Source organism: Marivirga aurantiaca (assembly GCF_016679925.1).
GTDB classification, from domain to species: Bacteria; Bacteroidota; Bacteroidia; order Cytophagales; family Cyclobacteriaceae; genus Marivirga; species Marivirga aurantiaca.
The window spans coordinates 1-111,946 of sequence record NZ_JAEQBW010000013.1 but is presented as its reverse complement, the minus strand read 5'-3'; the positions used below and the strand labels follow the sequence as shown (position 1 = coordinate 111,946).

At 35.5% G+C, this 111,946-nt stretch carries 94 protein-coding genes and 1 pseudogene; 46 read left to right on the top strand and 49 right to left on the bottom strand.

The genetic code is table 11. The annotated features are described in order from the left end of the window. The first annotated feature begins 264 nt into the window (after positions 1 to 264). The 8 genes from JKA74_RS18640 to JKA74_RS18605 are packed head-to-tail and all read left to right on the top strand — an operon-like array spanning position 265 to position 8,995. Positions 265 to 1,710, top strand: coding sequence for a lipopolysaccharide biosynthesis protein (locus JKA74_RS18640; protein WP_201432754.1), 1,446 nt, complete (start codon positions 265 to 267; stop codon positions 1,708 to 1,710). A gap of 41 nt (positions 1,711 to 1,751) precedes the next feature. After that, the gene (locus JKA74_RS18635) at positions 1,752 to 2,780 is read left to right on the top strand and encodes a nitroreductase family protein (protein WP_201432753.1); all 1,029 of its coding nucleotides are present in this window, start codon (positions 1,752 to 1,754) and stop codon (positions 2,778 to 2,780) included. 3 nt (positions 2,781 to 2,783) lie between these two features. Next, entirely contained in the window at positions 2,784 to 3,926 is a 1,143-nt protein-coding gene (locus tag JKA74_RS18630) for a polysaccharide pyruvyl transferase family protein (RefSeq protein ID WP_201432752.1), read from the top strand. A 17-nt stretch (positions 3,927 to 3,943) separates the two neighbouring features. After that, a complete protein-coding gene (locus JKA74_RS18625) occupies positions 3,944 to 4,909 on the top strand; it encodes a glycosyltransferase family 2 protein (protein ID WP_201432751.1) in 966 nt (321 codons plus the stop codon). A gap of 49 nt (positions 4,910 to 4,958) precedes the next feature. Next, the gene (locus JKA74_RS18620) at positions 4,959 to 6,002 is read left to right on the top strand and encodes an ATP-grasp domain-containing protein (protein ID WP_201432750.1); all 1,044 of its coding nucleotides are present in this window, start codon (positions 4,959 to 4,961) and stop codon (positions 6,000 to 6,002) included. Then, positions 6,003 to 7,217, top strand: coding sequence for an O-antigen ligase family protein (locus JKA74_RS18615; protein ID WP_201432749.1), 1,215 nt, complete (start codon positions 6,003 to 6,005; stop codon positions 7,215 to 7,217). 15 nt (positions 7,218 to 7,232) lie between these two features. Further along, complete coding sequence (locus JKA74_RS18610) at positions 7,233 to 8,225, top strand: glycosyltransferase (RefSeq protein WP_201432748.1); 993 nt, start codon at positions 7,233 to 7,235, stop codon at positions 8,223 to 8,225. A 20-nt stretch (positions 8,226 to 8,245) separates the two neighbouring features. Beyond that, positions 8,246 to 8,995 carry a WecB/TagA/CpsF family glycosyltransferase gene (locus tag JKA74_RS18605; RefSeq protein WP_201432747.1) on the top strand — a complete coding sequence of 250 codons (750 nt, stop codon included), beginning with the start codon at positions 8,246 to 8,248 and terminating at the stop codon, positions 8,993 to 8,995. 575 nt (positions 8,996 to 9,570) lie between these two features. Here the strand turns inward: JKA74_RS18605 and JKA74_RS18600 are convergent. After that, positions 9,571 to 10,336, bottom strand: a pseudogene (locus JKA74_RS18600) (IS982 family transposase); the annotation flags it as partial. 189 nt (positions 10,337 to 10,525) lie between these two features. On the opposite strand from JKA74_RS18600, the gene JKA74_RS18595 reads away from it, so the two are divergent. From JKA74_RS18595 to JKA74_RS18580, 4 genes are all read left to right on the top strand, one after another. Then, positions 10,526 to 11,107, top strand: a complete 582-nt coding sequence (locus tag JKA74_RS18595) for an acyltransferase (RefSeq protein WP_201432746.1) — start codon at positions 10,526 to 10,528, stop codon at positions 11,105 to 11,107. A gap of 177 nt (positions 11,108 to 11,284) precedes the next feature. After that, positions 11,285 to 11,500, top strand: coding sequence for a WecB/TagA/CpsF family glycosyltransferase (locus tag JKA74_RS21015; RefSeq protein WP_201432745.1), 216 nt, complete (start codon positions 11,285 to 11,287; stop codon positions 11,498 to 11,500). Positions 11,501 to 11,580: 80 nt separating this feature from the next. Further along, on the top strand, positions 11,581 to 12,855 hold the full coding sequence (locus JKA74_RS18585; protein ID WP_317193626.1) for an O-antigen ligase family protein: 1,275 nt from the start codon (positions 11,581 to 11,583) through the stop codon (positions 12,853 to 12,855). A gap of 190 nt (positions 12,856 to 13,045) precedes the next feature. Next, positions 13,046 to 14,128, top strand: coding sequence for a glycosyltransferase family 4 protein (locus JKA74_RS18580; RefSeq protein ID WP_201432743.1), 1,083 nt, complete (start codon positions 13,046 to 13,048; stop codon positions 14,126 to 14,128). 75 nt (positions 14,129 to 14,203) lie between these two features. On the opposite strand, the gene cysQ is transcribed toward JKA74_RS18580, so the two are convergent. Continuing rightward, complete coding sequence (gene cysQ / locus JKA74_RS18575; protein WP_201432742.1) at positions 14,204 to 14,971, bottom strand: 3'(2'),5'-bisphosphate nucleotidase CysQ; 768 nt, start codon at positions 14,969 to 14,971, stop codon at positions 14,204 to 14,206. Positions 14,972 to 15,158: 187 nt separating this feature from the next. Here cysQ and cysC point away from each other — a divergent pair, with 187 nt between their 5' ends. From cysC to JKA74_RS18545, 6 genes are all read left to right on the top strand, one after another. Further along, a complete protein-coding gene (gene cysC, locus JKA74_RS18570; protein WP_201432741.1) occupies positions 15,159 to 15,749 on the top strand; it encodes an adenylyl-sulfate kinase in 591 nt (196 codons plus the stop codon). A gap of 1 nt (position 15,750) precedes the next feature. Further along, complete coding sequence (gene cysD, locus JKA74_RS18565; RefSeq protein ID WP_201432740.1) at positions 15,751 to 16,656, top strand: sulfate adenylyltransferase subunit CysD; 906 nt, start codon at positions 15,751 to 15,753, stop codon at positions 16,654 to 16,656. Between the two features lie 118 nt (positions 16,657 to 16,774). Next, a complete protein-coding gene (gene cysN, locus JKA74_RS18560; RefSeq protein WP_201432739.1) occupies positions 16,775 to 18,064 on the top strand; it encodes a sulfate adenylyltransferase subunit CysN in 1,290 nt (429 codons plus the stop codon). Between the two features lie 230 nt (positions 18,065 to 18,294). Further along, positions 18,295 to 19,320, top strand: coding sequence for a phenylalanine--tRNA ligase subunit alpha (gene pheS / locus JKA74_RS18555; protein ID WP_201432738.1), 1,026 nt, complete (start codon positions 18,295 to 18,297; stop codon positions 19,318 to 19,320). Position 19,321: 1 nt separating this feature from the next. Beyond that, entirely contained in the window at positions 19,322 to 20,176 is an 855-nt protein-coding gene (locus tag JKA74_RS18550) for a 3-hydroxyacyl-CoA dehydrogenase NAD-binding domain-containing protein (protein WP_201432737.1), read from the top strand. Continuing rightward, a complete protein-coding gene (locus tag JKA74_RS18545) occupies positions 20,166 to 20,630 on the top strand; it encodes a Rieske (2Fe-2S) protein (RefSeq protein WP_201432736.1) in 465 nt (154 codons plus the stop codon). The genes JKA74_RS18550 and JKA74_RS18545 overlap by 11 nt, the downstream gene beginning before the upstream one ends. 13 nt (positions 20,631 to 20,643) lie before the next feature. Here the strand turns inward: JKA74_RS18545 and JKA74_RS18540 are convergent, their stop codons facing one another. The 7 genes from JKA74_RS18540 to JKA74_RS18510 all read right to left on the bottom strand — a co-directional run bounded on the left by JKA74_RS18540 (position 20,644) and on the right by JKA74_RS18510 (position 28,934). Beyond that, entirely contained in the window at positions 20,644 to 21,618 is a 975-nt protein-coding gene (locus JKA74_RS18540; protein WP_201432735.1) for an AAA family ATPase, read from the bottom strand. A 2-nt stretch (positions 21,619 to 21,620) separates the two neighbouring features. After that, positions 21,621 to 22,958 carry a peptidylprolyl isomerase gene (locus JKA74_RS18535; RefSeq protein WP_201432734.1) on the bottom strand — a complete coding sequence of 446 codons (1,338 nt, stop codon included), beginning with the start codon at positions 22,956 to 22,958 and terminating at the stop codon, positions 21,621 to 21,623. Further along, positions 22,951 to 23,847, bottom strand: coding sequence for a peptidylprolyl isomerase (locus JKA74_RS18530; protein ID WP_317193625.1), 897 nt, complete (start codon positions 23,845 to 23,847; stop codon positions 22,951 to 22,953). Before JKA74_RS18530 ends, JKA74_RS18535 begins: the two co-directional genes overlap by 8 nt. Next, complete coding sequence (locus JKA74_RS18525; protein ID WP_201432733.1) at positions 23,822 to 25,987, bottom strand: peptidylprolyl isomerase; 2,166 nt, start codon at positions 25,985 to 25,987, stop codon at positions 23,822 to 23,824. Before JKA74_RS18525 ends, JKA74_RS18530 begins: the two co-directional genes overlap by 26 nt. Positions 25,988 to 26,076: 89 nt before the next feature. Beyond that, entirely contained in the window at positions 26,077 to 26,490 is a 414-nt protein-coding gene (locus JKA74_RS18520) for an ATP-binding protein (protein WP_201432732.1), read from the bottom strand. Then, complete coding sequence (locus JKA74_RS18515) at positions 26,474 to 26,827, bottom strand: STAS domain-containing protein (RefSeq protein WP_201432731.1); 354 nt, start codon at positions 26,825 to 26,827, stop codon at positions 26,474 to 26,476. The genes JKA74_RS18520 and JKA74_RS18515 overlap by 17 nt, the downstream gene beginning before the upstream one ends. Before the next feature lie 43 nt (positions 26,828 to 26,870). Next, positions 26,871 to 28,934 (bottom strand): GAF domain-containing SpoIIE family protein phosphatase, encoded by a 2,064-nt coding sequence (locus JKA74_RS18510; RefSeq protein ID WP_201432730.1) that lies wholly within the window; start codon positions 28,932 to 28,934, stop codon positions 26,871 to 26,873. A gap of 102 nt (positions 28,935 to 29,036) precedes the next feature. Between JKA74_RS18510 and JKA74_RS18505 the strand changes: the two genes are divergently transcribed. Together JKA74_RS18505 and JKA74_RS18500 are read left to right on the top strand one after the other, a co-directional pair. Next, positions 29,037 to 29,717 carry a septal ring lytic transglycosylase RlpA family protein gene (locus JKA74_RS18505; protein ID WP_201432729.1) on the top strand — a complete coding sequence of 227 codons (681 nt, stop codon included), beginning with the start codon at positions 29,037 to 29,039 and terminating at the stop codon, positions 29,715 to 29,717. A gap of 139 nt (positions 29,718 to 29,856) precedes the next feature. Further along, positions 29,857 to 30,651 (top strand): SDR family oxidoreductase, encoded by a 795-nt coding sequence (locus JKA74_RS18500; protein WP_201432728.1) that lies wholly within the window; start codon positions 29,857 to 29,859, stop codon positions 30,649 to 30,651. Positions 30,652 to 30,742: 91 nt separating this feature from the next. On the opposite strand, the gene metK is transcribed toward JKA74_RS18500, so the two are convergent. The 4 genes from metK to JKA74_RS18480 form a co-directional block, all read right to left on the bottom strand. Continuing rightward, positions 30,743 to 31,996: a methionine adenosyltransferase gene (gene metK, locus JKA74_RS18495; RefSeq protein ID WP_201432727.1), complete on the bottom strand. Its 1,254-nt coding sequence runs from the start codon at positions 31,994 to 31,996 to the stop codon at positions 30,743 to 30,745. A gap of 82 nt (positions 31,997 to 32,078) precedes the next feature. Next, complete coding sequence (locus tag JKA74_RS18490) at positions 32,079 to 32,792, bottom strand: SAM-dependent methyltransferase (protein WP_201432726.1); 714 nt, start codon at positions 32,790 to 32,792, stop codon at positions 32,079 to 32,081. 1 nt (position 32,793) lies between these two features. Beyond that, positions 32,794 to 33,555, bottom strand: coding sequence for an alpha/beta fold hydrolase (locus JKA74_RS18485; protein ID WP_201432725.1), 762 nt, complete (start codon positions 33,553 to 33,555; stop codon positions 32,794 to 32,796). 106 nt (positions 33,556 to 33,661) lie between these two features. Next, complete coding sequence (locus JKA74_RS18480; RefSeq protein ID WP_201432724.1) at positions 33,662 to 34,375, bottom strand: pyridoxine 5'-phosphate synthase; 714 nt, start codon at positions 34,373 to 34,375, stop codon at positions 33,662 to 33,664. 56 nt (positions 34,376 to 34,431) lie between these two features. On the opposite strand from JKA74_RS18480, the gene JKA74_RS18475 reads away from it, so the two are divergent. From JKA74_RS18475 to JKA74_RS18415, 13 genes are all read left to right on the top strand, one after another. Next, positions 34,432 to 34,884 (top strand): GatB/YqeY domain-containing protein, encoded by a 453-nt coding sequence (locus JKA74_RS18475; protein ID WP_201432723.1) that lies wholly within the window; start codon positions 34,432 to 34,434, stop codon positions 34,882 to 34,884. Next, positions 34,881 to 35,405, top strand: coding sequence for a CvpA family protein (locus tag JKA74_RS18470; RefSeq protein ID WP_201432722.1), 525 nt, complete (start codon positions 34,881 to 34,883; stop codon positions 35,403 to 35,405). Before JKA74_RS18475 ends, JKA74_RS18470 begins: the two co-directional genes overlap by 4 nt. A gap of 7 nt (positions 35,406 to 35,412) precedes the next feature. Beyond that, positions 35,413 to 36,009: an anthranilate synthase component II gene (locus JKA74_RS18465; protein ID WP_201432721.1), complete on the top strand. Its 597-nt coding sequence runs from the start codon at positions 35,413 to 35,415 to the stop codon at positions 36,007 to 36,009. Between the two features lie 113 nt (positions 36,010 to 36,122). Beyond that, positions 36,123 to 36,887, top strand: a complete 765-nt coding sequence (locus tag JKA74_RS18460; protein ID WP_201432720.1) for an alpha/beta fold hydrolase — start codon at positions 36,123 to 36,125, stop codon at positions 36,885 to 36,887. Beyond that, the gene (locus JKA74_RS18455; RefSeq protein ID WP_201432719.1) at positions 36,887 to 37,549 is read left to right on the top strand and encodes a CBS domain-containing protein; all 663 of its coding nucleotides are present in this window, start codon (positions 36,887 to 36,889) and stop codon (positions 37,547 to 37,549) included. Before JKA74_RS18460 ends, JKA74_RS18455 begins: the two co-directional genes overlap by 1 nt. Before the next feature lie 6 nt (positions 37,550 to 37,555). Next, entirely contained in the window at positions 37,556 to 38,431 is an 876-nt protein-coding gene (locus tag JKA74_RS18450) for an NAD kinase (protein ID WP_201432718.1), read from the top strand. A 60-nt stretch (positions 38,432 to 38,491) separates the two neighbouring features. After that, the gene (locus tag JKA74_RS18445) at positions 38,492 to 39,679 is read left to right on the top strand and encodes a DUF6089 family protein (RefSeq protein ID WP_201432717.1); all 1,188 of its coding nucleotides are present in this window, start codon (positions 38,492 to 38,494) and stop codon (positions 39,677 to 39,679) included. Between the two features lie 3 nt (positions 39,680 to 39,682). Continuing rightward, positions 39,683 to 40,399: a type IX secretion system protein PorG gene (gene porG, locus JKA74_RS18440; RefSeq protein ID WP_201432716.1), complete on the top strand. Its 717-nt coding sequence runs from the start codon at positions 39,683 to 39,685 to the stop codon at positions 40,397 to 40,399. A gap of 81 nt (positions 40,400 to 40,480) precedes the next feature. Next, positions 40,481 to 41,209, top strand: a complete 729-nt coding sequence (locus tag JKA74_RS18435; protein WP_201432715.1) for an isoprenyl transferase — start codon at positions 40,481 to 40,483, stop codon at positions 41,207 to 41,209. Continuing rightward, positions 41,206 to 43,854 carry a BamA/OMP85 family outer membrane protein gene (locus JKA74_RS18430; RefSeq protein WP_201432714.1) on the top strand — a complete coding sequence of 883 codons (2,649 nt, stop codon included), beginning with the start codon at positions 41,206 to 41,208 and terminating at the stop codon, positions 43,852 to 43,854. Before JKA74_RS18435 ends, JKA74_RS18430 begins: the two co-directional genes overlap by 4 nt. A 6-nt stretch (positions 43,855 to 43,860) precedes the next feature. Next, positions 43,861 to 44,403, top strand: a complete 543-nt coding sequence (locus JKA74_RS18425) for an OmpH family outer membrane protein (protein WP_201432713.1) — start codon at positions 43,861 to 43,863, stop codon at positions 44,401 to 44,403. 15 nt (positions 44,404 to 44,418) lie between these two features. Beyond that, positions 44,419 to 44,943 carry an OmpH family outer membrane protein gene (locus JKA74_RS18420; RefSeq protein WP_201432712.1) on the top strand — a complete coding sequence of 175 codons (525 nt, stop codon included), beginning with the start codon at positions 44,419 to 44,421 and terminating at the stop codon, positions 44,941 to 44,943. Between the two features lie 123 nt (positions 44,944 to 45,066). Then, entirely contained in the window at positions 45,067 to 45,966 is a 900-nt protein-coding gene (locus tag JKA74_RS18415) for a S66 peptidase family protein (protein WP_201432711.1), read from the top strand. A 41-nt stretch (positions 45,967 to 46,007) separates the two neighbouring features. Here JKA74_RS18415 and chrA read toward each other — a convergent pair whose 3' ends face one another. Next, the gene (gene chrA / locus JKA74_RS18410; RefSeq protein WP_201432710.1) at positions 46,008 to 47,183 is read right to left on the bottom strand and encodes a chromate efflux transporter; all 1,176 of its coding nucleotides are present in this window, start codon (positions 47,181 to 47,183) and stop codon (positions 46,008 to 46,010) included. After that, positions 47,184 to 48,161: an isopenicillin N synthase family dioxygenase gene (locus tag JKA74_RS18405; protein WP_201432709.1), complete on the bottom strand. Its 978-nt coding sequence runs from the start codon at positions 48,159 to 48,161 to the stop codon at positions 47,184 to 47,186. An 82-nt stretch (positions 48,162 to 48,243) separates the two neighbouring features. On the opposite strand from JKA74_RS18405, the gene JKA74_RS18400 reads away from it, so the two are divergent. Further along, complete coding sequence (locus JKA74_RS18400) at positions 48,244 to 49,080, top strand: phosphopeptide-binding protein (protein ID WP_201432708.1); 837 nt, start codon at positions 48,244 to 48,246, stop codon at positions 49,078 to 49,080. A gap of 583 nt (positions 49,081 to 49,663) precedes the next feature. Here JKA74_RS18400 and corA read toward each other — a convergent pair. Both corA and rho read right to left on the bottom strand, forming a co-directional pair. Then, the gene (corA, locus tag JKA74_RS18395) at positions 49,664 to 50,806 is read right to left on the bottom strand and encodes a magnesium/cobalt transporter CorA (RefSeq protein ID WP_201432707.1); all 1,143 of its coding nucleotides are present in this window, start codon (positions 50,804 to 50,806) and stop codon (positions 49,664 to 49,666) included. Beyond that, the gene (gene rho, locus JKA74_RS18390; RefSeq protein ID WP_201432706.1) at positions 50,799 to 52,403 is read right to left on the bottom strand and encodes a transcription termination factor Rho; all 1,605 of its coding nucleotides are present in this window, start codon (positions 52,401 to 52,403) and stop codon (positions 50,799 to 50,801) included. The genes corA and rho overlap by 8 nt, the downstream gene beginning before the upstream one ends. Positions 52,404 to 52,658: 255 nt before the next feature. On the opposite strand from rho, the gene serS reads away from it, so the two are divergent. After that, positions 52,659 to 53,933: a serine--tRNA ligase gene (gene serS / locus JKA74_RS18385; RefSeq protein ID WP_201432705.1), complete on the top strand. Its 1,275-nt coding sequence runs from the start codon at positions 52,659 to 52,661 to the stop codon at positions 53,931 to 53,933. A gap of 566 nt (positions 53,934 to 54,499) precedes the next feature. Here the strand turns inward: serS and JKA74_RS18380 are convergent. From JKA74_RS18380 to JKA74_RS18320, 13 genes are all read right to left on the bottom strand, one after another. Then, positions 54,500 to 60,154 (bottom strand): PKD domain-containing protein, encoded by a 5,655-nt coding sequence (locus JKA74_RS18380; protein WP_201432704.1) that lies wholly within the window; start codon positions 60,152 to 60,154, stop codon positions 54,500 to 54,502. Positions 60,155 to 60,194: 40 nt separating this feature from the next. Next, positions 60,195 to 60,977 (bottom strand): glycosyltransferase family A protein, encoded by a 783-nt coding sequence (locus JKA74_RS18375; protein ID WP_236587934.1) that lies wholly within the window; start codon positions 60,975 to 60,977, stop codon positions 60,195 to 60,197. Positions 60,978 to 61,034: 57 nt separating this feature from the next. After that, entirely contained in the window at positions 61,035 to 62,027 is a 993-nt protein-coding gene (locus tag JKA74_RS18370) for an SDR family NAD(P)-dependent oxidoreductase (protein ID WP_201432702.1), read from the bottom strand. Next, complete coding sequence (locus JKA74_RS18365; RefSeq protein WP_201432701.1) at positions 62,024 to 63,253, bottom strand: glycosyltransferase family protein; 1,230 nt, start codon at positions 63,251 to 63,253, stop codon at positions 62,024 to 62,026. The genes JKA74_RS18370 and JKA74_RS18365 overlap by 4 nt, the downstream gene beginning before the upstream one ends. Before the next feature lie 2 nt (positions 63,254 to 63,255). After that, positions 63,256 to 64,317 carry a non-hydrolyzing UDP-N-acetylglucosamine 2-epimerase gene (gene wecB, locus JKA74_RS18360; RefSeq protein WP_201432700.1) on the bottom strand — a complete coding sequence of 354 codons (1,062 nt, stop codon included), beginning with the start codon at positions 64,315 to 64,317 and terminating at the stop codon, positions 63,256 to 63,258. Further along, a complete protein-coding gene (locus JKA74_RS18355) occupies positions 64,314 to 65,621 on the bottom strand; it encodes a glycosyltransferase (RefSeq protein ID WP_201432699.1) in 1,308 nt (435 codons plus the stop codon). The genes wecB and JKA74_RS18355 overlap by 4 nt, the downstream gene beginning before the upstream one ends. After that, entirely contained in the window at positions 65,614 to 66,747 is a 1,134-nt protein-coding gene (locus JKA74_RS18350) for a glycosyltransferase (protein WP_201432698.1), read from the bottom strand. The genes JKA74_RS18355 and JKA74_RS18350 overlap by 8 nt, the downstream gene beginning before the upstream one ends. Next, complete coding sequence (gene asnB / locus JKA74_RS18345; protein WP_201432697.1) at positions 66,744 to 68,615, bottom strand: asparagine synthase (glutamine-hydrolyzing); 1,872 nt, start codon at positions 68,613 to 68,615, stop codon at positions 66,744 to 66,746. The genes JKA74_RS18350 and asnB overlap by 4 nt, the downstream gene beginning before the upstream one ends. Positions 68,616 to 68,627: 12 nt before the next feature. After that, the gene (locus JKA74_RS18340; RefSeq protein ID WP_201432696.1) at positions 68,628 to 69,347 is read right to left on the bottom strand and encodes an SAM-dependent methyltransferase; all 720 of its coding nucleotides are present in this window, start codon (positions 69,345 to 69,347) and stop codon (positions 68,628 to 68,630) included. Further along, the gene (locus JKA74_RS18335; RefSeq protein ID WP_201432695.1) at positions 69,340 to 70,635 is read right to left on the bottom strand and encodes a lipopolysaccharide biosynthesis protein; all 1,296 of its coding nucleotides are present in this window, start codon (positions 70,633 to 70,635) and stop codon (positions 69,340 to 69,342) included. Before JKA74_RS18335 ends, JKA74_RS18340 begins: the two co-directional genes overlap by 8 nt. A 1-nt stretch (position 70,636) precedes the next feature. Beyond that, positions 70,637 to 71,563, bottom strand: coding sequence for a class I SAM-dependent methyltransferase (locus JKA74_RS18330; protein ID WP_201432694.1), 927 nt, complete (start codon positions 71,561 to 71,563; stop codon positions 70,637 to 70,639). 91 nt (positions 71,564 to 71,654) lie between these two features. Next, positions 71,655 to 72,434 (bottom strand): 2OG-Fe(II) oxygenase, encoded by a 780-nt coding sequence (locus tag JKA74_RS18325; protein WP_201432693.1) that lies wholly within the window; start codon positions 72,432 to 72,434, stop codon positions 71,655 to 71,657. Positions 72,435 to 72,750: 316 nt separating this feature from the next. Next, positions 72,751 to 73,287 carry a UpxY family transcription antiterminator gene (locus JKA74_RS18320; protein ID WP_236587931.1) on the bottom strand — a complete coding sequence of 179 codons (537 nt, stop codon included), beginning with the start codon at positions 73,285 to 73,287 and terminating at the stop codon, positions 72,751 to 72,753. Between the two features lie 1,276 nt (positions 73,288 to 74,563). On the opposite strand from JKA74_RS18320, the gene JKA74_RS18315 reads away from it, so the two are divergent. Together JKA74_RS18315 and JKA74_RS18310 are read left to right on the top strand one after the other, a co-directional pair. Then, entirely contained in the window at positions 74,564 to 75,538 is a 975-nt protein-coding gene (locus JKA74_RS18315; protein ID WP_201432691.1) for a ComEA family DNA-binding protein, read from the top strand. Between the two features lie 643 nt (positions 75,539 to 76,181). Then, on the top strand, positions 76,182 to 80,201 hold the full coding sequence (locus JKA74_RS18310) for an AAA domain-containing protein (RefSeq protein ID WP_201432690.1): 4,020 nt from the start codon (positions 76,182 to 76,184) through the stop codon (positions 80,199 to 80,201). A gap of 69 nt (positions 80,202 to 80,270) precedes the next feature. Here JKA74_RS18310 and JKA74_RS18305 read toward each other — a convergent pair whose 3' ends face one another. The 4 genes from JKA74_RS18305 to recQ all read right to left on the bottom strand — a co-directional run bounded on the left by JKA74_RS18305 (position 80,271) and on the right by recQ (position 85,836). Continuing rightward, positions 80,271 to 80,753: a gliding motility lipoprotein GldH gene (locus JKA74_RS18305; RefSeq protein WP_201432689.1), complete on the bottom strand. Its 483-nt coding sequence runs from the start codon at positions 80,751 to 80,753 to the stop codon at positions 80,271 to 80,273. Further along, positions 80,750 to 82,072 carry a PSP1 domain-containing protein gene (locus tag JKA74_RS18300; RefSeq protein ID WP_201432688.1) on the bottom strand — a complete coding sequence of 441 codons (1,323 nt, stop codon included), beginning with the start codon at positions 82,070 to 82,072 and terminating at the stop codon, positions 80,750 to 80,752. Before JKA74_RS18300 ends, JKA74_RS18305 begins: the two co-directional genes overlap by 4 nt. A 43-nt stretch (positions 82,073 to 82,115) precedes the next feature. Beyond that, on the bottom strand, positions 82,116 to 83,408 hold the full coding sequence (gene purD / locus JKA74_RS18295) for a phosphoribosylamine--glycine ligase (RefSeq protein WP_201432687.1): 1,293 nt from the start codon (positions 83,406 to 83,408) through the stop codon (positions 82,116 to 82,118). Between the two features lie 250 nt (positions 83,409 to 83,658). Further along, positions 83,659 to 85,836, bottom strand: a complete 2,178-nt coding sequence (gene recQ, locus JKA74_RS18290; protein ID WP_201432686.1) for a DNA helicase RecQ — start codon at positions 85,834 to 85,836, stop codon at positions 83,659 to 83,661. A gap of 77 nt (positions 85,837 to 85,913) precedes the next feature. Here recQ and JKA74_RS18285 point away from each other — a divergent pair, with 77 nt between their 5' ends. The 3 genes from JKA74_RS18285 to JKA74_RS18275 all read left to right on the top strand — a co-directional run bounded on the left by JKA74_RS18285 (position 85,914) and on the right by JKA74_RS18275 (position 89,049). After that, complete coding sequence (locus JKA74_RS18285) at positions 85,914 to 86,882, top strand: KpsF/GutQ family sugar-phosphate isomerase (RefSeq protein WP_201432685.1); 969 nt, start codon at positions 85,914 to 85,916, stop codon at positions 86,880 to 86,882. Between the two features lie 72 nt (positions 86,883 to 86,954). Further along, positions 86,955 to 88,028 carry a mannose-1-phosphate guanylyltransferase gene (locus JKA74_RS18280; RefSeq protein WP_201432684.1) on the top strand — a complete coding sequence of 358 codons (1,074 nt, stop codon included), beginning with the start codon at positions 86,955 to 86,957 and terminating at the stop codon, positions 88,026 to 88,028. 118 nt (positions 88,029 to 88,146) lie between these two features. Next, positions 88,147 to 89,049, top strand: a complete 903-nt coding sequence (locus JKA74_RS18275; RefSeq protein ID WP_201432683.1) for a DUF2279 domain-containing protein — start codon at positions 88,147 to 88,149, stop codon at positions 89,047 to 89,049. Positions 89,050 to 89,318: 269 nt separating this feature from the next. On the opposite strand, the gene JKA74_RS20910 is transcribed toward JKA74_RS18275, so the two are convergent. From JKA74_RS20910 to hemB, 9 genes are all read right to left on the bottom strand, one after another. Continuing rightward, a complete protein-coding gene (locus tag JKA74_RS20910) occupies positions 89,319 to 89,450 on the bottom strand; it encodes a hypothetical protein (RefSeq protein WP_262895948.1) in 132 nt (43 codons plus the stop codon). A 664-nt stretch (positions 89,451 to 90,114) separates the two neighbouring features. Beyond that, positions 90,115 to 90,741, bottom strand: a complete 627-nt coding sequence (locus tag JKA74_RS18270; RefSeq protein WP_201432682.1) for a carbonic anhydrase family protein — start codon at positions 90,739 to 90,741, stop codon at positions 90,115 to 90,117. 22 nt (positions 90,742 to 90,763) lie between these two features. Beyond that, positions 90,764 to 92,383 carry a SulP family inorganic anion transporter gene (locus JKA74_RS18265; RefSeq protein WP_201432681.1) on the bottom strand — a complete coding sequence of 540 codons (1,620 nt, stop codon included), beginning with the start codon at positions 92,381 to 92,383 and terminating at the stop codon, positions 90,764 to 90,766. 124 nt (positions 92,384 to 92,507) lie between these two features. Next, on the bottom strand, positions 92,508 to 92,876 hold the full coding sequence (locus tag JKA74_RS18260) for a hypothetical protein (protein WP_201432680.1): 369 nt from the start codon (positions 92,874 to 92,876) through the stop codon (positions 92,508 to 92,510). 414 nt (positions 92,877 to 93,290) lie between these two features. Further along, positions 93,291 to 94,043, bottom strand: coding sequence for a LytR/AlgR family response regulator transcription factor (locus tag JKA74_RS18255; protein WP_201432679.1), 753 nt, complete (start codon positions 94,041 to 94,043; stop codon positions 93,291 to 93,293). Then, on the bottom strand, positions 94,040 to 95,107 hold the full coding sequence (locus JKA74_RS18250) for a sensor histidine kinase (RefSeq protein WP_201432678.1): 1,068 nt from the start codon (positions 95,105 to 95,107) through the stop codon (positions 94,040 to 94,042). Before JKA74_RS18250 ends, JKA74_RS18255 begins: the two co-directional genes overlap by 4 nt. 91 nt (positions 95,108 to 95,198) lie before the next feature. Continuing rightward, positions 95,199 to 95,852 (bottom strand): tetratricopeptide repeat protein, encoded by a 654-nt coding sequence (locus JKA74_RS18245; RefSeq protein WP_201432677.1) that lies wholly within the window; start codon positions 95,850 to 95,852, stop codon positions 95,199 to 95,201. A gap of 11 nt (positions 95,853 to 95,863) precedes the next feature. Continuing rightward, positions 95,864 to 98,014, bottom strand: coding sequence for a TonB-dependent receptor (locus JKA74_RS18240; RefSeq protein ID WP_201432676.1), 2,151 nt, complete (start codon positions 98,012 to 98,014; stop codon positions 95,864 to 95,866). A gap of 165 nt (positions 98,015 to 98,179) precedes the next feature. After that, complete coding sequence (hemB, locus tag JKA74_RS18235) at positions 98,180 to 99,154, bottom strand: porphobilinogen synthase (protein ID WP_201432675.1); 975 nt, start codon at positions 99,152 to 99,154, stop codon at positions 98,180 to 98,182. A gap of 279 nt (positions 99,155 to 99,433) precedes the next feature. Between hemB and JKA74_RS18230 the strand changes: the two genes are divergently transcribed. Both JKA74_RS18230 and JKA74_RS18225 read left to right on the top strand, forming a co-directional pair. Further along, on the top strand, positions 99,434 to 100,579 hold the full coding sequence (locus JKA74_RS18230; protein WP_201432674.1) for a glycerate kinase: 1,146 nt from the start codon (positions 99,434 to 99,436) through the stop codon (positions 100,577 to 100,579). A 254-nt stretch (positions 100,580 to 100,833) separates the two neighbouring features. After that, positions 100,834 to 102,657, top strand: a complete 1,824-nt coding sequence (locus JKA74_RS18225; protein WP_201432673.1) for an ATP-binding protein — start codon at positions 100,834 to 100,836, stop codon at positions 102,655 to 102,657. Positions 102,658 to 102,669: 12 nt separating this feature from the next. On the opposite strand, the gene JKA74_RS18220 is transcribed toward JKA74_RS18225, so the two are convergent. The 6 genes from JKA74_RS18220 to JKA74_RS18195 form a co-directional block, all read right to left on the bottom strand. Then, positions 102,670 to 102,993, bottom strand: a complete 324-nt coding sequence (locus JKA74_RS18220; RefSeq protein WP_201432672.1) for an HPF/RaiA family ribosome-associated protein — start codon at positions 102,991 to 102,993, stop codon at positions 102,670 to 102,672. Further along, a complete protein-coding gene (locus JKA74_RS18215) occupies positions 102,990 to 103,340 on the bottom strand; it encodes a hypothetical protein (RefSeq protein ID WP_201432671.1) in 351 nt (116 codons plus the stop codon). The genes JKA74_RS18220 and JKA74_RS18215 overlap by 4 nt, the downstream gene beginning before the upstream one ends. A 218-nt stretch (positions 103,341 to 103,558) precedes the next feature. Then, on the bottom strand, positions 103,559 to 104,047 hold the full coding sequence (locus JKA74_RS18210; RefSeq protein WP_201432670.1) for a Fur family transcriptional regulator: 489 nt from the start codon (positions 104,045 to 104,047) through the stop codon (positions 103,559 to 103,561). Between the two features lie 51 nt (positions 104,048 to 104,098). Further along, a complete protein-coding gene (locus tag JKA74_RS18205; RefSeq protein ID WP_201432669.1) occupies positions 104,099 to 105,166 on the bottom strand; it encodes an ABC transporter ATP-binding protein in 1,068 nt (355 codons plus the stop codon). Beyond that, positions 105,147 to 106,748 (bottom strand): ABC transporter permease, encoded by a 1,602-nt coding sequence (locus JKA74_RS18200; protein WP_201432668.1) that lies wholly within the window; start codon positions 106,746 to 106,748, stop codon positions 105,147 to 105,149. The genes JKA74_RS18205 and JKA74_RS18200 overlap by 20 nt, the downstream gene beginning before the upstream one ends. A gap of 69 nt (positions 106,749 to 106,817) precedes the next feature. Continuing rightward, the gene (locus tag JKA74_RS18195) at positions 106,818 to 107,840 is read right to left on the bottom strand and encodes a Fe(3+) ABC transporter substrate-binding protein (protein ID WP_201432667.1); all 1,023 of its coding nucleotides are present in this window, start codon (positions 107,838 to 107,840) and stop codon (positions 106,818 to 106,820) included. A 242-nt stretch (positions 107,841 to 108,082) separates the two neighbouring features. On the opposite strand from JKA74_RS18195, the gene JKA74_RS18190 reads away from it, so the two are divergent. From JKA74_RS18190 to JKA74_RS18175, 4 genes are all read left to right on the top strand, one after another. Next, positions 108,083 to 109,021: a hydrogen peroxide-inducible genes activator gene (locus JKA74_RS18190; RefSeq protein WP_201432666.1), complete on the top strand. Its 939-nt coding sequence runs from the start codon at positions 108,083 to 108,085 to the stop codon at positions 109,019 to 109,021. Between the two features lie 74 nt (positions 109,022 to 109,095). Continuing rightward, positions 109,096 to 109,383 (top strand): YecA family protein, encoded by a 288-nt coding sequence (locus JKA74_RS18185; RefSeq protein ID WP_201432665.1) that lies wholly within the window; start codon positions 109,096 to 109,098, stop codon positions 109,381 to 109,383. 27 nt (positions 109,384 to 109,410) lie between these two features. Beyond that, entirely contained in the window at positions 109,411 to 110,229 is an 819-nt protein-coding gene (locus JKA74_RS18180; protein WP_201432664.1) for a Cof-type HAD-IIB family hydrolase, read from the top strand. 30 nt (positions 110,230 to 110,259) lie between these two features. Then, positions 110,260 to 111,792: a GH3 family domain-containing protein gene (locus JKA74_RS18175; RefSeq protein ID WP_201432663.1), complete on the top strand. Its 1,533-nt coding sequence runs from the start codon at positions 110,260 to 110,262 to the stop codon at positions 111,790 to 111,792. The last annotated feature ends 154 nt before the right edge of the window (positions 111,793 to 111,946 follow it).

The window sequence follows — 111,946 nt, the reverse complement described above, 5'->3', positions numbered from 1 at the left end:
CAGGACCCCGGAGTTTAAACTGCTAAAGGAGAAACTGAGCCATCCATTAATATTGGATGGAAGGAACTTGTACGAGCCTGAGCAAATGAAACAGGAAGGATTTACTTATTTTAGTATTGGTAGATAAGTTAGGGTATTAGAAAAATCTCTAATGCAGTTGCTAATTTAAGTTAAAGAAAATACTTTTTAACTTTTTCAATAAAACACAATTACTTTCTATTCAAATCCTGATCATCATCTTTGAAGGGATCAATATTATAATAAATGGATATAAATTCATTAAAAGAAAAAGCCTTAAAAGGTATGTTATGGAGTTCTATTGAAATAATATTCCATAAAGGGTTTGACTTTTTGGTAAAACTTCTATTGGCAAAGCTTCTATTTCCAGAGGAATTTGGAGTAGTAGGAATGGCTGTTGTGTTTACAAGTTTTATTAGTGTTTTAAATGAATTCGGAATTGGCGCAGCATTAATCCAGAGGAAAGATGAGGATCTTAATGATGGACACTATAGTACTGCATTTTGGAGTGGAATTATATGGTCAATAATATTATTTATAGTTGCTACTTTTTTAATCGCTCCAGTAGCAGCCTCATTTTATGAGGAATCTTTATTAGTCAAAGTAATTCCAGCATTAAGTCTGAGTTTGATTCCTAATTCAATGAATTTAATTCATAAAGCTAGACTTATTAAAGACTTAAATTTTAGAAAAATAGCCTTTATAAGTAACAGCGCATATCTAATAACAGGCCTTATTTCATTACTACTTGCATATCTGGAGTTTGGTATTTGGGCATTAATTTTTAATTCTATTGCATTCTATTTTTTAGCAGCACCTATATATTTTTTTGCTAGTAGATGGAGACCACGATTTTTTTGGTCAAAAGAATGTTTTAAGGATATAATTGGTTTTGGTTTGTATTCAACAGGGACACAAGTTTTAGGAAATATAACATCAAATATAGATTATTTAATAGTCGGTAAAATAATTTCAGCAGGTGCGCTAGGTGCCTACTCATTAGCATTCCTACTAACTGATATTGTAAGGTCACAAATAATGTCAATACTTAATAAAGTAATGTATCCTATTTACAGCAAGTTACAAGGAAGTAGGAAGGAAGTAAAAGAATATTATATTCAAGTAATTAGATATAATGTATTAGTATTATACCCAATAATGTTAATACTAATAATGGAAGCAGAACAAATCATCCTCGTTTTTCTGGGAGATAAATGGATAGATTCTATTATACCACTACAAATTTTATCTGTATCTGTATTATTTCATGTTATGGTAAGTAGTAATACAGTTCTAATAAGAGGTTTAGGTAAACCTAAATTAGAAATGAACATCCAGTTATTTAAAACTATATTTTTATATATACCATCAATAACAATTTTAACCTACTCCTACGGAATTATAGGTACTTCTTGGGCAATAGTTTTTAACAAATTTATAAGTGTTTTTATAGCACAACATTTTTTAAAAAAACTTATTGGCATTACGTTTTATGATATAATTAGATCAATAAAGACAGTATTATTGATTACCATTTTTATTGGAGTAATAATTTACCTCAATAACCTATATTTAACTGATAATTTATATATAAATTTAATTATAATTATTCTACTATACTCTATGCTATATTATAGATATTTCGGAAAGGAAGTAGTCGGTATTTTAGTAAAAATGAAAGCAAGAAGATGAATTACATAAAGAATAAGGTAAAAGGTATTTATAACTTTTACATGAAAATTGTAAATGAAAAACTGCCTTATGTTTTCTACAGAAATAAGGTTTTAGCGAGTATTTACTATTTTTTATTTTCAAGATCATTTTTAAGGGAAAATAAAGCGGTTCTAAATGGAAAGGTTCAATATTTAAAGCAATCTCAATCTAATAAAGCTAATATTTTTCTTTTAGTCAGAAATACTCATAAATTAGAAAAGGGGTTATTAATGAGGCCTAGGAGGGCAGTATTTGCAGCTTCATATATTGAAGAAACTGTTAGTTGCTTTATCAAATTGGCAGAAAGTGGAGATGATATACATACGCCTCAATTTAAATGGTTTTACGATGTATTGGATGAATATTTCGCTGTAGTCCAAGGAGGAGATAAAACTATAGATTTCCAAATGGGTAGGTTCAAGGCTGTAGTAGAATCAATTAATTTTGAATTAAAGAGTAAAAAAATAGAACAAAAATCGATACCTTATAAACACTCTTCTATTGGAGTCAGCCCTATCAGCTATGAAGATTTTTTTAAACTTTCAAAACAAAGAAGGTCTGTAAGATGGTTTGAACAGAAAGCTGTACCGAGAGAGTTAGTTGATAAAGCAATTTTAGCCGCTATACAAGCGCCTAGTGCCTGTAATAGGCAGCCTTTCCAGTTTAGAATTATTGATGATAAAAACATTTTATCGAAAATTGTGAATTATCCAATGGGTACAACTGGTTATGCGGAAAATATTCCAATGATGATAGTAGTTACAGGGAACTTAGATGCTTACTTTAGTGAAAGAGATAGACATGTTATTTATATTGATGGATCCTTAGCAAGTATGTCATTTATGTATGCATTAGAAACTCTAGGTTTGTCCAGTTGCTCAATTAATTGGCCTGATATAGAACAAAGAGAGAGAAAAATGCAGAAGTTACTCAAATTAAAAGATTTTCAAAGAGTAATAATGTGTATTGGGGTAGGTTATGCAGATCCAGAAGGATATATAGCATTTTCTGAAAAAAGATCTTTAGACGAGATTAGAAAATATAATTAAGATATGTTAGTAGAAATATACGGAGCGCGATTTACAAATAAAGGGGCAGAGATGATGCTTTTATCAATTGTTGAAAAAGTAAGAGAATGGTATCCTTCTGCAAAGTTTGTGCTAAATTGTAGCAATATTGATGAATACAATGAAGCTAGCAAAAAAGGATTTCACAAAAGATTATCCTTTAAAAAATCCATAATAAACATTAGTGACTTAAGCATATTAATTCCTAGCTTTTTAACTAAGAAAAACAAAATTGTAAAAAATAAGAATATTGATGTAGTTTTTGATGCTTCTGGCTTTGCTTATGGAGATCAATGGACTTATAAAATGGCAAAATCATTTTTAATTCAGGTAAAAAGGTGGAGAAAAAATAATACCAAAGTGATATTAATGCCTCAAGCATTTGGTCCATTCAACAATGTAAAAAATGAAAAATATACGAAAGCACTAATTGAAGCTTCAAATTTAACTTTTGTAAGAGATAAAGAGTCATTAAAGCATGTTGAAAAATTAAACCTATCTACAAATGTAAAATTATCGCCTGATTTCACTATTTTATTAAAAAATAAAAAGGTCGACAAGTATGATTATTTGTCTGGGAAAATATGTTTAATTCCAAATTTTAAAGTAATTAGTACCTCCAAGGTCGATAAAACACTTACTGAAAAAAAATATATTGATCTATTCAATAACGCAATTGATTTTTTCCAAGCTCAGAACAAAGATGTATTTCTTTTAAATCATGAAGGGGAAAAAGATTTGCAATTAGCAAAGAAAATTATTGGCAGCAAAAAGATAGAAATTGTTTCTGAAAGTGATCCTTTACTACTGAAAGGAATAATTGCATCAAGTAGCTGTGTTTTAGGCTCTCGTTTTCATGGCTTGGTAAGTAGTTTGTCACAAGGAATATTGAGTTTTGCTGTTGGGTGGAGTCATAAATATGAAATGCTTTTCAAAGATTTTGGATTTTCAAAAGGGATTCTAAATTTAGAAATGGATAAAATAGAATTGTTCAATCATTTAAATATAAGATACTCCGAAGAATATAAGTCTGTAATAAGTGAAATAAATATTAATAGTAAACTTTTAAAGCTAAAAGTTGAAGAAATGTGGGATGAAATCTATAAAGAAATTAATTCTAAGAATTAATACATTAAATATTAATAGTGGATAAAAATAAAAAGATAGTGCCGTTTTTTTCTGTTATAATGCCAATATATAATAAAAAACCGCATTTAGAAAGAAGTATAAATTCTGTGCTAAATCAAAATTTTTATGACTTTGAATTAATATTAATAAATGATAGTTCAACAGATGGGAGTGATAATGAAATTCTTAAATTTAAAGATAGCCGAATCAAAATTTTAAATAGAGAAATTCCAGGTCCGGGAGGATACGCAGCAAGAAATTTAGGGATAAGAAATTCTAAAGGAAAATATATAACCTTTATAGATGCAGATGATTTCTGGTTTACAACTCACTTAGAATCATATTTTAATACCATAAGAAAATCTGATTTTGAAATTGAATTTATATCATGTGGTTGGAAAAGAATCTCTGAAGAGAACGAATCATATAATCCATTTTTTTTAGAAAATAAAGATAAAAAACTAATAAAAATAGATAAGAAAAAATATTTTGAATTATCGATAGAGGATAAAATCCCTGTTTGGACTTCTGTAGTTTGTTTCAAAAACACTTCTGAATTAAATAAAAACCTATTCCCTATTTCTGAAAAAATAAGAAGAGGTGGAGACTTAATTGCATGGTTAAGATTGATACACTTTTTTAATAATTTACATTGGGTTAATCATGTTGGAGCCGTCTATTTTCAAGATAGTGTAAATATGGTAACTAAAAGTCACAGTGGTAATTTTGAAATATTATCCAAGAAAATTTTTAAGGAATTCAGCTATAGAAATACCAATTTAGAAAATAAAATTTTAGCAAAATTTTTCAATAAGCAAATCCTTACTGTATGGTTTAGATTAAAATCAACTATTAATTCTAAAAAGAAATACAACATCAAAAATAGATTATATTGGAAATATGACTTTAAATCATCTTTAAAAGTATTTTTAATAACTTCTTTACCATTTAGTTTAATTCTTAAATTAAAAAACTACAAATAGATATACTGACGTTTTCCCTGTAAAAATATCTGACTATAAAATTAAGATAATGAAGAATTCAAATGAATTGATAATTTTAACTGATTACAGGCATTCACTATATAGTACAGTTAAGTATGGTAATGCAAGTGACAACGGTATAGATTTAAATAGACTCGAAAATCATATAGGTAGTCATGGGTTCAAAATTAGAATACTTAATTTTTTTGAATTAGATTTTACAACTGAAAATTTTACCGATAAATATATTATCTATCAATCATCTGAGGATCACAATGCTTTTTATAAAAGTTATATCGAAGACATTATATATGCGATAAACTTACAGGGTGGCATAATTATACCTTCTTTTAAATACTTAAAGGCTCATCACAACAAGGTTTTTATGGAGCTTCTTAGAGACATAACTAAAATAGAAGGCGTAGAACATTCTCATTCTAAAAAATATGGTACGCTCGAAGAGTTCTTAAGTGATAGTAACAGAATTGAATTTCCTGTTGTGATTAAGTCCGCTGCGGGCACAATGAGCAAAACTGTACGAAAAGCTGAAAACTTTAATGATGCAATAAAAGCTATTAAATTCCTGTCACGTACATTTAATGTTAAGGAAGCGTTGAAATCAATTCTTAAGAAAGTAATAAGAAATCATTACACTCCAAAATCCAACTATAGAAACAAATTTATTGTTCAACCTTTAATTGAAGGATTAGATGGTGATTTTAAAGTGCTAATTTTTGAAGGTCCTAAAATATTTCTCGTTAAGAGGAGTCTAAAAAGAAATGATTTTAGAGCTAGTGGAAGTGGTTTAATCTCTTACGATTATGATTTAGATTCAGAATTGCTTGACACTTGCATGAAAATTTATAATTCATTTAACACGCCATTTATTTCTATTGATTTAGCTAAAAAAAATGAAGAATATTTTTTAATAGAATTTCAATTTATCATGTTTGGTACCACGGTTTTAGAAAAATCAAAATGGTTCTTTACGAAAAATAATGGTCAATGGGTAAAGGAGATCAGCAATAATCTAATCTTGGAAGAAATATATGCGGATTCAATAATTAAATTTATCAATGATAAAATTAATTAAATGGATTTACTTTTCAAAAATAGAATAATGGAGAAAGGTGTAATTTTACTCCTTTTCCCATTATTTATCTTAAGAATAAGTCTATTTATAGATAATAATTTATTTAATATATTTTTTGGTATATTTTCAAATTTATTTCTAGTTCTTTATATTTTTTCAATAAAAAGATTAAAAAGAAATCAAGTAGATTACATTTTATTATGTATCTTAATAGCTACAATTAGTATATCAGTATCCTTTTTTAATGGATTTGGTTTATTTAAATCAATTTATGATTTAAATAGATATTTATTAATCATTTCTTTGTACGGAATTGGTTTATTTACAGCCAAACACTTTAAACTTACTAATATAAAACAATTATTTTTTTTAGTCCTAATATTTCATTTGTTAATAGCTATTTATCAGCTACTTACTGGTAATATTTTAGAGATCTCTGGTGATAAAAGACTCAATGGCTATTTTGAGAATACTGGTCAATTTGGTACTTTTTTGGGTTATGCATTTATTGTTTTATTTATCCTGATAAATTCTGCGAAAAAAAAACTATTTTACTATTTCTTATTGATTCTAACAGTGATAATTCTAGCTTTAAATAATACTGCAAGGGTTTTTGCAACTATCTTTTTGTCATTTATATTCTATTTTCTAACAGAACAAAGAAATTTAAAGTATCTGCTAGCTTTGGTTGTCCTTTCATTAATTGTAATATACTTTAACGATCAAGTTTATGACCGCATATCAAATATGTTAACAGCAAACTATAATCTGAATGAAATATATGGTGAACAACTTGATAATTCGTTTCAATGGAGAGTCCTTCATTGGTATCAATTAATATCTGATTGGTGGAATAATTACACTTTTTTTGGAGCAGGCCTAGGTCATGAAACTATGCTTTCAGGTTATAAAACCTCAGATGGTAGAACTTTCATTGCACATTCTGATTTCATAAAATTCCTTATTGAATTAGGAATGATACCGTTTATGCTTCTAGTGCTGGTACTAATTTACCTATTAAATAAGATTTTCATTTGGTTGAAAGCACATAATTTAAACCTTGTGAAGATATTAATATATTATTGTTTTGCTAATTTTATCTTAGGCGGAATAATCTTTACCATTTCCTTCTACATTTCAATGGTATTGCTTGGAATTATTCAATATTTAAAAATGTCAAATAGTACTTATTCTGAAAGTAATGTTACTATGTAATAATAATATTAATAAATGAAAGTTCTTCAAGTTACGAATGCATATCCTTCTTTAAAACATCCAGTTCATGGTATTTTTATAAAAGAACAATTAAATTCTATCAATGAGAAAGGAGTAGATTTTGACCTATTATTTATCAATGCAAAAGATTTCGGCAAATTAGAATATTTAAAAGCGTATTTTAAATTACTAAAATGTAGAAAACAATATGATATAATTCACTGCCACCATTTTCTTGTTGGCTTTTTGAGTTTATTGACTTTTCCTAAAGCAAAAGTCATAGTTTCATTTCTAAGTGATGGAACAAATGAATTTATGCTTACAAAAAATATATTTAGTGAATATCTAATTAAATGGATGTATTCCCTGATTCTAAAAAGATCAGATGGACGTATATTTAAAAAAGCAATTCCCGATTCACTTATAACTGATGAATTTTCATTTTATTTACCTAATGGTGTCAATTTGGATTTATTCAAACACATTTCAAAAAAAGAGTCTAAAATTCAGCTTGGTTTAGACGTAAATAAAAGATACATATTGTTTTGTAGCTTAAATAACCTTTACAGGCCAGAGAAAAGATATGATATTTTTAAAAATGCACTAGATACAATAAAAAGTAATAAAAGCTTCTCCGATGTGGAAGAACTTGTTTTAATTAATGAATCGAGAGATAGGGTACCTTACTATTTTAATGCTGCTGAAGTTTATGTCTTGACCTCAGATTTTGAAGGTTCTCCAAATGCTGTTAAAGAATGTGTAAGTACAGGGACTCCTGTAATTTCTAGAAATGTAGGGGATGTCCAAAGGACAATTGGAAATCTAGAAGGATGTGAAATATTAAGTTCAGAAGATCCGACAGATTATGTAACTGCTATTTCAAAGTTGTTAAATTCAAAATACCCTGAAATAAGATCATTATATAAAAGGAGAATAATGGAGTTACAATTAGATGTAGGGTCCGTGGCTGACAATTTAATCGCTATTTATTCAAAGGTTTTATCTTAAGTTTAAAATAATATTATTATATGAATTTAATGAATTGTAAATTCTCGAAAGTCAACTATTCTGATATATTAAATGCAATAAAGGCTTCGATTACTGATAAACGACCAATTAGAATTATATATGCTAATACTAAAACTGTAAATCTGTGCATAAAAAATAGTGAATTTCAGAATAAAATCAATGCTTTTGAGATTGTCCACCCTGATGGAATAGGCGTTAAAATAGCTTCAGATATTTTACAAAAAAAAGAAAATAGATTTGAAAGATTTAATTGGACGGATCATGCTAATAATTTTTTAAAAGAATGCGAATCAAATGGTTGGAGTTTATTTTTTATTGGGTCAACTACTGAGGTTCAAAAGAATGCGAAAGAGAAACTTTCAATAAATTACCCTAATCTCAAAATTGTTGGGCAATTAAATGGCTTCGATAATTTGAGAACTAATTCAAATGAGGCTATATGTGATATGATAAGTAATTCTCAAGCAGATATAGTTTGGGTGGGGCTAGGCACACCTCTTCAAGAAGAATGGATTTATGAAAATCGCCATAATTTGAAAGATATAAGTGTGATTCAATCAGTTGGTGACATATTTAGATTTTTAGCAGAAGAAAAGCCTCGAGGATCTAAGTTCATTCAAAAAATCGGTTTAGAATGGTTTGTAAGATTAATAAATGAACCTCATAAATACTGGAAAAGGACAATAATTGGGATACCTTTATTTCTTTTCAATATTTTTAGATTCAAATTGATGTCAAAAAATCAATAGGTTGAGCCAGGATACATTAATAAAAATTTAAAAATATTAAGCTTTATTATTCCTCTTGAAAATATCAATTTGTTTATATATCCTTATGTTCCAAATAGATTTGAATGGATGTCGAACACGGATTAAATCACTCAGAACGATCGAAAACTGATCAAAGCTGAATATCTTACTTTTCTTCTGCGTTGACATTAATTAGTGAATAACCAATTTTGGGTATGGAACTGGTTATTTAAAAAAGTAGTTAATAGAAAAATATCAGAAAAGAGAACCAACTTATGCTGCTGGCAATCTTATACTTCTCATATTCAATATTTAAAGCATTGGCTGATGTTGTGTATTTTCAATCATTTTCCCCTTATCAATTTAGTGTATTCTGTTTTCATTGCCATAAAGAAGAATATTTATCTTGTAATCACAATTTCACTATTTTTCATGGTTGAATCCTTTTAGTTAACAAGGGAGGTGTTTTATTCTTCGCTATTTTAAAGTTGCTGTAAGATATCCCAGATTTAATTTGGATTTTAGAATTAGCATTGGCTTTTGAAATCAAAAAAATATAATACCCGTTGTGCTAATTAAGTAATTGCAACTTTTAAGTTATTGATAGGTCGGTTAAAATCAAATTTATTAATGAACTGGACCAAAGTTAATGCGGTAATTTTTGCCAATATTCTAGTTTTGAACCCAGCGAAAGTTTTAGCATAGTTTCTGCGAATCATGAACTGGTCACAAAGTTGTGAGAATAAGGTTTCCAGTCTTTTTCTTGTTTTCCTAAATATCCAATTTTGTTTGACATAGTTTTTTTTGATTTGACCGCATTGGTGTTTCGAGTTTGATATTGGTACTGTGAAACAAGTCCAATTGTTGTGATGAGGAGAGGTAACCTTTATCTCCAATTAATACACAGTCAGATAGTTGTGTTTTCATCTGCGAAAGGAAAGTGGCATCATGCACATTTGCTTTTGTAAGCTCAATAGACTGAAAGACTCCCGAGCATACTCCCTGAAGTTTATAGCCATAAAAATACATGTTCTGGGAAGCACAGTAGCCTTTTTCCGGTGAGGTTTCAAAAGCTTCTCTACATATTTTTGATCTTCTTTCCCTTGCGTTTTTGCATACTTCCAAAGGCATTGAATCAATGATGAAATAGTCCTCAAAATCTAAAAATTTTTCAGCAAGTTTTTTCCTTACCAACTCCAAAATATGGAAAAGACTCCTTTTCCTTCGATTGAATCTTGACCTATCAATCAAGTGGGCAAAAGAACCGCCATAATCGGATTTAATTTTATTAAAGAGCCAATTCTCACTGTCCAATGACATATATTCAGAACTATTTGTTAATTTGCAACTCTAATTTACTAAATATCAGGCTGATACACATATTATTTTTAGCTATTTCGAAATAGCACAACGGGCAATACATATGAAGAAACAAAATAATTTATAAGAAATAAAAAACTTATTGAAGATCTATAATGTCAGCGTTTTTGCGTTAGTTTTGTGAATAATTAATTTAAAGTGGTAAGAATAATGAGGATCACTCCAAGAAAAGTTTTTAATTTTCTTTATAGTAAATTACTCTATTATTATTTTAAAGGGCCTAATATTAAGTTGGGTAGGAAGGTTGTCTTTAAAAAGAAACCGTTAATAGATATTCATAGAAAGGCAACTTTGACTATAGGGAATAATGTAGTAATCAATTCTCAGAATAAAGGTTACCATGTGAACATGTTTAATTCTTGCAAACTTATTGCTGATAGACCCGATTCAGTTATTGAAATTGGAGATAATACTCGTTTTCATGGAAGCTGTATCCATTCTTATAAAAAAGTTAGTATTGGAAAAAATTGTTTAATTGCTGCAAATTGTCAAATCATGGATGGGAATGGTCATGACATCTCGTTTCCAAATGTGGCAAATAGAATTAATACGATAGGTGGAAGTAAAGAGGTGACAATCGAAGATAATGTTTGGTTAGCTACCGGAGTAATTGTTCTGCCAGGTGTCACCATTGGGGAAGGTAGTATAATAACAGCCAATAGTGTTGTTCATAAGGATATTCCTCCCATGATCATAGCAGGAGGTAACCCTATAAAAATAATTAAGCAATAAAATGTATCGATTATCCATCTTTGTTAAATCTTACACATTTTAGAAAACTTAAAAGTCAATTGGTTATATTTTTATAATATATTTAACTAAAATTGTCAATCACAGATTCAAAGTGTTTAAAGCTCAAAATTGTTGGGCAGTTAAATGGGGTTGAAGATTTAAATAACTGATCTGAAGATGAGATGTAATTACGAATTAATAAATACTTCAGGAGTAAATATTGTTTGGTTCGGCCTGGGAACAATCCCATTACAAAAAGAGTGGATTTATAGAAATAAGAGCAAATGGGATAACATTTATGTGATACTCAGATATCTTGTAGAAGAAAAACCGAGGGAGTCAAAATTTATTCAGAAAATAGGGATTGAATGGTTTTGCAAGACTTATTATTGAACAAAAAAAATATTGAAAAAGAATAATAGGTATGCCATTATTCTTTTTCGACATAATCAAATATAGTTTTACTGGTAATAATGCTAACATTTAGTTCTAATCTATTAATTCAGGATTTAAAAAAAATTAGTATTTACTTACTTTTTTTTTCTCTCCCATTATCAATTCTAGTTAACAATACATTCTTAATATTATCTCTATTGATAATTATTATAAACTTTTTAAAAAACCCACATAATTATCACTTAGATCGATTTAAAAACCCCTCCACATTGTTTTTTTTTATTACTTATTTGTTTTTGATTCATGGATATTTAATAAGTGAAAACAAAGAAATTGCGTTGGATTTATTAGTAAGGTCCTCAAGTTTTATCATAATTCCACTTCTCCTAGTTAATCTAAATTTCTCTAAGAAAATACTTAATACTTCAATGTATTTATTTTGTGTTTCTGTTTTAATAGTTGCAATTATTTCAATAAATTATAGATTTTTTAGTAATGCAATAAATACCAATAGACCTTTCTATGCATTATTTAGGTATTATAATACTTATAATAATTTTATTGACTTTTTTAGATTTCACCCTAGTTATTATGCACTGTATACTGTTTTTGCGATATCTTTTCTGTTTAGTAAGATTAAAAGAATATTTTCTATTAAAACTTTAACTTATATTTTTTTGATCATTCCTTTGTTAATTGGCTTAATAATGACATCTTCTAAGATTAATTTGATTTCAATATTAGTAATCGGATTTCTTACTTTTTTTTGGGTTTCAATTACAAGAAAATTATCTCCCAAATTATTCATCGGATTTCTTATCATTTTTATAACCTTTCCTATTTTTCTGTATAACTATGTCCCAAATATAAAAAACAGATTCAATTGGGTAATTGAACATGAAATAAATCAATCTGATAGATATAAGTCAGGACAAAGTAGATTATCTAGATTATCTTCAACAATATCTTTAATAAAACAAAAGCCATTTATAGGGTACGGTACGGGAGATTCAAATAAACATTTAGTTGAAGAATATGAAAAAAGGAGTCTTACATATGCAGCTGAAAGAAAATTTAATTCGCATAATCAATTTCTTGAATACTGGGTTAAAATAGGTGTTATACCTGTACTATTATTGATAGTCTATTTGGTATATTCTTTACATCAAGCAAATAAATTCAAAAATTTTCATTTATTTGTTTTAACCATTAGTATTTCTTTATTCTTTATGGTTGAATCTGTACTGCTTTTGCAAAAAGGCATAGTGTTTTTTGCATTATTTTTTAATGTATTACATAATTATAATAAAAGAAAAATAGTGAATAACAATAGTATCAAGAAGCTATCTTAATTGACTGTAAGTTATTATCAATTTTGACTAACCCTAAATAATTAATATACAACTAAAACCATTTCAGTAAAACCCCCTCACAAAAAATTAGATAAATTGATAAAAGACTTTAAATTTGTTGATCTGTTAACAGCAGACTCTCAGATTGACTGGGAGAAAGCTAAAGTTGTAGATTTATCAAATTTTAAACATGCCCCAAACCCTAGCTAGTCTTATTACCTCGTTTATTCTCACCTTTTTGTTGACACCATTAGTTATTGGTTTCTTCAGGAAGAGAAATATTATGGATATTCCGGGAGGAAGAAAAATCCATACCGGAGATACACCAAGTATGGGGGGGATTGCTATTTTTATTGGGGTAATGCTCGCTTTATTAATTTGGATGCCTTTACCAGGTTTACAGCGATTTAAGTTTTTCTATGGCGCTATGGGTATCATGTTCGTTGTTGGTTTAAGAGATGACCTGGTGCCTGTAAGGCCCATGGTGAAACTGGCAGCACAACTACTTTGTGCCTGCATGGTAGTCTTTCTAATGGATATTAGACTGATGTCCTTGTACGGTTTCTTTTCCGTTGAGGAAATTCCCTATGGTGTAAGTGTAGTGCTCACCGTTTTTACCTTTATAGTAATTACCAACTCTTTTAACCTCATTGATGGGCTGGATGGCCTGGCCAGCAGTATTGGAGTGGTGGCTTTCTTCGTTTTCGGTATTTATTTCTTCCTGGTGGGGCAAATCTACTTTTCAATGGTTTGTTTTGGTTTTATAGGGGCTTTAATTGCTTTCTTAAACTTCAATTGGGAGCCATCACGCATTTTTATGGGTGATACAGGTGCACTTCTCATAGGCTTTGTATTGGCCGTAGTTACTATAAAGTTCATTGATTTTAATCATTACCTACTCGATACAGCTCCATTTAAACTAAACTCTTCTGTAGGTGTAGCTATATCTATCATTATCATCCCTCTTTTTGATACATTGCGTGTATTCATTTCCAGGGCTATGAAGAGGAGGTCTCCTTTCTCACCGGACAAAACACATTTGCATCATCTCCTGATGCGCCTGGGGTATAGTCATTCGCAAACAACGCTTATTATGATTGCTACAAATATTGTAATTATAGGTGTTGCCCTGGCATTGGATTTTTTAGGGGATAATCTTTTAGTTCCCATCATAGTGCTTATTTGTGTCATTTTAAGCATCAGCCTGGATAATATAGTAAAAGCCGCCATTGCAAAAAAGAAAAGGGACGTCAAACGTTTTAGAAGAGATTAAGCGGAAAGGTTGTGGCAGGCTTTGAAACTTTTCCAAAGTTCAAAACTTTGGAAAAGCATTTTGAGAACATCAACTTTAAAACCCCAAACACAAAAAGCTGCCATTTAGCAGATTTTCCTTATTATAATTAAATCGTTCTTTTGTAGTGTCACCTTTAAATACTTTGCCACCGGCAGCTTCCAATATGGCTTGTCCTGCCCCTGTGTCCCATTCCATTGTAGGGCCATGGCGATAATAAATGTCAGCTTTTCCTTCCGCTACCATGCAAAATTTTAAGGAACTTCCTTTTGAGATACTGTCTTTCACATCATATTTTGAAAGCAATGCATCCTCCTCGGGAGAAGCATGAGAAGCGCTTCTTACCGCTACTCTGTTGGTACTTATATTATTTACTTTTAACCGGGTGGTTAGAGCACCTTCTTCTTTAAAAGCACCATTTTCACTTCCGTAGTAATAAACTCCGGTGGCGGGGACATAAATGATTCCCAATAAAGGAAATCCATCTTTTATCAAGGCAATATTTACAGTGAATTGACCATTTCTTTTAATGAATTCTTTGGTTCCATCCAATGGATCCACTAACCAGAAAGTATCCCATTTTCTTCTTTCGACATAGTCCAGATGCTTTCCCTCTTCTGATAAGATTGGATACTGGACAGGTAGTGATTGCAAACCTTTCATGATCACTTTATCGGCTGCTTTATCGGCTAATGTCAAAGGGCTGTCATCAGCTTTATGATCAACTACTTTGCTCAGATCAGCATCATTATATATTTCCATAATGGCTTTTCCCGCATTAAATGAAATGATCTTTAATTCTTTTATCAGTTGCTCTTGATTCATTTTTTAAACTTTAATTAATTGAAAAATTGAATAACGTACTTAATTGAATAGCGTTAATAAAGACACCCTCTTAAAACGCTGAATTAAAAAGTATTGAATCAATACTTATATCGTGAATGGTAAAATTACACGAGAATATTTGATATTAATAGCAATAGTCTATTAACTTTGTAGGAAATAAAAAACATTGAAAAATATATACCCTATTTTCGATTCTATTTTAAGTAAAGAAGACAAAGAAAAGCTACTCCAACAGAAAGCTATTGTTATATGGATGGTGGGCTTGTCCGGTTCTGGTAAAAGTACTTTGGCAAGGGCGTTGGAAAATACTTTGCACGAAATGGGACATTTGACCCAACTATTGGATGGCGATAATCTTAGGACAGGAATAAACAATAATTTAACTTTTAGTCCTGAGGATAGAAAGGAGAATATTAGAAGAGCTGCTGAAACTGCCAGGTTATTTATGAATGCAGGAGTAGTGACCATTTGTTCTTTTATCAGTCCAACTGAGGAAGTAAGAAAAATGGCTCGGGAAATTATTGGGCCAGCCTATGTAGAAGTTTTTATTGATTGTCCTTTGGCGGTATGCGAAGCACGGGATGTCAAAGGATTGTATGCTAAGGCCAGAAGAGGAGAAATAAAGGATTTTACAGGAGTAAATGCTCCATTTGAGGAGCCTAAGCAAGCTGAAATTATAATTGATACTGCCAATCAGGAACTGAAAAGCAGTCATCAACAATTAGTACATCAAATATTAGAAAGAATTAAATATTAATATGGGATCTTATAATTTATCACATCTGGACCAACTTGAATCAGAAGCTATCTATATCTTTAGAGAAGTGGCCGCACAATTTGAGAAACCGGTCATCTTATTTTCCGGAGGAAAGGATTCAATTACAATGGTTCATTTGGCACAAAAAGCTTTTTGGCCGGCTAAAATTCCATTTCCATTGTTGCACATTGACACAGGCCATAACTTCCCGGAAGCCATTGAATTTAGGGATAACCTGGCTAAAAAATATGGAGTAAAGCTAGATGTAGGTTTAGTGCAGGATTCTATTAACAAAGGAACAGCCAGGGAAGAAAAAGGAGTAAATCCAAGTAGAAATACTTTACAATCCATCACTTTACTGGAGAAGCTGGAAGAAGGCCAATATGATGCAGCTTTTGGTGGTGGTAGAAGAGATGAAGAAAAAGCTAGGGCTAAGGAAAGATTTTTCTCTCACCGTGATGATTTCGGTCAGTGGGATCCAAAAAATCAAAGGCCAGAGCTCTGGAACTTATATAATGGGTTAAAGGCTCCGGGAGAATCTTTCAGAATTTTCCCTATTAGTAACTGGACTGAAATGGATGTGTGGCAGTACATTAAGAAAGAGAAAATTGACTTACCGAGCATTTATTTTTCTCATGAAAGAAATGTAGTTAATAGAAATGGTGTGCTGATAGCGGAATCCCCTTACAATACATTATTGGAAGGAGAGAAGTATGAAAAGCAGGTGATTCGTTACAGGACATTAGGTTGTATGACCATCACAGGTGCGGTTAATTCTGATGCCGATAATTTAGACAAAATCATTGAGGAGGTAGCCGCTGCCAGGCAGACGGAACGGGGAAACCGGGCAGATGACAAAAGATCTGAAGCAGCCATGGAAGACAGGAAAAAACAAGGTTATTTTTAAGACCTGTTGAAAGGGTCGCATGTCGCCTCGGTTTGTGTCTTCACAAACCGGAACCGGAACAAACAACTAATATTTTAACAATCCGAATTCAACGATCCGGATTCTAATTATTATATAAATGGAAGAAGTAAAAGAAAACAAAAGTACAACTGCTGGCTATCTTGACATGGATTTATTGCGCTTTTCCACAGCGGGTAGCGTAGATGATGGAAAGAGTACTTTGATAGGCAGGTTAATGTATGATACAAAATCTATCTTCCAGGATCAGATGGATGCCATGGAAGAATCAAGCCGTAATCGTGGAGATGAGCATGTGAACCTGGCACTTTTAACAGATGGTTTGAAAGCAGAAAGGGAGCAGGGAATTACGATTGATGTAGCCTATCGTTATTTTGCCACCCCAAAAAGAAAATTTATTATTGCAGACACCCCGGGTCATATTCAGTATACCAGGAATATGGTGACAGGTGCCTCTAATGCAAACCTTGCCATCATTTTAATAGATGCGAGAAAAGGTGTGATTGAGCAAACAAAGCGACATTCTTTTATAGCTTCATTGTTACAGATCAAACATATCATTGTTTGTATCAACAAAATGGACTTGGTGGATTATTCGGAAGAAGTTTTTGATCAGATTCAAAAGGATTTTTTAAGCTTTGATGCCAAACTGGAGATACCTGATATCAGATTCATTCCTATATCAGCCTTAAATGGGGATAATGTGGTTGATCAGTCTAAAAATATGGATTGGTATAAAGGGCCTTCACTTTTGTGGACATTGGAGAATGTTCAGGTAGCATCCGATAGGAATTTAATTGATAGCAGGTTGCCGGTACAATGGGTAATCAGGCCGCAATCTGATAAATACCATGATTTTCGTGGGTATGCTGGCTTAATTGGTGGAGGTATTTTCCGGAAAGGCGAAGAAGTAACTGTATTGCCTTCAGGCTTTACTTCCAAAATAAAATCTATTTCCACCATGAATGGAGAGTTGGATGAAGCTTTTCCTCCTATGTCGGTTACTGTTACTTTGGAAGATGAAATAGATATCAGCAGAGGTGATATGCTGGCTAAACCTAATAACCAACCTACAATGGGACAGGATATTGATTTAATGGTCTGCTGGTTGAATATTACTCCTTTAAAATTAGGGGGGAAGTATTTGGTAAAGCATACCACCAATCAAACCAAATGTATCATTAAGGAGGTAAAGTACAAAGTGAATGTAAATACCTTAGAAAAGGATGATAAGGATAGTAATATTTCAGCTAATGACATTGGGAGAATCACCATTAAAACCGCACGCCCACTATTATATGATCCGTATCGGAAGAACAGAAATACAGGATCTTTGATTATTATTGATGAATTTACTCACGAAACTGTAGGTGCAGGAATGATTATTTAATACAAATTAATACTTATTATAAGTGATAAATAGGTTCGATATTATTCTTCAAATAACCTTAAAGTCTGCTAATGGCAGACTTTTTTATTTTTTGAAACCATCTGTTAATTAAGTAAGGTTATTCTTGTATAAAGGTTTAAAATTAAATCAAGTCACACACATCATTTACAAATCCCACTAAATACTTTAACTTTGTTATTTACAGAATAACATTATTGACTTTAATATAAATGGCAGATAAAATACAGCAACTGCGTAATGAGATCAATCAGTCTACAGCAAGTACACAGGAGGAACTCGAAGCTTACCGTATAAAATTCATTAGTCGTAAAAGTGTATTAGGTGAACTTTTCAATGAAATGAAAAATGTAGCTCCTGAAGAGAGGAAGGCTTATGGGCAAGCTGTCAATGAGGTGAAGCAGTTGGCAGAAGATAAATTCAGGTCTTTAATTGATGGATTGGAAGATTCTAAAGAAAATACAGGTTCTAAGGCACCTATAGATTTAACTTTGCCTCCAATGGTAAATTTGGGAACAGTTCACCCGCTTACCATTATTCATAATCGAATTGTCGAGATTTTCCAGAAGATTGGTTTTAATGTAGCTGACGGACCGGAAATTGAAGATGACTTTCATAATTTCACCGCTTTAAATTTTCCAGAAAACCATCCTGCCAGGGAAATGCAAGACACTTTTTTTATAGAAAGCAATCCTGATATTGCCTTAAGAACACACACTTCTTCAGTGCAGATTCGTATCATGGAAAACCAGAAACCGCCATTCAGAACCCTGGCGCCTGGAAGAGTGTACAGAAATGAGGCGATATCTGCCCGTGCACATTGTTTCTTTCATCAGGTAGAAGGCTTTTTTGTCGACAAGAATGTAGGGCTGGTAGATTTGAAACAGACATTGTATTATTTCGCCAAAGAGCTTTTCGGACAAGATACCAAAGTGCGTTTCAGACCCTCATACTTTCCATTTACCGAGCCTAGTGCCGAAATGGATATCTCATGTAACATCTGTAAAGGAAAAGGATGCAATATTTGCAAGTATTCCGGTTGGGTGGAGATATTGGGTTCAGGAATGATTGATCCGAATGTGTTGGAGAATTGTGGGATAGATTCAGAAGAATATACCGGATTTGCATTCGGAATGGGAATTGAGCGCATTGCTATGCTAAAATTTCAGGTAAATGACCTGCGTTTATATTCTGAAAATGATGTCCGATTTTTGAATCAGTTTAAAAATATGAGCTAATATGAAGATAGAGGAGATAAATACTATTGCGGTTGTTGGAGCCGGCACCATGGGAGCCGGAATTGCTCAAATGTCTGCAATGGCTGGTTATAAAACTTTTATTTTTGATATCAATACGGATTCTTTGGAGAAAGCAAAAGTCATCATTTCCAAGAATCTTGAAAAAGGTATTGAAAAAAGAAAAGTATCCGAAAAGCAAAAAGAGGATTGTCTTGACCGGGTTACTTTAATTACTGACCTGGAGAAATTGAAGGCTGATGTAATTATAGAAGCTGTAGTGGAAAAGTTGTCGGTAAAAATTGATTTGTTTTCTAAGCTTGAAGAATTTAATAACATTGATACTATTTTCGCAACCAATACTTCTTCCATTCCCATTACACAAATTGGAGCAGGGTTAAAGCACCCTGAAAGGTTAGTAGGCATGCACTTTTTTAATCCGGCTCATATTATGAAGTTGGTGGAAATCATTAGTGGAGTGGCTACAGATATTCAAACAGCACTTACTGTAAAAGAATTAGCTGTTAAAATGGGGAAGAGGGCTGTAATGGCAAAAGATTCTCCTGGCTTTATCGTTAACAGGGTAGCAAGGCATTTTTATGTAGAAAGCCTTAAAATTGCAGAAGAGGGAGTGGCCGATTTTAAACAAATTGATAAATTAGTTGAAAGCTCTGGATTTAAAATGGGGCCTTTTACGTTAATGGATTTGATTGGTGTAGATACCAATTTCTCAGTGACAAAATCTATGTTTGAATCGTTTCACTATGATCCAAAATTCAGACCCAGTAGAATACAGCAACAAAAAGTAGATGCGGGACACAACGGTAGAAAAAGCGGAAAAGGATTTTATGAATATTAAGAAATATATAACACTGGTATTGCTGTCAGCATTTGCCTTGTTTTCTTCCTGCAAGGATGAAAATGCAGATGCTTTAATTGATGAGTTGCCTTTACCTGCTCCTTTTGAAGAGTATTTAAACCTCACCCTTGTGAGTAACCAAAGCTTGCAATTTGATAATCATTTATATTTAAATGATGTTGGACTGAGAGGAATAGTGGTAGTAAAGCGGGGCGATAATGATTATGCTGCCTTTGAAAGAACTTGTCCTTACAAACCTGAATTAGATTGCTCATTAATTTCCCACGTAAATCTAGGGACAAGCGGGTCTTATTTGGAATGTGGATGTGATGAGGAAACGTCATTTTACAATGATCAAGGCTTTCCTACCAGTGGCCCCTCACCCAAAAGACTTAGACAATACAGGACCCAATTATCAGGGAACACCCTTATTATTGATGATACTATAATTTGATAGTATTCTTAATCTATTTGACTTTGCTCAATTCAGTAATGATTTCCTCAATAGATACACCTTCTGCATCTGCCTTAAAGTTTCTCACCAGTCTGTGACGCAAAATAGGAATAGCTATAGCTTGTACATCTTCAATGTCCGGTGAATACTTTCCATTTAATAATGCATGGCATTTAGCTCCCTTTATAAGAAACTGAGAGGCGCGAGGCCCTGCTCCCCATTCTATATAGGTATTGGTAAGCTCTGTGGCCATTGAAGTGTTAGGGCGCGTACTATGAACTAATTTCACAGCATATTCAACCACATTGTCCGGAACGGGTACTTGATCTACCAATTCCTGGAAAGCTAATATTTCCTCTGCGGTTAATACTGGATTAATTATTTGGGAGGCTTGCTTTGAGGCGGCCTTTACAATACTAATCTCATCTTCATAAGAAGGATAGTCTAACGCAATGTTAAACATAAATCTATCCAATTGTGCTTCGGGTAGGGGATAGGTTCCTTCCTGCTCAATTGGGTTTTGAGTAGCCAACACAAAAAATGGATTAGGGAGTTCATAAGCTACTCCTGCAATAGTTATATTCTTTTCTTGCATGGCCTCCAATAATGCAGCTTGCGTTTTAGGTGGCGTTCTGTTAATCTCATCAGCAAGAATGATATTGTTGAAAATGGCTCCTTTAATAAATTTAAAGTCCCTGTCCTTATCAAGCGTTTCCGCACCCAGAATGTCTGAGGGCATTAAATCCGGAGTAAACTGGATTCTATTAAAATTCAGGCTCATGGCAGAAGCAACGGTCTTAATCAATAATGTTTTGGCAAGTCCGGGCACACCAATTAAGAGACTATGCCCATGGCAGAAGAGTGAGCTAATCACCAATTTTACCACTTCGTCCTGTCCTACAATTATCTTATTAATTTCTGTTTTTAATTCCCCGTACTTTTTATGTAAAGCATTTGCAGCTTCAACTTCATTCTCGAATTTATCCATACTTATTTATTAAGAATATTGCAGCTTTTGTAAGCTTCATCAATAGTAACAAAAACCTCTGATTGTGACTCTGTAAACCATTTAGCTAAAACTTCACTCCTTTTTTTGTTGAGAGCTGCTTTTTGAATTCTTTGATAGTCAAGCCTAATATCAGCTTGATGAGGCCTTATCCTGTCTTTATAGAATAGTATTCTAACCGCTTCAGAACCATCTTTTTTATTAAAAACTAATGGTTTTGTGATACTGCCCAATTTCATTGTGTCTATTGTAAAGAACACATTTGGGTCAAGTTCCTCTACTGAGATTTTTGTACTGCCTGATTCAGGATCAAGAAAATAACCCCCACTTGATGATGTGTTCATATCATCTGAATACTCTTTGGCAGCTTTTTCAAAACTAATGCTATCACCTAAGATGTTTGTTCGCAAGCTATCAAGAAAATTAGTTGCTCTGTCAATATCTTTTTTCGTGAATTTTGGCATAATTAAAATATGCCTGGTATTAAATTCATTACCTCTTCTTTCAATTAGTTGAATTAAGTGAAATCCAAAATCAGTTTCCACTGGTTTTGAAATCTCCCCCGGTTTAAGACGCAAGGCTGTTGCTTCGTATTCAGGAGCTAATTCGCCTCTCTGGAAAAAACCTATGTTACCACCTGTTTTCTTGGCTCCGGGTTCCTGGGAATATAGCCTGGCCACATCTTCAAAATCTTCGCCACCTTGTATACGTTCCCTTAAACCTTCTAATCTTGCTTTCACACTGTTTTTGGCTTCACGGCTCATCTCCGGATCCTTAACTATTTGTCCTACCTGTACTTGGGTAGAATAATAGGGTAAACTATCCTTAGGAATATTTCTGAAAAATTCCTGTACTTCTTTGGGAGTAACGGTCACATCCTGGGTGATAGTTCGTTGCATTTCACCTACTACCATTTGTTCTTTAATATCATCTCTGATCTCTACTTTAAACTCCTCCAGGGTTTTCCCATAATACTCTTCAATTTTTTCTTCTGAGCCAATCTGATTCACCATCATTTTCATTCGGTTTTCCAATTGAGCATCTACCTGCTGATCGCCTACTACTACAGAGTCTATGACGGCCTTGGCAAGCATGAGTTTGTTTACTACCAGGTCTTCCAGTACTCTGCAATGTGATGCCTCACTTTGGGCGTAACCTCTGGAAAGGTATTCCTTTTGGGCCAATGCCAAATCAGATTCCAAAATAATGAAATTATCTACCTTAGCTATAATTTGGTCAGCGATTTGATTTTGGGAAAAGCCTGAAAGTAATTGGCAAAAGTATAGAATGGCCAATAACACTACTATTTTTATTTTACTCATTATAAATTTCATATTTATTTGTCTTCTGCGCTCTGGCGAACACATCTTTCTCTAATTGATTGGCTATGGCCACTTTTCTTTTATTTAAAATAATTTGCTTGATATCATTCCTTACAAACTCCAATGGAGATATTTGATCTGAAATTTTATACTCTTTAATTTTTAAGAGGTAAAGGAAATCTTCGTCTTCCTCTTCTGCATAATTGTTAGTTTTCAAGAACTGTACTTTATTGGAAACGCTTTTAAAGGGAGTATTTCTGATCACTTCGTCAAAATTTATCCAAACAGAATCCTCCAGAAAGTAAGATTCTGCATAACGGAAACAATAGGATTTTAATTCATTGAAATCGTCTTCTTTGTTAGAAGAAACAAGTGTCTTAAGCTTCTTTATTTTTGGAGCATTCTTAGTGATTTTTACAAAATAACCCCTAATGATATTCTGCTTAAGCTCAAAGTTGTTTTTATTTTCATCGTAATATTCCTCAATTTCTGTTTGACTGATGGAAGTATCCAAATTCTGGCTTACATGATACTTTTTGTATTCATGCACCATCAATGCAAATTTATAATCCAACACTTTTCTATCAATAGAAGCGACATCAAAGTTAATTTTTTCAGATGCTTCATCAATCAATAACTGTTTCTGAATCCACGAATTAACATAGCGGTTCATTAAATTGGCACTGTCTGTACTGGAGGCTTCTTTTCCTACAATTCCTTTTAAATCTTCCAGATAAAGAATTGAACTCTCAACTTTGGCTATAGGAGTCTTTTTTTCTTCCGGTTCATCAGAAGTATATTGCTTGAGGCTAATGTATTCGCAAGCCCCAAATAACAGGATAATACCTGACAAAGTAAATAATTTATAAATTTTGTTCTTCAGCTTCACGTTTTAATTTTTGTAATAAAACCTTGTTAACAATAACTTTATTTTCTTGCTTTAATTGTTCAATCCATTCATTTTCCAAATGGGTTTGGTAATCTGATATTAACTCGGGTTTTGACTCCTCAAATGTTTTTAATCTTTCAGGAATGCTTTCTTTCACATTTATTATCTGATAATGTCCATCATTATTAAATGATTGATGATGACCTCTGTCTTTCGGGACCGTCATGCCTGATATGGTTTCCCCTATAACATATTCACCTGATTGAACAGTATTTAAATTGTTATAAATTTTCAATAATCCATCGTTTGCTTTGCTAAGCAAATGCAAATATATTTTATTTTCATCGGAATAGATAGGATCCATGCTCTCCATCTTCTTAAATGTGGAACTTAATGTAGAAAATATCAAAATCGAATCCGATTTCACCATCTGCTTTGGCCCTTTAAGTTGAACATACACAGTATCGCTAAACCATTTCAAAAGATCAATTTTAGCGTTTAGTTCCTTTTTGTTTTGCCATTCAATAGGATTAGAAATATAATATAAGTGATTTTCTACCGGGGCTTTAAATGTGTTTATATTGCTGGTGTCACTAAAAGTAAATATATCTGCTTTCACCATAGGGTCAGAAGTATATTGCTCTTGATGTTCCTCATAATATTTTTTTAGGCCAATACTATCAGAACTTACTTTATCCCAAACCTTTTTGCTCATTATTTCAAATAATAAAAGGCCATCTCTATATTCTGTTGCCAGCATTTTATATTCAGGATATTTCTGCGGCAGATGGCGGTTCTCATAGGCCAAAAGCATTTTCTTTTCGAATTGATAAATGGCTTCGTCCAATGGAGCTTTTTTCTTGCTATCCTTAAAGAAATCATCTAATGTATATGCTTCATCAGCTATGTAGAAAAGCACTTCATTTTTGTTCTTATCTGTAAGCAGGCTATCCGTAAGGTTTTTATTCTTTTTGAGATAAGAGTAGGAAGCTTCATTTTTGCGGAAGTTATTTTCTTTTTTCAAAGTTTCCAGTACCTCTGAAATCTTCAATTCCGAACGTTGATCTCTTTGAATTCTTCTTGTAAGGCTCTCCTCCATGCTTTCCAAACTACCAACACCTCTTTTTTCTTCCAGCTTGAGTATATGCCAGCCGTATGGGCTCTCTACAGGTTTTGATATTTCATTGGGCCTTGTCAAATCAAACGCAGCTTTTTCCAGACCGGGGGGTAGATTTCCTGCTCCAAACCATGGAAGGCTTCCTCCCTGGTTTTTAGTGTTCAAATCTTCAGAATATTCTGTGGCTAATGCGAACCAGCTTTGATCTTCTCGCATCAATTCTTCATAGATATCTTGGATTTTTTTATAGGTTGCAGCACTATCGGCACTATTGGCCTTTTCAGGATAGCGGATCATGATATGTGCCAATTTGATACGGCCCAGCGTTTCCCTCTTGGCATTAACTTTAATGATATGGTAGCCAAACTTTGTCCTGACAATATCTGATATTTCTCCTTCTGGAGTGTTGTAGGCCGTAGACTCAAAAGGGTAGACCATCTGGAAAGCTGTAAACCAACCTAACTCACCACTATTGTTTTTAGCGGAAGGGTCTTCCGAATCTTGGCGTGCTAATTTTTCAAAACTTTCTCCTGCAAGATACTTTTTTCGGATGTCGTTAATTTTTTGGTAGGCTTTCAGTGTATCCTCCGCACTGGCATTTTCTTCAACCATAATAAGTATGTGTGAAGCATTAATTTCTTCCTGAAGTCGTTCGTAAGTTTCCTGAATTAAATTTTCAGTAACCTGCTCTGTAGCTAAATAGGGTTTCTTTATATCCTGAAGATAACCTTTTAATTCATTTTGATAAGAGGGCAAAGTATCCAGTCCTGCTTTTTTGGCATCTTCAACTTTTAATTTAAAGTTAATGTATAGTTCGAGATAATCTTCCAGAGCTTCGGTTTCTCCTTTATTTTTATTGCTTTTCTCATAAGCGTACATAAATTCACCCGGGTATACTTTCGTTTCATTAATAGTAAATAATGGCTCAAGATCTTTTTCGCTCTTTGATTCAGTATTAGTCTGTCCGGGTTTGCATGACACAAATAATATGGGAAGAATTAGAAGTAAGATGAAATAGCGCATAAATATCCTGTTGATTTTAACTGGCAATTTAAAGAATTGGATTAGTATGAGAAAGTTATTGGATGAAGCAATGCAAAAATGATGGCCAATTATTTAGAGAATTGTTTGTAGAGGGTACATACATTTCTTTTTTCTTTAGAGGAGAACTCTACTTTGTCCATAATCCTTTGAACCAACATCAAACCAATACCTCCTTTTTTTCTGGCCTTTACTACTTCCTGAAGGGAGGGTTCTTTATATTCCTTAAAGTTAAATTTCTTTCCTTGATCAGTAATTTCAAAAATGACTCCTTTTTCGTTTACTTCTACCTCAAGATTAATGGCCTCATTGGCATTGCAATAATTGGAGTGGATAATTAGATTGGCACACACTTCATCAACGGCCAATACCATTTGATTGATCTCCAATTCATCTTGTGTGTACGCTTTCAGCTTTTCCGTTATAAAATCCCGGATATCTTTAAGGCGTGTTTTTTCGCAATATACTTTAAGATTGAACTTCATGTAGCTTTTCTTTCGCTTCTTTCTTCCCGGGAACTATATACAGTAGTTGATCAAGACCTAATATTTGGAAAACATTCATTACCTTATTGCTTAAGCCAAATAATACCATGCGTATATTTTTCGTTTTAAAATCATCGATATATGACATGAAAACCCCCAAACCGGCAGATGAAATATATTCCAGCCTGGTGCAGTCAATTAATATATATTTAACGGCTGAATCCTCTACCAGTTTTCTTAATGCTTCATCCAAATGGATACTGGAGCTGGCATCTACATCCCCCCCTACGGAGATGATACTTATGTTATCTTCTTCTGTTATCTCAATATCTATCATTTCATCCTCTATTACGTGCTAATTCTCAGTAAGTTGACCCCCTTTAGGAAAATTGAATGATTAATATGGTATAATCATCATCCAGGCTTTCTGTATCAATGAAATTATATAATTCGTGGATAACTAACTCCTTTATTTCTTCTGGCTTTTTACCACCATTTTCTGTTACTATTTTGCTTAAGCGATCATAACCAAATTCTTCTCCATCTTTGTTTTTTGCCTCAATAATTCCATCAGTATACAAGAAAAGAATATCCCCCGATTCGTAGTTTATTTCATTGGTATCTAAATATTTCCCATAGCCATCATTTCTTACTATCCCCAAACCAAGTCCCCTGTTCTGAAAATATGTTGCTTCTTTTTTGTTATGTCTATAGAATAATGCAGGGCAATGACCCGCTCTTGAAAAAACAATTGACTTTTCCTTATTATCTATCACATAATAGGAAGCGGTAATGAAAGAGGTTTTTTCCAAACAATAACCAAGTGCATTATTAGCCTTGGTTAAAAATGATTCAGGACTTAAACTTAACTGAACTAAGCTGTGAAAAATTCCTTTCATTTGAGACATATGGAAAGCAGCGGATGTACCTTTTCCCGACACATCGCCAATAATTACGGCTGTTTTATGTTCATCTATTTTGAAATAATCGTAGTAGTCGCCACCGACCTCATCAGCAGATTCATAAAAAGCAAACATTTCAAAATGAATGTCGGAAATCAGCTCTTGAGGCAAAAGACTTTTTTGCACCCGCATCGCAATTTTTAGTTCCTCGCGATAACGCTCATTCTCCAAAGCCTTGGAAAGTAATTCAAAATTCTCAATGGATATACACGCCTGGTTGACAAATGAATTGATGATATCCACCATTTCTTTATTGAACCCATCTGCTAAATCTTTCAAAAGCACTAATAAACCAATTTGTCTGTCCTGAATTATCAATGGAATAGCTAAAACGGAAGAATAATCAGGATCATTAAGGTTTGCTGTAAGCCTGGCCGGATTCAGGTTCTTCTGAAAATTATTGGATTTTTGTTTATCCAAATAAGAAAAAACACTGCTTTCCTGCAGGCTTTTTTTGGTTTGCATAATTTTTGATTCTGAAATATTGGATTTAAAAAGTTTAGTCTTTTCATCCCCATTATATATTTCAAGCCAGGCACTATCAGAAAAAACCGCATTGGTTGAACTCTCCAATAAAACATTGTAAACCTGATCTTCATTATCACCTTTTTGAATGGATTGGCTTAACCTTTGGAAGTTGAGTACTTCGCTGATTTTTTGCTCAAATACGGAGGAGGTCGGTAAATTAAAGAGGATGACGAGAATAGAAATTAAAGCATAAACAAATATAAATCCTGCCAAGGAGAGCACAAATACATTGTTCATTAAGTCAAGAATGAGGTTGAATTCCTGGGAGAAGCTGAACAAGTTATTGAGGAAATAATAAAGGTAAAGCAGTACAAGTGCCAGCAGTAGAATGCTACGCCACTTTTGTTTAAAGTTTAGATAAGCAATCCATTTAAGATTAAAAGAAAGTACCAGCCCAAGGACAAAAAACAACCCCAACAGCCCCGTGAAAACCCATTGCTGGAATTCGCTTTGAAAGAAATTGAATAGCAGAGTGGCTAAAAGTCCATATTCAAAAAAGTGCCAGATAAACAATAAGCGTTTGTTTTTTTGGTAGAGAATTAACCTTTTCCACACTACAAATGTAGATGTGAGGAAAACAATAACAGCGGCTATGTTAATGTGGTAGAAAAAATTAATGGCAAGATCGTTCTGTAAAAGTTTGCTATTGCTGAGTAGGTAAAAGAAAAGTCCAATGGCCAGCTGGATAAGGGATACGATCAATCCCGTTGAGAAAACATGCCATAAAAGATCTATAAAATTGACGCTCTCTGCCTTTAGTACCCTTAACTTGAAATAGAAAAAAGAGAAAAGAATAAACAGCGATAAAAATAAATAAGGGATTTCCTTAGTTATTCCGGCATTGGCCTGATTTATTTGTGCAAATAGAATAAACAAATCTGTCACCATCAATGCCAACCAGCATAGAATTGCGAAGAGAAGTGATAAACGTATGAGTCCTTTTTCTGATATCAATGTTTGAAATTTCAGTCGGCAAATTAACAGATTAATAATTCTTGTGAAAATAGGGGGCAGACATTAATTTCGTGCAACAATTTTAATTTTTTTTTAAAAGCTATGAATAAAATAATTTTACAATCAATAATTCTTTTGTTAATAGTGACTTTCTCAGCCCAGGCACAAAAGCAAACCGGTATTGCCTCTTATTATGCCGACAAGTTTGATGGAAAATCAACAGCAAGTGGGGAGAAATACAATCATAAAAAATTGACTGCCGCTCACAAATTTTTACCATTTGGCACAATGGTGAAGGTAACTAATTTAGCCAATGGGAAATTTGTAGAGGTAAGGATTAATGATAGAGGCCCTTTTGTAGAAGGTAGAGTAATTGATTTATCAAGAGAGGCGGCTGAAAAATTAAAATTTACTTCCCAGGGACTTACGGAAGTCGAAATTGAAGTAACCGATGCAGGAGATGGTAAATCTGGAAGCAATAGAGTACTGGAAGTTGACCACCCGGTGGATATCAGGAGCTTTTTTGCCGTGGATGTGGAGAAAGAAAATCCTAAAGGCTGGGGAGTGCAGGTAGGTAGTTTTGAAGGCTTTGACAATATGCTTAGGCTGGCTGAAAACCTTGAGAAATCATATAGTACTAAAGTGCTGGTAGAGGTAAGAGATCTTCAGGATAAAAAAGCCTATGCTATTATTTTGGGGCAATACAAAAACAGAAAGAAGGCGGATAACTTAAAGGAAAAAATAGCTGATCGTTTTCCCGGTGCCTTTGTAGTGAAATACTAATACGAGGGAATAATTTATTTTTCTTTGTGGTTATTGTCTCATGGCTTTGAATTTAAACCGCACATCAATGGGCATTCATAATTTTCATTAATTGTAATTAAGGTTTATCTTTCCATCTATAAATTTCAACTTTTTTAGCATGACAAAATTCAGCGGTAAAGTAGCATGGGTAACAGGCGCCAGCTCAGGCATAGGAGAAGCTTTGGTTTTTGAACTTTCAAAACTAGGAGCAAAAGTAGTGATTTCTGCTCGTAGGGAAGAAATTCTGCAAGAGGTGAAAGCAAGATGTGCACAACCGGAGAATGTAATGATCATGCCACTGGATTTGAATAATATGAAGGAATTTGATGCTAAAGTAGCCAGAGTAATTGAACAATATGGGCAGATTGATTTGCTCTTTAATAATGGTGGAATCAGTCAAAGAAGCATGGCTTTGGATACTCCTTTAGAGGTGGACAGGAGAATTATGGAAATAGATTATTTTGGGACAATTGCATTAACGAAAGCTATTTTGCCACAGATGGTCAAACAAAAGTCCGGGCACATAGCTGTTACTACCAGTCTGGTAGGTAAATTCGGATCACCCTGGCGGTCCTCCTATGCGGCAGCTAAACATGCATTGCATGGTTTTTTTGACTCTTTGCGATCTGAGTTGCATGAGGACAATATAAAAATCACATTAGTTTGCCCCGGGTTTATTAAAACAGATGTTTCTGTCAATGCGCTTGGTGCAGATGGAAAACCTACCGGTGAAATGGACAATGCCCAGGCCAACGGCATGCCTGCAAGTGTGTGTGCTCAAAAGATCATCAAGGCTGTAAAAAATGAAGAGCTGGAAACAGTAATAGGAGGGAAGGAAAAGTATGGAGTGCTTTTGAAGAGATTTATGCCTAATTTGTTTGCCAAAATTATATTGAAACAGAATGTAAGGTGATCATATAAACTCATTTGACAATCAAAATGCAAAAAGCCATACAATATTGATTGTATGGCTTTTGCAATTGGATTAGATATGAAGTTCGGAATTATACTCCAAAAGCCTTTTTCACCTTTTCCACATAATCTAATTTTTCCCATGTAAACAATTCAACTTCCATTGTTACTTCTTCACCATTTGTGGCACTGAAAGTTTTGGTGACAAAGCGTGGAGTTCTGCCCATGTGGCCATAAGCAGCAGATTCACTGTATATGGGGTTGCGTAACTTCAAACGTGTTTCAATTGCATAAGGCCTCATATCAAATACTTCAGAAATTTTTCTGGCAATTTCTCCATCTGACATGTTCACTTTTGCTGTGCCGTAAGAGTTTACATAAATTCCCATTGGCTCTACTACACCAATGGCATATGAAACTTGTACCAATATCTCATCAGCTATACCCGCGGCAACAAGGTTTTTTGCAATATGCCTTGTGGCATAGGCAGCTGAGCGATCTACTTTAGAAGGATCTTTACCTGAAAATGCTCCACCACCGTGAGCTCCTTTGCCTCCGTAAGTATCCACAATGATTTTCCTTCCCGTTAAACCGGCATCACCATGTGGTCCGCCAATCACAAACTTACCAGTCGGATTAATGTGGTATTTAATATTATCAGTGAATAGCTTTTGCAATTCAGGTTTCAATTGAGCCTTTACCCTGGGAATCAATATGTTGATAATATCATTTTTAATCTTTTTCAACATAGCTTCATCCTCATCAAAATCATCATGCTGGGTGGAAACTACTATGGCTTCAATTCTTTGTGGGATATTATCATCAGAGTATTCAATAGTTACCTGTGATTTGGCATCAGGTCGTAAGTAGGAAATCTCTTCACTTTCTCTTCTTAAAATAGCTAATTCCATTAGGATTTTGTGAGATAAATCCAATGCTAAAGGCATGTAATTTTCTGTCTCCTTGGTGGCATATCCAAACATCATACCCTGATCACCGGCACCTTGCTCTTCCGGGCTTGATCGATCCACTCCCTGGTTAATATCCTGGGATTGCTCGTGAATGGTGGAAATAACACCACAGGAATTGCCGTCAAACATATAGGCTCCTTTGGTATAACCTATCCGGTTAATTACTTCACGTGCCACTTGTTGTACGTCAACATAAGAACTGCTTTTTACCTCTCCGCTTAATACAGTAAGTCCGGTAGTCACTAAAGTCTCACAAGCCACCTTTGATTTAGGATCGAATGCGAGAAAGTTATCTAATAAGGCATCAGAAATTTGGTCTGCTATTTTGTCCGGATGTCCTTCCGAGACAGATTCAGAGGTAAATAAATATGGCATGTTTTCTTATATTTTTTCAGGGAGCAAATTTAGCAGACTATTTAGATTTATTAAATACAATTTCAAATTAATATGATGTACCTCATGTATTGGAGAGTAAAAATATACAAGGCTGTTTGTGCAAATCAGGTTTGTTTCTTTTCCAATTTTGAATTTGATCAGTAACTATCATTTCCTGAGGCCCCGTTATATCGCGCGCAATGCACAATTTTAAATGGTTTGAGCAGGTATTCAATATATCATCCAATAAATGATTATTCCTGTAAGGTGTTTCCATGAATATTTGTGTTTGCCCGGATTTGCCAGCCAGGCTCTCTAAATTCTTAATACTTTGAATCCGTTCTGCTTTGTTAATAGGCAGGTAACCATGGAAAGTAAAGGATTGCCCGCTAAAGCCTGATGCCATTAATGCCAAAAAGATGGAAGAAGGGCCAACCATTGGCATTACTTTTATACCATTTTGATGTGCATATGCTACTGCTACGGCTCCGGGATCGGCTATGCCGGGGCAACCTGCTTCGGACATCACTCCAATAGATATATCTTTCATTAATGGAGCCATTAAGGAGGCGATTTCTGTTGGGTTTGTTTTTTTGCTTAGCTCATGAAATTCAAGCTCTTCTATTGGCTTACTGATTTTCATGGCACTTAAGCAGCGTCTGGCTGTTCTGATATTTTCCACCAGGTAGTAATCTATTTGATTACATAGCTGTTTGAGTTCCGGGGGCAAAACCCTTTCTTCTGTTTGTGGAGCTATCACAGTAGGGATGAGGTAAAGTGTGCCTTTTTTGCTCATCTTATCTCAAAAAATTCATTACAACTTCCAAAAACTCTTCTGGCTTTTCAGCGTGTATCCAATGACCTGCACCTTCTATCATTTCCACTTTTGCGTTAGGGAAGAAATTAATAATCACAATATGATCTTCGTTTTTAATGTAGTGGGATTCACTTCCTCCAATAAATAGAGTATCTTTTTCTGTGGACAAATGTTTCTCTAATCCTTTACTTATGGCTTCTATTGATTTTTCTATAACCGACAAATTGATTTTCCAAACAAAATTTTTATTCTCATCCCTGGTAAGATTTTTCAGTAAAAACTGGCGAACACCTTTTTCAGGTACATATTCTGCCAATGCTTTATCTGCATCATTACGGGAATTCAGTTCTGTCAGATTAATGCTTTTAAGCCCTTCCAGAATAGTATCATGATGTACGGGATAAGCTTTAGGAGCTATGTCAACTACTATTAATTTATCATACAGATCAGGATTGGTCACCGCAAACTGCATGGCAGTTTTTCCTCCCATGGAGTGCCCTATGATGTGCGGGTTTTCAATTTTATGTTCCTGAATAAATTCTTTCAGGTCAGTTGCCATCACTTCATAATTATGAGTGTCTGAATGGGGTGAATCACCATGGTTCCGCTGATCTACTAAATAAACCTTATGATTTTCAGCTAGTTTTTTCCCTATTGTCATCCAATTATCTGACGACCCAAAAAGCCCGTGTAAAATAATGAGAGGTTTGCCTTCTCCCAATTCTTGATAATGTAATTTCATACTGTTTTTTTAAGTATTAATTTTCAATAAAGTCGTTTAATCTCTTATGTGAGAGTCAAGGTTTCCGCTTTGGAATGATAGCAACTCTATTTTTAAAATCTTAAGTCTATTGGAGATCTCTTAAATACAACTGAATAGTATTTTCCAAACCATAATAAAGTGCATCGCAAATTAAAGCATGTCCAATAGAAACTTCGTCTAGTTCAGGAATTTGTTCCTTTAAATATTGCAAATTTTCCAGACTCAGATCATGACCTGCATTCAAGCCTAATCCTGCCTTTCTGGCTACTTCAGCCGCATTTACAAATGGTTTTACGGCCTCACTTTTGTTTTTAGCGTAATTAGCAGCATAAGGTTCCGTATATAACTCAACACGGTCAGATCCACAATCAGCAGCGGCTTCTATTAATGCAATATCGGTACCAATAAATATAGAAGTCCTGATACCTTCTTTTTTCAGTTCCGCAATAATTTCTTTTAAAAATGACTGGTGTTTAATAGTATCCCAGCCTGCATTGGAAGTAAGCACATTGGGTGGGTCAGGTACTAAAGTGGCTTGTTCAGGTTTTATTTCTTTTACCAAATCCATAAAACGCTGATCAGGATAGCCTTCAATGTTAAATTCCGTACTGACTAGTGGTTTTAAGTCATATACATCCTGCCTGGTAATATGTCTTTCATCCGGACGCGGATGGATTGTAATTCCCTGAGCACCAAACCTTTCGCAATCTTGTGCAACATGTGCCACATTAGGATTGTTACCACCTCTGGCGTTACGTAAAGTTGCTATCTTATTGATATTGACACTTAGTCTTGTCATAATTTTAGTTTTATGTGGTAACTTTGCCTGCAAGTTAATAATTTTAAAAATTTACTATGAGCTTAAAAGAACAAATTGATTCAGGTATTAAAGAGGCAATGAAAGCTAAAAAGAAAGAGGAATTAACAGCTTTGCGCTCCATTAAGTCTCTTATATTACTGGCTGAAACGGAAAAAGGTTCTCACGAAAGCCTTTCTAATGATGCTGAAATGAAATTATTAATGAGGGCTGCCAAGCAAAGAAAAGAATCAGCTGAAACTTATGCTGCCAATAACAGGCAAGAGTTGGCTGAAGCAGAATTAGTGGAGTTGGCAGTAATAGAAAGGTATCTTCCCCAACAAATGAGTGAGGCAGAATTGAAATCCAAAGTAGAAGAAATCATAAAAAGAACAGGTGCAACCGGCCCGGCTGATATGGGAAAAGTAATGGGTGTGGCAACTAAGGAATTGGCTGGAAAAGCAGACGGGAAAGCTATTTCAGTAACTGTGAAAAATTTGCTAAATCCTTGAAAACACTTGACATTTTACTTTTGATTCCATTGATTTTTGGAGCCTATTTAGGCTTCAGGAAAGGCCTGCTGTTGGAAATCGTTTCATTAGTGGCCTTTGTTTTGGCTATTGTGGGAGCTTTCAAGCTATTGGATTTCGGAATAGAGTTGTTGCAACCTTATTTTGAAAAATGGGACACAGCTTTACCTATCATATCATTTATAGTGCTTTTTATAGCCATTTTATTGATAGTGAATTTAATAGGTAAAATAGTTAAGAAAGTACTTGATATGACCCTTTTAGGAGGATTGGATAATTTTGCTGGAGCTGTACTGGGCTTGTTGAAATGGGCTTTCGGTGTTAGCCTGGTATTATGGATGGCAGAGTCCGTAGATGTAAGTATTTCTGCTGAAATGGCCGAAGGAACTTATATTTATCCTACAGTGGCTTCTTTTGCACCATTTGTGTTAGACTTGTTTTCTGCTTACCTGCCTTTTATCCAGGAAGTTTTTGATAGTTTGAAATCAAAATTTTTATTCTGAGGGTTTCATGATACTACTGATCGATAATTTTGATTCTTTCACTTACAATCTGGTTGACTATTTTGAGCAACTGGGAGAGTCATGTTATATTGTCAGGAATGATGTTTCGCCTACATTATTGCCTGATATGGATTTCACCAAAATAGTATTGTCCCCGGGACCAGGAACACCTGAGCAGGCAGGATATTTGATGGAGTATATTAAATTTTTTGAACATGATTTACCTATTTTAGGTATTTGCCTGGGACATCAGGCAATTGCACAATATTTTGGTGCCAAAGTGGAAAAAGCCATTAAACCGATGCATGGGAAGCTTTCTGTTGTCGACAAATCTGTTGAGGATGGGATTTTTAAAGGGTTCCCCAACCATTGGAAAGTGGTGAGGTACCATTCTTTAGTAGTGAAAAATATTGAAAAGACTCATTTGGTTCCATTGGCCTATACAGAGGAAAATGAATTAATGGTGTTCAGACATAATCAGTTGACTATCTACGGAATACAATACCACCCGGAGGCAGCTCTTACAGAATTTGGAATAGAGATTCTGGCCAATTGGTTGGAGAAAGTAGCGAATGAGAATAAAGCAATTCCTGTATTATTATAGGATTGTGAACTATTTTGATATATTTAACAATTATAAATACTAAGCATTGGAATTTTGGTACGGTTTTAATTGCTATTTTTAATTAGAACTGATTGACAATAATTATTTTAAAAATGAAAATTCATAAAGAAGGAAATTACAGTTTTATAGATGAAGGCGAAGGAGAGCCATTGGTTTTATTGCATGGATTGTTCGGAGCTTTAAGCAATTGGGAGGGAGTAGTGAATAAGTTTTCTGTTAATTACAGGGTATTGATTCCTTTATTGCCAATTTATGAAATGCCTATCAAACAAGCGGGATTGGGGGCTTTAACAGATTTTGTAGAAGGGTTTGTTGAAATGAAAGGACTAAAGGACATGACATTAATAGGTAATTCATTGGGTGGTCATGTAGCTTTAATTTATACTTTACGGCATCAGGAACAAATTAAAAGATTGGTATTGACTGGTAGCTCCGGCTTATTTGAAAATACGATGGGAGGTTCTTTCCCGAAAAGAGGAAGTTATGAATACATTCAGGAAAGAGTGGCCTATACATTTTATGATCCTAAAACGGCTACTAAAGAACTGGTAGATGAGGTATTTGAAACTACCAAAAGTATTCCTAAGTGTATGAGAATTGTAGCCATTGCCAAATCAGCGCAACGACATAACATGGCGGAAGAAATCACAAAAATCAAAACGCCAACCTTGTTGGTATGGGGGTTGAATGATACAATTACCCCGCCAATGGTTGCACATGAATTTGATAAACTTATTCCTAATACCACTTTAAAATTTGTAGATAAATGTGGACATGCTCCTATGATGGAAAAATCAGAAGAGTTTAACACAATTTTAGAAGAATATTTAGAAAACAAGGAAGCATTAATGAGCTAATGACCATAGATTTAATCAACGATATGATCCCACCTCTTAAGGTGACAGATGATGTGGCTAAAGCCCTCCTCTGGATGGAAGAACTACGTTTACATGTTCTTCCTGTAGTGAAAGACAGGAAATTTCTTGGCTTTCTTACCGAAGACATGATCATAGAGGGGAACGGCAAGGAGAAAGTAGTAGGTGATTTTCTTTTACAAGGACAAAAGTGCTATATAAATGAAACTCAGCATATTTATGAAGGAGTAAAAAAAGCTACTGACAATGACTATGAATGTGTAGTAGTATTGGATAAGGAGGGTTTATATTTAGGAGTGATAATTTTATCAGATGCCTTGTCCGTTTTTTCCCAGTCAGCCACTATTCAAAGCCCTGGTGGTGTAGTGGTATTATCAGTTAATCAACTGGATTACTCATTGAGTGAAATTAGTCGATTGGTGGAATCGAACAATGCACAGATTCTCGGATCGAGCATAAATATTGATAAAAATGATGCTTCTAAATTCAGACTTACCTTAAAAATAAATAAAGCTGATCTTGCTCATATTATAGCCACTTTGGAAAGGTTTGATTATAAAGTGGTTGCGAAATATCAGGAAACAAGTACTATTTCAAATGAGAAAGAACGTTTGGATATCTTGATGAGATATTTAGAGACTTAATAGCTTATGAAAATAGCCTTGCATGGAAATGTGTTTAATGAAGAAGTAAAACCTTATATCCAGGAGGTTATCGATTTTCTTCAAAAACAGAACATAGAAATTGTCATTTCAATAAAATTTTCAGATAAATATAATGAGGCCTTTTCACAACCGCTTAACTTTGAAGTATATCGTAGAATAACCCCGGCACTTAAAGTCGATTATGTTATCAGTCTTGGAGGTGATGGAACCTTATTGGAAACTGTATCTTTAGTGGGTAAAGCCGAAACCCCTATATTAGGAATTAATACTGGTAGATTGGGCTTTTTGGCCACCACACCAAGGGATTTGATCGGTCAATCGCTCAAAGATCTGATTGATAGAAATTTCAAATTGGATTGTCGGACATTGATTAAGCTGGAAACGGATGCAGATATATTTAAGCAAACAAGATTTGCATTAAATGAATTTGCCATTCTCAAAACAGATTCATCCTCTATGATAACTGTCCATACTTATGTGGATGGAGAATATCTCAACTCATATTGGGCTGATGGGCTCATCGTCTCCACGCCTACAGGCTCTACAGGCTACTCATTAAGTTGTGGAGGGCCAATAGTTTTGCCTCATTCCAATAATTTTGTACTTACCCCGGTGAGTGCGCACAACCTGAATGTCAGACCATTGATCGTCTCTGATCAAAGTGAAATTTCATTTAAAATTGAGGGACGTAGCAACAAATTCCTTATATCCCTCGACTCAAAGTCGGAGTCTGTCGATTCTGAAGTAAAATTATCGGTAAGAAAAGAGGATTTCCAGGCAAAACTTATTACGTTTAATCACCTGAATTATTTTGACACACTCAGGCAAAAATTAAATTGGGGATTGGATTTAAGAAATTGATTGTCATTTATTTAATTAATTATCTTATTTTTGCTGATTAATTGCTTACATAATTTTGATATGAGAAAAGTATTACTATTGTCTACACTTTTTATGGCCTTCTTGATTATTTTTCCGGAATCAGCAGATGCCCAAAGAAGAAAAAGAAGGAAGAGCAGTAAAAATATTGGTTCTTTCTCCGGAAGTAAAAGATTGTTTAATCCTGAGATTTCCTATTATGGAATAGGAGGGGGGATTAATGCACTCAATTATTTTGGAGACATAGCACCTACTTCAGGAATAGCCAGTACTGATGTATCATTTACAAGACCAGGCTTTAATATTTTTGTAAAACAGAAATTTGGTGACCGTTATCATTGGAGAAGCAACTTCATGTGGGGTAGGCTTCAGTCAAGCGATGTGGGTACTGTAGGTATAGATAATTTTACAACAGAAAATGCCAATCGGTATTTAAGAAATTTAAGTTTCAGAAATGATATTCTTGAATTGTCATTTACAGGCCAAATAGATTTATTCAAGCATAGTGGACGGTTTTCTTCAAGAGCACCTTTGAACCTTTATGCTTTTGGAGGGGTAGGGGTAATTTATCATAACCCTAAAGGTAAAGTGCCTGAATATTTTTCTACAGATCCTTATCAGGTTGATAATCCTGAAGATTTTATCAATACCAGATATCTCCCATTGGAAAACGCAGGCGAATGGGTGAGTTTAAGGAAATTAGGTACCGAAGGGCAATTTTTTGACAGTGAAACAAAGCAGGCTTTTAAAGAAATTTATGGAAAAGATGTACCTAATCCCTATAGTATGGTTCAAATTGTAATCCCTATAGGGATAGGCGCAAGATATAAGTTGACCAATAATTTTGATTTGTCTTTGGAAATTGGTTACAGACACACTTTCACTGATTATTTGGATGATGTAGGAGGTGAATACGTTGATTTAGGTGGATTTGAAGACCCAATTGCAGCGGCCATGTCAGATAGGTCCAACGAATTTAACCAAACGGATTTTAACCTGATTCAGGAATTCACCTATTCCGATAATGTAGCTACCTATAATTCAAACATTAGTCCTGGGCTGAGCTGGAGTAGAGCAGCTGGTTATGGCAATTCGGCTGGTGAGGGCAATGATGATCCAAGAAGAAACATTAGAGGAAACAATAGTGACAATGACATTTATATTGTAACAAATATACAATTGACATACATTTTGGGAGGATCTATCGTTAGAGGAGCAAAATTCAGGTAATTTATGATCCAACAGACTTTCACCAAAGGGAAGCTGTATTGCTTTCCTTTTTTAGTTTTATTGTTTCTTTTAACCAATTCCTCTGTTTATGGCCAATCAAAGGAAATTGGCGGTGGAATTGCGAGCTTTAATTATACGGGTGACCTTATTCGTACTTATGACATCACCAACCAAACATTAGGAGCACATTTTTTCTATGTGAAGAATTACGAGAGAGGATGGAGTGGTAAAATTGCATTGGCTGGTGGAATGATCAAAGGCAGTGATAAAAGACCCATTGACCCAATGGCCGAGGTGAGATCTGCCGGTTTCAAAGATTTTATTACTGAAGTATCTGCTCAAATGAATTATGACTTTCTTGATTACAGGTCTGAAAAAGCACTTGTGAAATTCACTCCTTATCTAACTGTAGGAGTAGGATTTCTATTGCTTAATAGAGCTGATAAGAATGCGGAATATAGCGATGTGCAACTCATGATTCCCTTTGGGGGAGGGATAAAATATAGTATTAATCCCTTGTGGTCGGTAAATTTTGAATTTTCAGCCCGTAAATTGTTTTACGATTATATAGATAATATTTCCGAACAAGAGGTGACTGATAAAAGGAATTCTGATTTCCAGTTTGGCAATTGGGAAGATAATGACTGGTACTATTTTGCAGGTTTATCTGTGAGTTATACATTTTGGAATATTAACTGTCCTATTCCATTAGCAAAATAATAGAATATCAATTGAAGCTGCGGTTTATTAATAAGAATCAATTTTGTACCTTGCGGCCTTATTTTGGAGCTTTTTTAATAAATGGATAAAGAATTAGATAAAAGCAATTTACCGGAGCACATAGCCGTTATCATGGATGGCAATGGACGATGGGCAAAGAAACAAGGTGCAGCAAGAGTTTTTGGGCATAAAAATGCTATAAAAGCAGTGAGAGATGTAGTGGAAGGGTCCGCTGAATTAGGCATTAAGCATTTAAGTTTGTATGCTTTCTCAACAGAAAATTGGGCCAGGCCTAAAAAAGAAGTAGACGCTTTAATGCAGCTTCTGGTAAGTACTATCAAAAATGAAATGAAAACATTGCTGAAAAACAATGTAAGATTGACCGCGATAGGAGATTTAAAAAGATTACCTGAAAAATGCTTTAAAGAATTGGATTATGCTATTCAACATACGGCTTCCAATAATGGTTTGAATTTAATTCTTGCTTTAAACTATAGTGGGAAATGGGACATTATGCAAGCTGTTCAGAAGTCAGTGGAATATGCCCGGGAAAACAATCTCGATTCCGAAGATATAGAAAGCTCATTGTTCGAATCGTTTTTATCTACATCAGAAGTACCTGATCCCGAATTACTGATAAGAACCAGTGGGGAATTCAGAATCAGTAATTTCATGTTATGGCAAATGGCCTATACCGAAATTTACATTACAGAAGTATTATGGCCTGATTTCCGAAAGGAACATTTGATAGGGGCAATAAAAAATTATCAACAAAGAGAAAGAAGATTCGGTAAAGTATTAAGTGAATGAAGAAAATATTAGCATTAATTTTAACAGTCTGTGTTACCGCTTCATTGTCGGCACAAATAAACAATTCCCTTGATTACAATAATCCAAGAAAATATGAGGTGGTAGAAATTGTTACTGAAGGTTTAGAGTACCTGGACGAAAGTGCTGTTGTATCTATCACAGGCATTCGTGTAGGTGACAGGATTGATATTCCAGGTGATGATATATCATTTGCTATTAAAAAATTATGGCGGCAGGGATTATTTGCCGATGTAACTATCTTATATGAGGTAATTGAAGAAGGTAAAATTAAATTAATCCTAGATTTACTGGAAAGGCCGAGGCTTACCAGGTTTACATTTGAAGGGGTGAAAAAATCCAAACAAACAGAATTGACTGATGAGTTGACTTTGGTAAAAGGGCGAATCCTGACTGATGCATCTGTTAAAAATGCTGAATTGAAAATTGAAAGCTTTTATAAAGACAAAGGTTTTCTGAATGTTGAAGTTGATTCCAGGCAGAAGGTAGATTCTGTTTTAGGCAATGGTGTGGAATTAATATTTGAGGTGGATAAGAAAAGCAAAGTTAAAATTGAAGATATATATTTTGTCGGAAATGAGGAGTTTGGTGACAGAAGACTCAAATCCAGAATGAAAAAAACAAGCGAAAAACTCAAATTCACCTTATTTCAGGATATTTTTGGTCGTGCAGTTAATTCTAAACCCAAACACTGGTTTCAGTTTTTCACACAACAGGATTCTGTTGGCCCAAACAGGTTGTTGGACTATTTGGGAGAGCATGTAAATGTTAACTTTTTCAAATCTTCCAAATTGGTAAAAGAAGAATATAAGGCAGATAAACAGGCTATTATTGCTTTCTATAACAGTAAAGGCTACCGTGATGCTGAAATAACCTATGATAGCATTTTTAAAGACAAGAATAATATTTCCATTGAAATTGGGATTGAGGAAGGGCGAAAATACTATTTCAGGGATTTGAACTGGGAAGGGAATTTTACCTACTCAAATGAATTGCTCAGTACTGTTTTAAATATAGAAAAAGGAGATATTTATAATCTTGAGAAGATAAACAGGAAATTGAATTATGATCCAGCCGGAAATGATATCAGCTCCCTCTATATGGATAATGGCTATTTGTTTTTCAATGTTGATCCCATTGAAGTACGTGTAGAGGGGGATTCCATTGATGTTGAATTGAGGGTTTCCGAAGGACCACAAGCCACTATTAACCAGGTGAATATATCGGGTAATACCAGAACTAACGACCATGTGATTATCAGGGAATTAAGGACTATTCCCGGAGAGAAATTTAGTAGACAGAAATTGATCAGGACTCAAAGGGAATTGTCACAATTAGGATATTTTAACCCTGAAACAGTAAATCCTGTGCCAATACCTAATCCTGCTGACGGAACGGTGGATATCAATTGGGAATTGGAGGAAGTATCAAATGATCAAATTCAACTTTCAGGAGGTTGGGGAGGTCAAATCGGTTTTGTGGGTAGTTTGGGAATTACTTTCAATAACTTTTCGTTAAGTAATTTCATGGATTTTGGCAACTGGGATCCTTTACCTGTAGGCGATGGACAGATTCTTTCTTTGTCTTTCCAGGCAAATGGAAGACAATTCCAAAGTTATAATGCTTCTTTTACAGAACCATGGCTGGGAGGTAAAAAGCCAAATGCATTGACAGTGGGTGGTAGTTATTCCTACAGAGGTGCCATTGACTTTAGAAATCCAAGGGCAGCGGCCAATGGCTCTTTCCGAATCGCAAGGGGGTTTGTGAGCCTTTCCAGAAGGTTAAAATGGCCGGATAACTTTTTTACTTTGGCTAATACGCTGGAATATTCTAAATACACTCTGAATAACTATGGACTTCAATTAGGTTGTTCCGATTGTGAGGCAAATAATATAATATTTAAAACAACCCTGGCACGGAATAGTGTTGATAATCCAATATTTCCAAGATCAGGCTCTAATATCAGCTTAAGTCTGTCTTTAACGCCTCCATATAGCTACCTAAATGGTAAAGATTATGACAGGTTGTCGTTTGAAGAGACAATAAACTTTGTGGAATACAATAAATGGATGTTTGATGCTTCATTCTTCAATAAAATTTTCGGAGACCTGGTAGTGAATACCAGAGCCAATTTCGGTTTGATTGGAAGTTATCAGAAAGGTATAAGTGTAGGTCCATTTGAGAGGTTTATAATGGGCGGATCTGGTCTGGCAGGACAGAACTTTATTTTGGGTAGTGATATCATTGGACTCAGGGGCTATGAAGATAATTCATTAAGACCAACTCAATCTGTCACAAGCTTTGAAGGTGGGGAGACTGTACCAAGGGAATTGAGTGGTGGAACTATTTATAATAAATTTGTAATGGAGCTTCGTTATCCTATTTCTCTCAATCCATCTGCCACTATTTATGTATTGGGCTTTGGCGAGGCAGGAAATACCTGGACTGATTTTAAGGATTATAATCCTTACAACTTAAAACGTTCTGCGGGTGTAGGAGCAAGGATATTTATGCCGGCATTTGGAACTATAGGTATTGATTGGGGTTATGGTTTTGACCCGGCACCAGGGACGAGTATACCAAGCGGAGGACAAATTCACTTTACAATTGGTAATCAAATTAGATAAATTGGTATGAGATTTGTTATTATTGCAATAAGCATTGTATTTTTGGTGCTCGGCTTCCAAAAAGCGGAAGCACAAAAGTTTGGCTATGTAGATTCTAAATTTATTCTGAGCAAAATGCCGGAGTATAAAGAGGCGCAACAAGAGATTGAATCATTATCGGCCGCATGGCAGAACGAAATTCAGGGTATGCGTAAGGAAATTGAGTCTATGTATTCAGAATTGAAAGCAGAAGAGGTGCTTCTTACAAAGGAATTAAAAGAGGAACGCTTAGCGGTAATCGAGAAAAAAGAACAAGAAGTGAAGGAATACCAAAAAAAAGTTTTTGGATTCGATGGATTGTTCTTCCTTAAGAAGAAAGAATTAATTAAACCTGTACAGGACAAGGTGTTTGAAGCAGTGGAAGTAGTAGGTAAAAAAGAAAGACTGCAAATAGTTTTTGATAAGGCCGGTGAACTGATCATGATTTATACTGATCCTATCCATGACTATACTGATCTTGTTTTAGAAGAGTTGGGTTTAATAGATGATAATGATTTAAATAAAAATTAAAAATTGAGAAAAACGATGAAAAAGGTTTTAGTAATGATTTTAGCATTAGGGTTTGTTTTTAACGCCTATGCGCAAAATACAAAAATTGGGTTTACCAATGCAGACTACGTATTGAGCTTAATGCCGGAGTCTAAAGAAGTTGAATCCCAAGTTTCGGCTTATGAAAAGCAATTCACTAATTCTATACAGCAGAAATATCAGGACTTTCAAGCAAAGGTTGCTGACTATCAGCAAAATGCGCCTACCATGACTGAAGAGGTAAGAGCTACAAAAGAACAAGAATTACAAGCTCTACAACAATCTTTACAAAAATTTCAGCAAGATGCTGAGCAGTCTATTGTAAAGAAACAACAAGAATTGTTTGAGCCTATATATGAAAAAATCCAAACAGCTATTGATAAAGTTGCGGAAGAGAACGGCTATACGCATGTTTTGAGAGCAGAGGCTTTATTATACATCTCTGATGAGAAAACTGGTGATATTTCTGATCTGGTATTAAGAAAATTAGGTGTTGAGCCACCGGCCAGAACAGAAGAGTAATTTTGAGATATCAAAATTTAGAAATTAATTAGATCAGCCCTGAATATTATTCAGGGCTTTTTTTTTAACTTTTCCAAAGATCAGCTTTTTGGAAAAGCTCCCGTAATTGAATTGATATATTTTATGATACAGCATCCACCATTTCTTCAAACAGACGATTTAATTATCATAGTTAGCCCCTCCGGAGTTGTGCAGGAAGATTTAGTAAGAGGTGGAGCCGAAATATTACAAGGGGCTGGCTTCACTGTTGAATTTGCCCCGCATGTGTTCAGTAAACATTTTAAATTTGCCGGAACAAACCAACAGCGATTGTCAGATTTACAATATGCTTTGGATCACTCAAATGCTAAAGCAATCTATTGTGCAAGAGGCGGTTTTGGTATTACCCATATTCTTGATCACATAGATTGGACACTTTTTAAGCAAAACCCTAAATGGATAATTGGCTACAGTGATATCACGGCTTTGCACCATGCAGCTTATTTAACTGGATTCACCAGTATTCATACGAGCGTGTTACAGGGGCTTTCAGAGTTAAGCATTGAAAATCAGCAGGCAATTCTTGGTGCACTTAAAGGTCATTCAATAAAGATGTCTGCGAAAAGTAATTTTAACAAATCAGGAGAAAGTACAGGAGAGCTGGTAGGTGGAAATCTTTCTTTACTGGTACACCAAATTGGAACTGGTTCCGATATTGACTACTCAGGTAAAATCCTTTTCATTGAAGAAGTAGGAGAGCCTCTATATCATGTAGATCGTATGCTTTTACAGTTGGCACGAGCAGGGAAATTGAAAGGTTTAAAAGGATTGCTTGTTGGGGAGTTCTTTCAAATGACAGAAACTAAAGAGTTATTCGGAGCTTCTGTTGAAGAGATTATCTTCCAGCATTGTTCAATATATGATTTTCCTATTGGTTTTAACTTTCCGGTAGGGCATGGAGAACAAAATTGGCCTTTGGTACATGGAGCAAATGTACAACTGAAGGTTTCTGGTAACTCTGCCCAATTAAATTATTTATCTTAAATATCTTAAGATCTATAACTTTTATGAAAGTTATTCTTTTCTCAAAAGAAAAACCCAGCCAGGAGACCGGCAATAACAATATAAGGAGCAGGAATCTTTGTGAAGATGAGGATACAGATGGTGCCTATAATCAATGAAAAGTTTAATAAATTACTTTCTACCGGCTCAAAAAGCAAAAGTACAGCAGCTACCACCATCCCTGAACTCACCGCGGTAATACCCTCCAAAGAAGCTTTAATGATCCTGAATTTCTTGAGTTCATCCCAAAATCGTAATAAAAAAATAATCATTAAAGTGCCTGGAACAAAAATACCAACGGCCGCCAATAATCCTCCTAATATTTCTCCCCCTACTCCATATTCTCTCATTGATAAAGCGCCTATATAAGAGGCAAAAGAGAACGTAGGGCCTGGGATAGCCTGGGAGATAGCAAAGCCACTCAGGAATTCTGATGAGCTTAGATAATCTTTAAAATCCACGAATTCAGTATAAAGAAAAGGCACCAATACTTGACCACCACCAAAAATCAAGCTGCCATTCCTGTAGAAATTTTCCAGTAACCGGATTGGCAAAGACTGGGTAATACCACCAATGACAGCTATTAGGACCAATACACTTATCCAAATGATGAGGGCAGTCCATTTTATCTTCATCTTATTTTTTTTCTGTATAGGCTGCCTTTTATATTTAAAAGTAGTGGCAAGACCTCCGCATAATATGAGAATAGGAAATAAATAAGGGGAACTGGTAAATACTGTAATCACTGCTGATAAGATCAGTAAAATGATGCTGCTTTTGGTGTGGATCACTTTCAGGCATATTCTATAAGCTGCCACACCCACAAAGCCAACTGCAATGGGCTGAATAAAACGTGTAAACTCTGTTGAGAGCTCATTGGAGTGTATGTTGGACATGATGATGGCGAAAACCGTCATAATGCTTACAGCAGGAATTACCCATACAAATAATGTTAGAAAGGCAAAAGGTGCCCCACCTAATTTAAAAGCCAACCCACATAAGATTTGAGTAGATGAAGGCCCTGGCAACAGTTGGCACAAGGCATTCATCTCAATGAGTTCTTCTTCGGTCAGATAACCTCTTTTTTTAACGAGGTAATCCAAAAATAAAGCAAAAGTGGCCGTTACTCCTCCAAAAGCAGTAATGGATAAGATAAATATATCCTTTAAAAAAATATAATATCGGATACTCCGAATCACTTACTTTTTTTTCAGCAAGCCAATTTCTGCCAAACGTTCGTGCAGGAATTCTCCGGCAGTGGTGTCTTTATATTGTTTTGGATTTGCTTCGTCCACACAGGTATCAAGACAGGTTAAATCCATTTGAGAAACCGGATGCATGAAGAAAGGAATGCTGAACCTGGAGTTCTTCATTTGTTCTTTCGGAGGATTTACCACTCGGTGGATAGTTGATTTTAACTTATTATTGGTTAATCTGGCCAACATATCTCCCACATTTACAACCAACTGGTTGGGAAGAGCCGTAATAGGAATCCATTTCCCATCCCTTCTTAACACCTGTAAGCCATCTGCACTTGCCCCCATCAGAAGAGTGATCAAATTAATATCACCATGTTGAGCGGCACGAACTGCCCCTTCTGGCAAAGCTTCCGGATTTTCAATAGGTGGATAATGTATAGCGCGTAAAATACTATTCCCGTATTTCACTTTTTCATCAAAATAATTTTCAGGTAATTCTAAATATAAAGCAATGGCACGAAGCATTTCTACTCCGGTGTTTTCAAGTTTCTGATAAACTTCTTTGGCAATCTCTGCCATTTCAGGGATTTCTGTTGGCCAAAGATTGTCAGGGTATTCGGCTTTCATAGGGTGACCCTCGGGTACAAACTGGCCAATTTGATAGAATTCCTTTAAATCAGGAACATTATGTCCTTTTGCCTGCTCTTTACCTGTGCTGGTGTAACCTCTTTGCCCTGCCAATTCAGGGTCTTCATATTTTTTCTTTTGTTCGGTAGATAGCCCGAAAAACTTTTCCACTATTTGATATAGCTTCCGGCTGAGTTCATCACTTAGGTAATGACCTTTAATGGCTACAAAGCCAATGTTATTATAGGCATTTCCCAGATCTCTCACAAACTGCTCTTTTTCAGTAGTTGTGCCTGTGGTGAAATCACTTAGATCCAGAGAAGGGACTTCATTGTATAATTTATTGCTCATCGTTGTTTTTGTTCAGGGTTGATTGTGTAACTTATTCCAATTACCTTTAGTATACTAATGTAAAAACAAAAATAGTAAAACCATGAAACAAGCCACATTAAGATTAAGCATATTATTTCTAATTGCGGGAATATTTGCTTGTAATACCGGTACAAAGGAAGAAAACACTACTGAAGGTAGCGAGAATGATACTACGAGTACTGTAGAAGAGACGGAATCAAATATATCCTTGACACCCGTAGAGTCACCAGACTTTGAAGATGCAATACTGGAAATGTTGAGTCCTCAGGAGAACGCTTCCGGCATTGAATCCGGGGAAGTTAAGTTTTCTTATAATGTTAAAAATTATGAATTGGCTACACAAACCATTGATGCTGATATTAAGAACTGTGCCAATTCCCCGCAAGGACAACACATACATTTGATATTAAATAATGAACCTTATACAGCGCATTATGAATCAGAATTCAACAAAGATTTAGAAGAAGGTCATTATGTAGCATTGTCATTTCTGTCACGGTCTTATCATGAAAGTATCAAATCTTATGGGGCAAGTAATATAAGGCAGTTTACAGTGGGGAGACCGGCTGAGGATATGGAACAGGTTGATTTATCAGATCCGCACATGTTCTATAGCAGACCAAAAGGTACTTATGAAGGTGATGATACTAAAAAGATTTTATTGGATTTCTATTTAGTTAATACTGAATTATCCCAGGAAGGTAATAAAGTTAGGGCAACTATCAATGATGAAGAATTTATGATAGATAATTGGCAGCCATTTTATATTGAAGGACATGAAGAAGAAGGCGAAATGACTATTAAGTTGGAGCTTTTGGACGCCAATGGCGAATTAATTCCAAGCCCGTATAATCCGGTTGAAAGAACTATTACCTTGAAAAAAGGAGAGACTATATAATATTTAGTTTTTTATCATACTTTGAAAAGGGCTTCGGCCCTTTTTTTATGTCCGGATTTTAATGGAATTTTTCATCCCTATTCGTAGAATTCCAAAGGGCTCTACTAATTAATTTACTCAGGATATCTGAATTAGTGTATTAATGATTGAGTCACAGACTCATATTTATTGTTCAATCCGTAGTTCGCTGCGCTAAAACTACGGATAGCAAATGCATGACAGGTTATAATATGAAAGCGAGTCTCTCCCCCTTTTTTTCAAAGGGGGGCTGGGGGGATTTCTTTTGTAATGTTATGCAGATTCTGTTGCTAATTCCAGGGTACTGAACCGGGTACAAGATGATGGACTTTTGTTTATTAATTCTAAGATCTTGAATCAAGTTCAGGATGACGTGGTTTTTTACGTTACGCCCTTGAATTAGAATTGTATTTTGATTCAGATTTGCAAAATCTTAAGTAGTAATTAGCTTACTGTGTGCGCTCGTTTGGGGGACGCAAAACGAGGCGGTGCGTTTTGGAATGCATAGCTTGTTACGCTACAATTACGGATAGCAAGTGCTGATGAGAGAACTGTAGTATATTCCTTAAACCCACTTTTTGATTTTAAAAATTAAGCCCGTTATACCACCGACAATTATAATCAATCCCCAGAAATAGGCGTAGCCATATTCCCAGCCGAATTCAGGGACATTTTCAAAATTAATGCCATACACACCGGCAATGAAAGTAAGCGGAATAAAAATAGCGGAAATGATGGTCAATGTTTTCATTACCTCATTCAATTTGTTGCTTATAACTGATTGGTATAAGTCACCCAAACTGGAAATGAAATCACGGTAAGTTTCAACAGAATCAATTGCCTGGATGGTATGGTCGTAAACATCACGAATATAGACCCTGGTACTCTTCCTTATAAATTTAATATCATCACGTTCCAGCTTGCTTACCACTTCTCTCAGTGGCCAGACGGCCCGTCTGACATGGATCATTTCTCGTTTTAGCTCATAGAGCATAGTGAAGTCACGCTTTTGGCCCTTGAGCATAATACGCTCTTCTATTTCCTCCAGCTCATCACCGAATTTCTCCAGTACAAGAAAGTAATGATCGACTACCGTATCCACTAAAGCATACAATAAATAATCGCTGCCTTCTTTTCTGATCTTTCCCTTGCCTGACCTGAGTCTGGTTCTTACCCCGTCAAAAGTATCACCTTTTCTTTCCTGAAAAGTGATAACCATATTCTTTCTCAACACTAAACTTACCTGTTCACTGACCGTCTTTCTGAATTTAGGATCAAACTGTAGCATTTTAACCGCTACATATAGGTAATCTTCATTGTCATCTATTTGTGGTCTTTGCTCTACAGAAAGTATATCTTCCATAGTAAGTGGGTGGATGGCGTAAGCATCACAAACCTCTTTTACCTTGTCCACATGATGAATGCCTTCAATATTTACCCATAAAAATTTATGGCTCTCACTGAGAGTAAATAACTCGTCAGTGCTGATGTTATGATGTTCAGTTAATTCATGATCTGTATAGGCAAATACAGAGATGTTGAAAGGGATGTCGGTTTGAGTCCCTGTGTATACGGCTTGGCCGGGAGGCAAACCAACTCTTTTGGAACTGTGGCGAAACATGCCACGAAGGCCTGAATATAAACTAAGCGGCTCCTCTACAAGAAGCCGCTTAGGTAAATTGATGATTTTTTTGGTGAATTTACCCATTCATGGAGATAAGAAACTCATCGTTGTCTACAGTGCCTTTCATTTTCGAAAGCAACATTTCCATAGCTTCACCTGAATTCATATCGGACATGAATTTACGCAATATCCACACACGTTGTAATTCCTCTTTGCTCATCAACAGATCTTCCCTTCTTGTACCCGAAGCCAAAATGTCAATAGCAGGGTAAACCCTTTTGTTGGCTAGTTTCCTGTCCAGTACTAATTCCATATTACCTGTTCCTTTGAACTCTTCAAAGATTACCTCATCCATTTTGGATCCGGTTTCAATCAAGGCAGTGGCTATAATGGTTAATGAACCACCATTTTCAAGGTTTCTTGCTGCTCCAAAGAAACGCTTTGGCTTGTGCAATGCATTGGCATCCACACCACCTGATAGTATTTTGCCGGATGAAGGAACTACTGTGTTGTAAGCCCTGGCTAAACGGGTGATGGAATCAAGTAAAATCACTACATCATGACCACACTCAACCATTCTTTTGGCTTTCTCCAACACCATGCTGGCCACTTTTACATGACGCTCAGCCTGCTCATCAAAAGTAGAACTGATCACTTCCGCTTTTACTGATCGGGCCATGTCAGTCACCTCTTCTGGTCTTTCATCGATTAGTAAAATCAATAAATAACATTCAGGATGATTTTCTGCAATGGAATTGGCAATTTCTTTTAATAATTCTGTTTTCCCTGTTTTGGGCTGCGCCACAATCATTCCCCTCTGTCCTTTACCGATAGGTGCAAACAAATCCAATATCCTGGTGGAATATCTGTTTGGCTTTGTGCTAAGGTTAAATTTTTCTTCAGGGAAAAGTGGGGTGAGGTATTCGAAAGGTACTCTGTCTCTTATTTCTTCGGTGGTCTTTCCATTTACAAAAGAGACTCTTAATAAGGCAAAATATTTTTCACCTTCTTTTGGTGGCCTGATTTGCCCCCTTACTGTATCCCCGGTTTTTAAACCGAATAATTTAATTTGTGAGGGTGAAACATAAATATCGTCAGGGCTTGCCAGATAATTGTAATCTGATGATCTTAGGAAGCCGTAACCATCCTGCATCATTTCAAGAACACCTTCATTCTCGATAATGCCATCAAAATCTGTAATATTTGCTTTTTTTACACGGTTGTCAGATCTTTCGGCCCTGGCAGGTCGTTCCTTTCTTTCGTTGCCACGCTCCGTTTTTTCAGGTCTTTTTTCGCGAGGATTAGCTGCTCTTGCTTTGCCTCTTTGCTCCTGATTGTCAGCATCAGCCACCTTGGCCTCCACTTTCTCTTCCTTTTTTTCTTCAGCTGTAGCTTCCGGTTTTACCTTTTCCTCAGGTTTCTCTTCTTTTCTGGGAGGCTTTGAAGCTGCTGGTACAGGCTTTCGTGCTCTTCTGTCTTCAGCAGGAACACTTCTTCTCTCTTCCTCCGGCTTACTTTCCTTCTTAGGCAATTCAGTTTCCGGCAATAAAGCTTGTTGATCTAAGATTTTATAGATCAATTCTTTTTTAGGTAATTTTTTGTATTGGGATACACCTAACTTTTCAGCTATTTCTTTCAGTTCAGAAAGAAGCTTTAAATTTAATTCTTCAATGTTATACATAAAAGGGCTTTTACTTGTTCGGAATATAGCATTCCAAAATTGTTGGTATGATTAATTTGATATTATGAATTTGGATTTTATAAAGTATAAGACTTTGACAAATGTCTTATGCTCTCTTGGATAGTACAATGATATGCTAAGTGAAGTTAATAGTCAAGTAAATGATGAAATATAAAATAGTTTTTATCATTTAGCAGTACTTTCTGTTCCGTTTACAGTCAAAAATCCTTTATTTTGCCAAAAATAAATACTTATATGCTTCAAGTTGCTCAAATCCGTACCGATAAAGATAAGGCTGTTAAAGGCTTAGTTAAAAGAAACGTAGCCAATCCTGAAAAGTTAATCGATGAGCTGATTTCTCTGGATGATGATAGAAAAGAATTGCAAACGCAATTAGATGCAGTTTTGGCGGAGTCCAACCAAATAGCGAAAAGCATTGGGGCCTTAATGCAACAAGGTAAAAAACAAGAGGCCGAGCAAGTAAAACTTAAGACTTCCGAGTTGAAGCAGCAGAGTAAGGCGTTGCAGGATGAGTTACAGCAGAAAGAAAAGTTATTGCTGGATTCATTGTATCAAATCCCTAATATCCCTCATGCAGATGTAAAAGAGGGAAAAGGGGCAGATGATAACGAGCTTATCCTTGAGCATGGGCAAAAACCTGTATTGCACCCTGGAAATACGCCACACTGGGATTTAATCAAGAAATATGACATCATAGATTTTGATTTAGGGGTAAAGATTTCAGGAGCCGGATTTCCTGTTTATAAAGGTAAGGGAGCTCGTTTGCAAAGGGCTATGTTAAATTTCTTTTTAGATGAAGCTGAAAAGCAAGGTTTTAAGGAGATTCAACCTCCTATTTTAATCAATGAAGCTTCGGGCATTGGTACAGGACAATTACCTGATAAGGAAGGCCAAATGTACCACGATGAGAGTACTGATCTGTATCTGATACCTACAGCTGAAGTTCCTGTAACTAATATTTACCGGGATGTCATTTTGGATGAGCAGGAGTTGCCTGTAAAATTGGCTGCCTATACACCATGCTTCAGGAAGGAAGCAGGTTCCTGGGGAGCACACGTACGTGGCTTGAATAGATTACATCAGTTTGATAAAGTGGAAATTGTACAGATTCATCATCCTGACAACTCTTATAAAGCGTTGGAAGAAATGAGCACTTATGTGCAAGGTCTATTAAAAAAGTTAGAATTGCCTTATCGTGTGTTAAGACTTTGTGGTGGTGACATGGGTTTTACTTCTGCCATGACTTATGATATGGAAGTATGGTCAGCTGCGCAGGAAAGGTGGTTGGAAGTAAGTTCTGTTTCCAACTTTGAAACGTATCAGTCGAACAGATTGAAATTGAGGTATAAAGATGCTGATAACAAAAAACATTTGCTGCATACTTTAAATGGTAGTGCTTTGGCTTTCCCAAGGATATTGGCTGCTATTTTGGAAAATAACCAAACGGAAAAAGGCATTCACATTCCGGAGGTATTGAGGCCATATGCCGGCTTTGAGTGGATTGATTAAGGAAGAGTTTTTAATGTAAATCGAAAGCCAACATCAATTTAACTGTCATGCAGGCCTTGAGCCGGCATCGTGGGATTGGAAAATGATCTTTTATACTGTCGGAATGCTAAGATCCTGAATCAAGTTCAGGATGACAAGAGTATTGTTATGATGTTAAGATTCCGCCCTCGATTGTGTCTCCACAATCGAGCGTACATACAACTATAAGAAAAACGAATGTCCTCATTAAATTTTGTATCAAAAGCATTTGTGTCTCAGGAACACATCCACAGCCGTGGTTCGTGTCTCACGAAACACAGGATTGGTAAATGGTTACTAATTGGGAGATTCTGAATCAAGTTCAGTGTGAGGTGGTTTTTAGATTTCACCCTTTGATTAAGGAGGGATTTCTTTTTATCGAAAATTAGAAAGCAAAACAGCTGTAATTACTTGCCAACAGATTGCTTCACATTAATTCCATTGAAATGGAATAGAATGCTCGCAATAACCAGTAGGGGCAACCACATTGCAAATGTGGGTTAGATGATTCCTTATACTCTCCCCATTTTTTTCTGAAAGGGGGATTCTCAATTAAACACCACTTTCTTCACAATTTCATAGCCCTGGTACCTTATGCGGATGAAATAGATGCCGGCTTTTAAGTTGCCTCTTTCCAGTTTTAGCTCATTATAGCCGGATTCCAATGGATAGACCAATTGAGCATTCTGCTTTCCATCACTTTGCTCAATACTGATGAAGACATCCCCATTTTCCGGTAAAATAACGGGGATCTGAACCATACTTTTAGCAGGATTGGGGTAGATATCCAATACTTTGAAAGCATCTTCCAGGTTGGTACAGGCTCTGTTGTTGTTCTTCTTTTCTTCCACAAATACACTGCTGACTACATTTGCACTAAGGCAAATCCGGTTGAGGCCTTTCAGCTGACTTTCAGACAAGCTCAAGCTCAAGGCGTAATTAACTGTGTTTCCAGGATAAATAATGCGCTCTACTCTTTCTGTCACCGAAAATTTTCCCAGGTCTACATCCAAATCTATATAATCCGGTACCAGGCTGCCTTTATTGGAAAGTGTAATAACAAAATTTGTAAAATCCCCCTGTGGAACTATTCTTAAATTACTCAAAGCAATATCCAATTCAGGCGCCCGGACGTTTAACTGTCTGAAAGTTGAACTTGTACAGCCAAAGGAATTGGTGACGTTTAGCCCAATGATGTAATTACCTTGTTCAGATAGGGTATCTTGTAAAATAGTCTCTGTTGATACCATTGCCCCATTAATTGTCCATTCATAAGAGAATTCCACTTCCTCGTCTACCTCAATGTTCAATGGAAATGGATAAGCTCCTATTTCCTGGGGAATATCGAAACTGACATCAGGTAAAGGATTTACGGTAATGGTTTGGGTAGTGCTTTCCATGCAGCCGGAGCTGGTAATTACTTCAAGCATTACCTCATAATTACCTGTTTCTTCAAATGTAAATGTAGGATTTTCTTCATTGAGAGTAGCTATATTACCCATCTTCCAATTGTATTGTGCTACATTATTACCAAAAAGGGAGCTTGTGTTTTCAAATGTGACAGGAAGACCTTTACATGCCTGACCGAAAGCGAAAGAAGGTTCGGGACGGGGCAGTATGCTGATGGTTTCCTCATATTCGTTACTGCAGAGTTGCTGATTTTGCTGCCTGTATTTTAAACTATAATCTCCCGCTGTAAGAAACTGATAAGAAAAATCAGAAGCGAGGCCTACCTGTAACACCTCTCCAGCATTGTTTTGCAATTCCCAATAGTGCGAGCTGATATTATTGCTGGTATTGCTCTCAAAAAGGATGGTGTTCCCCACGCACTTAGCTTCATAACTAAAGCCTGGCTGCGGAATAGGCTGCACGGTAATTATTTTTTGTCCTTCACTCACACATCCATCAGCAGTAGTTACCTGTAAGTTCACATTGTAAGTTCCGGGCTCAGGAAATGTAAATTGTGGATTGGCCAGGGTTGAGAGGTCATCATTTCTCCCCGGAATCCCGAAGTCCCATAGGAAGTCTGTAATGTTGGAGACTTCCAGGAATACCTGTTCGTTAAATTGTACAGGCTGAGTGGCACAAGCCGCTTCAGTTTCAAAATCGACCACTGCTACCGGGTAAACTTCTACCATTTGTTCAAAGGTATAGTCGCATCCGTTGCTGGTGAAAGCGGTTAAGGAAATATTGTGTGTGCCTATAGCTTCAAAACTGTAAACCGGGTTTTCCTGAGTGGAGGTGGTGCCATCACCAAAATCCCAATGGTAAGCTGTAATAAAATCTCCCTGGCTGGTATTGTTAAAGGTAATGGATTGCCCTAAGCAGTTATCAATAGTGGTAAAGCCGAGGGCTGGTCCGGGGTTTACTGAAATAGTGTTTTGTTTTTCTACCATGCAGCCAGCCATTGTAATTTGCAGGCTGACAGTATAATCATTGGCCGTTTCATAAATATGCTCCGGATTTTCTTCTGTAGAGCTGTTTCCATCACCAAACTCCCACAGGAAAGTGGCGTCTGTGGGTAAATCAGTGAGATTTTCAAAAAACACAGGCTTTTGGGAACAGATACTGCCCTGTGCACTGGTCTGAAAATCAGGGATTGGCTCAGCATAAACATTGATGGAATCTGTAAAGATATTTTGACAACCCTCTGCATCTTGTACCCTTAATTTCACTGCATATGTACCGGCACTGGCATAGGTATGATTAGGGGTTTCCTCCGAACTTTGTTCACCATCTCCAAAATCCCAATCATAGGCTGTTATAGTAGCGTCTGAAGCTGATGTGAAAGCAATTGGATTACCGATACATACATTCTCCTCAATTGAAAAACTGATATCAGGAGCTTGATTGTTGGTGACTGTGATTTCTTTAGTGATAGAAGCCGAATTTCCATTGGGGTGATAGGCTGTTAGGGTGATGGGGATAGTACCCGCTTGCGTGTAGGAAATGGTGGGGTTATTTGCTGTAGAGTAGTCAATAGAAGACGGGCAGTCTTTTTCAAAAATCAAGCGGCTCAAGTTTAAGCGTGTTCCCAAAACATAATGGCTGCTCTGAACTTTTACAACATCAATTCCCTCTAAAGTTGGTGCACTTGTTAGTAGAATTTCCTCAAACGTGTCAGTGGCTTCCATTGACTTCATATCTACCAGTCGCAATGAGCCATTGGCCGTTGTAATCAAGCCATAAAAACTTTTACTTTCCTGAATTACTTTTAGTTTTGATAGATTATTAAATGATGCAAATGTTTCACTCTTAATATGTGTAGGTTCAGAAAAAATATCAATCCCTAAGTCAAAAACAGAAATGGTTTTTGTATTTATTGACCCTAAAACCAATAGCCAATCCATTCCATTCTTCATTAAACTCATTCCAATAGGGAATTCCACATTAGATAAAGCAGCACTCTGACTGAGATCACCAATGGTTGGATTATTTTTTAAACTAGTTCCAAAATCAATTCGAACCAACGTACTGGTATTATAGTACGGGGTCACCACAATGTAATTCCCTCCTTGTTTTACTATCTGTACATCTCTAAATCTACCAGCAAAACCAAAATTACCAATTTCTGATGCTGTTGGTGAACTCTCTAGGTCTTCCCAGACTACCCTTGTTATCTTTCCCCCATTGTTTCTATATCCAATAATCCCTATCCATTCACTACCCTCTTTCATAATATCCAAGCCTTCTGGGTCAACTACTACTCCACCAATATCTCCCAAAAAAGTAATAGTTGGAGCGTTATCTAAACTTGTGCCAAAGTCATATCGATATATCCCTTTTACATCTGTTGTGTTTACGGTAGCAAAACCATAATAACTATTGCCTTCTTGAATAATCTTTAGTCCAAAAGAATTTGATATCGCTGTGCTTAAATTATTGGAGATGACAGGACTCGTTTCAAAATCACCAATGCAAAAATCCCACTCATAGGAAACAGCATTTATCGAAGTATTGCTTAGCTGAATTGTCTCGGTTAAACATAAATTGTCTTCAAATGCAAAATCAGGAGTAGGGAATTCGGAAGTCGCTACCACTACTTCCTTTTGGAGAGTAAAGATACATCCTGCATCCACTGTTAGATTTAGATTGAGCTCATACGTTCCAAATGGGAGGGTCCATACCGGGGAAGCATCTGTACTTATTTGACCATTGATTTCCCAATCATAATCTGTGATACTGTAAGGCTGTTCAGTTATCAATTCTACTGTTGAATTAAAAGGCACATTTTCAATGGCTTCGCTTACAACGATGTCATTAATGATTTGTTCATAAATCGTGATTTCCTTTTCCAATGTATTTTCACAGCCACTGGCATTAGTAACGGTTAAGCTGATAGTATAGCCGCCAGATGCTACGTAAGTAGCTGTTGCATTTTCATCTATGCTTGTTTCCCCGTTGCCTAAGTCCCAGCTATAACCGGTGATATCGCCCCCTGTGCTTTGGTTAGTAAAAGTGACTGTTTCGCCCAAGCAGATTGGACCAATTTCAAAATCCACCTGTGGCCCATCAATAAGGGTAATGGTTTTTTCAATAAAAGTCTCACAACCCAATACATTGGCCGTGAGTCGTATGGTCTTTTCTCCACTGCTCTCAAAAGTAAAAGTAGGAGCGAGCTCTATAGAAGCCCCTTCTCCATTAAAGTCCCAGGCGTAGCTGATGTTTTCGCCATAGTCTCCGGGAGTTGAATTTTCAAAGCTGATTACTTCAAAACTACAATAGGTGGTTTCGGCCGTGCTAAAGTCAGGAACAGCTTCTTCGTAAATGGTGATGGCTTGGGTAAAAAGATTGCTGCAGCCTTCGGGAGAAGTAACAGTAAGTGATACTGTATATTCACCTGCTGTGGCATATTGATGAGTAGGGCTTATGTCTGTGCTACTATTACCATCATCATAATCCCATTCATAATCCGCTATGGCATCTTCTGTAGTAAAAGAATATGCAATTATATCTGTAATGCAATAGGCCTCGGCTAAAATTAGGTTGCCTTCAGGGGCAAGATTATCTGTTACAGTTACTTCCTTGGTAATGAAATCGTTAAGGCTATTTTCATCAAAGGCAGTGAGATGGATAACATATGTGCCTGATTGTGAATAAGAAACATTTGGATTCTCATCTATTGAAAAGTCTATAGAAGAAGGACAGTCTCGCTCAAAGATTAAGCGGCTCAAGTTTAAGCGTGTTCCAAAAACATAATGGCTGCTCTGAACTTTTACAACATCAATCCCCTCTAAAGTTGGTGAACTAGTTTTCGGAATTTCCGCAAACGTGTCAGTGGCTTCCATTGACTTCATGTCTACTAGTCGTAATGGGCCATTTGCCGTTGTAATCAAGCCATAAAAATTAGCCCCCTCTTGGATGACTTTTAGTTTTGATAAATTGTTGAATGAGCCAAAAGCTTGACTTTTTATGAAATTAGGAGCGGATAAAATATCATTTCCTAAATCAAATAAGGAAATTGTCTTCGAATTTTGAGAGCCAAGAATCGCGGTCCAACTTCCATCCTTTTTTACAATCTCTAGACCTATTGGGAGATTTACATCAGTTAATGCAGTACTTTGGGTTACCTCACTGATAGTGGGATTATTTTTCAAACTATTACCAAAGTTTATTCTCACTAAAGTGTTTCCATTATAATATGGGGTAACTACAATATATTCATTGTTTTGCAGTAGAATCTTAACATCTCTAAGTCTTCCAGGAAAGCCAAAATTTCCTAAATTAGTAGCAATTGGTATGCTCTCAATGTTACTCCAAACGAGCCTAGTTAAATTTCCTCCATTATTTCCATATCCAATTATTCCAATCCATTCTGTTCCTTCCTTAGTGATGTCAATTCCTTCAGGATCGATCATAACTCCACCAAAATCACCTAAAAAAGAAACAGAAGGTGAATTATCTAAACTATTACCAAAATCATAGCGATATAATCCATCAGTGGAGGCCGTATTGACAGTGGCAAAACCATAGAAGTTCCCCGACTCCTCAATAACTTTTAACCCGAAGGAATTAGGGATAGCTGTACTAAGATTATTAGTGATTACGGGGTCATTTTCAAAATCTCCAACACAAAAATCCCATTTATATGATACAGCATTAGTTGAAGTATTAGTTAATTGAATATTTTCACCCAAACAAAAACTAAGACCTACATCAAAATTTGCGTTAACTTGGGCATAAATTTTTGATTCAATTATCAAATAAATAATAATGAACAAAAATGATTTTATAGTCAACGAATTATTTAAAGTAAACTTGAATCGCATTTAATACTTGAAAACGAGAAAGGTATGATTTGGTCATAATCATTTTCACTTTCTTTCTAAGATTTATTTTTTCAATTTTTGAAACAAATGACCATTCTTTAATTTCCTTTAGAAGGGTAAAGTAACCCAACTCTAGTTTTTTTAAATTTGACATAGCAGAGACATTACCTTCTCTGTATAAATATGAAATTGAATTTGAAAAGCTATATTTACCTCCATCTTTACTTATTGTTAAATAAAATAAGATGTCTTCGCAATGGGATAACTCCTCATTAAAATGATACTTTTTATTTTTCACTACTTTAACTAACCAAGTTGGAGCAAAAAAACAAGAGTCATTCAAAGCTATTAATTCACTAAAAGGATTTCCGTAAAACGAAGGGCTAAACTTTCTTATAGTTTTAGAGGTTTTATGTTCAAATACTTCAACAATACCATCTACAAACTCTAATTCCTCGTCTTGATCAAAAACTTTTAACCTATTAAGTAAACTATGAGGTGAAAACAGATCATCCGAATCAAGAAAGCAGAAGAAATCACCATTCATATTATTTAATCCTACATTCCTCGCTGCACTAACCCCCTTATTCTTTTGTTCAAAATATTTAACTCTACTGTCCTTAAATCCTTTAATAATTTCTTTAGTGTTATCCTTTGAACCATCATTCACAATTAATAATTCCCAGTTTGGGTATTCTTGATTTAAGACAGAATCTATGGCCTCCGAAATATAAAAACTGGCATTATACGCAGCCATAATGATACTTACTAAAGGGGAGTCTTTTGAGTGCATAATAAATAAAACAAAAAAAAACTAAAGATCCATTATTTGTTCTTTTAGCCTTTCTACAGTTAGCCAATCTGTATTATTTGCAGAGTCATATTCAAATGTTGTAGTCAGAGGTCTTGCATTGAAATGACTTACATGAGCCTCCTGACTTTTAAACGGTGGTAATACTATAAAATATTTTTCATTTTCTAATGTATTTAAAGACTCATGTTTCGAGAGCATTAATTCACTTAACTTTTCTCCATTTCTTATGCCGATTTCATTTATTTGGCAATCAGGTGCAATGGCACTTGCTACATCAGTAATTTTATAGGATGGGGCTTTTGGCACAATTACTTCACCCCCGGTTCCCATTGCAAATGCATATAATACCAAGTCTACACTATCCTGTAATGTAATGCTAAAACGGGTCATTTTTAAATCCGTAATAGGGATTGTCCCACTAGATTTAACTTTTTGAAAAAAGGGTACCACACTTCCTCTTGATCCCAAAACATTTGCATACCTCACAATCATCAACTTAGTTCCGGTATTATTTTGGCTTATATTAGCATTAATAACTAATCGCTCTAAAAATAACTTTGAAGCTCCGTATACATTGATAGGCAATACTGCTTTGTCTGTAGAGAGCGCCACTACCTTTTCAACTTTATTGGCAATGGCAGAGTCAATAACATTTTGTGTTCCTACTATATTAGTTTTATAGCATTCTTGCGGGTTTTCTTCGGCTATTGGCATATGCTTCATAGCTGCGGCATGAACTACCATATCTGCATTTGATAATAAGGCAAACATCCTTTCCCTATCTCTAATATCACCAAGGGAAAATGTTATTTTGTTAGTTAATCCCCCCAGTTCTGATTTAAATTCGTACTGCTTTTGTTCATCCCTTGAAACAACCAAAATTTGGTTGAGATCAGAATGATGTTTTAGCAAATAATGGATAAATGCTTTTCCAAACGACCCCGTTCCTCCCAATACAACTATGTTTTTATTTTTAAAGCTTAATTTATTCATGAATGAAGTGCGTTTATGGCAGCTTTAAAAACCTGGTTCAAGCCTTTAAAGCCTCTGTAATCTAGTCCTATTTCGCGGCAATGCTTTCTTAACATCTTTCTATCACTAGATAAATAGTTGTTAATTTCAGGGACAGCTCTTTTAATGTATTCTTCTTCAAAATCTTTTACCACTACCCCAACATTTTTTTCTTTTGCATAAATATAATCCTCAGAAATTCCTTCTGTTATTAGAAAAGGTAGTCCAGCTGTTAAATATTCACCTACTTTTATATTAGATATAAATTTTTTTGAAGGACCTGGAGGAACCGCAATTACTGCAAAATCAGCCGCTGCGAAGTAATGGTGAATTTCGGAATAATCGCTATGGGCAATGGTGTATTTATCTTTTGGTACACCTGCTTCATCAAATAAAGCAATCACTTCCTCATCTTGATGAGGGGTTACAATTAAGAAGTGAAAATTGTCATCCTCTTCCAATACCCATTTAAACATCCATGCTGTTTCAGCTCGATAATATAAATCCCCGAATTTACCTGGATAAAATAAAACTTTTATTTCTTCACTTAGTCCAAGCTTGTTCCTCATCTTCTTTCTATTTTCCTCAGAAAATTTAAATTTGGAGTCATTAGTTACTGTAGGAATTTTAAAGAAACTTGCCTTTACCTTCCATTCATGTTTTAATCGCTCATGCATGAATTTTGTACCGGATGCAATGACCTTGGCATTATTTGCAGCTTTTCTTTCTAAATAATGAGATATTTTATACTGGGGGCTGTTTTTTGGCCACATTTTATTATCTATTGCATATTCACTATGTGGTTCAAATTGATATAAAAAAAACTTAAATCTTAATAATGTATGGTATAAATATAAATAAGAACCAGACACGGAGCCCAAAGATATGAAGTGATTACACCCTTTTAATTTTATTCTATAAGTAGCAAAAAAACCCGTGACAATATCTTTGATTTTGGCAAGTTTACCAATGCCAGGATTCCAGTTTAAAGGAGTCCAAATAAGACCTTGTTTTTCCCAATTTTTTACTTTTTGTTTTTGCTCTTTAGTCAGTGGAAATCTTTTATCTTCATAAGTGATCAAATAAATCTTAAACTCCTCTGATTGATTTTGATCTAAATAATCTTGAATGTACAACCAAAAGTTGGACTGGATGAGTGCATCAAATAATCTATTATAAAGAAATATACCTAGTTTTTTTTGTTTCATTATTAGTTAATCAATTCTTTAACAATTCTTTCTGCGGTATTACCATCCCAAAATTCCGGAACTTTTGAGTCAATATTTTCAGATACTAATATTCTTTCAATTTCATTTTTTAATAGCTCGTAATCAAAACCAATTAGCATATTTGTTCCTTGTGAGATAGTAATTGGTCTTTCAGTATTTTCTCTAAGGGTTAAGCAAGGGATTCCTAAAAAAGTAGTTTCTTCTTGAATGCCGCCTGAATCTGTTATAACAGCAATTGCATTCTTTTGCAACTTAATAAATTCAAAATAACCAACTGGCTCGATAAAATGTAAATTTTTATTTTTATTAATGTTATAGCCTATAAGTTCCAGTCGTTTTTTAGTTCTGGGATGAACTGGGAAAACAACGCCTGTTTTTCTGCTGATAGACTCTAAAGAATTGATCAATGCAAGCAGTTTTTCATCATTGTCAACATTCGATGGGCGATGAACAGTACAAAGAATGTATTTCTCCAAATCAATAATCTTTTTAGAAGCATCAATTGTTGGCATACATTTCACTAAAGAGTCAATCATTATATTTCCAACCAATTTAATTTTCGAATGGTCAACTCCCTCTTTCAAAAGATTTTCATTAGCATCTATTGAAGGAGTGAAATATATGTCAGAGATACTGTCTGTTACCAATCGGTTGATTTCCTCCGGCATCCTGCGATCAAATGACCGTAAACCAGCCTCAACATGGGCAATTTTAATTCCCATTTTGCTAGCAACTAGTGCTCCCGCCATGGTAGAATTAACGTCACCATATACAATCAATAAGTCTGGACGCTCACGATTGAAAACTTCTTCAATACGAATCATCATCTCAGCTGTTTGATGAGCATGGGATAATGAACCTACTCCTAAATTAAAATCTGGGGTTGGTATTTCAAGTTGTTTGAAAAATACTTCATACATTTTATCATCATAATGTTGTCCTGTATGAATAATTTTTTGATCAAATTTTCTACTTCTTAATTCAGCATGAAGAGGTGCGAGCTTCATAAAATTGGGTCGTGTACCCACAATGTGAAAAATCATAAATTCTTTAGTTTAGCAATTAGCTGAGAAAAGTTATTGGGTATTTTGAATTGATTACAAGTTTCGTGATTAATATCTAAGTTAATTTCATTTTCCATTATAGATTTTAACCTTACTACATTTTCTACTATTTCATCTGGATTAAAAATATGAGCTATTTGAGTCTTTTTTAGAACTTCTTTTTGCTCCCCTTCATTCACAAATGCTAAAATTGGTTTTTGATAAGCAATATATTCAAATGTTTTACCTGCAACAGAATATTCTTTTCCATTTGGAATCTTACTTGAAGTAATTAATAAATAATTAGCATCCTTAAGTAATAATTGCACTTCTTTTTTGTTTATAAAACCTAAATGGTTTACATGTTTTTGTAAATTATGGTCTGCAACCATTCTTTCAAACCAATCAGGTTTTTGACCTGCAAAAACTACTTCTATGTTTGACGCAAGCTTTGGATATTTGGATATTAGTAGTTCTAAGGTTTTGAAAAAATATAAAGGAGAGCGATACGACCAATCTTCTAGTCTTGGTAAATACTGCAAAATTTGGTACCATTTTTTTTGATACCACTTCTTAGTTTGTAAGGCTTGAGAATAAGGATTAAAATAGAAACTACCTGTATAAATAATTTTAACCTTTAAAGAGTCATCCTCCTTCGATTGATCAACAAAATCAATAAAGCCATTGGGAGCATAAATAAATTTATTATTAAAGTTAGTTTTATGGACTTCTTTAAAGTCTTTGATCTGTTGCTGGCTAGTTGAACTTACGAAAGCAGCTTTTTCAATTACTTTTTTTTCTGTTATTATTAGAATTTTATAATGCAAATAACTGGCATATGGTGTCATAATCCATTGACTCCAGGCATCTCTTAAATCTAAAGCAAAAGGAATTTCAGTTTCCTTAGAAACTGAAACAGCATGCTTCGCAAGACTAAAAGGTGGACATGTGAAAAGTAATAAGTCAAAAGGAACTGATTTAGAATTTTCTTTTATTTTGATTATTAGATGCTTTTTCCATCTTGATGCTATATCATCAACTAAACTAAAGTAATGAGAACTATTATTAAAGATTGACTTTTTATCAATATCTGTTCTAATTATATGTATGTTTGAATATTGATTAAAGTTATATTCGAAATTAAGCCTAGTCTTATTATAATATTCTTCTTTTAAGGTAAATACAAAGACTTCTATTCCTTCTTCAGCCAGAGCTTTGGCCATAAGATATGGTCTTTGGCTACCTCCAACATTATATGGTGGGAAATCGTGGGCTATTAAGGCTAACTTAATAATATTATTCACTTGCCTTTAACCTATAATATATATATTCTAATTTTCTCATGTTTTTTGAGCTATCTAATAGTGAAGTAATCCTTTCGTCTAACTTTACTTTATTTTTAATAAAAAGACATCTCTCTATTTTATCTATTAACTCATCTATATGCCATGAATTCATTTTATGAATTAGTGGATTATCAAATATATCTTTGTCATATTCTAATGGACCTAATATTACATTTTTATTTAATATTAATGCTTCCATTGCAGAAACGGGACTTCCATCCGAAAGCGGAGTCATAACAATTAAACTTGCTCTTTTGTATAGTTCTGATATTTCTTTTTGTTGTAACTTAGGTAGAAAAATATATTCAACGCTCTTAGAGAGACTCATCATTTCAATAAGTGATCTTTGATAAGATATATCTCCAGAATCTTTACCTATAAAAACCATTTGATATCCATCTTTTATGCGTTTTGGCAACTTTTCTACTGCTTTTAAACAAAATTCATGATTGTACAAAGGTTTTATATATCTAGGAAATAGTATAAAAGATTTAGTTATCTCTTTTCTGAAAAATTGGGAATTATCTTTTTTTATTTCATCTATTGCTACACCCGTTCTAATAATAGAAATATTTTTCTGTCTGCCTGAGAATTTCTTAATCGATTCCATTTGCCTCTGAGAGGTTACCGTAATCCAGTCTGATTTAATAAAGGCTAATTTATAAAGGCACTTCACAATTTGATTTAACAAATCCTTTTTAGCAAAGTGTTCAGGTATTGTTTTTAATACATCTGTTCCTCTACATGTTATTATTATAGGAACCTTTATTATTGGTTTTAATAGTGTCCATAATGCATTTGGTTCAGCATATTGAATGTGAAATAAATCAATGTTGTATTTTTTAATTAAATTTTTTATGAAAAGGGATTGTTTAATGGTGTTTAATGGCTTAGAAATGGAGAAATATTTAACATTCCCTAGAAAAATAATGCCAAAATTTTCATTGATTTCTTCAACAATTTGCATGGAATAATGGTGTTCTCTACATATGAAATAGCATTTATAAGTACTTTGCAATGAAAAATACTTAACCCATTTGATATCATGGATTGAGTTTGGATCAATCAAGAATAAAATTTTCATTTTTGTTTTTGAGCCCAGATATTAAACACAAACAATGCCCATAATTTATTGACATGATTTGCTTTACCAGACTCATGCTCTATAATTAATCTTTCAATAAAATTCAAGTTCAATTTAATTAATGGGTTAGGTGTTAAAAGCTTTTCTCTAAGTTCTTTATTCATTTCATTTTTAAACCAATCTCCAATCGGAATACTAAAACCCATTTTTTTTCTGTAGATAAAATCATGATCGAAATACTTAGCCGCTATAGCTTTTAAAATGGCTTTTGGTTCGCCACTTTTATAGATTTGTTTAGGAGTTAAAGTACTTGCAAATAAAGCTAAATCTTTATCGAGAAATGGTGAACGCATTTCTAATGAGGCATACATAGAAGCTCTATCAACTTTAACCAGATAATCATTTAATAATCTGGTATGCAAAGATGAATTCATCACGAGAGTAAGTTCGGGTACATTGATCAAGCTGAGATCTTCCACAATTCGCTTATGTTCATTTTTCTGTGCTTGGCAAGCTATCGGATCGTTTGTTAGTTGATTAATCTCGAACTCATTAAATGAAAAACCTCTATTCAATAATTCATGTTTAGGATTATTAGCTTTTGATATTAATTCAGCTAATAAATTGGTTCTATACCCAGGGAAAGTGTTCTTAATAAAATCTGCACCAGCTCCGAGCCATTTAATTTTTTTTATTGAATTTAATTTATAGGCTTTATAGTAAGAATCATAGCCTCCAAAAAATTCATCCCCTCCATCACCACCTAAAACAACTTTTTCAGTTCGACTCACCTCTTTGCTAATTAGGTAACTTGGAATCATTGAACTATCTGCAAATGGCTCACCATATTCGTATATTAAATCTTTAATACCATCTAATGAGGTTGAATTAATTTCTAATCTCGTATGATTTGTGCCAAATTGACGAGCAACTAAATCAGAGTATTTAGATTCATCAAATTCCTGACTTGAGTTAATAACCGAATAGGTATTAATCTTTTGGGGAGAGTTTTCAGCCATTTTAGCTACTACAAGACTTGAGTCAAGTCCGCCACTTAATAAGGCGGAAACTCTTACATCAGCTACCAAACGTTTCTTTATCGCTGTATTTAATAAAGAGTTAGTATTTTCTGCTATTTCGTCAAAGGTTAATTTACAATCAGATGAGAAATTAAGATTCCAAAATGATTTTGAAACAAATGAATAGTTATTATTCAACCTAATAGTTGCATAGTTTCCAGGCTTTAGCTTATGAATTTCATTCCAAATAGATTGCTCTTCTGGAGTGGATAATTCAGCTAAATAATAACCAAAAGCATACGTATTTAACGTTGGTGATTGAGGAAGAAGGTTTTTAACACTTCTTATATCAGAACTAAACACAAAATGATTTGGGGAATGATGATAATAAAGAGGTTTTTTACCAAATCTGTCACGTGCAATAATTAAAATGTTTTTAGAAAAATCAAATATGCCAAAAGCAAACATGCCATCTATTTTATGAAGCATAGTTTCAATTCCCCAGTACTCGTAAGCATTTACAATAACTTCAGTATCAGAGTTAGTTTTAAATTCTACTCCATTTGCAATTAACTCAGATTTAATTTCTTTATAATTATAAACCTCGCCATTAAAGCTAATCAATGTCTTACCTGAATAACTTTTAAATGGTTGATTTGAATTAGTATTTAAATCAATAATGCTAAGCCTTGTGTGCCCAAATGCAATAAAATTTTTCTCAAAACTAAGATATTGTCTATTTGAACAATCTGGACCTCTATATTTTAAAAAAGCCAGTGATTTTTTGAAATTACTTTTAAATTCATTACCGACTTTTTCATTGGTTAAATATCCTAATATTCCACACATAGATACTAGCTTCTATTTAAACCCCCTTAAAATATACTTAATTTTGTTTTTCAGCCTTCTTTTAAAAGAAAGTTGAAAATATTTAGGCATGTTTTCGGTGTCAATTTCTTTTGGTTTATTCTTTAAAATAATTATTTGGTAATCATTTTCTACAGTATAAATGCTGTAAGAAATCAATTGATGTATGTAAAAATTTAAAGGATAAATAACATTACATAATTCATTGGTGTAGATTGGCTGATCAATAATTTGTAGTCTGTCATCTTTAATTTTCACATGCCACTCTAGAAAGTTTGGGTGTGGAATATGTATAAAAATGAAGCCATCTAACTTTAGGAGTTTTTTCAAATTACTAAAAAAACTCTGATGAAGTTCAAGTGGAATGTGTTCAATAACATCCGGTAACACTATAACATCAAATTCATTGTTAATAGATTCCTTAGTTAAATCTTTTACTTCACATTTTACATTATTATATTTTGAAAGCCGCTGTCTTGCTAATTCAATACTTTGCTCACTAATATCTACTGCATGAAGACTACCCTCACTTGATAAAAATCTTGCTAGTAATTCGGATACGGTACCAATTCCACAGCCTATCTCTAATACTTTAAAATTTGGTTGAAGTCCAAATTTCTCAAGGTGATATTGAATGCTTAAATGGCGATTATTTATACCTCGTTGAAATTGTTCTTTTGAAAATTCATCATAAAATTTACTGACTTCAGACATGTTTTGCTTTTCTTAAGATATAGATTGTATTTAATAATTGTTCTAATGAAATTATAGTTGCGTAAAGCCAAACAAGTTGGATAAAACTCATTGTGGAGTTCATAATTAAGGTAATGCCAACAATTAAACTTATAAATGAGAATAATTTAAAAAACAGATTGTTTTTTTGCTTTTCGTAAATTAAAAAGGCACCTCCAATTGCATTTGATATTAACATTAAACTAAAAGGAACACAAAGTATTTTGATATAGGTTATACTTTCAATCCATTTTTCGCCCAGATAGAAATTCACAAAATAAGGTGAAAAAAAGAATAAGAGAGAGTATACAAATAAAGAAAGTAAAGTTATTAAAGAAAACAATTTAAAAAGTGTATTTCCCTTAAACCCTTGTTCTCTTTCTTCTGATAATTTTTTTGTTATAAGTGGATTTAAAGAATTGGCCAATAATAATAATGGAATGCCTACCATACTTATCGCCATGGTGAAATAACCAATTTGTTCCACAGAAAAATATATAGCGAAAATCCAAATGACTAATTGACCTGAGAATTTATTTAGAAAAGTAGTGGGCAAATTAAACTTGGGGTATAAATGGTTATCCCTAACCGTGTTCTGTATCGTTCTTAGTTTTTTGAAATTTTTTATTTTCAAAAAACTAATTTTGAAATTTACTTTATACAGTTGGTAGAATATATTATTAAACTTCCCTACTAATTCAGCTATAAAAAGGCCTAGTTTATGATGTATAAAAAGTCCTATTACTATGCTGGAAGCTTTATTTGATATAGTATCGGTTAAATTAACTACAACGTTCCTCTTAAATTTTTTTTCTTTAATGTTGAGATTGGCAAAAACTTCCGATACAGTTACTAGAATTGAAAAAAATGTAATTACTAATAAATGACCTATAGTAAAATCGAATCCTACTATAGAAGCGAGTTTTGTTTTAAATGTATCATTAAACAATAATAATAAGGTACCAGTAACAAGAAAAACTAAATTTGAATAAAAGGAATAGCCTATAATACCAGAAATAGATGCGTTTAATTTTGATTTCTTTAACACAATCACAGCACTAGGCAATGATAAATTAGTAAAGAGAACTAAATTGATTAAGATTGAATTTAAGATTGCGTATATGCCATAATCTTGTGGAGAGTAAATTCTTGCAATAATTGGTGTTGAAATAAATGTAAGTGCAGCAATTACAATTTTGGAACTTAATATTAAAAAGAAACCTTTGGTATATTCAGATTCCTTTAATGAGTTAGAAATTCTTAAATTCAATTTATTCTGCTTTTTTTAACCAAACACATAACTGCATACCAGTATCGGTTTTTCTCATAATAGGTCTTAAAATAGGATCAAAAACTTTAGGGAGGTTTGTGGGGCAAACATAGTAACCAAAATCTTCTATTTTATAATTATTGTGGATCCCATTAAGCTTAAAAGAATCTACAGTAAATTCATGTAAGTGAAATGGACTATGCATTGGACTCAAATTTGTCACATAGTCAAGTCTTCTTAACTTATATCCTAAATTTATTATTTTGGCAGATAACCAATTTGAATTTGGTACCTCAATATGAATAAATCCCCCAGGCTTCAACCATTTTAAGGCCTTAACTAATGCCTCATTCGGATTGTACACATGCTCAAAAACAGCTCCAAAACTAATAAAGTCAAAAAACTCATCTTCAAAACTAGCCTCTTCAATTGATTTCATTTCCAGTTTACCTTTATCAATTCCCATTTTCTCTGTTGCCATTTTATAAAAAGAAGGGGAAGGCTCTATTCCATATGAATCAAACCCTACATTTTGTAAGGCTATCATTTGTTTCCCTAATCCTGCGCCTATATCCAGGCTCTTTAAATTTTTCTGAAAGGGCTTTAATCTTTTGAACCATTCAATCTCTCCTTTAAAATAATTTTCATCAATTTTAAAATATTCTTCTCTCCAATATTTCTTAGGATCAACGTTATAATGGTCAGCAATACTATCAGGAACAGGTTGCGGGTTTGAAAAAATCAATCCACAATTGTTACATTTCATCACTGTAGTGGTTATACCGGAAAGTAAATGAGGCTTAAAACCTTGTGATTTATTTAGCCTTTTCCCCAATACTTTAAACTGGATGCTTGGTGCCTGGCACATATTGCAGTTTCCAATTTCATAATAAGTATAGGTAATTAACTTTTTGGGTTCTAAATTCATGAATGTAAGTGATGAAGTATAATATCTTTGATTTTATCTTAAAGTTGATGCCTTCCGTCTGGTTGACAACTTTAATAATTTATTTTTTATCTCAGCCTAAAAATCGCTCTTTTGCAGCCTTTATGCCTGAAAAAAATCTTTTAACACTACCTTTTATCCCTTCGGTATTTTTATAGATAGTATTATGTGCAGTGGCTTTTTCATGGTCAGGCCTGTCTTCAGTATAGTAATATGTTGCTATTGATTTTCTATTTATCTCATAAGGTACATCTACAGCTTGCGGGTGTCCGTGATATGATATTTGATTAGTCTCAAATATTACACACTTATTCCAGTTAGGAGTTATTTTTTCCAATAGTTCTTTTTTATCATTGGTGAAATCCCATAACTCCAGATTCCCGCCCCAATTTTCCTCCCACTTTTCATTCATGTAAACCAAAACATTTAGCCTTCGGTGATATTTGGTTTTTGGATGTATATTGTAATCTATGTGTACGTTTAAATAGGCACCATTGATCGATTGATGTAAGCCACCCCCAAACAATTCATCATCAGCAATTAAAGGCAGCTCCATATCTGTTAGTGAATTAAGCCAATTTAAAAACTCCTCACCATTTAGTTCATCAAACACTTGCTTAAAAATGGAACCTTCCTCAAATTTTGTTTTCTGAAATTTATTTTTCTGATCCAGATAAGTCGTCCCATCCCACTTCCCGTCAGTTATAGTAGGGTAGCTTTCATGAATTTCTTTAGCTTTTTCTTTGTAAAAGAAATCTTCAATAGTGATATAGCGAAAGGGTTTTTTGCTCTGATATAAAATCCGTAATTGATCTAAATCGTTGTTTAGCTTGTTTATATTTATAAGATTCATAACTCTGCTTTATAATATCAAATTTAAGGTTATCTCCAAGGCATAATTGAAATGAATTTGGTTTTTATCCCGATAATATATTGCTTGCCCAAGCTTTATATGCTGATAAAGGTGCATGTCATGTATATTTTTATTAATTTTTCTTTATCAATAAAGGCGAAAATAGAATTTATTTCCTACCCTTTTTGCTACGGCTCCGCCCTTTCAGTCCCATTTTTGGAACCTGGCGGGTGGCTAAAATTTTTGTTTTGGTTCGTGAGAAGCAAAACAAAGGATACTTGTTAGATTAACCTCACATCCACTATTAATCTATCAATTAAAAATGATGTCTGAGGCCTTTATTTCCCTCTACTCCTTCTCTTATTTTTTTTACTTTGGCTTTACTTACTTCAGCTGTCAAACTCAAGCCTAAGCTTTCAATATATATAATCACTTTATTCCCTTGGATATTTCTTACAAGGCCCTCTTGTCCTTTCATGCCCCCATGTTCTATTTGAACTGTATCTCCTGGAATAATTGGTTCTACACTTACATCTTCAAATTCTCCTAACAATTTTTTAATAGCTTCAATTTCTTTAGGACGTATTTTGGCATCTTTTCCGAGGTGACGAACAAAGCTCACAACCCCAGGTGTTTGCAATATGCTTAATCGCTCTGTGTCATTTTTAAATTTGACAAAAACATAGGAAGAAAAGACAGCTACATTCACCTTCTTCTTTCTATCAGTCCATTGCCTTAAAACAGTTTGTGTTGGGCAATATACTTCTACTCCTTTTTCAGAAAGCCTTTCTGCCACCTTTTTTTCAGTTCTGGATTTTGTATAAATAGCAAACCAATTTTCCATTAAGTGCATTATAACATTTTAAATGAGGGGTTCATATAGTTTATCCAAATATAACTTTCATATGTAATATAGTTTTGGTTAAAGATTATTCCAGTAAGACCAGTCTTGCCCAATTTTGTAAGGTAATACTCGCTTGAAATACAAAACATATGAAGTGAAAATAGAAGCAAAGAAGATAAAGACCAATAAATTTTGAAGTGCTTTAATACTAGATGTTTTTTCCGCCCCACTACCAATTAAGAATGTTGTTAAAATAATTCTTTGGCAAAGGTAATGGATTTTGATTGAAAAGAGGGAGTTGGAAAACTACTATGTAGCGACAGAATTAAGTGGATAGTCGAAAATTTAGGGATGTTGCTTTATAGAAGCTGATTTTATTCATCAAAAAGTAAAAAAACTCTCTACTGGCCAATCTGCCCAGTAGCATTAGACTGTTAGTTATCAACCTCCATTGCCTGTCAGTAAATGATTGTCTTTTTTCCAGTCAGTAAGCAGTAAAGTTTCGTGGAGACACGAACCTTGGCGAACCATGAATATGGCAGAGTAAAAATGGATTAGTGATCCCCCTGAGGACAACGGTTGGTTTTGTAGCCTTACAAACAATTAGCAAGGATCTTTCTTCTGGCAGAACCACCCTGACTGCCCTCGTCCTGTGTTCCCACAGACGAGCATGCAAGTTTGTTACAATCTCCATTCCCTATCAATAAATGATTATTCTTTTCCAGTCAGTAAGTAGTAAAGTTTCGTGGAGACACGAACCTTGGCGAACCGTGGAGATATGAATATGGCAGAGTAAAAATGGATTAGTGGCCCCCTGAGGACAACGGTTGGTTTTGTAGCCTTACAAACAATTAGAAAGGATCTTTCTCCTGATAGAGCCACCCTGACCGCCCTCGTCTTGTATCCACAGGCGAGCAGGGCAACTGTTTGTAGCCTTGCCAACAAATTTGAAAGATTTATAACCGTACCTTTCATTCAGGGCAATAAAGTTTCGTGGAGACACGAACCTTGGCAATCTGTGGTGTTAATTGGCAGGCAAATGGAATCAGCTCCTTCCTGTTAGATGATAAAGGTCGAGGAAGAGATGAATACCGTATAGCTTTACTTTAACGAGCTCCCTCTCTATTGGAGAGGGTTGGGGTGAGGCTAAAGAATATCATTATATTTTCTAAAATAATTTTTATTAATTACTGTAGTTATTAATTTAGAAATTTAAGGTATAGCATTTGTGCTGAAGCAAATGACTAAGCAGGTTACTTTTAAAAAAACATTCCTATCCTTTCTTATGTGGAAAGCAATTATCCTTTGGTTAAGAAATTTTTTCGGTTTCTCCAGAAACGAGGCTAACGGATTTGTAATATTACTCTTCCTCATGATCATGGTGCTTTTTGCACCTTTAATATCCAAACAAATCCTTCTACAAAACCAATCAGGCCTATTGTTGGAATCTGATCCTCGTAAATTAGACAGCCTTTTAGCAGTGTTGGATAAAAACCTGGTGGAGGGCAGTAAAAATGAAGGAAATGAAGAAAAGTATAAGTTAACAGATTTCGATCTTAATACTGTAAGTTCAGAGAAACTACAATCATTTGGGTTGCCTGCTTTTTTGGCCGATCGCGTACTTAAATATAGGGAAATGGTAAAGCCCTTTGAGAAGCCGGAGGACTTCTTGAAAGTTTATGGGATTGATTCTTCCAATTACTTAACGTTCAGGCCTTATATAAAAATAAAAAAACAAGCTAAATCCCGAGTTGATTCGAAAAGTGATGAGCAAAAAGCAACAGGGAATTTAAAAGATTCATCTGCAAAATATGAAGAAAGCAATAAAGTAAAAGATTCCAATTATCACCTGAAAGCTTTTGACATTAACCGGGCAGATACGGTACAACTCCAAAAAATTTATGGCATAGGCTCTGTATTTGCTCAGCGAATTATAGAATACAGAGATCTTTTAGGTGGGTTTGTTAATGAGCAACAGTTGAGGGAGGTTTATGGACTTAAATCTCCAAATCTGGATTCCCTCCGGAAATATGCTAAAATTCAAGAGCCTCTTCATCTGGATAAACTAAACATTAATACGCTACCAGAAGAAGAATTGGCAAAGCATCCTTATATTTCCTACAAACAAGCCAAACTGATTCTTGCCTACAGAGAAGCACATGGTGCTTATGCTGAGCCCGATGATTTATTGGAGATCAAAATTCTGGATTCAGCATTTGTCAAGAAAATTGGAAGCTATTTATCATTTGAAGTGGAGTAAGATAAAAAAATTAAACCCTTTGCTCAACTCTACGGATTTTCAATAAGGTACTCTTGATAAGTACTCCAATGTTCGAAAACCAAATAAACTTTGCTCGAGAAAGCGGGTGGGAGGACAAAAAGGCGGGGAGCGCGTGGAATTGCAGCGTGGGAGCATCTTTTTGTCTTGATTTTTTCTATCTTTTGCATCAAGGCAAAAGATTGAGAGTAAAATTTGGTCTAAAAATGCTGGAAATTAAACATCAATATTAAATGAAATTCTGCCTTAGGAGGTTTTGTCCTTATATTTAAATTTTGTAAATTTTAATATAAAGGCAAGGATACCGCGTTTATAGGTGAAATTTATTTTTCATGAGGAGCCTCAATAATTGAGAGTCTTTTACTCAGGCTTTTTGAATAGTGTATCAAAAAAGGCAATTCAAATACCCCCCCCCCCGGAATTAGCTCGGGAGCACCTTTCCCGCAACCCATTATTGAAGCTTCAGTTTTTACCATTAAACAAGAAAATCCAATCTTTTGAGGCTCTCAAACCGTTGAATGGTATTTGATAGGATTGGATAATTGAAACTGAGCATTATTTAAAATAATTATACCAATAAACTCATAAATTTTTATAAATTTAACATTGCTAAAATCTTTTTTGCATGCATGAAATTCTGAGTTACTATTTGAAAAGGCTTACCAATTTATCGAGCAGCAATCGCTCTCTGTTATTGTTGAGACTCATTTCAGATCAGGCGATAGATTTGCATGACTTTGACTTTATTCTTAATAAACCCTCATTTTCCCTTATTGAAGCTTTACTGGCTCAGAAAAAGGAGATTCCCCTGGCGGCTATTTCTGATCCGCGAATGGAATCGAATAACATTCTCAGTAAGAAACTGAAAAAATTACAGCGCATAGAAAAATTCATCTATGATGAAAGAGGGGCGAAGGATTTATATGTAGGCTGGCCATTCGTGCGTGGAAAGCTACAAGGTGGTACGATGGTACGTTGCCCTCTGATATTTTTTCCTGTGGAAATTCTACAAAAGGACGATCAATGGGTGATTCAGTTGAGGGAAGAAGTGAACATCACTTTCAATAAAACTTTCTTGCTGGCTTATGCCTTCTTCCATGGTATTAAAATTCATGATGACTTACTGGAAAAGGTATTTGAGATTTACGATTCGGATAGCCGGGTATTCAGAACACAGCTCTACCAGATATTTAAAGAAAGTACTGTTAATTTGAATTTCAATCAGGATAATTTTATTGACAAATTACAGCCTTTTCAGAATTTCAAGAAAACAGATTTTGAAGAAGAGCAAAAGGAAGGGGAAATAAAACTTTTTCCAGAAGCTGTATTGGGTATTTTCCCTCAGAGTGGCTCTTACCTCGTTCCTGATTATTCTTTTATGCTGGAACAAGATCAGAAAGTACAGGATATAGAAGAGTTTTTTTTGAGCAGGAATCCTGATAAATCAGAAAATGAACTCGATGTTTATCGGCAGAAATATCGGTTTATTGACACCATTAAAGAAGAAGAAACTTTCAGTGTATTCCCAATGGACGCTTACCAGGAAAATGCACTGAAAGCGGTAAAAAAAGGAAATTCATTGGTGGTTCAGGGTCCCCCTGGCACCGGGAAATCACAGTTGATCAGTAATTTAATTACTGATTTTATTGCAAGGGGCAAAAAGGTACTGGTAGTATGCCAGAAACGTGCTGCTTTGGATGTACTTTATCAAAAGCTACAGTCTATTGAGATGGATGCCTTTGCTGCTTTGGTGCATGATTTTAAAAATGACAGGAAGAAAATTTTTGAACACATCCAAAGTCAGATTGAAAGGGTAGATGAATATGAGTCCAGGAACAATGGATTAGATGCTGTGCAAATCCAAAGGGAATTCCTTCACGCCAGCCGTAGAATTGACCAGATAGTAGAAGAGCGGGAAGAGTACAGGCAAGCGTTCTTTGATGAAAAGGAATGTGGCATTTCTGCCAAGGAATTGTACCTGAACTCAGACAATAAGTTGCCGATTGTTAACATGAAGCAGGTTTACAGGCATTTTAAGCGATCTGAAATCCGGAAATTTTCTGATAAGATTGTGCACTATCAAAGCTATGTGGATGATTTCAGTAAAGATCAGTTCATCTGGAATGACAGAGTGGATTTCACCAATTTCACTTTGTCTGATAAAAAAATCATGCTGCAGTTACTTAAGCAGATTCCGGAATTTATAGCTGAAACAGGTGAGAAAGCCAAAAAATTGGTAGGTTCCCAAATGTCGTTAAAGGAATTTGAGGATGTAGCAGATCACAAAAACAAGTTGATGGAGCTTCATACCTTGTTGGATCCGAAAGTCTTTTCATACCTAATCCACCTGCTGGAATTTAGCGATGAAAACACCAATCTACTTTGGCTATCCAATATTCAAAGGATTATCAATGACTGCTTCAAAAATGGTGGTATAGAAAGTAGCTTATCAGGCAATAACCTTGGAATGCTTCAGAATGTACTACAAGTAAGAAGCCAATCCAGGAAAAGGCCTACTCAATATATCAATTGGCATTTGTTTTCAAAAGAAAAATACTTTCTTAAGAAAGTAGCTGTAGCCAATGCTGTTTCAACCAATAAAGAAGGAATTCAACAGTTGGAAAGGCTATTGGACAACAGGCTGAACTTTGAACATAACATGACCAAACTGAAAAAACAGGAATGGTTAAAAGAGGTGCCTGATAGTAAAGACCAGCTTCAGCTGAACGAATGGTTTGAAGAACAGAAAAATGCTATTAAAGCAAAAGAAATACTCAGTTCATTCACCAATTTTAAGGAGTTCTCGCTTTTCAAAGAGGGAACATTACAAAGCTTTCTGACAAAGATTGAAACCATTATTCAATTATCGGAAAACTTAATTGAGGAAAAGGAAAAATGGAAAGAGTATTTTACCAGAACCCAGATTGATCATTTAGAACAACATGGGCTGGTACCCAATTACCTTCATACTTTTAACAAGTATTTTGATGAGTTGGTAGATTTCGATAAAATGTATGAGCTCATGGAGCCGCATGAAAAAACGGTGCTAAAATCTATGGATGAAGCTGATTTCCCCATTGATCGAAATAATGTAAAGCAAGTATTTGTAAATAGTATTTACATCTCCTGGCTGGACCATATAGAAACAAAGTATCCAATACTTCGGGATGTTTCCACCAGAAAATTTGATAAGAAGACGGATGAACTACAGGCGGCCATTGAAGAGAAATGGCGATTAAGCAGTGAAATACTAACCTTAAAGGTAAGAGAGAAAACCTTCGTAAACCTGGAGTATAACAGGTTGAACAACAGAGTATCCTATCGTGATTTAAGCCACCAGGTAACAAAGAAAAGACAAATTTGGCCTGTGAGGAAATTGATTCAGGAATTCCATGAAGAACTTTTTGACCTCATTCCGTGCTGGATGGCGAGCCCTGAATCTGTATCAGCTATTTTTCCTATGGAGGAGATATTTGACCTGGTTATTTTTGATGAGGCATCCCAGTGTTTTGTTGAAAAGGGGATTCCTGCCATGTACAGAGGTTCACAGGTAGTAATAGCAGGTGATGACAAGCAACTTAGCCCGAATGATTTGTACAAAGTACGTTGGGAGGAGGATGAGCCTGAGAATGTAGATCTGGAAATTGATTCCTTATTGGATTTGGCTAATAAATATTTAATGAATGTTCATCTGGGCGGACATTACAGAAGTAAATCCCTTGATTTAATTGAATTTTCGAACCGTCATTTTTATAATAATAAACTCAGGTTGCTGCCTGACTTCAATTATATCAATCAGGCAGATCCGGGGATTGATTATATCAAGGTTGCTGGGGTTTGGGAAAACCAAAAGAATGAAATTGAAGCCCTCAATGTAGTGGATATCATTAAGGAATACCTGAAGAACGAACCTCAAAAGGAAATAGGAGTGGTCACTTTTAATGCTCCGCAGCAAGGCTTAATATGGGATATTCTGGAAGAACAAATCAGTGCGGGAAATATTCAGTTACCGGATAAATTCTTTGTAAAGAACATTGAGAATGTACAGGGGGATGAGAAGGATGTAATTATTTTTAGTACAGGTTACGCCCCTGATCCTAAAGGAAGAATGATAATGCAATTTGGAAGCATCAATGCATCCAAAGGTGAAAACCGGCTGAATGTGGCCATTACCCGCGCCAGGGAAAAGATCGTAATTGTCAGTAGTATTTATCCTGAGGAGCTTAAAGTGGAGGATACCAAAAATCCTGGCCCCAAGCTATTGAAGGCATATCTGCAATATGCACTGGAGGTATCAAAAGGTAAATTCAAACCACAGCCTACGCCTATGGAAAGATTTTCCAATGATTGGTTTTTAAAGAAAAAACTGGCAATTGACTTGAATAGAGTACTTGATAAAGTAGAGGCGAAAGAAGAGCTTCCTTTTGCGGATCTCAGCTTTGTGTTGAAAGATCAATATAAAGGAATGTTACTTACGGATGATGATTTGTTTTATGATAATCCGTCTGTAAAAGATATCTATGCTTATACTCCATTTATGCTACAAAAGATGAATTGGCCTTATATACAGGTAAAAAGCAGGAATTACTGGAACGATAAGGAGGAAATGATGGAACGGATTACGCAGTTTATTCAAAGGAATTGAAATTTACCTGCTTTTAATCAGTCTTAGAAAATCCTCCTTAGTAAGAATAAGGGGAGAGGTATAAAGAATTTACTCAGCAGAATTTAATTCCTGTACTCTAATACCAACAGAATAAACCCCTCTCAAAGAATCAGTTCTCATATATTGTTTTAGCTCTACTGTAAATTTCCCTTTTGTGGGAAACACCACGGAATCCTCCAGCAATACCTGATGACTATAGACATTGCTTATACCATCTCCATAAGGAGCTCCTGTTTTGGGATGAAACAATTGAATGTTTTGCAACTTTTTATCTAACACATGATCAGTGGAATCTTTCAAAGTATAATGAACATATATATTTCTGTAAGGATAATCTCCATCATTCCTTAAATTCAAATACAATTGATGTAAAGTGCTGTCATTTTCTATTTCAAAGGTAAAATCCATTGATTCATCCATTTGCCAAATCCTGTCTGGAAAGTCCAGGTTTTCTTCATATTGCCTTTCTTCTGTGCAGGCAAAAGCCACCCATAAAAGAACGATTAAAAGCGGTTTCTTTAGTTGGTTCATTCTCCTGTTTTATTATTGTTATTAGGTTTGTTGTTTTTACGAAAACGCTTTTTATTTTTCGGCTTGTTTTTGGGTCTAATAGTCTTGTCACTTTGATTGCCGGGATTATTTTCGGTGATAGACTTAGTGTTTTGCTGAGGGTTTTTTGCAGTTTCAGACTTTGGAGCCACATTGTTTTGCGGATTATTATTTCCTTTTGGCTTTCCTTTGAAGTTTTTAGACTTGCTCTTCTTTTTGGCTTTTGGCTTAGAGAACTTCCTGTCCAGACGAATTAAATCGCTGTTAATGTTGACATGATCCTCTATTTCCAATACATCTTCCAAAAGTGTTTCAGGTTTTTCTCCTTTTTGATTTAAAGTCAGTATTTCTGCAACCCTTTCTACTTTTACCGGATGCCAGATATTATCATCAGAATAGCTGAACCACATAATTCTCCTGAAGATGTCTGTTTTTTGCAGTTTGGCATTGCCAATTTGGGTTTGTATAGGCTTATTTACCTCAGGAATGCCTTTCAGGGCATCAATATAAGTATCCAATTCGTAATTTAAACAGCACTTTAAGCGTCCACACTGCCCAGAAAGCTTGCTTGGGTTGAGGGAAAGGTTTTGATAACGAGCGGCATTGGTAGACACGCTTTTGAAATCTGAAAGCCAGGTGCTACAGCATAGTTCACGACCACAGGAACCAATGCCTCCCAAACGACCTGCTTCTTGCCGCAAGGAAATTTGACGCATTTCCACACGGATTTTAAACTCTCCGGCCAACTTTTTAATCAACTCTCTGAAGTCTACCCTTTCTTCTGCTGAATAATAAAATGTGGCTTTGGTATTATCTGCCTGATATTCCACATCAGATAATTTCATATTCATTTTAAACTCACTAATGACTTCCCTTGCTCGATACATGGTAGTCATTTCACGATTCTGAACCTCATGCCATTTTTCAAGGTCTTTATCAGAAGCAATACGATAAATGGCTTTGATTTCATCATCATTTTTAACTTTCCTCCGTTGCATTTGCAGTCGTACCAGTTCGCCTTGCAGAGAAACATAACCAATATGGTGTCCGTTAGGAACATCCACTACCACAGGATCCCCTGTGTTTAATTCCAATTGGTGTACATTACGGAAAAATTCTTTTCTGCCACCTTTAAATTTTATTTCTGCTATATCAAAAGTATCGTAGTTGGGGAAATCCATATTGGAGAGCCAATCGAATGCATTCATTTTGTTGCATCCACCGGTACTACATCCCCCGTTATTTTGGCATCCACTTACAACTCCCTCTTTCTTGTTTATTCCACACGATGAGCATCCCATATTATCAATAATTTATAATTAAAGCCCATTAGAGCTTGTCTTTTCAACTTTTTACTTCCATGGCCAATAAATCTCGGCCAATATCTTTCCTGTAATACATATCCTCCCAGCAGATTTTTTTTGCTCCGCTGTATGCTTTTTCCAGGGCGGTTTCCAGATCCTTTCCTTTGCCTGTTACGGCCATTACTCTGCCGCCATTGGTGACAATATTGCCCTCTTTTTCAGTGGTTCCTGCATGAAACACAATGCACTCTTCCACTTCCTCCAAACCTTTGATAAGCTTGCCTTTTTCATATTCCCCGGGGTAACCTCCTGCCACCATTACCAGAGCAGTTGCTGTTTCATCAGAAATTTTCAGTTCTTGTTGATCCAGGGTTTTGTCTTTCAGGCTTTTAAAGAGCGAAACAATATCGCTGTTAATTCTCGGGAACACCACCTGGGTTTCCGGATCGCCCATTCTGACATTGTACTCTATCACAAAAGGTTCGCCTGCTACATTCATTAACCCTATGAAAATAAAACCCTGGTATGGGATTCCATCAGCTTTTAAGCCTTCAATAGTAGGCTTAATTACTTTTGTCTCCACTTTTTCCATGAAAGCTGCATCTGCAAATTGAACAGGGGAAACCGCACCCATACCACCGGTATTTAGCCCTGTATCGCCTTCACCTATTCGTTTATAATCTTTGGCTTCAGGTAAAATTTTATAGTTTTCACCATCAGTTAAAACAAAAACTGATAATTCTATCCCTGAAAGAAAGCCCTCTATGACCACTTTGGCACTTGCTTTACCAAATTTGGCATCTCTTAACATTTCAATAAGCGTTTGTTCAGCCTGGTCCAGATTTTCACAAATAACTACTCCCTTTCCACCGGCAAGTCCATCAGCTTTTAATACATAGGGACCACTTATACTTCTTAAATAGGTCAATCCGTCCTCCAGTTCATTTTGAGTGAAGGTAGCATAAGCCGCAGTTGGTATCAAGTGTTTTTGCATGAAGCGTTTGGAGAAATCTTTGCTTCCTTCCAATTCCGCACCTGCTTTTGCAGGGCCTATGAGTTGGATGTTTTTCAAAGAAGGTACAGTGGAAAAATAATCCGTGATTCCGGCAACCAGAGGTGCTTCAGGTCCTACAACTACCATCTCAATTTGCTCAGTCAAGCAAAAATCTCCTACGGCTTTGAAGTCGGTAGGGGATATATTAATGTTTTTAGCAACTGTTGCAGTACCTGCGTTTCCGGGAGCTACAAACAACTGGTCGCATAGCTTGCTTTCAGCTATTTTTGTGGCAAATACATGTTCTCTTCCTCCTGCACCTAATATAAGTATATTCATCAAAATTCTCTTTTTAGCATAATGACAGCTTATGACAGCTGTATTTATGAGTTCGTTCTCTTAAATCACCTTGTATAATCTACACAAATTTCGTGATTCTCCGGCAAAATGAAAAATGCCATTTGGTGTAGCTGTTTAATCATTGACTATTGGTAAAGCCCTAAGGGTTTGCCATTGACGTTGTGAAGATGTATTAATTATTCAATTAGTTCATCTTCACAAAAGTCATGATTTGCTATTCTACACCTTTTTAATTAGCATAATTGGAGAGAAATTTAATGCGCATCAGTCGCATGTCTTCTTCCGAAAATTCATCTTCAAATTCTTCCATGGCATCATCTATGCTGTCTGTTTCGGCAGATAAAAAATAATCAATGATCTCTTCCTGTTTGTCTTCATCGATGATTTGCTCTAAGTAGTAATCAAGGTTAAGTCTTGTGCCTGAATAACAAATGTTCTCTATTTCTGTGATCAACTGCTCAAAACTGATGTCCTTCATTTCGGCAATTTCTTCCAATTCAATTTTCTTATCCACTTGTTGAATAATAAAAATCTTCATTTTGGATTTGTTCACAGAGGATTTCACCATCACATCTGCTGCGGTAGTAATGTCATTTTCTTCTACATATTGTTTGATCAGGTCCAGGAAAGGCTTGCCGAATTTTTGTACCTTTCCAAGCCCTACACCATTTACAGCTGCAAGTTCATCAGAAGTTGTAGGGTAAGTAGTGGCCATTTCCTCTAATGAGGGGTCCTGAAAAATAACATATGGAGGCAAATCTTTTGACTTAGCTACTTTCTTTCTTAGTGCTTTTAACTGTGTGTAAAGCACCTCATCAAAAGATTTGGTGGCAAACGACTCTTTTTCTATTTGATCTTCATCCCCATCATCAGTATAAATATGGTTTTTGGTGAATTCTATATTTTTTGGATTCTTCAGGAATTCCTCCCCGGCTTTATTCATTTTTAATACACCAATATTCTCAATGTCTTTATCCAGGTAGCCATTTAGCATTGTCTGCCTAATAATGGATTTCCAGAATTCAGGTTCCTGGGCACTACCTACTCCGTGTATCTCCAGTTTGTCATGGCTATAGCTGGTTACGTACTGATCTTTTGAACCTCTGATTACATTCACCAAATGATTCATCCCAAAACGTTCACCGGTAAGTTTCACTGTTTTTAAAGCAATGATCATTTCTTCCTTGCCTTCAAACTTTTCTTTCGGATGAACACAATTGTCACATTTTCCGCAAGTATCAGTATAGGTTTCACCAAAATAATGAAGTAGCTGCTTTCTCCTACATACTGATGACTCTGCATAGGAAGACATTTCTTCCAAAAGAAGTTTAGCATTTTCCTTTTCTGTAACAGGCTTGTCCTTATTGAATTTTTCCAGTTTTAAGATGTCGTTATAGCTATAAAACATCAGGCAATCTCCCACCAGGCCATCGCGTCCTGCACGGCCGGTTTCCTGGTAATAACCTTCTACGGATTTAGGTGTGTCATAATGCACAACAAAACGAACATCCGGTTTATCTATTCCCATACCGAAAGCAATGGTAGCTACAATTACATCTACATCTTCATTCAGAAAGTTGTCCTGATTTTTCATCCTCACATTGCCATCAAGACCGGCATGGTAAGGAGCTGCATTGAACCCATTCACATTCAAGAATTCCGCGATTTCCTCTACTTTTTTACGACTTAGGCAATAGATGATACCACTTTTTCCTTTTCTGTCATTCAAAAAACGAATAAGTTGTTTTTTGGCCTGGTTTTTTGGCCTTACTTCGTAATACAAATTCTCCCTGTTAAAGGATGATTTGAATACATTGGCCTGTTCCATATTCAGGTTTTTCTGAATATCCAGCTGTACTTTAGGTGTGGCCGTTGCAGTAAGTGCTATGACAGGTATATCAGCAATTTGCTGAAGGATGGCTTTGATCTTCCGGTATTCCGGCCTGAAATCATGACCCCATTCGGAAATACAGTGGGCTTCATCAATGGCGGCAAATGAAATATGGGCCTTTTGTAAAAAAGCTACATTTTCCTCTTTCGTGAGAGATTCCGGTGCTACATATAATAACTTTAAATTACCATTTAGTACTTCTTTTTTTACTCTGTTTACTTCTGTTTTGGAAAGGGTAGAATTTAGAAAACGTGCATTCACACCTAATGCATTTAAGGTATCCACCTGATTTTTCATCAGGGCGATCAATGGGGAAACTACAATAGCTGTGCCTTCTTGTGAAAGTGCAGGTAATTGGTAGCATAATGATTTTCCTGCCCCGGTGGGCATGATTACAAAAGTATTTTTCTTTTCGAGTATGTTCTTCATAATCAGCTCCTGCTTGCCCCTGAACTGGTTATATCCGAATACTTCTTTTAATTTTTCCTTTAAAGTAGCTTGTTGCGCTTCTATCATCTCTTTAACATCAATTGCTTGATTAATTCTTAAATATATATCTTTGTGTCAAATTTAGTTCCTTAACACCAGATACTTTGAATTTAAGAAAAAATATTATAAAAATAGCTCAAAATGTACTTATTAATGAGGCAAAAGCGATAAATGATTTGGTCGGTTACCTTAATAATGATTTTGAGCAGTGTGTAACTGAAATACTCAACGCCAAAGGCCGTGTGGTTATTACCGGAATTGGCAAAAGTGCTATCATTGCACAGAAGATTGTGGCTACCTTAAATTCCACAGGAACACCTTCTTTATTTATGCATGCTGCTGATGCCATTCATGGTGATTTGGGGATGGTGCAAAAGGATGATGTGATGATTTGCATTTCTAAAAGTGGTAACACCCCCGAGATAAAGGTTTTAGTGCCATTATTGAAAAGAAGAGGGTCCAAATTAGTGGCTCTGGTGAGCAACACCGATTCTTACCTGGCACAGCAGGCAGATTTTATTCTTAATGCCACGATAGGTCAGGAAGCGTGTCCTCTTAATCTGGCACCTACCACCAGTACTACAGCTCATCTGGCTTTGGGGGATGCGTTAGCTGTTTGTTTGTTGGAAGCACGTGATTTCTCTTCGGATGATTTTGCACAATATCATCCCGGTGGTTCATTGGGAAAACAATTATACTTAACTGTTGAGGAATTAATCAGGCAACATCAATTGCCGGTAGTAAAAGCAACAGCTAATTTTAAAGAAGTGATTTTTGAAATTTCCGAGAAAAGACTTGGAGCTACTTCAGTGGTGGATGAAGAAGGGTTGTTAATTGGGATAATTACAGATGGTGATTTGAGAAGGCTAATGGAAACCGACCGTGATATTCATCAAATTATAGCCAGTGACTTTATGACAAGCAATCCTATTACCCTTTCCGGGGAAGATTTTGCCGTAAAAGCCTTGCAAATAATGCAAAGTAAAAACATTACTCAAATTGTGGTCGTAAATGGTGGTAAACCCATAGGTTTTGTGCATCTTCATGATCTGTTAAAAGAGGGGATTGCGTAACTTAAGGACACAAAATAATATAAAGTACTCCACTGATTTTGCCTGCAACAACCACAAATAAACCAGATACTGATGAATGAGAATAAATACGTAGTGATCATGGCCGGAGGGACGGGTACTCGTTTATGGCCAGTAAGTACAAGCCAAAAACCCAAACAATTCCATGATTTATTAGGTGTAGGGAAATCATTGTTACAAATGACGTATGACAGGTTTGCCACTCATTTCAGGAAAGAAAATATTTTTATTGTTACCAATAAGGACTACGAAGGTTTAGTGCAGGAACAAATACCTGATATTGGTGAGGACCAATTGCTATTGGAGCCTAATAAAAGAAATACTGCGCCCTGCATAGCTTATGCTGCCTATAAAATTGCTTCACGTAATCCTGATGCTATTATGGTAGTTGCCCCTGCCGATCATCTAATTTTAAAGGAGGAAGTTTTTCACCAGGCCATTTCAATAGCAGTGGATAGTGCTTCCAAACAGGACCAGTTGATTACTTTGGGTATGCATCCTAACAGACCTGAGACAGGCTACGGTTATATTCAATATATCCCTGATTCTGCTGCTCTTAAGAAAGTAAAAACCTTTACTGAAAAGCCTGAACTTGAACTGGCTGAAAAATTTATTGAAAGTGGTGATTTTGTATGGAATGCCGGTATTTTTATTTGGTCTGTAAAAAGCATAATAGCTTCCTTTGAAAAATTCCTTCCTGATTTAGCGGAGATTTTTTCTGATGGGGATGAGCCTTATTACAGTGCCAATGAAAAACTTTTTATCAATAAGGCCTACACACAATGCATGAATATATCCATAGATTTTGCTATTATGGAAAAGGCAGAGAATGTGTATGTGCTGCTAATGGATATTGGCTGGTCTGATTTGGGTAATTGGGATTCCTTGCATGAGATTAGGGAAAAAGATATTGACAATAATGTAAAACCCGATAATGTTCTCTGTTTTAATGCTACTGACAATATTGTTACTTTGGATCAAAGCAAGCTCGTAGTAATTCATGGTCTTCAAAACTACCTTGTTTCAGAGCAAAATGGTGTGATCCTTATTTGTAAAAAGAATGCAGAAAAGGAAATCAAGGAAATGGTCAATTCTGTCAAAAATCAAAAAGGAGAAGGTTTTATTTGATTTTGGCCTCCTTTGATGCTTAATTCTCTATATAATTAGCTTAAGTTAAGTCGTTTTTTTTATGACCAATCCCTGCTGTAGCAAGAAAAAAAACAAAATAATCAAATTAAAGTTTACAGTGGGATTACTTCTTGCTTGTCAACTAATTTGCCTTGACCTTTATTCCTCCAACCCTCATTTAATTTCCGATTCTTCTAAAGTGAATAAAAAACGTTTGGCTTTAGTGGTAGGAGCTGAAGCTGCTTTTTATACTGCCGGAATGTTATACTTGTCAGAGGTGTGGTATTCCAATGATCAGGCAGTTCCTTTTCATTTCTATAAAGACCAAACAGGCTGGTTGCAAATGGATAAATTCGCTCATAGTTATGTAGCATACTATGAAAGTTATGCCGGTTACCATGCCTTAAGATGGTCAGGCCTTAGTAAGACTAAAGCGCTGTGGTTTGGAGGTACGCTGGGTTTTGTCCTACAACTTCCGGTAGAGGTTTTTGATGGATTATATGAAGGTTATGGTTTTTCACTTAGTGATGTGGTGGCAAATGGTTTTGGTTCAGCTTTGTTTATGGCACAGCAACACTTTTGGGATGAGCAAAAGATCATTCCCAAATTTTCTTTTTATCCTTCTGCTTATGCTGAAATCAGACCGGGAACATTAGGTAGAACTTTTGGTGAGCAGTTGGTTCAGGATTATAATGCCCAAACATATTGGTATTCCTTCAGCCCGGCTGCATTTATGGAAAAAAGTAACTGGCCGGAGTGGCTGTGCTTTTCGTTAGGTTATAGCGGAGCAGGCATGCTTTCTGAATTTGAGAATCCAGAGTTTATCTACGGGGAATCTGTTGAACATATTGAAAGGTACAGACAATATTACCTTAGCATGGATGTGGATCTGAGGAAGATAAAAACCAATAGTGTTTTCCTGAAGGGGGTGTTTCAGGTGTTGAACATCATTAAGATTCCTGCCCCTGCTATTGAGTTTAACAGAATAAATGGCATTGAATTTCATCCTTTGCATTATTGATATACTTCATTAATCTTGAGGATATATTTCAAATGGAAGTGTATCTCACTCCTTTTTTGAAAGGGGTGAGGGGAATCCTTAGTTCTAATCTAATAATACTAATTTTCTAATCAGGAGATCCTGAATCAAGTTCAGGATGATGTGCGTTTTCATGTTACATCGTTCTTACGCCAATTTTCAAAATTTACTCTCTTATCAATCCGTAAAATGGAATGAAAAAAGCCCGCCCTATACAGGCAGGCTTTCATATACTCTTTCAAAAGAATATTTTAATACATAAAATAGAAAGCTGCAATCAAGCCTACCATCACTATTAAAATAGGAATTACCACAGGCCAGTTAACTTCTTCTTGCTCATCCATTGGATCAGCTCCTTTTTTATTACTTACTTCAGTTTTCATAATTATTTTTTTTGAACAATTCATTTATTGATTGAAAAGAGTTCAGGTCATTTTCATGAGATTGATATCTCATGAAATCATTCTACAACCTTTGATGAGCTCTGTAAAGAAAATGAAGGGAAGTATTTATGGAGCGTTAATGCATATTTTAGGCCACCGAAGCAATGAAAGGATCATCGGCTTTTCATTCCTATTTATTGGGCTGGCCAAAGCCACAATAGGAGTTCTATAATCAGGTGTGAATGTTCTATGAGAATGTGTGTCCGGAGAACTGTTTTTTACTTCTGTACTTGTCTGGGAGAAGGAAACAGGAAGGGTATAAGATTTCTCTATATCGTTTTTAACACCATAGAAGTGGGAGTCATGTGAAGGGCTGAATTTTTCAGCAAAAAGCCCAATTGGCCTTATAAAAAGGCAGAAGATGTAAAAAACAAGTAGAAAACTTGAAATGGGTTTCATCTATTGATTTCCGGAGTATTGTACCGATTGGTGCAAATAACGTAGATTTTACAATAAAGATTTCAAGTTGATTGAAATTTATTTTCAGGTATTTCTCAGCTCTTTCATAGTATAAAATGTTTTTGGTCGGTTACTTGAATATAAGACCACAAACCTCCATATTTCTGAAGGCCTTGTGGTCTCAATTTTACTCTTTTTAATCAATTTAAGGCTTATGATAAAACTCAACTTCACCACTGGCTACATCGTACATGCCACCGGCAATTCCTATGGTACCTTCATCCAGCATCTCTTTTAAAACAGGACTTTTTTCTTTGATCTGTTGCATGGTAAGCTCAACATTTTTATCAGCCACTTTTTGTACATAATCAGCATTTTGAGAATTTCGCTCACCGTCTACAGAAACAGCTTCTACAGCTGGTTTAAGCTTTTTTAACATTCCGGTAAGATTGCCTAATTCTACATTGTCGCAAACACCTTTTACTGCTCCGCAACTGGTATGTCCCAATACAACAATAAGTTTTGAACCAGCTACTTTACAAGCAAACTCCATGCTGCCCAAAATATCCTCATTCACAAAATTACCGGCAATTCTCACACTGAAAATATCTCCCAACCCCTGATCGAAAATAAGTTCCGCAGGAACACGTGAATCAATACAACTAAGAACTACAGCAAAAGGATACTGCCCTTCCCTGGTTTCATTTACCTGTTGCAAGAGGTTACGGTTTGCTCTTAAGTTTTGAACAAAACGTTTATTGCCTTCCTCTAATATAGTAAGTGCTTTTTGCGGGCTAAGTGCCGCCTGACTTTTTTCCGTTTGTGTTTTCATAATTTTATTCAATAAAGACTTTTTAATGTATCACTTCTTTAACATCCTCACCTTTATCGGAGTGAGAGGAAACCGTAAATTTTGGAGGTGTTGGCCCTTCAACAGGCTCTGTAAGATTTTTCACCGTTACATCAATATCTCTTCCTTTGGCACTTATCCTAAAATCCTCTATAATTTCATATATATCATGATGCATGTATTGGGTATTGGTCGCATCAATTTCTACTTTAGTATTATCAGGAATATCAGCCAATGCTTTTAATATAGTTGCTTTATTGATAAAAGTTAGCTCCTGAGCCAATACTAACCTCATTTTCTCCTTGCCGTCTTCTTTTTCTTCACGTTTGGTATAATGAGTAATTTGGTAGTTGTTTAAAAGGATATAGAAAATAGCTACAATCAAGCCAATTCCCAGTCCTACCAATAAATCTGTAAAAACTATTCCCAGGATGGTTGCTATAAATGGAATAAACTGACCCTTCCCTTGTTTATACATTTTCTTGAATACAGAAGGTTTTGCCAATTTATAACCTACTATAAATAATATGGCTGCCAAAGTAGCTAAGGGTATGAGGTTGAGTAAATGAGGAATGGCAATAATACTTCCTAGTAAAAGAAAACCATGAATAATGGCAGATGCTTTAGTCTTTCCTCCTGATTGGATATTGGCTGAACTTCGCACAATTACCTGTGTAATAGGTAAACCACCAATCATTCCTGAAATAATATTCCCTACTCCCTGAGCTTTTAATTCACGGTTGGTAGGAGTTACCCGCTTATAAGGATCCAGCTTATCTGTAGCTTCCACACACAATAAAGTCTCCAAACTGGCAACTACAGCTATTACAATTGCAGTTATATACACCTGAGGGTTGGCTAATGCTGCCAGATCAGGGAAAGTAAAATTACTTAAAAAGCCACTAAAACTATCCGCTAAAGGAACGTTTACGCTTTGATCTTCGCGAAGTGCAAAATCAGGCATGGCACTAAAAATCTGGTTTAATAAAACCCCACTTAATACAGCTACCAAAGGACCTGGAATCAACTGGAATATTTTCTGTTTTTTCATAAAGCTGGTTTCCCAAAGCAAAAGTATCGCAAGAGAAACAGCGGTAATAATCAAGGCTCCCGGGCTGATAAAGTTAACCGCATTGACAAGTTCAGTGAAAGCATTCTCGCCACCTTTGCCCAAGAAACTAAGATCCCCCTCAGGACTTCTGTCATAGCCGAAGGCATGCGGTATTTGTTTAATAAAAATGATGATACCTATACCTGATAACATGCCCATAATAACCGATGAGGGGAAATAGTAGGCAATAATACCACCACGGGCAAATCCCATTATTAATTGAATAATACCTGCTAGTACCACGGCCACCAGGAAGACCTCGAAAGTTCCTAAATCCTGAATGGCTGTAAGTACAATTACAGCCAATCCGGCAGCAGGGCCACTCACTCCCGCAGGAGATCCACTAATAGAAGCAACTACGATACCTCCCACTATACCAGCTATTAAGCCGGAATATAAAGGAGCGCCCGATGCAAGGGCTATACCTAAACAAAGAGGTAGAGCAACAAGAAATACCACAATACTTGCAGGTATATCGGATTTTAAATTTTTTAAAGGATGAAAATGACTCATGCGTAAAATGATTTAAAATTTTTTAAAAAAAATCAAAAGATACATTATGAAAATGACCATACTATAAGCTAAAAAGCATAGTATTATTAAGAGAATTTAATACTTTAAAGTGAATTAGGCCTGTTTAAACTAGAAACGGCATTTGTGGGGGAGGAGTTAAGAGTTCACTTACTCTTCCTTTGAAAAGAAATGTTTTGGAAGTATAATACCTCCCTTTCTCTTCCAAGAAAATAGCATAAGAAACTTTTTTATGGGGTATAAATTCTTTACAATTTTCCTTTACTTCTTCCTTCTGCGATTCGGAATCACCTAAAGGTTCTGTCTCACTGGAAGGTAAATCACAATATTCATGAGTTGTTGAGGCACTCTCCTGAATAAGGGAGGGGAAAGAGTTAAAGAGAATTGTGCTGCTAAAATAAATTAACAGCACCGTTGAAAGACATTTTATCAGTCTGGTACTTAATAGAGGATGATATGTAACATGTTTTTTCATTATGTTTTCCCAAACAATCAGGTTGACTATTGACACCTTCTTTCTATTTGATGCCTCAAATATAAGGCAGGAACTATTTAGGAAGAAGAAAAATTCGACCAAATTATTATATTTCAGTATTTTAGACGGTATGTAGAGCAGATTGTTGTGAAACATTAAAACCTAATACTTGTATTGAGAATTAACTGTAAATCAACTTATTTGTTATTTTTTTTCACAACTAGTACTTATTTTCTCCTTAATAGAATGTGTCTTAGTTTTTCTGGGAAAGCCGCTTAGTTATTTAAAATAATTAGGATAAATGACAGCTTTCACTAACCTAACCACTTATTTCTTCAAGATAGGGCTATCATCTGTTTCAATATTTTCTGTCTATTGAATTTTTCTTTAAATAAAAGAGGAAGGGCAATTATCCTAGCCATCCAGCCATTCCTTAAAAGTGGATACTTTTTCCCGACTGATGAGAATGTCATTGTCATCGCATCCTTTCAGTTTAATTTTCAACCTACTGTTTGAATAGGAGTAAATTTCTCCAATGGCTTCAAATGATGAGATGTATTTTCTGTTAATTCTGAAAAAGAGTTTCGGATTCAGCATTTCTTCCAATTGATCGAGGGTGTAATCCAAAATAAGCCTTCTTCCTTCTTTTAAGCATATAAAAGTGGTTTTTTCAGCACTTAGGATGTATGCAATATTTTCAGTAGGTATACTTTGGATTTTTTCTCCAATTTTTACCATAAACCTGCTTTTGTAATTGGCAGATTGAGGCTTTAGCAAATCTTTTATTTGATTTAGATCTATCTGTGGTTGTAATTGATAATTTTTGAATTTCTGAATAGATTGTTCTAATTCAATAGGATCAATAGGTTTTAAAAGGTAATCTACAGAATTGAGTTTAAAGGCTTTAATGGCATATTGATCGTAAGCGGTAGTGAAAATGATGGGGGAAGCTACTTTCACCTGCTCAAATATTTCGAAACTTTGCCCATCAGCCAATTGGATATCACAGAAAATGAGGTCTGGGCTAGCTTCTTTTTGCAGCCATTTCACAGCAGATGAAATACTATCTAAATGTCCAAAAATTTCAGCTTCAGGTAGATATTCGGTAATTAATTTTTTCATACGAGCCGCAGCTGGTCTTTCATCTTCTATGATTAGTACTCTCATTTGTTTAAACTTAATAAAGGAAGTTCTACTAAAAATTCCTTTTCCATTTCTATCACCAGTGGTGTTTTTTTGCTTAAGAGGGCATATCTTTTTTTGATGTTTTCCAATCCTATGCCTCTGTTCTCACTGTCTTTGGTGATTTTTGGTTGATAATTGTTTCTTACAATTAATTTCCCATCTTTCTCTTCAATATTAATTGTTAGTGGATGCTCCATACTCGCAATATTGTGTTTGATGGCATTTTCCAACAACAGCTGTAATGACAATGGAGGTAAATACAAATCTTTATTGTTCTCGATTTTGATGTGGAAAATTAAACTTTCCTCAAATCTGATTTTCTGAAGGCTTAAATAATTTTTAGCAAAATTCAACTCTTCTTCCACACTCACCAACTCTTCAAATTGCATATCCAATACATAACGATAAATCCTGGAAAGCTGCTGGATAAAGGCGGCAGATTTATCAGCATTTTCATAGACTAAACTGGAAAGTACATTCAGTGAATTAAAAAGGAAATGGGGGTTTAATTGATCCTTTAATGATTGATACTGGCCGGCTAACTTTTCCGATCTAAGTTGCTCGGTTTCAATAGCTGCATTCCGCCATTCGTATAACCATGATCTGGCAGTGAAAATAGAAATGATTACCAATGCAATAACTATTGGTACTACAGTATTTTCCAACATTCTTGTCCACGATATATTTTGGAGGGTTAAAGTATCAGAGGTTAATAACCCGTACATTACGGACAAAGTATAGCTTACAATAAATGAGTATAGCAGGTAAATCACGACAGTAAGAAACAGCCTTTTCACCGGGAATTCTATCCAGCTAATTTTATTGTCAAAATAGGCTTCTACTGCGTATCCTCCCATACTCAATGCAGATGACATCAAAAAGGAAAAAATAAAATCCGGTAAAATATTTCTAATCCCCTCTAAGGATAAAAAGCAGGTGGGACAATAAAAAAGCATTAATAAAAAGGCAATACCTAAATTAAGGAATAGAAAATCCTTTAAGGTTTTAATGGAGCAAATTTTAGAGAGGGCACTGTTATTTATCATTTGGTCAGTTTAGCTTAAAGATAATGTTTTGTTTTTTATATACATATAAAGCCTGCCGGAACTTGAAAAACCCGGCAGGTTTATAGGGAAATTATTTGCATTGAGTAATCATCTGTTCGGCCATATCCTTGCCCCAGCGTGGTGAAATATCTTTCTCGGAAGTCTTAGCCGCTTCCTTCTCGAAAAGTTGCATGCTTTTTTGTGCCATGCCACAAGCTTTCTCTGGCCCCTGACCAAAAAATTGCGCCATACCTAACTCCATCTGAGCCATCATTACCATTGCCCTGGGATTTTCAGGATCCATTGATAGTGCTTTTCCAAAGGCTCCCATTACTACACTGGACATATGTTGTCCTCTGCTCCCGGGATCAGCCGATAACTCTCCCATCAAAGCATAGCCCTTTAGAGTCAAAAGCTCAGCATTCTCACCATGTGCCTTGATGGCTTTTTCTACATGGTTTTTTGCTTCATGGTAAAAAGCATCTTTTTCTTTTATGCCTTCCTGGCTTCTGAACCCGGCATTTACCAATGCCAAACCTGCGTAATAATCTGCTAACCATTCTTCTGAGTTCTTTTCGGCTATGCGATTGAATCCATTAGCCACCTCTTGAAAATCAGTTGTTGTTTGCGCTTTTTCTAAAGCTTCTAATTGTTTTGCCATTGCTTTAATATAAGCAGGATCATTGGCATTGGAAGTGCATATTCCGAACAGGAACAAAGCGAAAATAAGTGTGTACTTTTTCATAATTATAGGATTTATAGATTGTTTAATTGATTTGCTTTTTTATCTGAAGAAAGTGTAAGAAATACCCCTAGAAAAAGGAATCTTGGAGCACCTTGTTGTATGGGCATACCTGTAAAAAGATTGTTGTCATTAGTTTCTGAGGCATATTGGTAACCGAACACATTATTTCTTCCTAAAACATTGCTACATGCTAAGTGGATAATAAGATTAGGTTTGGGGAGATAACTCCAACTCAGGCTTAAATCCTGATAGCTTTTTGTTTTTGAATTTTGCTCTCCGGGAATATTAGGGTTGGTATAAGTATAACCATCATTCATACTAAAAGACATACCTATTTGCGATTTAAGGGGTGAAATAAAATGTTTCACAACCACGGATCCATTGTGCAAGGGAGCAAATCCCGGCTGAACAGAAGTTTGATATCCCCCAAATTTTCTCTCTGAATCCACCAAACTGTAGGTGATCCAAAAATCAGTATTTTTGAAAGTTTTATTGTCTCTGAAAAAGAAATCCATTCCTTTAGCGACCCCGTTCCCATCCAATCGGAGTTGTTCAGGAAATTGAACATCACCTTCAAATGTGAGTAGTTGATCATATCCTTTATAAAAGGCTTCTGCACGGAAGGTCCTGCCATTTTTAGAGTGGAAATAATTAAGAATCCAATGTGTGGCTTTTGTATTCCCTAACTCATTGTCAACCACTCTAAATCTTTCTTCAGGCAATTGACTGAAAGTGCCATAAGCAAATGAAATTTGTCCATCACTTCTGAATTTGTAGGATACAGAGGCACGGGGATCTATCCATAATTCATCATTAAGTTTACTATAACCAGAACGCAGGCCACCACGGAATATCAATTGATTGTTGACATAGTAATCCGATTCTATAAAGGCGTTATATTGTTGATCCATAAAATTCCTGCTTAAGTCTTCTGACACCAATGATTGTTCATAGCCTGACCAGTATGTTTCCACACCCATTTTTGTAGAGAAAGCCGGAGAGAAATCCTTCACAGCCACACCTTTGGCATGGAAAAGTTCAGTTTGCTGAACAATATCCAAGCCACCTAATTTAATTTGATCCTTATTGAGAGAGTAGGAGAGTCCACCTGTATAACTCCAGTCATTTTTTCCAATTTGCTTAAAACTACTTTGAGCATAAGTATAATCATTTTTAATCTTCACCAATGAACCTTTACCATCAACACCTGGCTCTGCCTGCCAAATTTCCATTCCGCTGGATTCTTTATGGAGATAGGCTTTAACCATTCCGCTATTTCCCCATTTTTGTCTTGCAGATATGGACGCATCCCATCCATGAGGACTCCTTTCCCAATCGAAATTTTGCTTAACAAGGGATTGATAAGGAGTAAGATCAAAATAATTAGCAGAAGCCGTTAAACTGTTTTTCTCGCCTACTAAAGTTTGGGCGTAGCCACCACCAACAGACATTAAACTTATATCACCTTGGTTTCTGACTGGAATATCTACAGTGTTCAACACTAAAGCAGAAGATAGTGCCTGTCCATATTCAGCTGAATAACCACCTGTGCTAAAAAATGAACCTTTAAAAAGATTAGGGTTAAAACGTGTGCGGGTAGGCACATTATTGGCAGTTGTTCCAAACGCATTGCCTACTTTAAGTCCGTCAATAAAAATAGCTGTTTCAGAAGCATCTCCACCTCTTACAAATAATCTACCGTCATTGCCCACAGTGGAGGTGCCGGGCAAGGTTTGAAGTGCTCCGACCACATCGCCCATTGCACTTGGTGTAGTTACTATATCCAATGGCTTAAGTACCACTGCCTTATTTTCATCTGAGGCTTCCATTGCCCCGGCAGTAATGGTAACTGCATTAAGCTGGTCTATGGATTCTTTGAGTGTAACATTATTTTCAATCGGTTCTCCTGTCAGTTGTACACTTAGTTCTTGTTTTTTAAACCCAACAGATTGGAGAATAAGGATTTGATCACCTGTTTCATCACTGGAGAACGAAAAGGAACCATCAGGCTTTGTGGAGGTGCCATCGTAAGTATTTTGGATAAATACATTCACTCCGGGCAATGGCTCTCCTTTAGAATCTTTCACAATTCCTTTAATTTCTGTTTGAGCTATTCCAACAGAGGCGCTGATCATTAAGACGAAAGTAATAAATGTTTTCATAGTGCTTTTCTTTGCACCAAATGTGGGGCAAAGTACACTCCTGAAAAATTAAAGCTTACTGAACTGTAGAATTAAGCGGATGAAGCGATATTAAGATGAGATGGAGATTTAGTGGCATCTAAATAGATGCCACTATTTGCTATGTATACAGAGTAGGCGTATGCATTACTTCTTTAGAAGTAATGCTGCTTCCTTTGCAAAATAACTGAGGATCACATCGGCCCCAGCTCTTTTGATGCTTAACAAACTTTCCATCATTGCAAGCTCACCATTTAACCAACCCTTTTGGGCGGCTGCTTTAATCATGCTGTATTCCCCGCTTACATTATAAGCTGCAATAGGTAGTTCATGGTTTTCTTTTAATAAATGAATCACATCCAAATAAGCCAAAGCAGGTTTTACCATCAGGAAATCAGCCCCTTCATCGGCATCCAATTCGGCTTCAATCAGAGCTTCGTGTTTATTGGCAGGATTCATTTGATAGGTTTTTTTATCGCCAGATTTAGGTGCTGAATCCAAAGCATCACGAAATGGGCCGTAAAAAGCACTGGCATATTTTGCAGAATAACTCATGATGGATACATTTTCGAAATTATTATCATCCAATACATCCCTTATTACTTCCACCCGACCATCCATCATATCCGAAGGTCCAATAATATCTATACCTGTTGCTGCTTGAGCCAATGCCATATCAGCCAGGACTTCCAAAGTTTCATCATTAAGAATATTGCCATTTTCATCTACAATACCATCATGGCCATCACTGCTATAAGGATCCATTGCCACATCTGTCATAATGCATGCTTCAGGAAATTGAGCTTTAATTTCTTTTAGGGCTTTTAGGTAAAAGAATTTCTCATTCGCACTTTGAGTGGCCATTTTATCCTTATACTTCTCATCTACTACCGGAAAAATATCAAACGCTTTAATCCCAAGCTTTAAACATTCTTCAATTTCCTTTAACATTAAGTCAGTTGTTAGTCGGAAAATACCAGGCATGCTATCCACTTCGATTTTCTTGTTTTTCCCTTCCAATAAGAATAAGGGAAAGATAAAATCTTTAGTGGTAAGAGTGGTTTCTTCCACCATTTCCCTAATGGCAATAGATTTACGATTTCTTCTGGGTCTGCGTAGCATGGAATGACTTTTAATTAATCCCCAAAAATACGGTTTTTTATGGTATCAGTTGGCAAATCGCCATCTTTTTGAGAGGGTGCTAATTGAAAACAGATTCACATCAGCAAGTAAGAATGAGTAGTGTTTCGAAGGAGTTTGATAAAGGAATTAAATAATGAATTAAAATAAAATGCTAAAATAAAGGCTTTCAGGTAGTTTTCTCCGTAAAAATAATTAAGTGGATATATCTTGATTAGATGCCCATTTTTTTTAATGTAAAAATTTTAAATCGCAAATAAAATGAAAATAGTTGTCACTCCCGATAAGTTTAAAGGTAGCCTTACTGCCCATGAGGTAGCTGAAATTGTGGAATGGACTATGAGTGTTTATTCCCCTCAATCGAAAATTATCAAAATTCCAATGGCTGATGGAGGAGAGGGGTCTTCCGCCATTTTAAGTAAATATTATAAAGCTGAAATGATAAAAATTTTAGTGCATGGGCCACTTAGGAGGAGAATTTTAGCGAAGTATTATCTTTCTACAGAAAGAAAAGAGGCTTATATAGAAATGGCCAATGCTTCAGGTTCAAAATTACTGAATTACTCCCGTTTGAATGGACTGATTACTACAACTTACGGCACTGGTGAATTGATCAGGGATGCCGTAAAAAAAGGCGCCAAAAGTATAATTTTATGTATAGGTGGGAGTGCTACAAATGATGGAGGCACGGGGATGGCAAATGCTTTGGGCTATACTTTTTTAAAGAAAAATGGTGAATCCTTTATACCTACGGGAGGCACTCTTTCTGAGATTGACAAAATTATTCCTCCTAAAAAAGATTGGCTTAAAAAGATAAAAGTAACTGTTCTGGCTGATGTGAATAACCCGCTATATGGGCCAACAGGGGCAGCTTTTCAGTATGGGCCTCAAAAGGGATTGGATAATGAAGATTGTATAAAAGTAGATCAGGGGCTGAAACATCTGGCAAAAATCATTAAAAAGGACTTTCATTTTTCAATAGATCAATTTCCCGGCTCAGGGGCAGCAGGTGGTTTGGGGGGCGGGGCTTCTTTTTTTCTAAAGGCCACCATGAAAGCGGGAGCTACTTATATCGGCAATTTGTTACAGCTTGAACATCATATAAAAACCGCAGATTTGGTGATTTCCGGGGAAGGGAAATTGGACGAACAATCTTTGAATTGTAAAGTAGTGGAGGAAGTTTACTGCCTTTGTCAAAGGCATAAAAAACCTTTACTTTTATTGGTGGGTGAAAATGAATTGCACAATCAGGAAAAATATTTTTACCATACAGAAATTATTAGTCTATCCGCTTTTGCAGGGAGTGCGGAAGAAGCATTAAGGAAGCCTAAAAGGGTACTTAAGGAAGCCTTGCTTCATTGGCTAACGGAACATCGTCCTGTTCAGGAGTATGTTCTGCAATATTAACGCCCCCCCCCCCCTTTATTCCTAAATTGAATATTTGCTTTGGAACAGAGGATATATTGAATCTCTCTGACATTGAGCAAGCCCTGATCGCTTTGGCTTCTCATTTCCCTTTTCTAGTGTCATTTCCCAATTAATTTCCATTTACACATATTCCAGTAATGTATTGGTCGGATCAAATCCGGCTTTCAAAGAAAAAAATTTTATCATACTTTATATATCGTTAAATTACAATTCTATTAATAAATAATTAAAGTATGGTTCAGATTTGCTTTTTGTTGATTGGTGTGTTTTCTGCCCTGGCAGGATTTGCATCCAATGAGCCTATCCATTGGCAAGAAGCAAATAAATCGAAATCAGCCCAGCTTGATTTACATTGGTTTGTGTCAAAACCATTCATCTATCAGGATGAATTTGGAAACATGAAAGGGCTGGAAGTTGAAATGTTGAATCATTTTCAACTTTTTGTGAAAGAGAAATATGGTATTGACTTAAAGTTGAATTGGATTGAATCTGAAGATTTTGTTTCTATTCAGGATAAAATAGCTGGTAGTCCTTTCCCTAATTCTATTGGTGTGTCTGCCTTTTCCATTACTGAAGAGAGAAGGAAAAGGATGAAATTCTCGACATCCTACCTCTCAGATGTGACGGTATTAGTTACCGCTAAAGGAACCCCTATAGTAAAGACGCTTGATGAAATAAACAAGCTAATGGATGGAAAAACAGCGGTTACAATAAAAGGGACTACCTATGAGAAGTTTTTGTGGGAAATAGAAAAGCAATTGAACCTTCATTTCAATATGCTATACATAGACAGTGATAAAAATATTTTGGAAGAAATCAGTAAAACTGAAGAGGGATTTGGGTTCATTGATTTGCCAATCTATCTCATGTTAATTAAAAATGGAGGGGAGTTGACAAGGCAAAACTTCTTCACCATGAGAGGGAATGGTTATTCTTTTGTGTTACCTCCGAATAGTAGTTGGGATATCCCTCTTAACGAATATTTGTCAGAACCGGAATCAAAAGTGAAGATTGCCAAGATAGTGTCTAAATACATCAGCCCGGAATTGTTTGTGTTTATTGAAAACATTTATGGTGAGGATAATTTGGGGGCATCAATACTTACCAAAGAAAAAGAGATACAATTAAATCATATAAAAAATGCTGAGTTGCAACTGGAGAAAGAAAAGTATTTCCGAAGTCTGCTTATTATTTTCATCATAGTTATCACTGTTGCAGCAATAGTGATTTTCATTCTTTTGTATAACAAACAGAAGTTCATTCGGAAGTTATCTAAGCAAAAACTACAGATTGAATTGCAACAAAAGAACATCCGGATTAAAAATGAGAAACTACTTAATAGAAATATACAACTCACATCCTTAAATGAGGAGAGAAACAATTTGGTCAAAATACTTGCACACGATTTGCGCACACCTATTAACCATATTACGGGCCTGGTAGAAGTCTTTCAAATCAAGCAGACAAATCTACCTAAAGAAGACATAGGACTTATTACTAAAATTAAAGAGTCTGCTAATAGACTCAATCAGATGATTCACAAAATACTTGATCTTGATGCTCTGGAGGGAAATCGAATGAAAGTGATATTTGAAGAAATCGATGTGAACCAACTAATGGTTGAATTGAAAAATAGCTTTCGGCAATCAACAGAAAACAAGAACATTCACCTTGACCTGAAATTAAAAGAATCTATACTCTTTAAATCTGATCATTTATTCCTTACCCAAATCCTTGAAAATCTTGTTTCCAATGCCATTAAATTTTCAGACTCAGGGTCGGAGATTTCATTAAGTGTGGAGCAGATTGATAATAAAGTAGTGTTTAAAGTGCAGGATGAAGGGCCGGGTCTTACTCAAAATGACAAACAATTAATTTTTTCCAAATACCAGAAATTAAGCGCAAAACCAACACAAGGTGAGTCTTCTATGGGGCTGGGGCTTTCGATTGTGAAAAAATATGTAGAATTATTGGGGGGAAGTGTTTGGGTTGAATCTGAAATAGGGAAGGGGAGTCAATTTTTTGTAAGCCTTCCATACAAAAAAAGTGAGGCTTAAAGCCCCACTTCATTATAATTTATCAGGTCTTATTTCATGTCTGTCTTTCAGCCTTTCCTTTGCTTTGCGTACATTTCTTTTTGCTACATCGTAGCAATCCTGTGAAGCAGTGATAAAACTTTCACCCTTGCCCATTACAAATATATCATTGCCCGGAAGAAAAACTTTTGCTTCTACCACTTTTTCATCTATGTTGGATTCAGTAACTGATTTTAGATATAAGTCTATGCCAACAATTTGATCATTGAATTTGGACAATTTACTAAACATTTCCCTCACACGATTATCGAGTTCCGGACTGATGTTGAAATTTACGGGTTCTAAAGTAATATTCATGTTCTTAAGTTATTTTGATATAAATCTGACTGTTCTATTTGCTCTCCAATTATTTCTAAATCAGGTAACATATTAAATACCTGTTGGTGGCCGAATTCTGCTTCCTGATTGTACCTGGCATTTCTAAATGCCACAAGAGGTTCTATATTAATATCAGGAGGTAATTTTTGATTTTCTGATAATTCCCTTGCTGCTTGCCCCATTTCCTGTAGGTGCATAAATACAACCTCCCTTACGGGTTCATTGCTATTAAAGTCTTCGTAGGTCATACCGCTTACTTGTGCGTTGATTTCAGCAATATTTTCTACAATCCTGTTGAGGTGTTGTATGGTTTCCTGTAGTTGCATTGTCATACCTTATTAATCGGTATTGGGAAGGAATTGTTGCGTAAAATGAGCTTCTACGAGGAAAAAAGTAACAGAAAAAAGTTATTAATTTTTATCTATCATTTTATCTTTAAAAAAAGAATGAATGTTCTTCAAAACAAATAATTGAAACTTAAATATATGCTTAAACGAATATGGAGCAACATAGCCTTTTAGGACAAGTAGCAAAGTAAGATTTGTTAAACCGCTTGCTTTCTCTGAAGATTCTCACAATTGGGAATGGTGCAATCCCCATAAAATACCAAAGAGTGCAATTTAATTTTGGAACCCAATGAGAGGCCAACTCTCTCCTTAATATTCTCAATGTCAGGATCGAGGAATTCCTTGATTTTCAGGCAGTCATTACAAACCAGATGGTCATGATGCTCATAGGTAAGAGCGGGTTCGTAAAGGGCATTTTTGTCTTTGAAATTGTGTTTTACCACTAGTCCACATTCAACTAACAGATCAATGGAATTATAAACTGTGGCTCGGGAAATGGTGTATTCCTTGTTTCTCATTTTCAGAAATAAAGATTCCACATCGATATGCTCATCTTGAGGGAGCTTATACAGTTCGTCAAGTACAGCATAACGCTCGGAGGTTTTTCTTAGGTTCTGATCGTTGAGATACTCATCCAGTATTTTCCTCGCCCTTATAAGTACTTCTTTCTTTACTGGTTCCGACATTCCAATTTTTGAGTTTAAAGGTTAATATTGACAAGTTAAATAAAATCTAACTTATTTTGCTAATCCTGGATACCAACATGTATCTAAAACATGTATTTTTTCCGGATTGAACCTTAAATATATAATATCTCCTTTCTGAAATAATATCTTTTCATGCGCATGAATAACTATATGACTTTCTGTTCCAATATCTGCATGCACTTGCTGGTGATCACCAAAATATTGAGCAAGCAATACTTTGGCTTCTAACGAATTTTCTTCTTTGTGGGTAAGTATTTCTACATTTTCAGGTCTGATGGCAATTAGCAGTTGGCCATTTTCCGAAGAGTTCACACCTTTAATTTCCCCTGACTTTAATTGATACACACCTTTATTAGCAATGGCATTCATTGCATTTATTTTACCAAAAAAATTAGCTACATATAAATTGACTGGTTTGTCATAAAGTTCTCTTGGTGTGCCCACTTGCTGTATTTTTCCATCTTTTAAAATGGCGATCCTATCAGCAGAGGATAAAGCATCACGCATGTCGTGCGTAACAAAAAGAGCTGTTGCCCCGGCTTTTTTGATAATGTTTCTTACCTCTTCCCTTACCTGGTCTTTTAGTACTGCATCCAGGTTGCTAAAGGGTTCATCCAATAAAATCACTCCCGGTTTGGGGGCCAGTGCGCGAGCCAGTGCTACTCTTTGCTGTTGACCACCTGATAAAATGTGGGGATATTTATTTTCAAACCCACTAAGCCCAACCATTTCCAGTATTTCCTTAACGCGTGCTTTTTTGTCATCACAACAATCTTTGTTAAGCCCGAACTCAATGTTCTCTGCCACAGTTAAATGCGGGAAAAGGGCATAATCCTGGAAGACCATTCCAATTTTCCTTTTCTCCGGTTTCATACTGAAATTATCTTTCACCACTGTGATTCCATTGATGGAGATAATTCCTTTATCGGCCTCTTCAAATCCTGCAACTAATCGTAAAAGGGTGGTTTTTCCACTACCACTTTCCCCTACCAATGCCAGAAGTTCGCCTCTTTCAACGGTCAAATCCGCATTATTCACGGCATATTTAAGCTTTTTGCCAAATTTTTTGCTCAGGTGTTTAATCGATAATACTTCCATTCTCTTGAGGACTTTTCATTAACCTGTTTAAAATAATTATAGGAACTATTCCAATTAGAATAATTATCAATGAAGGAGTGGCAGATTCGGCCACCATCTCATCACTGGCCAGTTCATAAGCTTTGGTAGCTAAGGTATGGAAATTAAAAGGCCTCAAAATTAATGTGAGGGGTAATTCTTTTAATATATCCACAAATACTAAAATTCCTCCTGAGAATAAAGCACTTCTGATTAAGGGGATATTTATTCTCCACAATGTTTTCATACTTCCGGCTCCCAACGAATGGGCTGCTTCATCTATTCCTGTCCCAGTTTTTTTAAATGCGGCTTCAATGGGATTTAATGATACAGTAAGAAATCGCACTATATAAGCAAAGGTAAGGGCAAATAATGTACTACTAAAAATCAAACCAATATTGCTATCAAAATGGTTCTTCCATATTTGAATTAATTGTTTATCGAGTCCTAAAAGAGGGATCATAATACCTATTGCTATTACAGCTCCGGGAATAGAATACCCCAAAGAAGCAATTTTCGCCAGGATGTTAAAGGTTTTGTTCTGGTGAATTTTTACTGCATAAAGTATAATAACAGAAAAAAGAACACAGAGGGCGGCTGCTAAAAGTGCCAGGCCAAAACTATGGAGCATCATCAGGAAAAAATCAGTATTAAAAACAGACTGAATTGTTTGAACAGACCATATGATTAGTTGAAATACAGGTGCAATAAAGCCCAGGAAAAGAGGTATAAAGCACACAGTCCATGCTAAGGCTTTTTTCCAGCTTTTCAATTGATACCTCTTGAGCTTTCTTCCTATCTTGGCGCCTTCATCAAATTTAGTTTTGCCCCTTTGCCACCTTTCTAAACTTAAAAGAAGAAGAATAAAGAGCATTAGTAAACCTGAAAGGTTGATAGCGGCATTGGGATCACCTAATGAAAACCATGCGCGGAAAATACCAGTGGTAAATGTGCTTACTCCATAATACTTTACAGCTCCATAATCATTGAGTACTTCCATGACCACCAGTGAAACCCCTCCAATGATGGCAGGTCTGCTGATGGGTAGTGCTATTTTAAAGAAAGTTCGCCAGGAAGAACTTCCCAATATTCTTGATGCTTCCAATAATGTGGAGGATTGGTTCATAAAAGAAGAACGGGCAACTACGTAGACATAAGGAAAAAGCACCAAAGACATCACAACAGCAACTCCCCAGAAATTCATAATATCAATATAGGCGATTTCTATCCATCCAATATTTCTGAAAAAACTTTGAATTGGGCCGGCATAGTCAAAAATACCGGCATAAGTGTAAGCTGCTATATAAGTAGGAATGGCCAGTGGCAGAATAAGAATCCATTCAAAATGTTTACGGAAAGGTATTTCACATGTACTTACAATCCATGCTGTGGATATGCCTGTCAAAAGGGTGAGAATGCTGACTACTATTACCAGCCCAATGGAATTGAGAATGTAATCGCTGAGAACGGTTTCCAATAAATGGTTCCATACTTCGCTGGAGCCACCATCAAAAAATTTAAACAGGAGGGTGTAAATAGGCAGGCCAATGAGTAGTACAAGCATAATTAATGCTATAGACCACCCATTGGCATACTTTTTAAATAATTTTAATAATTTCTCCTTCTGCACGCTTTATTTCCAGCCAGCCCTGTCAAAAATTTTCACGGCTATTTCATTGTTTTCACCCAACAAAGAGAGGTTCAGGCTATCAGCTTTAAATTCTCCCCAACTTTTCAAAGTTTCCGCCCATTCAACTTTTTCATTTACAGGGTATTCATAATTAACACCTGCAAAAACTTTCTGCGCTTCTTCTGACACTAAAAACTCGATGAATTTCACAGCGTTTTCCTTGTTGGGGGCATATTTAGCTACTCCAGCTCCACTTACATTGATGTGGGTTCCCCTGCCATCCTGGTTAGGGAAAAGTATTTTTACGGCATTGGCTATTTCTACCTCCTCTGCGTTGGAAGAATTTAACATTTTCCCTAAATAATAAGTGTTGGAAACAGCCACATCACCTTCACCGGCAACAATAGCCTTTATTTGATCACGATCTCCTCCTTTTGGATTTCTGGCCAAATTCTCCACCACTGCTTTTGCCCATTCAGTAGCCTCTTCCTCCCCTTTATGCGCCACAATGGAGGCAAGGAGTGATTGGTTATAAATGTTTGAGGAAGAACGGATTAATAATCTTCCTTTAATGGCCTCATCTCCCAGAGCCTCATAGGTAGAAATTTGATCCGCGCTGATTGTTTCCGGATTATAAACAATTGCCCTTCCTCTATAGGTTAAACCGAACCATTGGTTGTCTACATCTCTCAGATTTGAAGGAACGATTTTCTCTAATTCTTCAGATTGAATTGGCTGCAATAAATTAGCGGATTTGGCTCTGTGTAACCTGCCGGCATCAACAGTTATTAACACATCAGCAGGGGAGTTTTCTCCCTCTAAAGTCATTTTTTGAATTAATTCATCAGCATTGGCACTTACTACATTAACCTTTATGCCTGTTTTCTCTTCAAAATCAGCAAACAGTTGTTGATCCGCCTCATAATGTCGATGAGTATAAACATTTACCTCTTTTTGTGATTCTTTTTTTCCTGAACACGCCCATACACTTAAGAGCGTAAGTGCAATAATGATTATATTTTTCATTTCACTATTTTTAATTAATCTTAAGTTAAACTTCTGCAAATCTATAAATAATTGGATTAATTCTAAATAAGATATTGCTTTATTTTAATCCCTCCTCCGTCATTTTTCATGATAAGAATAGATAAATTGCGTTTGTGAGAAATAAGTGAAACTAAAGAAAGTATTTCAAAGCTTTTAGGAAGATTTGCGGAGTAAATGATGCGTATTATTTTAACTTTGATTTCCCATATTACAGCTGAATTATGAAAGCAACCATATCCCAATTGGAATATATAATAGCATTGGATACTTACCGTCATTTTGGTAAGGCAGCAGACAAGTGCTTTATTACACAGCCTACCTTAAGTATGCAAATTAATAAGTTGGAAGAAAACCTGGGAGTAAAAATCTTCGATAGAAGCAGACATCCTGTAGTGCCAACAGAATTAGGTGTTGTATTGGTAGAGCAAGCCCGGAGAGTGGTGAATGAGGCCAAGAAAATGGAGGAATTGATTGAAGATCAGAAAACTGAAATTGCAGGGGATCTAAAAATAGGTATTATTCCTACTATTGCACCTTACCTAATTCCTCTTTTTGCTACTAGTTTTATGCAAAATTATCCCGAGGTAAACATTCAGGTGGAGGAATTATTGACAGCAGCCACCTTACAGAAGGTTAAAGATGAGTCTTTAGATGTAGGAATCGTAGTCGGTCCAATAGATGATCCTTCTATCAGGGAAATCCCCATTTACTATGAAAAATTTCTTGCTTATGCGCATAGGACTTCCATTCAGGAAGGTGAGGTGATTAATGGCAAAGATTTGGAATCAGTTGATTTGTGGTTACTTAATGAGGGGCATTGCTTTAGGGAACAAGTATTGAATATTTGTCAAAACAGAAATCTCGACAATGTGTTAAACTATCAAAGCGGTTCTCTGGAAGCATTGAAAAGAATGGTGGATAAACAAGGAGGTATTACATTGCTGCCAGAACTGGCCACCTTAGACCTGTCGGAATTGGATAAACGCAAATTACATACTTTTAAAATGCCCACTCCATTTCGCGAAGTGAGCCTGGTGATGAAAAGGGATTTCCTAAAAAGAAGATTGATTGAGTCACTGCAAAAGGAAATTATGGGAAATCTTCCTGAGCATGTGAAAAACAGGGATGAAAATGAATTACAAATTATTAAATGGCGTTGAGGAGTATTCCGTATTCTTAAAAAATTGCAGAAAAGATAATAAAAATCGTAAATTGATATATAAAATAAAAGAGGATGAAAGAAATAGGAAGAAATGATCTCTGCCATTGTGGAAGTGGTAAGAAATACAAGAATTGCCATATGGGGCGTAGTGGTGAAATTACCAGTAACAAGAACATCCTTTTTATTTCTGTATTTGTTGTCATACTAGCAATTGCAGGATTCTCAATTTTTTACAATTCTGATAATACTCCTTCTTCAAGGAATAACAATACCAACCAATCATTAACACCCCCACCACCTGGTGAAGCCCCTCCTGGGAAAGTTTGGTCTAAGGAACATGGCCATTACCATGATATTTAAATTTTTCAATTCAGATATATTATTAGAATGTATAAAGCAATTTGTACTGATATAGATGGTACATTATTAAATGCAAACAGAAAACTTTCAGAAAGGACTATTTCTGCTATTCGCTCCCTTGATGATGATATTCCTGTCATCTTAGCCTCTTCTAGAATGCCCGCTGCCATGCGGCACTTACAGCAAGTACTAGGGATAGAAAAGCACCCATTAATATGTTATAATGGAGGATATGTGATAGATCAGGGGCATATTATCCGCACATTGGATTCTGTTACCATCCCTTTTCCTATTGCCAGAAAAATTGCTTCCTGGGCTGAAAAGAGTTCCTTGCATGCCAGCTTTTATTTTGAAGACCATTGGTATGCCCCCTCTCTTGACGAATGGACAGAAAGAGAAATAAACAACACGCAGGTTCAGGCCAAAATCCTCTCCAATTCAGCTATCATCAGTCGTTGGCATGCTACTCAAACAGGGGCACATAAAATCATGTGCATGGGTGATCCTCAGCTGATAGATGCATTGGTAAAGCAACTGAAAGACCAAAAGGAACCTCTCCATCTTTATCGCTCCAAGGATACTTATTTAGAGATTGCTCCACTTCAAATATCTAAGGCTTCCGCTTTGGCTTTACTCTTAAAAAATAAATATAAATTCTCAGTTGATGATGTTATAGCTTTCGGAGACAACTTTAATGACATAGAGCTGTTAAATGTAGTAGGAAAAGGTATTGCAGTGCAAAACGCCAGAGAAGAATTAAAAGCAGTGGCTAATGAAATTACCGATTCGGCCAAAGAAGATGGTGTGGCAAAAGCGATTGAGAAATATTTCCTCAACCTTTCCTGAAGCTCATTTTTTAATTAACTCAATTTTTGAATGGAAATAATTGGTAATCTGATTAAATCAGCGATTGCTGTAGGTAGTAAATTACAAAATAAAGAGGCACCTGAAAAAGCCCAACATGAGGTTTTGGAAGATTTGCTTGACTCTGCAAAAGATACGGCCTTTGGGAAATACTATGGTTTCAGACAGCTTTTGGATCAGGAAAACTTATTTGAAGCATTTAGCAAAGAAGTACCCTATCATGATTATGATAAAATAGCCAAAGAATGGTGGAACAAAACACTGGAGGGAAAACCTGATATTTGCTGGCCGGGCGTTTGCGAATATTTTGCCGTAAGTGCAGGCACCACTAGCAGCAGTAAGCACATTCCTGTTACCGAGGATATGCTGGAAAGTGTGAGAAAAGCCGGGATGTACCAGGTTCTGAGTTTGCCAAATTTTAAGGATCTGCCGGAAACATTTTTTGATAAAGAAATATTGATGCTGGGCTCAAGTACTAATCTGAACCAGGTGGGAGGTCACCTGGAGGGAGAAATTAGCGGGATTAGTGCAGCCAACATCCCCAACTGGTTCAAAAGATTTTATAAACCAGGACTTGAAATTAGTAGTATTGATGATTGGGATGAAAGGGTGCAGAGAATAGCAGAAGAAGCTAAAAATTGGGATGTAGGTAGTATATCCGGTATTCCATCCTGGATTGAACTGATGTTGCAGCGAGTGATTGAGTACCACAAGTTGGAGACCATTCATGATATTTGGCCTAATTTGGCCGTTTTTACTTCAGGTGGGGTAGCACTTGACCCCTATAAAAAAAGCTTTGATAAATTATTTGGCAAACCAGTACAATATATTGACACCTATTTAGCCTCTGAAGGTTACTTGGCTACTCAGGTGAGGCCGGAAACCAGCTCTATGCAGTTGATCTGTGATAATGGAATTTTCTTTGAATTTATACCATTCGAAGCGAAAAACATGAATGAAGATGGCTCTATTGCAGCAGATGCAAAATCCATTACTATTGCTGATGTAGAAGAAAATGTAGATTACATTTTAATAATATCCACTGTGGCCGGGGCTTGGCGCTATATGATTGGGGACACCATTGTTTTTACGGATAAAGAGCGTGCTGAGATTAAAATAACAGGCCGTACAAAATTTTTCCTAAACGTGGTAGGCTCACAGTTATCAGTGAATAGAATGGATGATGCGGTAAGCAATATCAATGACAATTTCCCTATTAACATTAAAGAATTTACTGTTGCAGCAGTAAGGGAAAACAATGAATATATACATCATTGGTATTTTGGAGTGGAGGGCGATTTTACTCTAATTAATCAGGAAGAATTGAAAAATTACCTGGATAAAAACCTACAGGAGAATAATAAGAATTACAAAGTAGCCAGAAATAAAGCCCTAAAGGGTATAAAGATTTCCCTTATACCTGCAGATGTGTTTATTAGTTGGAATGACAATAAAAAAAACAAAGGAGGACAAGTAAAAGTAGCTAAAGTGATGAAGGAAGAGGCTTTCTCAGAATTTGAAGATTTTGTGAAATCAGCCACTTAGTATTCAGGTGTGGTGGTATACTTTTAAATGATTTAATTGCCAAAAATAGTTGGTAAAATGCCTTAAAACTGATTGTAAACAACTGATATTAAGATAGATATACTTATTTTGACTAGAGCTCATTGAAATGTGTTTCAATGAGCTTTTTTTTGTA

Coding starts and splice junctions, on each gene's coding strand:
- JKA74_RS18605 (WP_201432747.1), top strand. CDS start 8,246: ATGAATTTAATGAATTGTAAATTCTCGAAAGTCAACTATTCTGATATA.
- JKA74_RS18350 (WP_201432698.1), bottom strand. CDS start 66,747: ATGAAAATTTTATTCTTGATTGATCCAAACTCAATCCATGATATCAAA.
- hemB (WP_201432675.1), bottom strand. CDS start 99,154: ATGCTACGCAGACCCAGAAGAAATCGTAAATCTATTGCCATTAGGGAA.
- metK (WP_201432727.1), bottom strand. CDS start 31,996: ATGCCATATTTATTTACCTCTGAATCTGTCTCGGAAGGACATCCGGAC.
- wecB (WP_201432700.1), bottom strand. CDS start 64,317: ATGATTTTTCACATTGTGGGTACACGACCCAATTTTATGAAGCTCGCA.
- JKA74_RS18340 (WP_201432696.1), bottom strand. CDS start 69,347: ATGTCTGAAGTCAGTAAATTTTATGATGAATTTTCAAAAGAACAATTT.
- JKA74_RS18375 (WP_236587934.1), bottom strand. CDS start 60,977: ATGGCTGCGTATAATGCCAGTTTTTATATTTCGGAGGCCATAGATTCT.
- JKA74_RS18270 (WP_201432682.1), bottom strand. CDS start 90,741: ATGAAAACACAAACGGAAAAAAGTCAGGCGGCACTTAGCCCGCAAAAA.
- JKA74_RS18580 (WP_201432743.1), top strand. CDS start 13,046: ATGCCCCAAACCCTAGCTAGTCTTATTACCTCGTTTATTCTCACCTTT.
- JKA74_RS18635 (WP_201432753.1), top strand. CDS start 1,752: ATGAAAATTGTAAATGAAAAACTGCCTTATGTTTTCTACAGAAATAAG.
- pheS (WP_201432738.1), top strand. CDS start 18,295: ATGGCAGATAAAATACAGCAACTGCGTAATGAGATCAATCAGTCTACA.
- JKA74_RS18420 (WP_201432712.1), top strand. CDS start 44,419: ATGAAAAAGGTTTTAGTAATGATTTTAGCATTAGGGTTTGTTTTTAAC.
- JKA74_RS18220 (WP_201432672.1), bottom strand. CDS start 102,993: ATGAATATTACTTTAGAACCCGTAAATTTCAACATCAGTCCGGAACTC.
- JKA74_RS18400 (WP_201432708.1), top strand. CDS start 48,244: ATGAAACAAGCCACATTAAGATTAAGCATATTATTTCTAATTGCGGGA.
- JKA74_RS18320 (WP_236587931.1), bottom strand. CDS start 73,287: ATGCACTTAATGGAAAATTGGTTTGCTATTTATACAAAATCCAGAACT.
- cysN (WP_201432739.1), top strand. CDS start 16,775: ATGGAAGAAGTAAAAGAAAACAAAAGTACAACTGCTGGCTATCTTGAC.
- JKA74_RS18545 (WP_201432736.1), top strand. CDS start 20,166: ATGAATATTAAGAAATATATAACACTGGTATTGCTGTCAGCATTTGCC.
- JKA74_RS18310 (WP_201432690.1), top strand. CDS start 76,182: ATGCATGAAATTCTGAGTTACTATTTGAAAAGGCTTACCAATTTATCG.
- JKA74_RS18365 (WP_201432701.1), bottom strand. CDS start 63,253: ATGAAACAAAAAAAACTAGGTATATTTCTTTATAATAGATTATTTGAT.
- JKA74_RS18215 (WP_201432671.1), bottom strand. CDS start 103,340: ATGCAACTACAGGAAACCATACAACACCTCAACAGGATTGTAGAAAAT.
- JKA74_RS18460 (WP_201432720.1), top strand. CDS start 36,123: ATGAAAATTCATAAAGAAGGAAATTACAGTTTTATAGATGAAGGCGAA.
- asnB (WP_201432697.1), bottom strand. CDS start 68,615: ATGTGTGGAATATTAGGATATTTAACCAATGAAAAAGTCGGTAATGAA.
- JKA74_RS18630 (WP_201432752.1), top strand. CDS start 2,784: ATGTTAGTAGAAATATACGGAGCGCGATTTACAAATAAAGGGGCAGAG.
- recQ (WP_201432686.1), bottom strand. CDS start 85,836: ATGATAGAAGCGCAACAAGCTACTTTAAAGGAAAAATTAAAAGAAGTA.
- purD (WP_201432687.1), bottom strand. CDS start 83,408: ATGAATATACTTATATTAGGTGCAGGAGGAAGAGAACATGTATTTGCC.
- JKA74_RS18535 (WP_201432734.1), bottom strand. CDS start 22,958: ATGAGTAAAATAAAAATAGTAGTGTTATTGGCCATTCTATACTTTTGC.
- JKA74_RS18210 (WP_201432670.1), bottom strand. CDS start 104,047: ATGTCGGAACCAGTAAAGAAAGAAGTACTTATAAGGGCGAGGAAAATA.
- JKA74_RS18265 (WP_201432681.1), bottom strand. CDS start 92,383: ATGAGTCATTTTCATCCTTTAAAAAATTTAAAATCCGATATACCTGCA.
- JKA74_RS18240 (WP_201432676.1), bottom strand. CDS start 98,014: ATGAAAACATTTATTACTTTCGTCTTAATGATCAGCGCCTCTGTTGGA.
- JKA74_RS18205 (WP_201432669.1), bottom strand. CDS start 105,166: ATGGAAGTATTATCGATTAAACACCTGAGCAAAAAATTTGGCAAAAAG.
- JKA74_RS18230 (WP_201432674.1), top strand. CDS start 99,434: ATGAAAATAGTTGTCACTCCCGATAAGTTTAAAGGTAGCCTTACTGCC.
- JKA74_RS18300 (WP_201432688.1), bottom strand. CDS start 82,072: ATGGGATGCTCATCGTGTGGAATAAACAAGAAAGAGGGAGTTGTAAGT.
- JKA74_RS18260 (WP_201432680.1), bottom strand. CDS start 92,876: ATGAAAAAACATGTTACATATCATCCTCTATTAAGTACCAGACTGATA.
- JKA74_RS18525 (WP_201432733.1), bottom strand. CDS start 25,987: ATGCGCTATTTCATCTTACTTCTAATTCTTCCCATATTATTTGTGTCA.
- JKA74_RS18500 (WP_201432728.1), top strand. CDS start 29,857: ATGACAAAATTCAGCGGTAAAGTAGCATGGGTAACAGGCGCCAGCTCA.
- JKA74_RS18515 (WP_201432731.1), bottom strand. CDS start 26,827: ATGATAGATATTGAGATAACAGAAGAAGATAACATAAGTATCATCTCC.
- JKA74_RS18445 (WP_201432717.1), top strand. CDS start 38,492: ATGAGAAAAGTATTACTATTGTCTACACTTTTTATGGCCTTCTTGATT.
- JKA74_RS18480 (WP_201432724.1), bottom strand. CDS start 34,375: ATGACAAGACTAAGTGTCAATATCAATAAGATAGCAACTTTACGTAAC.
- JKA74_RS21015 (WP_201432745.1), top strand. CDS start 11,285: ATGAGATGTAATTACGAATTAATAAATACTTCAGGAGTAAATATTGTT.
- JKA74_RS18325 (WP_201432693.1), bottom strand. CDS start 72,434: ATGAATCTTATAAATATAAACAAGCTAAACAACGATTTAGATCAATTA.
- JKA74_RS18540 (WP_201432735.1), bottom strand. CDS start 21,618: ATGGATAAATTCGAGAATGAAGTTGAAGCTGCAAATGCTTTACATAAA.
- JKA74_RS18585 (WP_317193626.1), top strand. CDS start 11,581: ATGCTAACATTTAGTTCTAATCTATTAATTCAGGATTTAAAAAAAATT.
- JKA74_RS18595 (WP_201432746.1), top strand. CDS start 10,526: ATGAGGATCACTCCAAGAAAAGTTTTTAATTTTCTTTATAGTAAATTA.
- JKA74_RS18490 (WP_201432726.1), bottom strand. CDS start 32,792: ATGAGCAAAAAAGGCACACTTTACCTCATCCCTACTGTGATAGCTCCA.
- rho (WP_201432706.1), bottom strand. CDS start 52,403: ATGTATAACATTGAAGAATTAAATTTAAAGCTTCTTTCTGAACTGAAA.
- JKA74_RS18330 (WP_201432694.1), bottom strand. CDS start 71,563: ATGAATTTAGAACCCAAAAAGTTAATTACCTATACTTATTATGAAATT.
- JKA74_RS18640 (WP_201432754.1), top strand. CDS start 265: ATGGATATAAATTCATTAAAAGAAAAAGCCTTAAAAGGTATGTTATGG.
- corA (WP_201432707.1), bottom strand. CDS start 50,806: ATGGGTAAATTCACCAAAAAAATCATCAATTTACCTAAGCGGCTTCTT.
- JKA74_RS18465 (WP_201432721.1), top strand. CDS start 35,413: ATGATACTACTGATCGATAATTTTGATTCTTTCACTTACAATCTGGTT.
- JKA74_RS18185 (WP_201432665.1), top strand. CDS start 109,096: ATGAAAGAAATAGGAAGAAATGATCTCTGCCATTGTGGAAGTGGTAAG.
- JKA74_RS18450 (WP_201432718.1), top strand. CDS start 37,556: ATGAAAATAGCCTTGCATGGAAATGTGTTTAATGAAGAAGTAAAACCT.
- JKA74_RS18615 (WP_201432749.1), top strand. CDS start 6,003: ATGGATTTACTTTTCAAAAATAGAATAATGGAGAAAGGTGTAATTTTA.
- JKA74_RS18280 (WP_201432684.1), top strand. CDS start 86,955: ATGAATGAGAATAAATACGTAGTGATCATGGCCGGAGGGACGGGTACT.
- JKA74_RS18180 (WP_201432664.1), top strand. CDS start 109,411: ATGTATAAAGCAATTTGTACTGATATAGATGGTACATTATTAAATGCA.
- JKA74_RS18195 (WP_201432667.1), bottom strand. CDS start 107,840: ATGAAAAATATAATCATTATTGCACTTACGCTCTTAAGTGTATGGGCG.
- JKA74_RS18250 (WP_201432678.1), bottom strand. CDS start 95,107: ATGATAAATAACAGTGCCCTCTCTAAAATTTGCTCCATTAAAACCTTA.
- JKA74_RS18305 (WP_201432689.1), bottom strand. CDS start 80,753: ATGAACCAACTAAAGAAACCGCTTTTAATCGTTCTTTTATGGGTGGCT.
- cysQ (WP_201432742.1), bottom strand. CDS start 14,971: ATGAATCAAGAGCAACTGATAAAAGAATTAAAGATCATTTCATTTAAT.
- JKA74_RS18485 (WP_201432725.1), bottom strand. CDS start 33,555: ATGAAATTACATTATCAAGAATTGGGAGAAGGCAAACCTCTCATTATT.
- JKA74_RS18225 (WP_201432673.1), top strand. CDS start 100,834: ATGGTTCAGATTTGCTTTTTGTTGATTGGTGTGTTTTCTGCCCTGGCA.
- JKA74_RS18620 (WP_201432750.1), top strand. CDS start 4,959: ATGAAGAATTCAAATGAATTGATAATTTTAACTGATTACAGGCATTCA.
- JKA74_RS18370 (WP_201432702.1), bottom strand. CDS start 62,027: ATGAATAAATTAAGCTTTAAAAATAAAAACATAGTTGTATTGGGAGGA.
- porG (WP_201432716.1), top strand. CDS start 39,683: ATGATCCAACAGACTTTCACCAAAGGGAAGCTGTATTGCTTTCCTTTT.
- JKA74_RS18550 (WP_201432737.1), top strand. CDS start 19,322: ATGAAGATAGAGGAGATAAATACTATTGCGGTTGTTGGAGCCGGCACC.
- JKA74_RS18200 (WP_201432668.1), bottom strand. CDS start 106,748: ATGCTTGTACTACTCATTGGCCTGCCTATTTACACCCTCCTGTTTAAA.
- JKA74_RS18245 (WP_201432677.1), bottom strand. CDS start 95,852: ATGAAAAAGTACACACTTATTTTCGCTTTGTTCCTGTTCGGAATATGC.
- JKA74_RS18255 (WP_201432679.1), bottom strand. CDS start 94,043: ATGAGAGTACTAATCATAGAAGATGAAAGACCAGCTGCGGCTCGTATG.
- JKA74_RS18475 (WP_201432723.1), top strand. CDS start 34,432: ATGAGCTTAAAAGAACAAATTGATTCAGGTATTAAAGAGGCAATGAAA.
- JKA74_RS18610 (WP_201432748.1), top strand. CDS start 7,233: ATGAAAGTTCTTCAAGTTACGAATGCATATCCTTCTTTAAAACATCCA.
- JKA74_RS18175 (WP_201432663.1), top strand. CDS start 110,260: ATGGAAATAATTGGTAATCTGATTAAATCAGCGATTGCTGTAGGTAGT.
- JKA74_RS18405 (WP_201432709.1), bottom strand. CDS start 48,161: ATGAGCAATAAATTATACAATGAAGTCCCTTCTCTGGATCTAAGTGAT.
- JKA74_RS18435 (WP_201432715.1), top strand. CDS start 40,481: ATGGATAAAGAATTAGATAAAAGCAATTTACCGGAGCACATAGCCGTT.
- JKA74_RS18455 (WP_201432719.1), top strand. CDS start 36,887: ATGACCATAGATTTAATCAACGATATGATCCCACCTCTTAAGGTGACA.
- JKA74_RS18520 (WP_201432732.1), bottom strand. CDS start 26,490: ATGAAGTTCAATCTTAAAGTATATTGCGAAAAAACACGCCTTAAAGAT.
- JKA74_RS18415 (WP_201432711.1), top strand. CDS start 45,067: ATGATACAGCATCCACCATTTCTTCAAACAGACGATTTAATTATCATA.
- JKA74_RS20910 (WP_262895948.1), bottom strand. CDS start 89,450: ATGAAAACTGAAGTAAGTAATAAAAAAGGAGCTGATCCAATGGATGAG.
- JKA74_RS18190 (WP_201432666.1), top strand. CDS start 108,083: ATGAAAGCAACCATATCCCAATTGGAATATATAATAGCATTGGATACT.
- cysD (WP_201432740.1), top strand. CDS start 15,751: ATGGGATCTTATAATTTATCACATCTGGACCAACTTGAATCAGAAGCT.
- JKA74_RS18505 (WP_201432729.1), top strand. CDS start 29,037: ATGAATAAAATAATTTTACAATCAATAATTCTTTTGTTAATAGTGACT.
- JKA74_RS18315 (WP_201432691.1), top strand. CDS start 74,564: ATGTGGAAAGCAATTATCCTTTGGTTAAGAAATTTTTTCGGTTTCTCC.
- JKA74_RS18430 (WP_201432714.1), top strand. CDS start 41,206: ATGAAGAAAATATTAGCATTAATTTTAACAGTCTGTGTTACCGCTTCA.
- JKA74_RS18425 (WP_201432713.1), top strand. CDS start 43,861: ATGAGATTTGTTATTATTGCAATAAGCATTGTATTTTTGGTGCTCGGC.
- serS (WP_201432705.1), top strand. CDS start 52,659: ATGCTTCAAGTTGCTCAAATCCGTACCGATAAAGATAAGGCTGTTAAA.